The organism is Neorhizobium sp. IRS_2294 (genome assembly GCF_050500145.1).
GTDB lineage: Bacteria > Pseudomonadota > Alphaproteobacteria > Rhizobiales > Rhizobiaceae > Neorhizobium > Neorhizobium soli.
The window spans coordinates 59,414-170,041 of record NZ_CP191439.1 but is presented as its reverse complement, the minus strand read 5'-3'; the positions used below and the strand labels follow the sequence as shown (position 1 = coordinate 170,041).

Below are 110,628 nucleotides of genomic sequence, written 5' to 3'. Positions count from 1 at the left end.
TCGGCGACGCTGGTGACCGGATGTACGGCACGAAGTAACGCAGTTCAGACTTTGCTTACCTAGATTTCATGCCAATGGCCCGCGGAGCTTTTCGCGGGCCATTTTTTCATTGTCCTTTGTTACCTTCAAGGCGAACTCGCAAAGGATGACCATGCTTCTGCGCACCCTTGTTTTCGCTGGCCTCGCAGCTCTGCTTGCAACGCAGATACCGGCGGTGATGACGCTTGTTGATCGCGTGCCGGAGCCTGCGAGCGGCACTGCGGAAACGCCGAGCTCTGCGAAGGCCCAACCCGCTTCCGTGTCCCCCGGCCGGGTGCGGCTGTCGGCCGATGGCAGAGGCCATTTCAGCGGCCAGTTCCGGATCAACGGCAAGACGGTGGAAGGGCTGGTCGACACGGGCGCATCGGCAGTCACCATCAACGAAAGCACGGCCCGCAAGCTGGGCTTCGGGGTCAACAGTCTCGATTTCCGGTATCAGATGAATACGGCGAACGGCAAGACGGACGGCGCGCGCATCATCCTCGATCGCATCGAGATCGGCAACGTCCGGGTCAGACAGGTCGATGCCTTCGTGCTGCGCGACGAAGCGCTTTCCAGCACGCTGATCGGCATGACCTTCCTGAAAAAACTGAAATCCTTCCAGGTCGAAGATGGCAGCCTGACGCTGATCCCTTAGCGATTACTCGACCCGGCCCAGGATGACCGGCGGCATGACAGGGGCTTCGTCAGACACCGAATAGCAGGCGGTGACGTCGGCCGCAGCGCGCGCTGCATCGTCTTCCGTTGCCGCATGGACCATGGCGATCGGCTGCCCCTTGGAAACCTTCGTGCCAAGCGGGAGAATGGCATCGATACCGACACGATGGTCGATCGCGTCTCCGGCACGGCGCCTGCCGCCGCCAAGCTCCACCACTGCGATGCCGAGTGCGCGCGTTTCGCAGGTGGCGAGAAAGCCATCGGCAGGAGCGAGGACCGGGCGAATGACTGGCGCCTCCGCAAGATAGACATCCGGCCTATCGCAGAAATCTGCCGGACCGCCCAGCGCATGGGCCATACGAGCAAAGCGTTCCAGGGCTGCACCGGATGCCAGTGCCCGTCGCGCAACCTCTTCAGCCTCTGTGATGGTCGCAACGAGATTGCTGAGAACCAGCATTTCCGCGGTTTCGGCGATCACGACGCTTTCCAGTCGCGTCCCTGCTTTCTCTCCCTTGAGGACCGCGAGACAGTTTCTGATCTCCAGCGCGTTTCCGGCAGCATCGGCAAGCGGCTGGTTCATATCTGTCAAAAGAGCCACGGTCTTCAGGCCTGCGCCATTGGCGACATCGACCAGCGAGCGCGCGAGAAGCTCAGCCTCGTCCTTTGACCGCATGAAGGCACCGCTGCCGACTTTCACGTCGAGGACCAGAGTTTCGAGACCGGCTGCGAGCTTTTTCGAGAGGATCGAGGCTGTGATCAGAGAGACGGCTTCGACCGTCGCCGTGACATCGCGGATCGCATAGAGCCTGCGATCGGCCGGTGCCAGTTCCTGTGTCTGGCCGACGATGGCGCAACCGATATCCCGGACGATGGCACGCAAGCGTGTTTCATCCGGCATCACGTCGTAACCGGGTATTGCCTCGAGCTTGTCGAGCGTGCCGCCGGTATGGCCAAGGCCGCGGCCGGAGATCATCGGAACGGCAAGCCCGCAGGCAGCCGCAAGCGGGGCAAGCATCAGCGAGACGTTGTCGCCGACGCCGCCGGTCGAATGCTTGTCGGCCACTGGCCGCGCCGCATCCCGCCACTGCATCACACGACCGGAATCGCGCATCGCCAGCGTCAGCGCGATCGTTTCGTCCCGCGACATGCCCTTGAAAAACACAGCCATGGCGAAGGCTGCAACCTGCCCTTCGGAGATCGTCTCATCCGTCATCGCCGCGATGAAGGCGGCGATGTCATTCGATGACAGAACCTCGCCATCGCGTTTGCGACGGATGATCTCCTGCGGGATCATGGCGCCTAGTAGCCGGTGGAAGCGCGGGATGCGGGTGCGCCGCTCAACACGCCCAGGATATCGTCGAGAAGACTGGACGCGCCGAAGCGGAATGTCGACGGCATGAGCCAGTTCGGACCCATGGTCGATTCGGCAAGGCGAAGGTAGAGATCCGCATCCGCCATTGTGCTGATGCCACCGGCCGGCTTGAAGCCGATGCGCTTCTTCGAAGCGCGGATGGCACGCAGCATGCTGTCTGCCGCTTCCAGTGTCGCGTTGACGGACACCTTGCCGGTGGAGGTCTTGATGAAATCGGCACCGGCAGCGATTGCGAGTTCCGAACCGCGTCCCACGAGCGATGCGTCCTTCAGTTCTCCGGTCTCGAGAATGACCTTGAGGCAGGATTGCGGGCAGGCTGCGCGCACGGCCTCCACCATGTCGGTCACCGCCTGCTCGTCGCCCGCCATAAGCTTGCGATAGGGAATGACCAGATCGATCTCGTCGGCGCCATCTTCCACCGCCTGCCGGGTCTCTTCGACCACGGAGGCGACCGGCAGGTCACCACCTGGGAAATTCACCACCGTCGCGATGCGGACCTTGTGACCGTGCCCCAGGATCCCGCGCGCATAGGCGACAAAGCGCGGCCAGATGCAGATTGCGGCCGCGGCCCCATAGGGTGTCTGCGACCGCGCGCACAGTTTCTCGATTGCGGCATCGTCGCAGTCGTCGCGCAGGTTCGTAAGGTCAAGTAGCGAGAGCGCAAAGGACGCTGCTTCGCGTGGACTATGCAGTTCCATGATCTGCCTCCCTTAAAGAGCGGACATATTTATCGTTGAGAGGATTATATGCAAGCCGTCGGGACGAGTACGGCCACCGACGGACAGCTATCCAGCTGAATTGAAACGGGAATCAGGCCAGCATTTCCTTGAGGACGGCAGCCAGCCGCTGGCCGCCGACCGGGGCCATATCCTTGGTTTCATCGTGACTGAGTTCGGCACCCGTCATTCCGGCGCCGAAATTCGTGATCACGGACGCTGCTGCGACCTTCATGCCGAAATAGCGGGCGAGGATGACTTCCGGCACGGTGGACATGCCCACGGCATCGGCGCCGAGCGTTCGGGCCATGCGAATTTCCGCAGGCGTTTCGAAGCTTGGGCCCGAAAACCACATGTAGACTCCGGAAAACAGTGGAATGCCGGCTCGTATCGCGGCATTGCGCATATCCAGCGTCAGGCCCGCATCATAGGCCGAGGTCATGCCCACGAAGCGCTGGTCGCCGCGTTCGCCGATCAAGGGGTTCATGCCGGAATAGTTGATGTGATCCGATATCTGCATGACCGAACCCGGCGGCATGTCTTCCCGGAGCGAGCCTGCGGAATTGGTGAGGATCAGGGTCTGGACACCGAGACCGCGCATGACCTCGATCGGGAAGCGCATCGCCTTGGCATCGCCGTGCTCGTAATAATGCGCCCGGCCGGACAGCATGATCACAGGCTCTTCGCCGAGGTAGCCGGCGACCAGTTCGCCGGCATGGCCCGTGACGCCGCTGACGGGAAAGCCCTCCAGCATCGTATAGGGAATGCGGACCTGATCGCGCACTTCTTCCACAAGCGTTCCAAGGCCCGACCCCAGCACGACCGCATGGCGCGGGATAAGGCCATCCAACCGGTCGACGAGCAGATCGATGACGTCTCTCATCCGATCGTATCCGTCTCAAAGGCGTAGGGCAGAAGTTCCGCCATGGTCACGGTCTTCTGCACGCCGGCATCATCGCAGAGATAGATGAGCGTATCGGCAGAGGCGAATTCGGAGATCTTCTGGCGACAGCCACCGCAGGGCGTGCAGAGCGGAAGTTTTTCGGCAATCACCGCAAGCGACTTCACCTTCTTGCCGCCGCCCATGATCATGGCGCCGATTGCCGTCGGTTCGGCACACCAGCCTTGAGGGAATGACAGGTTCTCGATGTTGGCGCCGAGATAGACCTTGCCGTCATCGGCAAGGATTGCGGCGCCGACCGGGAACTTGGAATAGGGCGCATGCGCTTTCGACATGGCATCGCGGGCAGCTTCGAACAGGTCGTGTGGCGAAAATTCGGACATCGCGATTAGCGCTCCTTTGTATAGGGGACACCGCCGGCCTTGGGCGGGCGGGCAATGCCGATAAAGCCGGCGAGTAGCACGCAGGTGAGGATATAGGGCAGCGCCTGGAAAATCTGCACCGGCACCTCGCCGATCAGCGGAAGCGACTTGCCCTGCATGAAATTCGCGAAGGCATCAAGAAAGCCGAACAGCAGGCATGCGAACATGACCGGCACCGGTTTCCACTTGGCGAAGATGAGCGCTGCAAGCGCGATGTAACCCTTGCCGGCCGACATGTTGTTGATGAAGGCCGCCGACTGCGCGATCGCCAGATAAGTACCGGCAAAGCCTGCGAGGAAGCCGGTGACAATCAACGCCCTGTAGCGCAGCCAGCTGACCGAGATGCCGGCCGTATCGACTGCACCGGGATTTTCGCCCACGGCACGAAGACGAAGGCCGAAGCGGGTGCGGTAGAGGATCCACCACGACAGCGGCACCATCAGGAAGGCGATGTAGGTCAGGATATTGTGGCCCGAGATCACGTTCGCATAGAGCGGACCGATGATCGGCACCTCCCGCATCATGTCTGCGCCTGGTAGAGTGATGCTGGAGAAGCGGCCGGATGCCGGAACCTGTCCCGTGCGTCCGCCCTGGCTGAACCAGGCCTGGCCGAGCACGATGGTGAGGCCCGCCGCGATGAAGTTCAGCGCGACGCCGGAGACGATCTGGTTTCCGCGGTTGGTGATCGAGGCAAAGCCGTGCAGCATGGAGAAGAGGATGGCCGTGACGATGCCCGCGCCAAGTCCCGCCCAGGCATTGCCGGTGTAATAGGCGACGCAGGCCGAGGCGAATGCCGATACCAGCATCTTGCCTTCAAGCCCGATGTCGAAAATACCGGCGCGCTCGGAAAACAGGCCAGCGAGTGCGGTAAACAGCAGCGGGATCGACAGGCGGATCGCAGAACCGAGAATGCTGATGAAAACTTCGAAATAATCCATGCGCCTATCTCCCCCCTGCCGGTGATCGGGCAAATTGCTGGTAGGCACGCACGATTGCTGGTCGCAGCATATATTCGAGCGCTCCGGCAAACAGGATGACCATGCCCTGGATGACGACGATCATGTCGCGCGTGATCGCCGGCATGTCGAATGAAAGCTCGGCGCCGCCCTGATAGAGGATGCCGAACAGCAGCGCCGAAAGAACGATGCCGGCTGGGTGGTTGCGTCCCATCAGCGACACCGCAATGCCGACGAAGCCTGCGCCACCGACAAACTCGATCTGCAGACGGGCGGATGCGCCCATGACCGGGTTCAGCGCCATCATGCCGGCAAGGCCTCCGGAGATCAGCATCGTGATCATGACGATCTTCGAATAGCTGATACCGGCATAGCTTGCGGCAGAGGGGCTGATCCCGAGCGTGCGCATTTCATAGCCGAGCTTGGTGCGCCAGATCAGAACCCAGACGAGGAAGCACATGATGAGTGCAATCAGGAACGAGAAGTTGAGCGGAGCCGCACCGAGCTTGCCGCCGAACATGGCGATCAGCCAATCGAGCTTGGGCAACTGGCCGCCCGGCAGAAAGGTGCGGCTTTCCGGCGCCATCTTGCCCGGAACGATCAGCATATGCACCAGCACATAGTTCATCAGCGACGACACGATGAAATTGAACATGATCGTGGTGATGACGACGTGGCTGCCGCGCTTGGCCTGAAGCCAGGCGGGGATGGCGGCGCAGGCGGCACCGAAGAGTGCTGCCCCGATCACCGCAAACGGCATCGTCACATACCAGGGAACATAGGCATCGAGCGAGAGCGCCACCAGCGCAGCGCCAAGACCACCGAGATAGGCCTGGCCTTCCGAGCCGATGTTGAACAGGCCGGAATGGATGGCCACTGCGACCGACAGGCCGGTGAAGATGAAGCTCGTGGTATAGAACAGCGTGAAACCGATGCCTTCGCCACGGCCAAGCGCGCCGACGAGAAGCAGTTGCAGGGCTTCGAACGGGTTTTCGCCGATCGCCCACACCACGATGCCGGAAAAGACGAAGGCGAGCGCGAGGTTAAGCAGCGGTATGACGCCGTAATTGATCCAGCCAGGCAAGGGCACGGATGCGGTGCTCATGCGCCCTCTCCCTTCCAGTCGTTTGCAGGGAGAAGCCCAGGCATTGTAAACTCCAAAAATATCACTCCAGGCCGGATCATGCTGCGATCCCGGCCATCATCAGGCCCAGCGTCTGCTCACCGGCCTCGCCCGACTTTTCGCCGACGACCTTGCCGGCGAACATGACAAGGATACGGTCTGACAGGGAGCGGATCTCGTCAAGCTCGACCGAGACCAGAAGCACGGCCTTGCCGGCATCGCGCGTATCGATGATGCGCTTGTGGATGAACTCGATCGCGCCGATATCGACGCCGCGGGTGGGCTGGCCAATGATCAGCACATCCGGATCGCGTTCGATCTCGCGGGCAACGACGATCTTCTGCTGGTTGCCGCCGGAGAAATTGGCGGTTTTCAGCCGCGCGTTCGGCGGGCGGATGTCGTATTTGACGATCTGTTCCTCGGCCTGCTTGCGGATCGCATCGAGGTCCAGCATGGCGCCGCCATAGCGGCGATCGCGATGATAGCCGAGGATGGAGTTCTCATATTCCTCGAATTTGAGGACCAGGCCCATGTGATGGCGGTCTTCCGGAATGTGCGCGAGACCGAGTGCGCGCAACATGGCGGGATCTGAACCGGCAATCGACTGGCCGTTGACGATGATCTCGCCGGAGGACGGCTTGCGGATGCCGGCGATGGCCTCCAGCAGTTCCGACTGGCCGTTTCCGGCAACACCCGCAATGCCGACGATCTCTCCGGCGCGGACCTCGAACGACACGTCGTCGACCATGGTCACGCCGCGGCTGTCCTTGACGGTGAGGTTCTTGACCGACAGCAGAACCTTGCCCGGATCGGCCTCGCCCTTTTCGACACGCAGCAAAACGCGGCGACCGACCATCAGTTCGGCAAGTTCTTCCACCGTCGTCTCAGCAGTCTTGCGCGTGGCCACGATCTCGCCGCGGCGCATGACGGAGACCGTATCGGTGATCGCCATGATCTCGCGCAGCTTGTGGGTGATGAGAATGATCGTCTTGCCCTGGTCACGCAGCACGCGCAGGACCTTGAACAGGTGGTCCGCCTCGGGCGGTGTCAACACGCCGGTCGGCTCGTCGAGAATGAGGATTTCGGCGCCGCGATAGAGGGCCTTCAGGATCTCGACACGCTGCTGGCGTCCGACCGGCAATTCCTCGATCACCGCATCAGGATCGACGTCGAGGCCGTAATTGTCCTCCAGACGCTTCAGCTCCTTGCGGGCACTGGCCACGCCCCGGCGCAGCAACTGGCCGCCCTCGGCGCCCAGCATGACGTTTTCGAGCACCGTGAAATTTTCGACCAGCATGAAGTGCTGGTGCACCATGCCGATGCCCGACGAGATCGCGGCCTGGCTGTCGCGGATCGTCACCGGCTTGCCGGAGATGCGAATCTCGCCCTCATCGGCCTGATAGAATCCGTAGAGGATCGACATCAGCGTCGACTTACCGGCGCCGTTTTCGCCGATAATGCCGTGGATCGAGCCTTTGGCAACCGTGAGGTTGATGTTCTTGTTCGCGTGCACAGCGCCAAACTTCTTGTCGATCCCGACAAGTTCGATCGCCGGCTCTTTCGCAGGTTCGAAGCTCAATGATCCGCCCTTCCACTGGATATACAAAAAGGGCGCATGACGACATCGATCGCCATGCGCCCTTTGATGGTTACCTGCTTACATCGGGCAGGCGTTGTCCGACATGTAGTCGTGAACCTTGACGGTGCCGGCAATGATGTCAGCCTTGGCCTTGTCGACGGCTGCCTGCATTTCAGGGGTGATCAGCGACTCGTTGCTGTCGTCGATCGCAGCCGAAACGCCGTCTTCCTTGACGCCGAGCGACTGGATGCCGGCCGTGAACTTGTCGTCCTTAAGATCCTTGTAGGCATTGTAGACAGCCAGATCGACGCGCTTGACCATCGAGGTCAGGACCGAACCCGGATGAAGGTGGTTCTGGTTGCTGTCGACGCCGATCGAGAACTTCTTGTTGTCGGCCGCCGTCTGAAGCACGCCAAGACCGGTCGCACCTGCTGCCGCGTAAACCACGTCGGCACCCTGATCGATCTGGTTCTTGGTGAGCTCGCCACCGCGAACCGGGTCGTTCCAGGCAGCGCCGGTCGTGCCGGTCATGTTCTGGAACACCTGCGCATCAGGCTTTGCTGCCTTGACGCCCTGGGCATAGCCGCAACCGAACTTGCGGATCAGCGGAATATCCATGCCGCCGATGAAGCCGACCTTGCCGGTCTTCGAGGCGAGGCCTGCGAGAACGCCGACGAGATACGAGCCTTCCTCTTCCTTGTAGAGAACGGAACGCACGTTCTTCAGGTCAACGACGGAATCGACGATGACGAACTTGGTGTCCGGGAATTCCGCGGCAACCTTCTCCATCGCCGATGTCCAGGCAAAGGAAACGGCGACGACCGGGTTATATCCGCGGCTTGCGAAGTTGCGGATAGCCTGCTCGCCCTGCGTATCGTCCTTCGGCTCGAAGTCGCGATAGTCGGTGCCGGTTTCCTTTTTGAACTGCTCGGCGCCGGCATAGGCTGCTTCGTTGAACGATTTGTCGAACTTGCCGCCGGTGCCATAGACGAGCGCCGGCTTGACTTCGGCGGCGATCGCTGTCGACGACAGCGCGGCCACGGCGACGAGGCTCAAAAGTGTTTTTTTCATCATTCAGCCCTGTTTTTTTAAGTTAGGTCCTCCCGCAGCGCCTCACAAAGGTATCGCTCACGGTCACCTGCCCCCCTCTTCGAAGGCTTGGCTGTCGAATACTCTTGCATGGGTGTTGGAAAATTTCACGAGATTTTTTTCGTTTGGTAAAAAACCACAGGCAGGTCGCAACCCTGCTCAAGGCTTCACCAAATTCGCGCCGGCGTCGCTCAAATCCATGGCGGCCTGGGATGATTTTAGGCAGCCAGCCCGGCTAGGCGACGGGACAGCTCACCCCTGTTCCGCGCAAGCCGCAATAGCCGCCGGGGTTCTTCGCCAGATACTGCTGATGGCACTCCTCGGCGTAGTAGTAATTGCCAATCGGCGCGATCTCGGTCGTGATCGAGACGTCACGCCCCGCAGCAGTCAATGCAGCCTGAAACGCGGCAAGCGCCTTGCCTGCCGCAACCACCTGCTCTGCCGACGTGGTATAGAGCGCGGACCGATAGGTCGTGCCGATATCATTGCCCTGCCGCATCCCTTGCGTCGGATCGTGCTCCTCGAAAAACAGCTTCAGAAGCTGACGGTAGGAGACGATCTCCGGATCGAACACGACTTTCACGATTTCCGCGTGCCCGGTCAGCCCGGTTGTTGTCTCGTGATAGGTCGGGTTCGGGGTCAAGCCGCCCGCAAAGCCGACTGAGGTGACATGAACGCCCGGGACTTGCCAGAACAGCCGCTCGGCGCCCCAGAAGCAACCCATGCCGAAATACGCCACATCCAGACCTTCCGGATAGGGTTCCTTCAGCGCGCGGCCGTTGACGAAATGATGGTCCGACGTTGCGACCGGTGTCTCTCTGCCGGGCAGGGCCTTTTCGACCGATGGCATGACAGTTTTCTTGCTGAACATATCGATCAAGAACATTTCAACCTCCCGAGTGAGGCGCGCCTCGCCTGCCTCTTGCCCTATCTAGCAGAAAAACGCCCGAACGGCGCGGGTTTCCTGTATCCGACCATCCAGAAAAACAGTGCCAGCCCGAGAAAGATCGCAAAGGCCGGCTGCGCCAGAACCGGGGCCACGTAGGGACGCCAGATATCCGAGCCTACATAGGAATTGGCGGAAATCTCCGCCATCGTCAGGCCTTCGGGATCGAAGTTCAGCCAGGCATTGCCGAGGCTTGTCATGACGACCGAGGAGGAGGAAACCGAATTGACCGAGTCCATCGTGCCGGCGACGACGGCTGCGATGAGCGCCGCGAGGCTCAAAGCCCGCATCAGAAACCTTACCGTCCTCATCGCAGGCTCCCCTGATGGCACTCAATCGCTGCAGGAAGCAAAATAGTGGCAAGCCTGATCCGTGACAACGCATGACATAAGATTTGTGCAACTGGCGCAAATCGTCCAGATTCCGGTTGATCCTTGGAAATTCATTGGTATATATCGCGCCGACCGCTGCTTCGCCCAGGGCTTGCGTCGGTTTTAAGGACAGGTGGCCGAGTGGTTGAAGGCGCACGCCTGGAAAGTGTGTATACGTGAGAGCGTATCGCGGGTTCGAATCCCGCTCTGTCCGCCATCACTTCCCAACCCAATCTTCAGACTTCCCCGTTGAACATTCCGAGCGCTAGTCGATCTGGCTGCGGTGTTCCAGATACCATTCGACGAAAGCCCCGACGCCCTCGTTGAGGCCGATCTCGGGTTTGCGGCCGGTCAGTGCGAGCAGCAGGTCGGGGCTTGCGAAGGTGCGGGGGACGTCGCCCTGCTGCATCGGCAGCATTTTCCGTTTGGCCGGTTTGCCCATGATCTTCTCGATCGTTTCGACGAAATCCATCAGACCGGCAGGCTGACCACCGCCGATATTGACGATGCGGAACGGACCCTGATGCGACAGCGTGTCGATACCGGCGACGCGGTTGTCTTCAGACGGAATGATCGACGCGAGATCCACGATCGAATCGACGAGGTCGTCGATATAGGTGAAATCGCGGCTCATCTTGCCTTCGCCGTAGATCTCGATTTCCTGATCCTCGATCATCGCCTTGACGAATTTGAACAAAGCCATGTCCGGCCGGCCCCAGGGGCCGTAGACGGTGAAGAAGCGGAAGGCCGTGGTCGGGATCTTGTAGAGATGGGCGTAGCTATGGGCCATCGCCTCCATTGCCTTCTTGCTGGCCGCATAGAAGGTGAGTGGCTCGTCGGCCTTGTCGGTTTCGCGGAACGGAATATCCGGATTGGCACCGTAGACCGAGGAGGTCGAAGCCAGCAGAAGGTGGCCGACATTGGCTTCGCGGGCCGCTTCGAGCACGTTCCACGAGCCGATCAGATTGCTATCGAGATAGGCCTTGGGGTTTTCGAGACTATAGCGGACGCCCGCCTGGGCGGCGAGATGGACGATCACGTCAGGTTTGAATTCGCGGGTTGCCGCCTGCAGCGTTTCCCGGTCTTCCAGCATCGCCTCGACGGGGCGAAAGGAGGGAAACTGCACGAGGCCGGCGACGCGCGCTTCCTTGAGCTTGAGGCTGTAATAGGGCGTCATTCCATCGAAGCCGAGAACCTCGTGACCATCCTGGAGCAGACGCCGCGCCAGATGAAAGCCAATAAATCCCGCCGTGCCAGTGATGAAATACCGCATCGATCGTCCCGCAATTGCTTTGCGTAACGTCATAACCGCTTGATGCGGCTATGGACAGACCAATTAGTGGAACAGCCGCAGCCTTGCCGGCGGCGTTCCCTGACGGCCATTCTTGCGATCCACCGCAAACTGGATGAGATCCATGGAGGCCTGATCGGTCAGGGGCTTCGCCATAACGCCCACAACGCCTGAAACTCCGGATGCGACAAGACCCGGATTGCCCGTGATCATAATGACGATGATGCCGAATTCGGCAAGCGTCTTGGCGATTTCAGGACCCGTCTCCCCATCCGCCAGCCTGACATCCACGAAAGCGATGTCGGTCTCGCGGGTGTAGTTCAAGGCAACGGTCATGTCGGGTGCAATGCCCACGACATCGTGCCCGCTGCGATGGACGGCATCCTCGATGTCCATGGCGACAAGCAAGCTGTCTTCGACAATCAGAAATCGGTATTCCACATCAAATTCCTCTGCGCGTTGAAGGAAAACATAGGCGGAAGCGCGGCAGAGGCAAGCCCTGCTCCACATCCGCCGATGCCAAGAGCGCCGCACAACGTTACATCCGGTTACGAAAGGTGACAACCGCTCCGGAACGAGTTTGCAAGTTCTACCGTTGTTAGGCCCGAGCGTATAGAAAAAGGAGAACCACCATGAAGAAGCTGACATTTGCTTCCTGCATCATCCTCGCGACAGCCTTTACCGGCCAAGCCTTTGCACAGCAGGGTACTGTTACAGGCGCCGCAGGCGGCGCGGTCACCGGCGCGATCGTTGGCGGCCCGGTTGGCGCTGCAGTTGGTGGCGTTATCGGCGCCGTTGCCGGGACAGCAATCGACCCGCCACCGCGCGAAGTCGTGACCTACGTCCAGGAACAGCCGCTGCCTACCACCGCCTACAGGGTCGAGCAGCCGATCGCCGTCGGCAAGCGGATCCCGCAGACCGTCGTCGTGACGCCTGTGCCAAGCAATCCGAAATACGCGTACACGGTCGTCAACAACCAGCGCGTCATCGTTGATCCGGAAACCAACACCGTGGTTCAGGTGATCGAGCAGTAAGTTCGATCTGACATCACCAGACGGACAAGGCCCGGCGAGCTTCCTCGTCGGGCCTTTTTGATTGCGGAAATGATTAAACGACGACCTTTTGGTCGACGCGGTCTTCCTGACCGAAGAATTTGAGATACCGCTCGACTTCCGACGGTTCGCCGGTTGCCTTGCGGGGATTGTCGGAAAGCTTGACGGCGGGGCGGCCATTCGCTTCGGTCACCTTGCAGACGACCGAGATCGGCTTGAGACCGGCGATTTCCTGTGGCGCACAATCGGCAAAATCATTGGTGAGGTTGGTCCCCCAGCCGAAGCTCATGCGTGCCCGTCCCTCGAAATGGCGATAGGTATCGACGATTGCTTCGACATCCAGACCGTCCGAAAAGATCAGCAGCTTTTCTCTCGGATCACGCCCCATCTTGTTCCACCAGGCGATGATCTTTTCGCCGCCTTCGATCGGCGGCGCGCTGTCGGGACGGAAACCGGTCCAGTCGGCAACCCAGTCCGGAGCGTCGCGCAGGAAGGCGGCCGTGCCGAACGCATCGGGAAGAACGATCAAGAGGTTGCCGTGATAAAGCCGGTTCCAGTCTTTCAGCACCTGATAGGGTGCCTGGCGCAGGTCCTCGTCGGTCTCCGCCAAGGCTGCGGCGACCATGGGAAGTTCGTGCGCGTTGGTGCCGACGGCTTCGAGATCGGAATCCATTGCCAGGAGCACGTTGCTCGTCCCGGTAAAGGCGCCGCCGATGCCTTCCTTCAGGGCCTCGACACACCAGCGCTGCCACATGAAGCTGTGGCGGCGCCGCGTGCCGAAATCGGAGATACGAAGACCGGGAAGCGTGCGCAGACGCTCGACCTTCTCCCACATCTTGGCCTTCGCACGGGCATAGAGCACATCGAGGGTGAAATAGCCGAGCGTCCGCATGGCGGAGCGGGACCGCATTTCGTTGATGATCGCCAATGCGGGGATTTCCCACATCGTCGTCTCCATCCACTTGCCGTGGAAGGTCAGCTCGTATTGGCCGTTATGCTTGGAAAGTTCGTATTCCGGCAGTTTAAAGGTCGACAGCCAGGTCAGGAATTCCGGCTCGAAAATCTGCTTCTTGCCGTAGAAGGTGTTACCGGTGAGCCAGATCATTTCCTTCTTGGAAAGACCGACAGTGCGGGCATGGTCGAGCTGCTCGCGCAAGGCAGCCTCGTCGATTTCCTCGGCGAGTTTGACGCTCGTCGTCCGGTTGATGACCGAAAAAGTCGCGTTGACGTCCGGATAAAGTTTCCAGATCATCTGCAACATCAGCAGCTTGTAGAAATCGGTGTCGATCAGACTGCGTATGATCGGGTCCAGCTTCCAGGTGTGGTTGTAAACCCTGGTCGCAATATCAGTCTTCGTCATGCCTGCCCCTGCCCGGCCAGATGGCCGGCTCCACCATATCGGCGTCTCGCGAGATTTCGAAACCCTGCGCCAATCCCGGGCAAAGTCTTATCGGCAAATGACTTGGCAAGTCCAGAACGCAATTCGGCCGCGAGATCGCGGCCGAACGAGAGGTGCCAATCATGGATTTCCGGAGGGACGATCATTGGTTGTCGGGGCCTGCGGCTGGGTGACCGGTGCGTTGCTGGGTGCTGCGCCGGTAGAGTTGCCAGGTGTCGTGCTACCAGCCGGCGGCGTGGCGGTTTGCTCCGTCGGAGCATCTGTCGATTCGCCCCACCACTCGGCGCCGCTCCAGGCGACGATCGCAAGAACGAGACCGCAAACCAGCACGATCAGCATCGGCTTGCCGTAGGAACCCTGCCGCGCTTCGGTCGCAGTTTCCTGAACCGGTGCGCCGTTCGGGTTGGAACTTGTGCCGCGCGAGACGTTCGGTGTGGGTTTGTCGGCATCGAAACGGGTGTTCATGATCACTCCTCCATTGCCGGCCTCATCGTCGTCACGCCGGTCCATGCCAGCTAAACCGCGGGTTGGTGCGAATGGTTCCGTTTCGGCCCTTCGGGATCGGGAACATGGCCTAATAGCCGGCTGTGCGGTCCACGACGTGCTGCAGTGCCTCACCGGCTTCGAACCGCTGCATCTGCACCTCGGCATTGCGAAACAGCGCGCGGATATCCGATGCGGAGGCTGCATGCGGCGTCACGATGACGTTGTCCATGGCCCAGAAAGGGCTTTCCTTCGACAATGGCTCCTGTTCGAAAACATCCAGCGACGCTCCACCCAGCATGCCACTCTCGAGCGCCGACACGAGATCGGCCTCGACCTGGCTACCGCCGCGGCCGGCGTTGATGAAAACCGGTTTGCCGAGAGCGCCGCCTTGGCGGAGTTTTGCAAACAGCGACGAATCGAACAGGCCGCGGGTTTCCGGCGTCAGCGGCAGGAGGCCGACGAGGATATCGGTGCGACCGAGAAATGCATTCAGCCCATCGGCATCGAACGTCTCGACGCCCTCGATCACCTTGGGGCTGCGTGACCAGCCGACGACGTTGAAGCCCATGATCTTCAGCTTGGCGACAGAATCGAGACCGAGCTTGCCGAGACCCATGACGCCAACCGTCAGGTCCTTTGCCTCCGGCTGGGCGAGTTCGCGCCACTCGCTGCGACGCTGCTGGGCAAGGTAGGTCGGCATCTGTCGCAGATGACTCAGCGCCTGCAAGACTACCCATTCGCTCATGCGTGTCGTCAGGCTCTGGTCGACGAAGCGGACGATCGGGCGATCCGGCAGTCCGGGTGTGGCGAGGATGGAATCGACGCCGGCGCCGCCGGAAAAGAGCACGTCGAGGTTCGGCGCGCGCTGGAAGAGATCGACATCCGGCTTCCACATGACCGCATAGCGCGCCTGGGACAGATCCGCCGCCTTGTCTGCGGCATGCAGGATGGTTCGCCCGGGGAAGGCGCCCTCGAGGGCCGCGTGCATTTCACGCTGCTCGAATTTGAGATCGATGACGACCGCGCCTTTTTCGGACATGTCCTATTCCCGGATTTTGAGATTACTGATTGATGGCGCCGGCTTCGACGGCTTCCAGGTTGAAGGCTGCGGCCATCAGGGCGCGGGTATAATCCTCGCGGGGAGCCCGGAAGATCTGATCGGCCGGCCCCTCTTCTACCACCTTGCCGAGCCGCATGACGATGACGTGGTTGGCGAGCGCCTTTACCACCTTCAGGTCATGACTGATGAAGAGGTAGGCGAGGTTGTGCTTCTTCTGAAGGTCGCGCAGGAGATCGACGACCTGCGCCTGCACGGTCATGTCGAGCGCCGATGTGGGTTCGTCGAGCATGACGAAGCGTGGCTTCAGCACCATGGCGCGGGCAATCGCGATCCGCTGCCGCTGGCCGCCGGAGAATTCATGCGGGTAGCGCCAGCGCGTGGCCGGATCGAGCCCGACTTCACCGAGCGCCCAGACAACGCGAGCATCGCGCTCGTCGGCCGAAAGCTGGCTCTCGTGGACCTTGAGACCCTCGGCGATGATGTCGCCGACCGGCATGCGCGGGCTGAGCGATCCGAACGGATCCTGAAACACGACCTGGAGCCTGTCGCGGAACGGCCGCATCTGCTTGAAGCTGTATTTGCCGATATCGTTGCCGATGAACACGATGCGGCCTTCCGACGAAATCAGCCTTGCGAGCGCTAAGCCAAGCGTCGTCTTGCCGGAACCGGATTCGCCGACGACACCCAGCGTTTCACCGGCGCGCAGCGTCAGGTCAACGCCATCGACGGCCTTGACGTGATCGACCACCTTGCGCATGAAACCGGCCTTGACCGGGAACCAGACACGGATGTCCTTGCCTTCCATCACGACAGGGCTTGCCGGATCGACGACCGGCGGTTCGCCGCGCGGTTCGGACGCCAGGAGATGCTGGGTATAAGGGTGCTGCGGTTTGGTAAAGACGTCCTCGACGCTGCCTGCCTCGACGATTTTGCCCTTGGTCATGACACAGACGCGATCGGCGAATTTCCGCACGATGCCGAGATCGTGGGTGATGAACAGCATCGACATGCCGTGCTCGCCCTTCAGCGCGCGCAACAGATCGAGGATCTGTGCCTGCACCGTGACGTCGAGCGCCGTTGTCGGTTCGTCGGCGATCAAGAGTTTCGGCCGGTTGGCAAGCGCCATGGCGATCATGACGCGCTGGCGCTGGCCGCCTGAAAGCTCATGCGGATAGGCCTGTAGGCGCTTTTCCGGATCGCGGATACCGACCTGGTTCAACAGTTCCAGCGTGCGATCCCGCGCCGTCTGGCCGGAGACGCCCTGATGCAGACCGAGGATCTCGCCGATCTGCTTCTCGATCGTGTGGAGCGGATTGAGCGAGGTCATCGGCTCTTGAAAGATCATCGTGATGTCGTTGCCGCGCACGCGGCGCAGGTCGGGTTCCGATGCCTGCAGGAGATCGCGGCCATCAAACAGGATCTGGCCGGAGGGATGGCTTGCCGACGGATAGGGTAGAAGCTTGAGGACGGAGTTTGCCGTTACCGACTTGCCGGAACCGGATTCGCCGACAAGCGCCAGAACCTCGCCCGGTTTTATGTCGAACGACACCTTGTCGACGGCAAGCGTCGTTGCTCCGCCCTGATGGAAGGCGACCGAGAGATCACGCACGGAGAGAAGCGGTTCGGTCATGGTTTCACCCAAACGTCTTTCTCGGATCGAAGGCATCACGCACCGCCTCGCCGATGAAGATCAGCAGCGACATCATGATCGACATCGTGAAGAAGGCCGTGAGGCCGAGCCATGGCGCCTGAAGGTTGTTCTTGCCCTGGGCTATCATTTCTCCCAGCGACGGCGATCCGGCGGGCATGCCGAGACCCAGGAAATCGAGCGAGGTCAGTGTCGCGATGGAGCCTGACAGGATGAAGGGAAGGAAGGTCAGGGTTGCAACCATCGCATTCGGTAGAAGGTGCCGATACATGATCGTGGCATTGCCGACCCCCAATGCGCGGGCAGCCCGGACATATTCGAAATTGCGGGCGCGCAGGAATTCTGCACGCACCACGCCGACGAAGCCCACCCAAGAGAACAACAGCATGATGCCGAGCAGCACGAAGAAGCCCGGCGGCAGAATGGCTGCGATGATCAGCAGGATATAGAGGACCGGCATGGACGACCAGATCTCGATGAAGCGCTGCATCAGAAGATCGACCCAGCCGCCGAAATAGCCCTGAATGGCGCCTGATGTCACGCCGATGACGGCCGAACAGATGGTAAGCGCCAGGCCGAACAGGACGGAGAGCCGGAAACCGTAGATCATCCGCGCCGTCACGTCGCGCGCCTGGTCATCGGTGCCGAGCCAGTTGAGGTTGCCGAGGCTGCAATTGGGATCCTGTGTGCCCTGCGGATAAGCCTTGCAGCGTTCATCTGCCGACATCAGCCAGAAGGGTTTTGTCGGGGCCGAGTGCGGGATCTGCGAATTCACCGTCTGATAGGAATAGCGGATCGGCGGCCAGATCATCCAGCCATTGGCCTCTATTTCCTGCTGGATGAAGTCGGAGCGGTAATCGGTGGTGGCGAGGAAGCCGCCGAATTTCTCTTCCGGATAGTCGATCATCACAGGATAGAGGATCTCGCCCTTGTAGGACGCAATGATCGGCCGGTCATTGGCGATGAACTCGGCAGACAGCGCCAGAACGAACAACACCATGAAGATCCAGAAGGACCAGAAGCCGCGCTTGTTGGCACGGAAATTGGCGAGCCGTCGCCGATTGGTCGGCGACATCAGCGGGCGCTTGACGGGCACTGTTTCAGGCACTGTCGCGGCAGGTGTCTGCATCACACGTCCCTCCGCTCGAAATCGATGCGCGGATCGATCCAGGTATAGACGAGGTCGGAGATCAGGCTGACGACAAGGCCCATCAGCGAGAAGATGTAGAGCGTGCCGAACACGATCGGATAATCGCGGTTGATGATGGAGAGGTAGCCGAGGCGGCCGAGGCCATCCAGCGAGAAGATGTTCTCAATCAGCAGCGAACCGGTGAAGAAGGCCGAGATAAAGGCGCTGGGGAAACCGGCGATGACGATCAGCATGGCGTTGCGGAAGACGTGGCCATAGAGCACCTGGCGCTCGTTGAGACCTTTGGCGCGCGCGGTCGTGACATACTGTTTCTTGATCTCGTCGATAAAGGAATTCTTGGTCAGAAGCGTCGTCGTGGCAAAGGCCGACAGCGACAGGGCGATCAGCGGCAGCGTCAGGTGCCAGAAATAGTCGATGATCTTCTGCCACCAGGTGAGTTCGTCGAAATTATCAGAGACGAGACCGCGCAAGGGGAACCAGTCGAGGAACGATCCGCCTGCGAACATCACGATCAACAGGATGCCGAACAGGAAGCCCGGAACCGCATAGCCGACGATGACGATGCCCGACGTCCAGACGTCGAAGGTCGAGCCGTCCTTGACCGCCTTGCGGATGCCGAGCGGGATCGAGATCAGATAGGACACGATCAGGATCCAGAACCCGAGCGAGATCGACACCGGCAGCTTGTCGATGATCAGGTCGATCACGGACGTGTTGCGGAAGAAGCTTTCGCCGAAATCAAAGCGCGCGTAGTTCCACATCATGTCGAGGAAGCGGGTGAGCGGCGGCTTGTCGAAACCGAATTGCTGCTCAAGCTTCTTGATGAATTCCGGATCGAGCCCCTGGGCGCCGCGATAGCGCGATTCATCGCCACCGCCGCCCTGGCCCATCATATCGCCACCACCGGACAGGCGGTCGCCGCTATCCTGTCCCTGAACCTGCGCAATGATCTGCTCGACAGGCCCGCCGGGCGCGAACTGCACGACGAGGAAGGAAATTGCCATGATGCCGACCAGCGTCGGGATCATCAGCAGCAGGCGACGAAGAATATAGGCGCCCATCAGAGCACCCTGCTTTTCGGCTGTGGCCCGATGTCGGACAAAACTCCGGACACACGTCCGCTTCGCACGTCTGCTGGGACTGCTCTCGCATCACCGAAATCCGGCGCAGGGGTCAAACGGCAATCCTCATCGTAGGTGCGAATCAATCGGGTCATTTGGAACAGGTGCGCAGAAGCCACGCAAGCCCGTCAGTTTCTATGATCACTTCTTGGCCGCGGTCGACGACCATGTCGAGGGGAAGCCGATACCATATTCCGGCAGCTTTGCGGGATGGGTGATCCGGTTCCAGTAGGCGACCTTGGCTTCGCCGGAGTAGAAGAGTGGAACCACGTAACGTTTTGCCAGCAACACGCGGTCCATCGCCTTGACTGCGGCAATCTGGTCGTCACGGTTCGGCGCGAAGACGATTTTCTTGATCAGGGTATCAACCGCCGGATCGGCGATGCCGGCAAAGTTGCGCGAGCCATGGCGATCGACCGATTCCGATCCCCAGTAATCCGCCTGTTCGTTGCCGGGGTTCATCGATTGTCCCCATACGTTCCAGATCATATCGTAATCGAAGCTGCGGGTTCGATTGATATACTGCGAGGAATCAACGGTGCGAAGCCGTGCCTCTACCCCGATCTTTTTCAGACTTGCCACGAAAGGATTGACGGTACGCTCCAGCGAGGCGCTGCCGAGCAGGATCTCGAAACTCATCGGCTGTCCGGTTTTGGCATTTACCATCCGGTTGCCTTTCAACTCCCAGCCCGCCTCTTTGAACAGGCTGATTGCCTTGCGCAGATTGTCACGAACCTTGTTGGGATCGCCACCGACAGGATTTGTAAACGGGGTGGTGAAGACCGATGGGGGAACCTGGTCTTTTACTTCGTTCAGGATCTCAAGCTCGCGTCCCTGCGGCAGGCCGGACGAAGCAAGTTCGGTTCCCCAGAAGAAACTGTCCACACGCTTGAGACCGCCAAAGGCGAGGTTCTTGTTCAGATCTTCGAAATCGAGCGCGTAATTCAGAGCCTCGCGGACCCTCGCGTCCTTGAACATTTCGCGTCGGCCATTCGGCACCAGCGCTTGCATGATGCCGCTTGCCCTGAATGGATTGGCGAGCGCTTCCTTTTTGATGCGCCCGTCCTTCACTGCGTCGAAATCATAGCGGGTGACCCACCGGCTGGAGCTGTTTTCCTGCCGGTAATCGATCGTGCCGGCCCGGAATGCCTCGAACTCGACATCGGCATCAGAGAAATAGGTGTAGCTGACGGTCCTGAAATTATTCTGGCCGAGGTTGATGGGCAGGTCTTTGCCCCAGTAGTCGTCGCGCAGTTCGTAGCGGATGGCGGATCCGGGCTGCACCGAGGCGATCTTGTAGGGCCCTGACGCCATCGTCGGCTCAAGCGTCGTGCGGGAAATGTCGCGCTGCTTGCCGCCCGCATCCTTGCCTTCCCACCAGTGCTTCGGGAGGATGGGAAAGTCACCGACAATCGATGGCAGTTCGCGATTGTTTTCCTGGTCAAACCGGAAGGTCACTTCGCGGTCGCCGGTCTTCTCGACGCTTGCAACGTGGCGATAATAGCCGGAATACATGGCACTCAATTGCTTGAGCTTCGCCATGCTGAAGATAACGTCCTCGGGCGTGACCGGCTGACCGTCAGCCCATTTCGCTTCCGCGCGCAGCCTGAACGTCGCGGTCGACATGTTCTCCGGATAAGACACCGCTTCGGCGAGGAGACCATAGGTGCTGAAGACCTCGTCCTCGGACCTTTTCATCAGCGTGTCGTAAATCATACCGACACCGGCTGCGGAAGCCCCGCGGTCTATCGCCGGGTTAAGGTTGTCGAATGTCCCCTCATCCGCCAGACGCAGTTCGCCGGTCTTCGGAGCGTTGAGATCCACATAGGGAAGCTGCTTGAAATCTGGGGGCAGAGCAAGATCGCCGATGACGGCTATCCCATGCCGCCATCTGGTGCCTGCATCCTGTGCCGCAACGGATGTGCTGAGGACCGCGACTGCCGCCACGGCTGCAAAACCCATCTTCCACCGAGCCAAGCCCATGCAATATCCCTTTGTCATTCGTGTTGCGGCGAAGCATAGGGCAAATAAAAGCAAAAGACAGGCAGCCGCTGTCACAAGCGATTTATCCGCGAAATCCGGCACCGGTTGCGATCTCCATTTCAACAAAATCGCATTTCACGGTAGAAGAAGGACTGATTTGATTTGCGGCGGATGTGCATGAGACCGATTTCTAAGACCATTCTGGGCCTGGCTGCTGCCGCTTTGTTTTGCGGCGCGATTTCCGAACCGACGTTCGCCCAGGAGGAAAGGACCGCCAAACAGCTGTTCGGTTCCGTGAAACTGCCCAACCGAGGCGATGCCGAACCGCTCGGCTTTTATGCCAAGGGCTGCCAGTCGGGCGCCGTGGCCTTGCCGACGGACGGGCCGACCTGGCAGGCGATGCGCCTTTCGCGCAATCGCCGCTGGGGCAATCCGGCGATGATCTCCCTGCTGGAACAGTTCTCACGCGATGCGGCCGGTCTCGGCTGGGGTACGGGCATTCTGGTGGGTGACATCTCGATGCCGCGCGGCGGCCCGATGCCAAGCGGCCATGCCTCGCACCAGATCGGGCTCGATGCCGACATCTGGTTCACGCCGAAGCCGCAGCGGCCACTTTCGCCGGCGCAGCGCGAAGACATTCCGTTCACCTCGATGCTGGACAAGAGCAAGTTCCTGACCGTCGACAGCCGCCGCTGGAGCCCGACCCATGCCCGTCTTGTAATGCAGGCTGCCAGCTATCCGCAGGTGCAGCGCGTTTTCGTCAATCCGGCAATCAAGAAGAAGCTGTGCGAGACCTGGACCGGCGACCGGAGCCTGCTTGGCAAGGTGCGGCCGGTTTACGGCCATGATGAACACTTTCATATCCGCATGAACTGCCCGCCGGGCGCTGCCGGCTGCGAACGCCAGGCATCGACGCCTTCCACCGACGACTGCAACAGCAAGGCGCTCGCCTGGTGGTTTACCAAGGAGCCTTGGGCGCCGCCGAAGCCTGCGGATCCGAACAAGAAGCCGGTAAAGCCGCGCCAGGTGATGTTGTCCAATCTTCCCAAGGCCTGCGCTGCGGTTCTTAGCGCCCCCTCCCGCTCCGAGCAGGACGCGACTTTCCAGGGTGGTGGCCAGGGTGGCGGCGGGATAGCCTACTCTCCATCGGTACCGCTTCCTGCCGCGGCCAGCAGTCTGGATACGATGACGGACGGCGATATGCCCGGCCCGGGCTCCGACGTTCCGCTGCCGAGCCCGCGTCCTTCCCGCTGACCGGGATTCCGTCGGGACCATCTTTTCTTCCCGCCGGAGGCAGGCTAGAAGGCCAGCATCAATCGCCAACAATCCGATCGACGGCTTTGCAGAGGAATTCCATGTCGACGCTTCCCTGCATCGCGCTTATTGCCCACGACCTGAAGAAGGACGAGATGGCGGAATTTGCGCGCCGGCATCAGGCGGCACTATCCAAGTTTCGCATCGTCGCGACCGGTACGACCGGCGGCCGCGTGCTGGAAGCTGCTCCCAATCTCGATGTCACACGCCTGAAAAGCGGTCCGCTTGGCGGGGACCAGCAGATCGGCGCGATGATCGCAACCGGCGAGGTGGGCATGCTGATCTTCTTTATCGATCCCTTGAGCGCGCTTCCCCATGACGTCGACGTCAAGGCGCTGACGCGGCTTGCGACCGTCTACGATATCCCGATGGCGCTCAACCGTGCCACGGCCGAAAAGCTTGTTGATTTCCAGTAGGAGGAGAGAATTCGCCATGGCTGAAGTGCAACCGCACACATTCGCCTTCCCGATCCTGATCGGCGATATCGGCGGCACCAATGCCCGCTTCTCCATCCTCGTCGATGCAACGAGTGCGCCGGATCAGTTCCCGCATGTGCAGACGGCCGACTACGAGACGATCGACGATGCGATCGCAGATGTCGTCTTGAAGAACTCCGTGCACAAGCCACGTAGCGCAATCCTTGCGGTCGCCGGCCCGATCGATGGTGACGAGATCGACCTCACCAATTGCGACTGGATCGTGCGTCCGAAAAAAATGATCGGCGAACTTGGCTTCGATACGGTTCTCGTGCTCAACGATTTCGAGGCGCAGGCACTGGCCGTTGCCTCGCTGTCTGCAGCCGATCGCCAGCCGATCGGTCCGATCACTGAAGCGACCGAGGCATCGCGCGTTGTCTTGGGTCCCGGGACAGGTCTTGGCGTTGCAGGGCTTGTCCATGCGCGCGACACCTGGTTCCCAGTTCCCGGCGAAGGTGGGCATGTGGATATCGGTCCGCGTTCGAAGCGGGATTTCGAGATCTTCCCGCATCTACGTCGCATCGACGGCCGGGTGTCCGCTGAGGAAATCATTTCCGGACGCGGTCTTCTCAACATCTACAACGCCGTTTGTGCTGCCGATGGCATCGCTCCGAGCCTGGACGCTCCGCCCGAAGTGACCGAACAGGGACTTTCCGGCGAAAACCCGCAGGCGGCGGAAACGATTGAGCTTTTCGTCCGCTATCTCGGTCGCCTTGCCGGTGACCTCGCGCTCATCTTCATGGCACGCGGCGGCGTCTTCCTCGGTGGCGGCATCTCGCCGCGGATCCTTGATGCATTGAAGAAACCCGAGTTTCGTGAAGAGTTCGAAGACAAGGCGCCGCACAACGAGCTGATGAAGACCATTCCGACCTTCGTCGTCACGCATCCGCAGGCGGCCCTTGCGGGTCTTGCCAGCTTTGCGCGCTCGCCTGCGACCTACGGAATTGCGCTGGAAGGCCGTTGCTGGCAGCGGTAGTTGCGCCGGGCCGACGTGCCCGAATGCAACAGCGCGATGGAATCACCCGCGATTGGCTGGCAAAAGCCTGCCCAAGCGTTTAATAGCGCCTTCGGAAATATACTCCGGCATGACGCCGAAACGGGAACGCCCTATTGAACGCCGCAAAAGACAAGAAGCGCCACGTGGATTCCGTCACCATCGTGAGCGTGCTCAAGCGGGTGATCGCCGAGAATGGCCGGGATCACGTGCGATCCTACGCGTTTGCAATATCCTGCCTGGTCATGGTCGCCCTTTCGACAGCCTTCACGGCGTGGATCATGGAAAAGGTCGTCAACGAGGCTTTCGCCAACAAGCGGGCGGATATCGTCTGGCTGATCTGCGGATCGATCCTTGCCGCCTTCGTGCTGCGCGGCTTTGCCACCTACGGCCAGGCCGTGACGCTGTCGAAGATCGGCAACAATATCGTCGCCCGCTATCAGCGCCGGATCTACTCGCACCTGATGTCGCTGTCGGTCGGCTTCTTTGCCGAAGCCCGATCCGCCCATCTTGCAGCCCAGATCAGCCAGAACATCAACGGCGTTCGTGACGTCCTCAACCTGACGGTCACCTCCACGGCGCGCGATCTCCTGACGCTGGTCGCGCTGATCGGGGTGATGGTGACGAAGGACTGGGTCCTGTCGCTCATCGTCTTTGCCGTCGCACCGCCGCTTCTTTATGCGCTGCGCTACGTTTCCAAGCGCCTTCGCGCCGCCACAAGAGAGGCTGTTGAACAGAACAGCCGCGTGCTTGGCGCCATGCAGGAAACCATCCAGGGCATCGCCGTGGTCAAGGCTTTCACGATGGAAGGCGAACTCGACAGCAAGGTGAGCCGCATCATCAAAGCGGCAGAAGGCCGCGCCAACCGTATCGCCCGTCTGTCGGAGCGCACGTCGCCGCTGACCGAAACCTTTGCCGGCTTTGCGATCTCCAGCGTGCTGGCCTATGCCGCGTTCCGCTCGATCTATGACAACGTACCACCAGGCGCTTTCTTTGCCTTCGTCACCGCGCTGCTGATGGCCTATGACCCGGCACGACGGCTGGCCAAGCTGCAGGTGCAGCTCGACCGTGCCGTCGTCAACGCGCAGATGATTTATGCCCTTCTCGACATGCAGCCGGCACAGCGGGAAATGGTTGGCGCCAAGGATCTCGTGGTCGACAAGGCGCGCGTCGAACTGAAGAACGTCGTGTTCTCCTATGGCAGTGGCAACCCGATCCTGCGCGGCGTCGATCTTGTGGCCGAAGGTGGCCAGACGACGGCGCTTGTCGGTCCATCCGGCGCCGGAAAATCAACGATCATCAGCCTCATTCCGCGTTTCTACGACCCGGCGGAAGGCGCAATCCTGATCGACGGGCAAAACATTGCCGAGGTCACCAAGTCGTCGCTGCGCCATCAGCTCGCCTATGTCTCGCAGCAGCCCTACCTGTTTGAAGGCACCATCCGCGACAACATCCGCTACGGCCGGCCGGAAGCGACGGATGCCGAAGTGGAAGAGGCGGCAAGACTTGCCTATGCCCACGAGTTCATCCTGGCGCAGCCGCTCGGGTATGAAACGCCTGTCGGCGAAAACGGCATGAGCCTCTCCGGCGGCCAGCGGCAGCGGCTTTCGATTGCCCGCGCACTGGTGCGGAATGCGCCGATCCTGCTGCTCGACGAAGCGACGTCTGCGCTCGACAACGAGTCCGAGGCCGCCGTTCAGAAGGCGCTTGATACCGCCATGCGCGGACGCACCGTCATCGTCATCGCGCATCGTCTTTCCACCGTCGTCAAGGCTGACAAGATCATCGTGATGCACGAAGGCCGGGTGATGGAAGAAGGCACGCATGAGGTTCTTGCGCAGCGCAAGGACGGGCTCTACGCTCGCCTCAACAACCTGCAACTGCCCGTCAAAGATTTTTCGTAAACTCTCTAGGAAACCCGTCGCCCATGGCCGCAAACGACATGAAGCTTGTAGTGGTTGGCGCGGCAGGCCGTATGGGCCAGGCCCTGATCCGGATCATCCACGGGACCGACGGCGTCACGCTTCATGCCGCAATCGAACGGGAAGGCTCAGCTTTCGTCGGCAAGGATGCCGGTGATCTTGCCGGAACCGGGCCGCTTGGCGTCATCGTCACCACCGATCCCCTGAAGGCGTTTCTCGACGCCGATGGCGTTCTGGATTTCACGGCACCCGCAGCAAGCGTGACGTTTGCCGGGCTCGCCGCACAGGCGCGCATCGTGCATGTGATCGGCACGACCGGCTGCGGACCGGAGCACGAGGAAAAATTCGAGGCTGCCGCCCGGCATGCACGGGTCGTGAAGTCCGGCAACATGAGCCTTGGCGTCAATCTGCTCGGCGTGCTGACGCGCGATGCGGCGAAAGCGCTTCCTGCTATTGGCTGGGATATCGAAATCGTCGAGATGCACCACAAGCACAAGGTGGATGCGCCATCCGGCACCGCGCTGCTGCTTGGCGAGGCAGCGGCTGCCGGGCGTGGCATCGATCTTGCCACGCAATCGGTTCGGGTGCGCGACGGCCATACCGGCCCCCGCCCCGCCGGCACGATCGGCTTTGCGACGCTTCGCGGCGGATCGGTGGTCGGCGATCATTCGGTCATCCTTGCCGGCGAAGGTGAGCTGGTGACGCTGTCGCACAGTGCCCGCGACCGTTCGATCTTCGCGCGCGGCGCGGTAACTGCTGCCGTCTGGGCGCGCGACGAAAAGCCGGGTTTCTATTCCATGCTCGACGTTCTCGGGCTTTCTTGACACTATCGGAGGAATTCAATTCATGAGCGGTACACTCGTCCTCGTTCGCCACGGCCAGAGCGACTGGAACCTGAAGAACCTTTTCACCGGCTGGAAGGATCCCGAGCTTACTCCGCTCGGCATTCAGGAAGCCGAGACCGGCGGCCAGGCGCTTGCCGATACCGGCATCAAGTTCGATATCGCCTTCACCTCCGACCTCAAGCGAGCCCAGGATACGCTGAAGATCGTGCTCGACAAGCTCGGCCAGACCGACCTTGAAACCATCCGCGACCAGGCCCTGAACGAGCGCGACTACGGCGATCTCTCCGGCCTCAACAAGGACGATGCGCGCGCCAAGTGGGGCGAGGAACAGGTGCATATCTGGCGCCGTTCCTACGACATCCCGCCGCCAGGCGGCGAGAGCCTGCGCGACACCGGTGCCCGGGTATGGCCCTATTACATGACCGAGATCCTGCCGCGCGTGCTTCGCGGCGAAAAGGTTCTCGTTGCCGCCCACGGCAATTCGCTGCGCTCGCTCGTGATGGTTCTTGATCGTCTGAGCAAGGAAGAGATCCTCAAGCTCAACCTCGCGACCGGTGTGCCGATGGTCTACGTGCTGAACGCGGATTCGACCGTCGCTTCCAAGAAGGTTCTGGGCGACATGTCGGCCGCCCACTAAGAAGCGCCAAGTCTTCAAGATCGCGCCGGCTCGCATGGACAATGCGGGCCGGCGTTTTCGTTTGTCAGTTCTCGATTGTGAACTGCACCATGTCGGCCGGAAAGCGGCTGATCGCATATTGCACGGGAACGCCATCGGGATCTGCGTTCAGTGCACGCGTTACCAGCATGATCGCCCCCGGCGACAATTCCAGATCCGCAAGGTCGCCGCTTTCGGCGTGGACCGCCGTAACCTCGGTCGAGACGCGGAGATAGTCGGTCAGGCCGATTGCCGCGAAGGCTGCGGTTATGGAGCCGCTCTCGCGATAGGCCTCTGCGATCCCTGAAAAGCGATCGGCCGGGAACCAGGCGGTTGCCCGTGATACCGGACGGCGATCCGCTTTGCGCAGGGTTTCAAGCCGGATCACGGCAGCACCGACAGCAAGCTGCAGTCGCGACGCCAGATCCGGTGTCGCCGGTTCCTCCGATGCCGCCAGCAGCAGACCTTCTTTTTCTTTGGCCTGATCGCCGATGCCCTCGCTGAACCGGGTTCGCCTGGAAATCGGGAAATTGAGCCGCTCCTTGCGCTCGATCAGCGTTCCCCGCCCCTGAACGGCCCGCACGATGCCCTCCTGCGCCAGCGCTGCCAGCGCGCTTCTCACCGTATGCCGGTTCACGCCGAATTCCGCCGCCAGCGAAATCTCCGGCGGCACCTTGCCGGTCGCGTCGTAATCGCCGTTTGCGATCGCCGTGCGGATACGGTCGGCTATCTGCCGCCACAACGCGACGCCACTCTGCCTTTGCACAATCACCCGGTCAGTACCCCTGTCACACGCTTGTTATACGCCGCCTTTATTGGTACATCTAATTTGTATGGTTGTCTATATAAATAGACATTTAGGAGATGACCGATGGATCTTGCGGGAAATCACAAGCCACTGGCGGAACCGGAACAGCGGCGCCGCTGCATCGAGCTTCTGGCGCAGACATCCTGCGACGAACTGAAGACCGCCTGGAACGGGCTGTCCGACAAGCCAACCGTCAAACCCGTGCGCGGACCTGAAACAGGTCTGGTGATGGTTCGCGGCCGGATCGGTGGCGGCGGCTCGCCCTTCAATCTGGGTGAAGCAACGGTCACCCGCGCGACCATCCTTCTTGCCTCCGGAACGGCGGGCCACGCCCAGGCGCTCGGCACCGACAAGGAGAAGGCGCGGCTCTCTGCGATCTTCGATGCGCTGTGGCAGGAAGCAGAGACCCGCGTTTTCGTCGAAACGGCACTTCTTTCACCGACCGAAAGCCGAATCGCCGCTGAGGACAGACAGAAAGCCGAAGAGACCGCGGCGACCCGCGTCGATTTCTTCACGATGGTACGGGGAGACGATTGATGGCCCTTCATGCACAAGCCCTCGCCGGTGGGTTCACCGATCCGGTCTTCCAGTCCCAGACCATTTTCAAAACGCTGATGGACGGAATGGCGCGGCCCGGAACGATCTACGACGCCGCGCTCCAGGCCGGCCAGCCGGAACCGCTCGGCAATGCGGCTGGCGCGATTGCTCTGACGCTCTGCGATCACGACACGCCCGTCTGGCTGAGCGCCGGTCTTGCAAAGTCTGCCATGCCGGAATGGATCGGCTTCCATACGGGCGCACCGATCACCCGCGAAAAGGCGCAGAGCAGCTTTGCCTTTATCGAAGCCGGGACAGCGCCCTCTTCCTTCGGCCTGTTTGCCGCCGGTACCCAGGAATACCCTGACAGGTCCACGACGCTGATCCTCGAAGTCGCCGCTCTTGGCGAGGGTGAAAAACTGAGCCTGACCGGACCAGGGATCCTCGGCACCAGGACGGTCGCAGTCTCGGGACTGCCGGATATGTTTCAGAGGCTCTGGGACGACAACAGGGCGCTCTTTCCCCGCGGAGTCGACGTCATCCTCACCGCCGGAGCGCAGTTCCTGTGCCTGCCGCGCACCACCCGGATTGCCGGCTAAGCCGAAGGAGATCAAACCCATGTATGTTGCAGTCAAGGGTGGCGAGGCCGCCATTACCAACGCTCACGCATTGCTTGCCGACCGCCGTCGCGGCGACCGGGCGCTTCCCGCACTCACGATCGAGCAGATCGCCGAACAGCTTGGCCTTGCCGTCGATCGGGTGATGGCGGAAGCCTCGCTCTATGATCGGTCGCTGGCAGCGCTTGCCGTGCGCCAGTCGCGTGGCGATCTGATCGAGGCGATCTTTCTGCTTCGCGCCTACCGCACTACGCTGCCCCGCTTCGGCTCTTCCGTTCCGGTGGATACCGCGGCCATGAAGGTCGAGCGGCGCGTCTCGGCGACCTACAAGGATCTGCCGGGCGGCCAGCTGCTTGGTCCCACCTTCGATTACACCCATCGTCTTCTCGATCCCTCGCTGCTGACGGATGAGGTGATCGCCGATCCTGCACGCAAAGAGGCGTCCGGCGAGGGGATGATGCGCGTTTCCGACATTCTCGCACACGAAGGACTGATCGAGCCGGATGGCGACCTGCCCGATGACCACGCTGCCGGAGACCTGACCCGCGAGCCGCTGGAATTTCCGATGGGTCGTGACCTCAGGCTGCAGGCACTCGCCCGCGGCGACGAGGGCTTTCTGCTTGCCCTCGGCTACTCGACCCAGCGCGGATATGGCCGAAACCACCCGTTCGTCGGCGAGATCCGGATCGGCGAGGTGGAGGTGGAAATGGACATGCCGGAACTCGGCTTCGCGGTCTCGCTCGGGCGCATCCAGCTGACCGAGTGCCAGATGATCAACCAGTTCAAGGGCTCCTCCATAGCACCGCCGCAGTTTACCCGCGGCTACGGTCTCGTGTTCGGACAGAGCGAGCGCAAGGCGATGTCGATGTCGCTGGTGGATCGCGCCCTTCGTGCGGAAGAGCTTGGCGAGGACATTACCGCGCCGGCGCAGGACGAGGAGTTCGTCATTTCGCACTCCGACAATGTGCAGGCGACGGGCTTCGTCGAACACCTGAAATTGCCCCATTACGTCGACTTCCAGGCGGAGCTTGCCATGGTGCGCAAGATGCGCGCCGAGGTTGAGGCCGCTCGCTACGGCGATACCGAGATGAAGGATGCTGCCGAATGAGTGCCGATCTCGCCACCTACAATTTCGCCTATCTGGACGAACAGACGAAGCGGATGATCCGCCGCGCGATCCTGAAAGCGATCGCTATACCCGGCTATCAGGTACCGTTTGCTTCGCGCGAAATGCCGATGCCCTATGGCTGGGGTACCGGCGGCGTGCAGGTGACGGCCGCGATCATCGGTCCGGACGATGTGCTGAAGGTCATCGACCAGGGTGCCGATGACACGACCAATGCGGTCTCCATCCGTGCCTTCTTCCAGAAGGTCGCCAATGTCGCTGTCACCACCCACACGAAGGACGCGACGATCATCCAGACGCGCCACCGCATTCCCGAGCAGAAGCTGACCGAAGGCCAGGTGCTGGTCTATCAGGTGCCGATCCCGGAACCGCTGCGCTTCCTAGAGCCGCGCGAGACCGAGACCCGGAAAATGCATGCGCTCGAAGAATACGGCCTGATGCATGTGAAGCTATACGAGGACATTGCCCATAACGGCCGCATCTCCAAGACCTATGCCTATCCGGTCAAGGTCGACGGTCGCTATGTGATGGACCCCTCGCCGACCCCGAAATTCGACAATCCGAAAATGCACATGTCCGATGCGCTGCAGCTGTTCGGCGCCGGACGTGAAAAGCGGATCTACGCGGTTCCGCCGCATACCGAAGTGGTCAGCCTGGATTTCGAGGACCACCCGTTCGAGATCCAGACATTCGAGCAGGATTGCGCACTCTGCGGCGCACACGGCGTTTATCTCGACGAAGTGGTGCTCGACGACCAGGGCGGACGGATGTTCGTCTGCTCGGACACGGACCATTGCGAAGACCGCCGCGAACATGGCCATGTCGGCGAGATGCTCGCCCCCAACAAGGAGGCTGCGGAATGAGCGACAATCCTCTTCTCAAAGTCAGCGGCGTTTCGAAATTCTACGGCAGCCGGATCGGCTGCCAGGATGTCAGTTTCGATCTGTGGCCCGGTGAAGTGCTCGCCATCGTCGGCGAATCCGGCTCCGGCAAGACGACGCTGCTCAATTGCCTGTCGACCCGGCTGATGCCGAGCGCCGGCAGCGTCGAATACCGGATGCGCGACGGCAACTTCCGCGATCTCTATCACATGAGCGAGGCCGAGCGGCGTTTCCTGATGCGCACCGACTGGGGTTTCGTTCACCAGAACCCGGCCGACGGCTTGCGCATGACGGTATCGGCGGGCGCCAATGTCGGCGAGCGGCTGATGGCGGTCGGTGACCGGCATTACGGCAAGATCCGCGAAACGGCGACCGACTGGCTGGGACGCGTGGAAATCTCCGCGGATCGCATCGACGACCAGCCGCGCGCCTTTTCCGGCGGCATGCGCCAGCGTCTGCAGATCGCCCGCAATCTCGTGACAGGTCCGCGCCTCGTGTTCATGGACGAACCGACCGGCGGCCTCGACGTCTCGGTACAGGCACGGCTCCTCGACCTTGTGCGCGGTCTGGTCAACGATCTCGGTCTCTCGGCCATTGTCGTCACTCATGATCTCGCGGTCGCCCGCCTTCTGTCGCACCGGATGATGGTGATGAAAGACGGTCATGTGATCGAACAGGGGCTCACCGACCGTGTCCTCGACGACCCCCGCGAGCCCTACACGCAGTTGCTCGTTTCCTCGATTCTCCAGGTATAGGACAGACCGATGGCCACTCCACTCGTCGTCTCGGAAGTCTCCAAAAGCTTCATCATGCACCTGCGCGACGGCATCAAGCTGCCGGTCGTCAACGACGTCAGCTTTTCCGTGGCCGGCGGCGAATGCGTCGTGCTCGGCGGTCCCTCGGGGATCGGAAAGAGCTCCATCCTGAAAATGCTCTACGGCAACTATGCCGTCGATGCCGGCCAGATCCTGGTGAACCACCAGGAGAAGATCGTCGATATCGCGGCAGCCGATCCGCGCACGATCATCGAGGTGCGCCGGCATACGATGGGTTATGTCAGCCAGTTCCTGCGCACCGTGCCGAGAGTCGCTGCCGTCGACGTGGTCGCTGAGCCGCTCGTTGCCCGCGGTATCGACGCGGCGGAAGCCAAGGACAGGGCGGTCGAACTGCTCGCCAGGCTGAACCTTCCGCGCGAACTCTGGTCGCTGCCTCCCGCCACCTTTTCCGGCGGCGAGCAGCAGCGCGTCAACATTGCCCGCGGGTTCATCACCAGCCACCGTATCCTGCTTCTCGACGAGCCGACCGCATCGCTCGACGCCACCAACCGGCGGGTGGTGATCGAGATGATCGCTGCCAAGAAAGCCGAGGGCGTTGCGATGCTCGGCATCTTCCACGACGAGGAAGTGCGCGAGGCCGTTGCCGACCGCATTCTCGATGTCAGCGCGTTTTCTCCCCGAAAGGCAGTTGCCGCATGAGTGCCAAGGTCGGTATCAACCCCGTCATTCATGAAACGGCGAGCGTCAGCAACTCGACGATCGGCCGCTACACTGAGATCTCCGAGCGCTGCCGCATCGACGAGGCCGAAATCGGCGATTACTCGTATATCATGCAGGATGGCTCCATCTGGTGCGCGACGATCGGCAAATTCGTCAATATCGCTGCTTCGGTCCGCATCAATGCCACGAACCACCCCACATGGCGCGCCACGCTGCATCATTTCACCTATCGTGCCGCCAACTATTGGGATGACGCGGAAGACGACACCGACTTCTTCGAGTGGCGCCGCGACAACCGGGTGACGATCGGCCATGACGTGTGGATCGGCCATGGTGCCACCGTGCTGCCGGGCGTGACTGTCGGCAACGGCGCGGTTATCGGCGCCGGAGCCGTGGTGTCGAAGGATGTCGCCCCCTACACGATCGTCGGCGGCGTGCCGGCCAAGCTGATCCGGGAGCGTTTCACGAGGGAGGTCGGTGACGGCATGGACCGGCTCGCGTGGTGGGACTGGGATCACCAGACGCTGCGCACGGCACTCGACGATTTCCGTGCCCTCTCTGCCGAGGCCTTCCTTGCGAAATATGCGGCATAGCAGGGCGTTCAAGCCGGGCAAACATGTAACAAAACCTACATAAAACCGACATTCAGGGTTCATCAACCAAGTCTAATCCGATCCTCACCAGGGAATGGGACGGATTGAAAAACATGAAGTTTGAATTGAGGAATGTCACCCGACGTTTCGGCGATCATATCGCGGTCAACGCCGTCAGCGTGGAAATACCTCAAGGTCAGATGGTCGGCGTCATCGGTCGCTCCGGCGCCGGCAAATCGACCCTCCTGCGCATGATCAACCGCCTGCAGGAGCCGAGCTCCGGTTCCATTCGGTTTGGCGATCTCGAGGTTTCCGCTCTCAAGGGCGCCGGGTTGCGCAACTGGCAGCGCGATTGCGCGATGATCTTCCAGCAGTTCAATCTCGTGCCACGCCTCGACGTCATGACCAACGTGATGCTCGGCCGGTTGAACCACCGATCCACGATCATGAGCCTTCTCAACATCTTCTCCGACGACGAGCGCATGGCTGCGATCGCCGCGCTCGAGCGTCTCGGTATCGAGCAGACCGCCATGCAGCGCGCCGGCACGCTTTCTGGCGGTCAGCAGCAGCGCGTCGCCATCGCCCGCGCCCTCATGCAGGCGCCGAAAATGCTTCTGGCCGATGAGCCGATCGCCTCTCTGGACCCGCTCAACGCCAAGATCGTGATGGACGCGCTGCGCGACATCAACGAGCGCGAGGGCATTACCGTCATCACCAACCTGCACACGCTCGATACGGCGCGCGCCTATTGCGAGCGGATCATCGGGATGGCAGGCGGCCGCGTCGTCTTCGACGGCACGCCGTCGCAGCTGAACGCGCAGGCCGTCAGCGAGATCTACGGATCGGACCGCGACGGTGCCGGCATCGACGAGACGATGACCTCGACCAGCATCAACAATCCCGTGGCCCCTGCGGCTGCGGGCACGCAATCGGCCGGAATAGGCAGCCTGGCAAGCGCCAGGGCCTGAGCCGCATCCAGATCGTCTGCCCACGTTAAGGGCGCGTTGCTTCACGACCCAACTCCGGATGATCCGGAAACAGGAGATCACCATGTTCAGAAAAACTATGCTTGCTGCCGCGACGCTCAGCCTGCTCGCCGGTTCCGCCCTTGCCCAGGACGTCAAGGTTCTGCGCATCGGTCTCGACGGCTCGGAAAACGAAGCCGACCAGATCCGCAACACCCAGTGCATTGCCGATGGCCTGAAGGCTGCGACCGGCGTATCCGAAGTGAAGCTGTTCCCGTCGCCGAACTATAACGGCGTTATCCAGGGCCTGCTCGGCGGCACGATCGACATTGCTTCGATGGGTGCGGCTTCCTATGCAGCCATCGCGCTCAAGGACGACAAGGCTGTCGACCCGATCCTGACCTACACGGGTTCGGACGGCTCCAGCGGTTACTACTCGATCATGGTTGCCCGCAAGGACAGCGGCATCAAGACGCTGGCCGACCTGAAGGGCAAGAAGATCGGCTTCGCCGATCCGGATTCGACCTCGGGCTATCTCGTCCCGAATGTCGCGCTGCCGAAGGAAATCGGCATGCCGGTCAAGCAGTATTTCTCCGAAACCGGCTTCGGCGGCGGCCATGAGAACCTGGTTCTCGCCGTCCTCGACAAGAAGTTCGATGCCGGCACGACATTCGGTTCGGGCGTTGGCAAGTGGGAAGAAGGTTATAGCGGCGGCAACCTGCACCAGATGGTCGCCAAGGGTAACCTCGACATGGACGATATCGTCCAGGTCTGGAAGTCGCCGCTGATCCCGAACGGTCCGCTGATGGTCTCCAACAAGGTTCCGGCCGACATGAAGGCCAAGGTCAAGGCCTTCTTCATGGAACTGCCGAAGAAGAACCTCGCCTGCTTCCAGTCCTTCACTCAGGGCAAGAACAAGGATTACATCGAAGTCAATCCGGCCTTCTACCAGACCATCGTCGACGCCCGTAAGTCCGTTATCGGCGGCTGATCATCCCTGAAAAAGACCTGGCGGCGGCATCTGCAGAAGGTGCCGCCGTTCTGCAACGAGAGACACGGGCATGGCGACGATCAGCAAACAGACGACCGGAAATCTCGGCGGGGACCCCGCTAGCAGACTGGGGCCGGCGGCATCCCTGATGATGCAGCATTACCGGCAGCAGCTGCGAACCCGCCGCGTCTATACCGCTATTACGATTGGCGTGTTTCTGGTCGTGCTGTTCGCCTCGCTGAAATTCGCCAATGACGCCAATGCGGGCAAGTTCTTCGAACGCCTGCCCTATATGTTCGATTTCATTCGCAGCTTCGTGCCTGACAGCCCGATGGAAATCATCCGGGCGATGTTCGACCTTCCCTCCCCCTATGCCGACGGCTCGCTGAAATACGACTACACGGCCGATCGCCACTATATTACCGAAACGTTCTACATCCCGAATTTCTTCTACCAGCTGATCATCACCATCAATATCGCGCTGGTTTCGACGATCATCGGTTCCGCCATCGCCTTTCTGCTCTGCTTCTTCGCCTCCACCAATCTTGTCGGCGCCGGGCCTGTGCGTTTCGTCGTTCGCCGCATCATGGAAATCCTGCGTGCCTTTCCGGAAATCGTCATTGCCGGACTTCTGACGGCGATCCTGTCGATCGGGCCGATTGCGGCGATCATCGCGATTACCGTCCACACGATCGGCGCGCTCGGAAAGCTGTTCTTCGAAGTGGTCGAGAATTCGGACATGAAGCCGGATGAGGGTTTGCGGGCCGCCGGTGCGTCCTGGGTGGAGCGCGTGCGCTTCGCGATCGTTCCGCAGGTGCTGCCGAATTTCGTCTCCTACACGCTGCTGCGCGCCGAGGTAAACGTGCGCGCCTCGACCATTATCGGTGCGGTCGGTGGCGGCGGTATCGGCGAGGTGTTCCGGCTTGCGATCGGTCGCGATCATGCCGCCAAGACCTATGCTATCATCATTCTGCTGCTGGTCAGCGTCATTGCCATCGACCAGTTTTCCTCCTGGCTTCGCCGCCGGCTGATCGGTCAGCAGTCCTTCGAACTTGGCAGGGGAGCAGCCTGATGCCATCGGTACCTGCCATCAATGCATCCGACAGAGAGCGCTTGCGCGAAACCTATCCGCAGGTGTTTCAACGGTCCTTCCTGCAGCGCTATGGACTGGTGATCGGTTCGGCAGTGCTCGTCGCCTATCTGGTTGCCTGCTTCTTCGCCTTCAACGTCGGTCCCGCCTTCAGAAATGGCCAGTGGGACCGAGCCTCGCTCTATCTCCAGGACTGGTATTCCTGGCGCGCCCAGCCGCGCCTGCGGTTCCAGGACGACGGCACCGTCAAGCCGCAGTGGTCAAGCCGCGGGCAGTATGCCGAAGGTTCCGACATCTCCTGGCTTAAGCCAACCGAAGGCGGCGGTTACCGCGTGACCTATGGCAGTGATGCGGACCGTCTGGATGTGACGCCGGGCCGGGTCGATGTCTATCTGAACGGCACGGTCTATCCAGTCACGATCGACAGCAACGCAGCGACGGCGCCAGCCGATGCGCCTTCGGCCCTCCGCCAAGACGGAGCCAAGGTGCTGGTCGATTACGGCTTTGAGGGTCAGGCGGAAATCCGCCCGGCGCAGGTCTATGTGCAGCGTCGCTTCCTTGGATGGGCAAACTTCCTGTTCGACACCAAGTCGGCATTCTGGGGCAAGAGCTGGGGCGAGCTTGCACACCTTGCAACGATCGGCGAGCGGCTGGATCCGGCACGCTCGAACATCGGCCACATGCGCGACGACTTCCTTGGCAATAATGTCTGGCAGCATGCGGACATTCTGTCGAAACTGCTTCAGACGCTGGTCATGGCCTTTGTCGGCACGCTGCTCGGGACGCTGTTCGCCTTCCCGCTCGCCTTCATCGCGGCGCGCAACATTACCCGCAACCGGGCCGCCAACTGGGGCATGAAGCGGTTGTTCGACTTCCTGCGCTCCGTCGACATGCTGATCTGGGCGCTGTTCTTCACCCGCTCCTTCGGCCCCGGACCGATCCCCGGTATCGCGGCGATCTTCTTCACGGATGCCGGTGCGCTCGGCAAGGTCTATTCGGAAGCCGTCGAGAATGTCGACGACAAGCAGCGTGAGGGTGTCAAATCGGTCGGCGCACCCTCCGTCATCGTCAACCGCTTCGGCGTCGTGCCGCAGGTGCTGCCGGTGTTCATCTCCCAGTCGCTGTATTTCTGGGAATCGAACACCCGTTCGGCGACTGTTATCGGCGCCGTCGGTGCGGGCGGCATCGGCCTCAAGCTGCTCGAAGCGATGGGCACCAATGCGGACTGGGACAAGGTTGCCTACATGGTTCTACTGATCCTGATGGTGGTCTTCCTGTTCGACAATGTGTCCAACGCGATCCGCTCACGTCTGATCGGTGGCCCGACACATTAAAAGGTTGCCGCATCATCATTCTGTCATGGAAATCTTTTAGCCGAAGGCTGTCTCGAGGCGCGACAGATGGTTAGTCTCGGACATCGCCCTTTTCCTGATTCCGGAACCATGCCTTGCGATATGCTCTCTACTTTTCGCCCGCAGCGGATCATCCGCTGACGAAGACCGCCTCCCGTTGGCTCGGCCGCGATGCCTTCCGCGGGGAGCGCTTCGAGACAGCGGTCGTGGATGGCATTCCCGAAGAGGATGTGCACGCGCTGACGGCCGATCCGCGGCGCTACGCCTTTCATGCGACGCTGAAGGCGCCGTTCGAGCTTGCCGAAGGACGCAGCGAGGCCGAACTGCTCAACGCTTTCGAGAGGTTTGCGGCGGCGACACCGGGTTTCGACATTCCGAATGCCGTCATCGGCCAGCTCGGCCGTTTCTTCGCTCTGGTGCCTGACCAGGTCTATCCGGAACTGCAGGCCTTTGCCGCCCGCGTGGTCCAAGATTTCGAGCCGTTCCGCGCGCCGCTTTCGGATGCCGATATTGCCCGGCGCAAACCGGAGAACCTTTCACCCGAACACCGCGACAACCTGATGACCTGGGGCTACCCCTACGTCATGGACGAGTTCCGCTTTCACATGACGCTGACCGGACAGGTCCCGCCCGAACAGGCGCCTGCCATGCGCACGGCACTTGAAACCAGATTTGCAGATTTTACCAACGCACCGCTCTCCATCAACGGAGTTGCGCTCTTCGTAGAGACCGAGCGGGGCGCAGATTTTACAGTTCACCGCTGGCTGCCCCTGGCGCCGGCCTCCGATATCAGAAAGACGACCCCATGACCGTCGAGACCGTATTCACAAATGCCCGCATCGTGCTGGAGGACAGCATCGTGACCGGCTCCATCCAGATCCGGGACGGCAAGATTGCAGACATTTCCGAGGGGTCCGCACAGGTCGGCGAGGACTTCGAGGGCGATTATCTGATCCCCGGGCTTGTCGAGCTGCATACCGACCATCTGGAACAGCACTATTCGCCACGTCCGGGCGTGCGCTGGAATGCGACGGCGGCGATCCAGGCGCATGACGCGCAGATCGCCTCTTCCGGCATCACCACCGTCTTCGATTGCCTGCGGATGGGATCGGACGAAGACGGCGGCTTTGAACAGGGCGAGATGCGCGCTATGGCAGACGCCATCCAGGCCGCCGAGCGCCAGGGTCGCCTGCGGTCCGAACATCTGATCCACCTTCGCTGCGAAGTTTCGGCAGACAATGTGCTTGATCACTTCGCCGATTTTGCCAACGATCCTTATGTCCGGCTCGTTTCGCTGATGGACCACGCTCCTGGCCAGCGGCAGTTCCAGACGATGGACCAGTACATCTTCTACTACCAGAAGAAGCGCGGGCTTTCCGACGAGGCCTTCAAGATCTTCATCGACAAGCGCGTCGAGGAGTCCGAGCGCAATTCGACGCCGCACCGCATCGCCATCGCGAAGGTCTGCGCCGAAAACGGCATTACGGTTGCAAGCCACGACGATGCGACGCTTGCGCATGTGGACGAGGCGATCGGCAACGGTGTGAAGCTCGCCGAATTCCCGACCAGTCTCGATGCTGCCAAGGCCTCGCATCAGGCCGGTATGAGCGTTTTGATGGGCGCCCCCAATATCGTGCGCGGCAAGTCACATTCCGGCAATATTGCCGCCCGCGATCTCGCTGAGAAAGACGTGCTGGACGTGCTTTCGTCCGATTACGTTCCGCTCAGCCTGCTCTACGCGCCGTTCATTCTGGCCGATGACGTCGACAGCATTTCGCTGCCGAAGGCGATCGCGATGGTGAGTGCGACGCCGGCCCGCACCGTCGGGCTCGACGATCGCGGCCGGATCGCCACCGGCCTGCGCGCCGATCTGGTCCGGGTTCATCGTCCGGAGGGCGTGCCGGTGGCGCGTGCCGTGTGGCGCGAAGGTCGGCGGGTCGCCTGATGGACGGCCGCCCGGCGAATAGCGACAGTGGCAAAAGCGGCGTGATCGTCGTCGTGGTCGGCCCGAGCGGTGCGGGCAAGGACACGCTGATGGCGGAGGCTGCGCGGCATTTTGCGGATCGTGACGACGTGGTGTTTGCCCGCCGCACAATCACCCGGGACCCTGCCGCCGGCGGGGAGGACCACGACGGCGTCTCGGAGGACGAGTTCGCTGCTTTGGAAAAAGCCGGACGCTTTGCCGTCTCCTGGAATGCGCACGGGCTATCCTATGGCATTCCCAAGGATACGCTCGATGCCGTCGAAGATGGCAGTCTGGTCATCGCCAATGGCTCCCGTTCGGCGCTTGCACACTTCCACTCAGCGTATCCGGCCATGCTGGTCATCAACGTCATTGCCTCGCGCGACGTGCTCGCCGCGCGGCTCGAAGCGCGGGGACGGGAATGCCGCGAGGACATCCTGCGGCGTCTCGAGCGCGGCTCCCTCACTGTCGAGGGCGACTATTCGGTCGTAACGATCGACAACAGCGGGTCCCTGAGCGAAGCCGCCCAGACACTGATCGATACGCTGGAACGACGTCTTTTCCGGCGCGTGTGATTTTGCGACTATCTTCACGACGGGCACTTTACAGTCCCGATTTTGCCTCTATGTGGACTTTCTAACATAAGAGGCGCAGCATGGACCAAACGCGAAGGTTTGATGACTTAGACGGCGGGGAGGCTGCGGGAACGGCAAGGCTCAATCTGGAAGCCCGGATGACCGTGCTCGAGATCGTGTCCATCACCTCGCTCGCCATGGCGCTGGATACCTCCGAAAACGCGAATGTTGATCATGCCAAGGGCATTGCCAGCCTGATCCTCGACACCGTCCACCACCGCTGTCGTGAACTGGGCATGACGGATGAAGGCAGCCAGTCGGCGCACCGATACGCCGACGAGCTGCTATCGACAGCTCTTCTGTCTCTTTACCCCAACGGCTGATCAAGCCAGATCAGTGCGCCTCGTCCCAGTTCGCGGCGGCGCGCGCGTCCACTTTCAGCGGCACCCGCATCGAAACAGTCGGCATTGTCGCCTCTTCCATGGTCGATACGATCAGAGGGATCGCTTCTTCGATCGCCGCATCCTCGACTTCGAAGATCAGTTCGTCATGCACCTGCAGCAGCATGCGGACCTTTTCGTCGAGACCGGCCTTCTTCAGGGCAGGCTCCATCCCGATCATCGCACGGCGGATGACATCAGCGGCCGACCCCTGGATCGGGGCGTTGATGGCAGCGCGTTCATTGAAGGCGCGCATCGATGGGTTGGACGACTTGATATCGGGATAATGGGAGCGACGGCCGAAGATCGTTTCCACATAGCCATGCTCACGGGCAAAGGCCTTCGTCTGCTCCATGTAGTCCTTGATACCGGGAAAGCGCTCGAAATACCGCTTGATGTAATCGCCTGCTTCCGAGCGATCGATAGACAGCTGGTTGGCAAGACCAAAAGCGGAAATTCCGTAGATGATGCCGAAGTTGATCGCCTTTGCGCGGCGACGGACCTCACTCGACATGCCCTCGACGGGAACGCCGAACATTTCCGATGCGGTCATCGAGTGAATGTCGATGCCATCCGCGAAGGCCTGACGCAGCTGCGGAATGTCGGCGACGTGGGCGAGGACGCGCAGCTCGATCTGGCTGTAATCCGCGGAGAGAAGCTTGTGGCCGGGGGTCGCGATGAATGCGGTGCGGATCTTGCGGCCTTCGGCATTGCGGACCGGGATGTTCTGAAGATTGGGTTCCGACGAGGAAAGACGCCCGGTCGTGGTCGATGCCAGCGAATAGGACGTGTGAACGCGCTTGGTCTGCGGATGGACGTAGCCTGGAAGCGCATCGGTGTAGGTGGATTTCAGCTTTGTCAGCTGGCGCCAGTCGACGATCTTGCGCGGCAGATCATGACCGGTTGCCGCCAGATCCTCCAGCACGCTTGCCGAAGTCGACCACTGGCCGGTCTTGGTCTTGGCACCGCCGGGCAGGCCCATCTTGCCGAACAGGATATCGCCGAGTTGCTTGGGAGAGCCGATGGTGAATTTCTCGCCGGCTAGCGCATAGATCTCGTCTTCGAAGGCCGCCGCCTTCTGCGCAAGCTCGCCGGAAAGGCGCGACAGGATCTGCCGATCGATAGTGATGCCGCGTTCTTCCATATCGGCGAGAACAGAGACCAGCGGTCGCTCGAGCCGTTCGTAGACGCGTGTTAGGCCCGCTGCGGCGAGCTGCGGTTTCAGCACCATCCAGAGACGCAGCGTGACATCCGCGTCCTCGGCCGCATAGGCAGTCGCCTTCTCGATATCGACGTAATCGAACGTCACCCCGCTCTTGCCGGAACCGGCAACATCCTTGAAAGCGATCGGCTTATGATTGAGCCAGCGTTCGGACAATGCGTCCATGCCGTGGTTGGCCTTTCCGGCCTCCAGCACGTAGGACATCAGCATCGTATCGTCATGGGCCTGGACGGTTATGCCGTGCCGCTTCATGACGAGGTAATCGAACTTGAGGTTCTGCGCGACCTTGAGGACGGTCGGATCTTCCAGCAGCGGTTTCAGGCGATCCAGCGCTTCGCGGCTGGCCATCTGGTTTTCGGCCAGACCACCGCCCAAGAGATCGCCGACACCGGTCTTGTGGGTGAGCGGGACATAGGCGGCGCGGACTTCGAGCCCGGACGGGCTATCAGTATTGTCGGCGATCGCCAGCGAGAAGCCGACCAGTTCGGCCTGCATCGGGTCGAGCGAGTTCGTCTCCGTGTCGAAGGCGACGAAACCGGTCTCGCGCGCCGCGCGGATCCAGTCATCAAGCACTTCCACATCGCGGATCGTGACATAGTTTTCCATATCGAGCTTCGCCTGCCCGAATGCGGCGATACGAGCTTCGGCAAAGGAGACAGGCGTCGCTTCGCCGGTTACCTTTGCGACCGTCGAAACCGCTCGCTCGACCGGCGCCGCGGCTGCGGTCTCTCCCGTGTCGGCCTTCGCCGCCTCGCCCGCATCGAGGTCTGGACCGCGGGCGGCATCGCCCCATTCGACCTCGACCTCCGCCGCTTCTATTTCATCGGCGTTGCAGTCGCAGGCTGTGGCAACCCTTCGCGTCAACGTTCCGAAGTTCATGGCCTTGAGGAAGCCGATCAGCTTTGGTCCGTTCTGGGGTTCGAGAACCAGCGCATCGAGTTCGAGCTCCAGGGGAACATCGGTGCGCAGCTCCACCAGTCGCCTCGACAAGCGCGCCTGCTCGGCAAAGGCGATGATGCTTTCGCGGCGCTTGACCTGCTTGATCTCTCCGGCGCGGGAAAGAAGCGTTTCGAGATCGCCGAACTCTTCCAAAAGCTGCGCTGCCGTCTTCGGCCCGATGCCCGGAATACCCGGCACGTTGTCGACCGAATCGCCGACCAGAGCCTGGAGATCGATCATCTTTTCAGGCGCTACCCCCCACTTTTCGACGACGTCGGGCACGCTGATCTGCTTGTCCTTCATGCTGTCGTACATGTGGACCATCGGCGTCACCAGCTGCATCAGATCCTTGTCGGAGGACACGATGGTGACGTCGGCGCCCGTCGCTTCGGCCTGGCGGGCATAGGTGGCAATGATGTCATCCGCCTCGAACCCCTCCGTCTCGATGCAGGGCAGGTTGAAGGCGCGGGTCGCCTGGCGGATCAGACCGAACTGCGGAACGAGCTCTTCCGGCGGCGCGGACCGGTTGGCCTTGTACGCATCGTAGATCTCCTTGCGGAAGGTCTTCGAGGAATAGTCGAAAATGACGGCGAAATGCGTCGGCGTGACGCCGACAGACGTATCGCGCGCATCGGTCAGAAGCTTCCACAACATGTTGCAGAACCCCGACACGGCGCCCACCGGCAGCCCGTCTGATTTGCGGGTGAGCGGGGGCAATGCATGAAACGCCCGGAAGATGAAACCGGAGCCGTCGATGAGGAAGAGATGATCGCCTTTTTTCATGGGGATGGAATACCCCGAGGCATCTTCGGCGTCCACGAAAAGTTCGCCGACAGCGCCACCGAACGCTCACCGCAACGTTACCGATTTGTAATAGACCAATCCCTTGAAAAGCCGCATTCCGCCGCACATTTCAAGCTTACCGGCGATTGATCACGCCGCAGTCTGGCACCCGGCTTGCCCCCTGCCGCGTCAGACCGGACAAAGGCTCACCCCCCTCTCCGGGCCTTTGTTCTTCTATCATGCCGCCACGACCGCTCCCCTCCCGGTCGTGGCGGTTTTTGTTTGCGGCTCACAGCATCTAGCGAAGCGTTGCAGGGTTGGCGAAAGCACGGCGTGCGATATATCCTTCCGGGCAAGGTCTGTTTGGACTTTCAACCGGGAAGCAAGATACCGAAGCCATGGCATTCGATCGCTCTCATTCCGCAACCTATCTCGCCAACCAGCTTGCGAAGGGTTTTGCGCGATCCCTGCAACAGCGCTCAAGCAGCCTCGGCTTTTCCCCGGGCCAGTTTCCCGTTCTCCTGGAACTCTGGCAGCAGGATGGCCTTACCCAGAAGCAACTCCTGGACAAGCTCGAGGTGGAGCAGGCGACGGTTGCCAATACGCTCGCGCGGATGCAGCGCGACGGTCTCATCGAGCGCATCCCCCATCCTGACGACAAGCGGGCAAAGATCATTACCCTGACGGCGCTTGGCCGCAGCCTGGAGGCCCGTGCGGTGGAGGCGGCAGCGGAAGCCGACGCGGCCCTGTTTTCCGGGTTCAAGCGATTCGAGCGTGACCTGATGATCGAATACATGCGGATGATTTTGGAGAACGCCCGCAAGCTCTAGGGGGCTCCAGAGACTTGTCAGTGCAAGGTTGCAGTCGACGTTACTGCCCGCTAGTTGTCCTGCACCAATCAGCCTTTTCCATTGTACGGTGACATAAAGGCTTGCTAGTTTCCGGAACGAGCGTCGCAAGCCACGTCTACAGCGGCGCCGAGCATCCACACACAGGATATTGTTATGACCGAACTTTCCCCCGTTCTTGACCGTGCCGATCAGAACCTCAGCGCCAGCATCGATCGGATGTTCGATCTCGTGCGCATCAAGTCGATCTCGACTGATCCGGCCTTCAAGGACGATTGCCGCAAGGCGGCTGAGTGGCTTGTCGAGGAATTGACGACGCTGGGCTTCGAAGCATCCTTGCGGGACACCCCCGGTCATCCGATGGTGGTCGGTCATCACGCGGGAGCAACGCCGGATGCGCCGCACGTTCTGTTCTACGGTCACTACGACGTGCAGCCGGTCGATCCGATCGAGCTTTGGGAAGACGATCCCTTCGATCCGAAGCTGAAGGAGCTCCCGGGTGGCCGCAAGATCATGACCGGACGCGGGACATCCGACGACAAGGGCCAGTTGCTGACCTTCGTCGAAGCCTGCCGCGCCTACAAGGACGTGCATGGTGCGCTGCCGATCCGCATCACCATTCTGTTTGAGGGCGAGGAAGAATCCGGTTCGCCGTCGCTTAAGCCTTTCCTCGAAGCCAATGCCGAAGAGCTCAACGCCGACTTCGCCCTGGTCTGCGATACGGGCATGTGGGACACCGACACACCGGCAATCGCTGCCGCACTTCGCGGCCTGGTCGGCGAAGAGATCACTGTCACCGCTGCCGATCGCGACCTGCATTCTGGTCTTTACGGCGGTGCCGCCGCAAACCCGATCCACATTCTCACCGGCATCATCGCCGGCCTTCGCGACGACACGGGCCGTATCACCCTTGAGGGTTTCTACGACGGCGTCGAGGAAACGCCTGAAAACATCAAGGCAAGCTGGGAAACGCTTGGTCGCTCGGCCGAAAAGTTCCTCGGCGAAATCGGGCTCTCAGAGCCGGCCGGCGAAAAGGGCCGTTCGGTTCTGGAAATGACCTGGGCCCGACCGACCTGCGAGGTCAATGGGATCTGGGGCGGTTACACTGGCGACGGCTTCAAGACCGTCATTGCGGCCAAGGCTTCGGCAAAGATTTCGTTCCGCCTCGTGGGAACGCAGGACCCGGACAAGATCCGCGACACGTTCCGCGCCTATGTGACATCCAAGATCCCGGCGGACTGCAACGTCGAGTTCCACCCGCATGGTGGCTCGCCCGCGATCCAGCTTTCATACGACTCACCGGCCTTGACCAAGGCGAAGAGTGCACTTTCGGACGAATGGGCAAATCCAGCCGTCATCATCGGCATGGGCGGCTCCATTCCGATCGTCGGCGATTTCCAGAAGATGCTCGGAATGGATAGTCTGCTGGTCGGCTTCGGACTCAATGACGACCGGATCCACTCGCCGAACGAGAAGTATGACCTGAAGTCCTACCACAAGGGGATCAGGTCCTGGGTCCGGATCATCACGGCCCTCGCAAAGTGAGGGCACCGGCGGGGCGCAGCAGACAGCTCCTTTGCCGATGCACGTCCAACTCATACGAAACGAAAAAGGTCGGGCTAGCCCGACCTTTCTGATCCCAATCACAAGTGCCAGTACATCCGTGGTCACTCTTATGGGCATGCAATGCGAAACAGCCGCCGTCGACGACATTGGCTCTAATGTTCATCGTCTCGCTAATTGGTTAATATTTGGTTAACGGCGCTCTGTGCCTTGCTCGAAAGGCATCGTCGGAACGCAAAAAGGCCGGTCGATGACCGGCCTTCATAAATAAATGAAACGGGTATCTTAGACGGCGCGGAGGCTGTCAGCCGATTCCTTGCCGGAACGGCGGTCGGTCGTCAGTTCGAAGCCGATCTTCTGACCGTCCTGCAGCTGGCCGAGGCCTGCGCGCTCGACCGCGGTGACGTGAACGAAAACGTCCTTGCCACCGTCGTCAGGGGTGATGAAGCCGTAGCCCTTGGTTGCGTTGAACCATTTTACAGTACCAGTCGCCATAACGATGCCTTTCTCTTGCAAATGACCGACTGCCCCGTTCGGAATTTCCCGGGGCGTTTGTGTTTCGTATTTGAAGAAAGATCGTCGCAGGCGGGGCAGTTTAGCCACGTGCTGGCTTGTCAAACAAATATCGATGCAGAGGATTTAAGGTCTGGCCGTTTTGGCGTCAAGCCTGCAGGACCGGGCGCAAATCGATCGATCCAGACGCGATCGTGGTGCCCTGCATCCGCTACATCGACGCAAGTTCTTGGAGTTGCGGGCCTTTTCGAGAGCTTCAGGCGCTTAAGATATCTCATCGCTCCAGCCCCTCAGAAAACAGAAAAGCCCGACGCGGGAGGAGGTGCGTCGGGCTTCTGAAACTGGCCAACAACTGGGAGGAGGAGTGTTGCCGGCCCCATCGGGGACGCTGGGAGGAGGAGTGCGTCCGTCGATGATTTAAACATACAGCGGAAACGCACAAAAAACAGACGTAATTTCGCACCGCAGCATTGCAAGAATTGCATGCCTCGCGAGACTTGCCCGCTGGATGCGCTTCGGTCATGCTGCACCCATGAGCCTTGAATCCGTACGCAGCTTTTTCGCGACCCACGCGCCTGACATCGAGATCATCGAGACCGAACAGAGTTCGGCGACCGTTCCGCTTGCAGCACTCGCGCATGGCGTCGATCCTGACCAGATCGCGAAGACAATCTGCCTGCGAGCGGGCGACGTCATGCTGTTGGTCGTAATGTCGGGAAACAGTCGCATCGACAATAAGAAGTTCAGGTCGGTCTTCAGCGCCAAACCGCGGATGCTGTCCGGCGATGAGGTCATGGCAGCAACTGGCCATCCGATCGGAGGGGTGTGCCCGTTTGGTCTTGCGACTGAGCTCCAGGTCTATTGCGACCTTTCGCTAAGGGATTACCCTGAGGTCGTGCCCGCAGCTGGAGCAACGAATGCTGCGATCAGGATAGACCCGGAACGACTTGCAGAACTCACCAAGGCCTTCTGGATCGACTGCGCCAGCCGAACGGATAGTTCGGCCGGCTAGACGGATAAGGTATTCCTAGAAGCGGTCGTTGATGTAACGCTGATACCAGGCCTGCTTGCTGTCGACGGACGCGTTGGCGACGAGATAGCCGATCGCAAAGCCGATACCGCCAATCAGGGTGATCAGGGTCGTGGTTGCTGCAGGATGCTCGCGGACAGTGGCGGCCACGGAATTTGCTTCTTCCGAAACGTAGCTTGCGGCATCGGACGCGCGGCTTGCAACGCGGTCATAAGCAACGCTGCCTTTTTCTGCCAACAGATCACGCAAATTGGCGATCTCGGACTTGAGGCTGGCGATCTCGGAATTAAATGCCGAATTTTCGCTCGGCACATGATCGAAGGATGGCGACTGGGATTCGGTTGGCTTCAGGCTCTTTACGGATTCTGCCATTTTGGCCTCCTGTCTGTTGTTGATCGAGAGCACGGTCAACTTTCGAAGACAGGATATGTTCCTTGAATGGCCCGAATGTCTGTTCGACCCGGAATCTACCGCGCCTTGGCGAGAGTTTCCGCCAATGCAGCCAGTTTCTCTTTTTCGTCGGCGCCCTTTTGAAGCGAGTGGACGAGAATGAGCGCCAGTGCTTCTGCATCTGGACTGCTTTTATCGATGTGGTGCTCGGAGCAGGTCTCGTCGAAGACTTGCTGCAATAGGTTGAGCTGGCCGGAACTGACCGGCTTGCGGATAAGCTGACTTGGCATTTGCCCCTCACGTGCGGATGGCGAGGCTCCTCCCCATACCCCTGGGAGCCGCGATCAGGCTAAAAGACTTATCCGCTTGCAGCCTCCAAACCTCAGCGAAGGAAACGAGTGGATGCAGCCGGCAGTGTGAGATCTGACTAATTGAATAGCAATAACAAGATCGCACGGGTGCAATTTAGGGGGTTATTAACAATAGCCACACCCTTATCGCGAGCCACGCCGCCCGGCGCGCTTGTCACCGGACGGCGTAGATCATCAATTTCTATCGGACCACAAATCAGGCAGCGCCTGCCGGGTCTCCCGTCGGCATCAGAGCCGGCTCCAATGTGGGATCCTGCGGGTTTTTCGTATCCCCCGGATCCTGCGTCGGGGTCAGCGGCGGCTTTTCCTGCGTGCGGTCGGGCACTCCGCCAGTCCCCACGGGACCACGGGGAGTCTCGACGCCGGGAGTTGGCAATGGGTCACGATTCGGCATGAATGCCTCCTTTGTCTCAGGGTAGGTCTAGAGGAAACGGCTATAACCAATGATTGTTCCGGTCCGCTCATCGGGCAGGGCTAGCGCTGGACGCGGATCGCGGGTCAAAGCTAGCGTCGCCTGTCGTGGGGCCGGGACGAAACGCCTAGCAGATAACCGAGTAGAAATGCCGCCACGCCGATGGATGCAGCAACGGATGCAGTAGCGGCCGGGTGATCCACAGCATGCGCTGCGACCATTCCCGCTTCGTCCTTCACCTTCGCGGCTGTGGATTTTGCTTTTTCAGCCACGCCCGTTCCAGGGTCGATATCACCGGTGAAGCCGACATTGAGTGGTTTTCTCGCCATGGTCATCTCCTTTCGAAGACAATCCACGGGCCGGAATGAAGTTCCGTCCGCAAGACGCGACTGGGCAGCGCCGCCGTAGCGGGTTTGCGGGCAAGGCCGCCGAGCTTCTACATGAGCTGCAACTTCGACAGCGCCTCTCGCGTCAGAAACACATCGGTCTTTCCAGCCTCATAGGCCGGATGACTGAATTCAAACATGCCGCTGGAAAAGACGCCGTTATATGGCATCTCGAGCGCCTGCTTGACGCTGACGAGACCGACCGGAACACGCCGGTCGCCATTGATGACCACAGCCTCAACGATCCTGTTCATGCACTCCCCTCCTCCAAGGTGGAACTCAAACCGATCCGACAGGCAAATTACCGTATATAGAAAGCAACTGTTTTACGTAGAAATCCAGCCTTTTTTAGGCGGCACTCATATTAAATAGCGTCCGATCGGATTTTACATCTCCTTAAATCGCCGCATTTACACTGCAGCGAGATAACTCGGGCGACAATTTGTGAGAACAGCGCATTCAGGATGCGCGTAACGGGGATATGCCGGCTCATCATGGCAGCCAGAAAATCGGACAAACGCGTCGAACCGTCTTTTGGCGGATCGCAGGACAAAGATGACTTCCGTCTCGACGCGGACGACCGCATCATTGGCAATGGACGCTCCACCCGGCGTGCGCAGAAGGCCGATGACGAGTACGACGATCTCCCGCCCCGCAAGACACGCAAGCAGTCCGACCCGTCCAACGACCGCGACAGGTCTTCGCGCAAGGCATCGTCAAATCGCGGTGGCGACAATGGTGGCTTCTTCGCGCCCCTGAAACGACTGGTTTACTGGTGCGTCGTCCTGTCGATCTGGGCAGCGATCGGCATCGGTGGACTTGTTCTCTACTACGGCGCGCAGATGCCGTCTGCCAGCAGCTGGACCATTCCAGACCGTCCGCCAAACATGAAGATCACCTCGACCGATGGGTCGGTGATCGCCAACCGCGGCACGACCGGTGGCGAGGCGCTGGCGCTGGAAGACATGTCGCCTTATCTACCCCAGGCCGTCATGTCGATCGAGGATCGGCGCTTCTATTCCCATTTTGGCGTCGATCCGCTGGGTCTGGCGCGCGCCTTCGTCAACAACCTGACAGGCCAGCCGATCCAGGGCGGTTCGACGATCACCCAGCAGCTTGCCAAGAACCTGTTCCTCTCCCCGGATCGCACGTTCGAGCGCAAGATCCAGGAAGTGCTCTTGTCCTTCTGGCTGGAGACGAAATTCACCAAGGACCAGATCCTGGCGATGTACCTCAACCGGGTGTACTTCGGCGCGAACGCCTATGGTGTCGAGGCCGCTTCGCGTCGCTACTTCAACAAGTCGGCACGGGACGTCAACCTCGGTGAGGCGGCAACGCTTGCGGGTCTCTTGAAGGCACCCTCGCGGCTTTCGCCTGCCAGAGATCCGAAAGCGGCCGAAGAGCGGGCACAGGTCGTTCTCGGGACGATGCGGGAAGAAGGCTACATCACTGACAGCGACCTCAAGACCGCGATGGCGCAGCCTCCTTCCAACGCCAAGAGCTCCTGGAACGGCGCCCAGCACTATGCCGCAGACATGGTGGTCGATGAGGTCAAGCGTCTGATCGGGGAGCCGAAGGTCGATGTCGTCGTCGAGACCACCGTCGATCTGCGTCTTGAGGAAGCCGCCGAAAAGGCTTTGAAAGATGTGCTGACCAAGGAAGGCGGCAAGCTGAACGCCTCGCAGGCGGCGCTTGTGTCCGTCGATGCGACTGGCGCCATCCGCGCAATGGTGGGCGGCCGCGATTATGCGCAGAGCCAGTTCAACCGGGCCGTCAAGGCCAAGCGCCAGCCAGGCTCGGCGTTCAAGCCGTTCGTCTATGCCTCGGCTCTCGAAGCGGGCTACAATCCGGACACGATCGTCAACGACGCGCCTGTCCGCATCGGCAACTGGACGCCGGAGAATTACGAGAAGGAATACAAGGGGCCGGTTCCGCTTTCCTATGCGATGGCCCATTCGCTCAACACCGTCGCCGCTCAACTGGTGATGGCGGTGGGGCCTGAAAAGGTCGTGTCGATGGCGCATCGGCTCGGCGTCGATTCCGACATCCAGCCGAACGCCTCGATCGCGCTCGGGACATCGGAAGTCTCGCTGACGGAACTCACCTCATCCTATGCGGCCTTCATGAACGGCGGCTACAAGGCGACGCCTTATATCGTGAAGCGGATCGCGGATACGGACGGCAAGGTTCTCTATGAGGCCGACTACACCAACCCGCCGCGTGTTCTCAGCGCGCCGGTTGCCGCTGCCATGAACAGCATGATGTCGGGCGTCGTCCGTGACGGCACCGGACGGGCCGCGCGCCTCGATGGCTGGCAGGTTGCCGGCAAGTCCGGGACGACCCAGTCGTTCCGCGATGCGCTGTTCGTCGGTTATACCAGCATCATGACGACAGGAATCTGGTTCGGCAACGACGACGGCGCCTTCATGAAAAAGGTGACGGGTGGCGGCCTGCCGGCAAAAGCCTGGAAGGAATACATGACGGTGGCAATGAAGGGCTATACCCCGACGCCACTGTTCGGATTCAACAGCGGTCTTCAGCTGCCACCGCCCGTTGAGGAAGAACAATCGCCATCGACATCGATTGGCGACATCATTTCCGGCATTATACCGGGAGCGAGCGATCAGCGGGAAGCACCAGCGCCGGATAATTTTCCGCCAGCTCCGCGTGCGCCGGTCCAGCAGGCGGCACCTCGTGGAGAAGCCTCTCTCGAACAGCCGGCACGCAGGCCTCCGCCCGCGACGCGCCAGCAAGTCCAGCCTGCCCCCCCGGGCCAGCCCGATTGCGCCTATGGTGACAACGCGGTCTGCAACACCGGGACGGTTTATGACAACAGACCGCCGCCGCGACAGTATCGCGAAGGCGGTTCTGCCAACCGGGCGCAACCCGGAGAATACAGAGATTACCGCGAATATCGTGCCCCTTACGATAGCCAGGCACCGGTGCCGCCCGGCGATGTCGGCGGCCGTCCGATGCCGCCTTCGGACGTCGGACAAGTCTACCAGCCGCAGGAAACGCGTCGCACGACGCTGTACGATATCCTCATGGGCCAGTAGCCCGTTAGAAAGACAGAAGGAAAATTGCATTTTTTTGCGTGAATGCAGGCGAATTCCCGCCTTGCAGTCCGAAAAACCCGTCCTTATATACCCCGCATGACAGCAGCCGGTGCTGCGAAAATTCCCAGTCGAGGAACTGTCAAAGGAATGCCTTTCACGGGGTTCCGACAGTTCGCTTAAAGGAGAGAGAAGATATGGCAAAAGTAATTGGCATCGACCTTGGCACTACCAACTCCTGCGTCGCCATCATGGACGGCAAGGATTCCAAAGTCATCGAGAATGCGGAAGGCGCGCGCACGACGCCGTCCATGGTCGCATTTTCTGACGACGGCGAACGTCTCGTCGGTCAGCCGGCCAAGCGCCAGGCTGTAACCAACCCAACCAATACGCTTTTCGCAGTGAAGCGCCTTATCGGCCGCCGCTACGAAGACCCGACCGTTGAGAAGGACAAGGGCCTCGTACCCTTCGACATCGTCAAGGGCGACAACGGCGACGCTTGGGTGAAGGCTCAGGACAAGGCCTACTCTCCGGCCCAGATCTCCGCGATGATCCTTCAGAAGATGAAGGAAACCGCAGAAGCCTATCTCGGCGAGAAGGTCACGCAGGCCGTCATCACGGTTCCCGCATACTTCAACGATGCCCAGCGCCAGGCAACCAAGGACGCCGGCCGCATTTCGGGTCTTGAAGTTCTGCGCATCATCAACGAGCCGACGGCTGCAGCACTTGCCTACGGCCTCGACAAGAAGGAAGGCAAGACGATTGCCGTTTACGACTTGGGCGGCGGCACGTTCGATATCTCGGTTCTCGAAATCGGCGACGGCGTCTTCGAAGTGAAGTCGACCAACGGCGACACCTTCCTCGGTGGTGAAGACTTCGACATGCGTCTCGTCGAATATCTCGCAAACGAGTTCAAGAAGGAAAACGGCATCGACCTGAAGAACGACAAGCTCGCTCTGCAGCGCCTCAAGGAAGCATCCGAGAAGGCAAAGATCGAACTGTCGTCGTCGCAGCAGACCGAAATCAACCTGCCGTTCATCACGGCAGATGCTTCCGGTCCGAAGCACCTGACCTTGAAGCTGACCCGCTCGAAGTTTGAAAGCCTGGTGGACGATCTCGTCCAGCGCACTGTCGCACCGTGCAAGGCAGCCTTGAAGGATGCCGGCGTGACTGCCGCTGAAATCGACGAAGTCGTTCTGGTCGGCGGCATGAGCCGCATGCCGAAGGTACAGGAAGTCGTCAAGCAGCTGTTCGGCAAGGAGCCGCACAAGGGCGTCAACCCGGATGAAGTGGTTGCCATGGGCGCCGCGATCCAGGGCGGCGTTCTGCAGGGCGACGTCAAGGACGTTCTCCTTCTCGACGTGACACCGCTGTCGCTCGGCATTGAAACGCTCGGTGGTGTCTTTACCCGCCTGATCGACCGCAACACGACGATCCCGACGAAGAAGTCGCAGACCTTCTCGACCGCCGACGATAACCAGTCGGCCGTGACGATCCGCGTTTCGCAGGGCGAGCGTGAAATGGCGCAGGACAACAAGCTGCTCGGTCAGTTCGACCTCGTCGGTCTGCCGCCGGCTCCGCGCGGCATGCCGCAGATCGAAGTCACGTTCGACATCGACGCCAACGGCATCGTCCAGGTTTCGGCCAAGGACAAGGGTACCGGCAAGGAACAGCAGATCCGCATCCAGGCATCTGGTGGTCTGTCCGACGCCGACATCGAGAAGATGGTCAAGGACGCCGAGGCGAACGCCGAAACCGACAAGAAGCGTCGTGCCGGTGTGGAAGCCAAGAATCAGGCCGAAAGCCTCATTCATTCCAGCGAGAAGTCGCTGGCTGAATATGGCGACAAGGTAACCGAGACCGACCGCAAGGCGATCGAGGATGCCATTGCCGCGCTCAAGGCTTCTGTCGAGGCTCCCGAGCCTGATGCAGACGATATCCAGGCGAAGACCCAGACCCTCATGGAAACATCCATGAAGCTTGGTCAGGCCATCTATGAGGCCCAGCAGGCTGATGGTGGCGCTGCCGAAGCCGGCAGGGACGACGGTGTCGTCGATGCCGACTACGAGGAAATCAAGGACGACAAGAAGTCGGCCTAAGTCTGGTTCCGTTGACGGATACCGCTAGATAGTCGACTAAGATATCCGGCTGCCATCGTGCAGCCGGAACCCTTTCTGGAGCCGGTTACCGCTTATGGCTAAAGCAGATTTTTACGAAACGCTGGGTGTCGGCAAATCCGCTGACGAGAAGGAGCTGAAAAGCGCCTTCCGTAAGCTTGCGATGAAATACCATCCCGACAAGAACCCCGGCGATTCGGAAGCTGAGAAGAAATTCAAGGAGATCGGCGAAGCTTACGAGACGCTGAAGGATCCCCAGAAGCGCGCGGCCTACGATCGCTTCGGTCATGCTGCCTTCGAACAGGGTGGCATGGGCGGCGGCGGTGGCGGCTTCTCCGGCGGCGCAGGAGCAGGTGGCTTCTCCGACATTTTCGAAGACATTTTCGGCGACATGATGGGCGGCGGCCGTGCGCGCCGGTCCTCCGGCGGTCGCGAACGTGGCGCCGATCTTCGCTACAATATGGAGATCACCCTCGACGAGGCCTATGCCGGCAAGACGGCGCAGATCCGGGTTCCGTCCTCGATCACCTGTGACGTCTGTTCGGGTTCGGGCGCCAAGCCCGGCACCCAGCCGAAGACCTGCGGCACCTGCCAGGGGTCCGGGCGCGTCCGTGCATCCCAGGGCTTCTTCTCGGTCGAACGGACCTGCCCGACCTGTCATGGCCGCGGACAGACCATCACCGATCCGTGCACCAAGTGCCACGGCCAGGGTCGCGTCACCGAAGAGCGTTCGCTGTCGGTAAACATTCCATCGGGCATCGAAGACGGCACGCGCATTCGTCTGCAGGGCGAAGGCGAAGCCGGTGCGCGCGGTGGCCCAACCGGGGATCTCTACATCTTCCTGTCGGTCCGACCGCACGAGTTCTTCCAGCGTGATGGCGCCGATCTCTACTGCGCCGTGCCGATCTCCATGACGACGGCAGCGCTTGGCGGCACGTTCGATGTCGGGACGCTGGATGGATCGAAGTCACGTGTGACCGTTCCTGAGGGCACACAGGCCGGCAAGCAGTTCCGCCTCAAGGGCAAGGGAATGCCGGTGTTGCGGTCTTCACAGACGGGCGATCTCTACATTCAGATCCAGATCGAGACGCCGCAGAAGCTGACCAAGCGCCAGCGCGAGCTGCTGCAGGAGTTCGAGGACATCTCGTCCAAGGAGAACAATCCGGAATCGACGGGCTTCTTTGCCCGGATGAAGGAATTCTTCGACACCTGATGGCTGTCGCAACGACGAAGATTGCAAAACGCCGGCCCTGCGCCGGCGTTTTTCTTCGTTAAAACCCTTATAGACACCGCAATCTGCCCAGCCATTATTATAGAGCTGAACAAGCCCGCTCTGTAGTTGCGGGACTGAAACAATCGAGACCAGACATGACGGACGGTAAACACTACTGGCTTCGCAAAGACGACAAGCAGGCGACCAAGGCCAACTTCCCGGAACTGTTCTTCGACCTGGTCTTCGTCTTCGCCTTCATCCAGTTGTCGGAAACGCTGGCCGCGGATTTCTCGCTCGGGATCGCCGCCGAAGCGCTGATTTTCATCTTCGCGCTCTGGTGGGTCTGGATCCACACGACCTGGGTCACCAATCTTCTCGATGCCGAAATAGAGCCGGTGCGGATCCTGCTGTTCGGCCTGATGTTTCTCGGCGTCATTCTGGCAATTGCCCTGCCGAGGGCGTTTCAGGACATGGGCCTGACCTTCGCGCTCGCCTATTCGGCCATGCAGATCATCCGATCGCTGTTTGCGCTCTACGCCTTCCGGCACGCCGATCGGGCCTCCTATGTCACCTTCCAGCGGATTACCGTCTGGCTTTCGGTTTCAAGCGCCTTGTGGATCGCCGGCGGCCTCGGTGAACAGTCCGTCCGGGTGTATTTCTGGATCGCTGCGCTGGCGATCGAATATATCGCACCGATCTTACGGTACCGGGTGCCCGGGCTAGGTGCCGCACCTGGGGAAACGCTTGACATCAACGGCGAGCATATGGCCGAACGTTGCGCGCTGTTCGTCATCATCGCGCTTGGAGAAACGATCCTCACCACGGGCAAGAATGCGTCCAGTCATCTGGAAAGCAGCTTGACGCCACTCGTGCTGTTTGTAGCCTTCCTTTCGACCGTGCTGATGTGGTGGATCTACTTCCATGACGGGCAGGAAAAGGCAGCCGACAAGGCGGAAGAAAGTTCAGAGCCACAGGCGACCGCGAATCATCTTTTCACCTACGGTCATCTGCCGATTATCGCTGGCATCATCCTTACTGCAGTCGGTGAAGACTTCGCCCTGTCGCATGCGCACGAGCATGCGACGCTTGCTCAGGCTTTCGCGCTTCTAGGCGGTCCGATCCTGTTCTTAAGCGGCATGATCTGGGTAAAGACGCATTCGACAAAGCATGTGCCATGGTCGCATTGTGCCGGCATTGCCGTCCTTGTTGCCTGCTTTCTGCTTGTTGCAAGCCTGACAACCGTCCACATCCAGATGCTTGCGACGGGTTCGCTTCTGGCCGTCGCAATCTGGGAATATGTGGCCTTGAGGCGCTTTGCCCGCGCCGCCGCGTGACGGTCAGTAGTGTGGCGGCCTGGTGTTGGCCGGCGCTTCAAGCGAGGTTTCCTCGAGGGACAGAAAGCGTACGGTCAGCCGGTCGAGCTTCGCGCGGGTCTGCTCGACGACCTTCCACTGTTCGGCAAGCTGGTCGGACAGTTCCTCGATGACCTTGGCCTGATGCGCCGCCAATTCCTCCAGCTTCAAAATTCGATCGTCTTCGGTCACACTATTCACTCGCACTCGATTTCGGGCATTCGCCGGATCCTTCCGGCTGAGGCTTTCTCCGAGACTACAGCGTTTGGAACGGGAAGAAAACGGCGGGCACGGCCTGCAACTCGCCAAGGGTGATGTCAGTTACAGACCTGCGCTTGCCTTCTTGGCGCGAAGTCCTTAGCTCCTACGTGGAAACAACGCGATACAAGATGGCGCAAAAGACCTTCCTTTCCCGGTTGAAGCTGACCGACTTTCGAAATTACACCCAGGCTTCGCTCGATCTCGACGGCCGGCATGTCGTCCTGACCGGCGAGAACGGTGCAGGCAAGACCAACCTTCTCGAAGCCGTGTCCTTCCTGTCTCCCGGCCGTGGCCTGCGCCGCGCCGTGCTGAGCGATGTCACGCGCGTCGGCGCTGCCGCAGGTTTCAGCGTCTTTGCGGATGTGGACGGGATGGAGGGCGAGGTTTCGCTCGGCACCGGCATCGAAGCGAATGACGGCGACGGTGTCAGCCGTAAGCTCCGCATCAACGGCACGCCGGCAAAATCGACGGAGGAACTTTCCGACCATCTTCGTGCCCTGTGGCTGACGCCGGCGATGGACGGCCTGTTCACCGGCCCCTCGGCCGACCGCCGCCGCTTTCTCGACCGACTGGTTCTCTCGCTCGATGCAGGTCACGGCCGGCGGGCGGGCGATTTCGAACGTGCCATGCGCAGCCGCAACCGGTTGCTGTCCGAAGGACGGTTCGACCCTGCGTGGCTTTCCGCAATCGAGGCGCAGATGGCGGGTCTCGGCATATCCATGGCGGCGGCCCGGCACGAGATGCTGGGACTGCTGAAGACGCTGTCTGCCAATCTCGGCGACACGCCGTTTCCAACGCCAGAGCTTTCGCTGGAAGGGTTTCTGGACGGTGCCATGGATCGGCCCGCGGCGGACCTCGAAGATGAATATCTCGCCATGCTCGCGTCAGGGCGTGGCCGCGACGCTGCAGCGGGACGAACACTGGATGGTCCGCACCGTGTAGACCTAACCGTTCGTCACCGCGAGAAGGACATTGAGGCTTCGCGCTGCTCGACCGGGGAGCAGAAAGCCCTGCTGATCGGGCTCGTGCTTGCCCACGCCCGCCTGACGGCGGATATGACCGGCCATGCGCCAATCCTGCTTCTGGACGAAATTGCAGCACATCTGGACGAGGGACGGCGCGCGACATTGTTCGATCTCGTGCATGGACTGGGCGGGCAGGCCTTCATGACCGGCACCGATCGCCACATGTTTGCAGCGCTTGCCGATCGGGCGCAGTTCCTGACAGTTTCCCATGGCGGCATAACCCGCTGAACCTGCTTACACTCGATTTCTGCGGTGCTATGATCCCATGATGGAAAACCAGAATTCGGACACGCTCCGCCCAGATGAAATCGAGCGCTATCGCCGCCATATCCTGCTGCCGGAGATCGGCGGTCAGGGCCAGCAGAAGCTCAAGAGCGCACGTGTGCTGGTGATCGGTGCGGGCGGTCTTGGGGCGCCCATTCTCGAATATCTCGCAGCGGCCGGCGTTGGCACGATCGGCATCGTCGACGACGACCGCGTTTCGCTCTCCAACCTGCAGCGACAGGTGATCCACGATACCGGCACGATCGGCGAGATGAAGACACGGAGTGCCCGAGAGGCGATCGCCCGGTTGAACCCGAATACGCGGGTGATGGATTTCGAGGAGCGCTTCTCCGCCGAATGGGCTCAGATGCATCTCTCCCGTTTCCGCCTGCTGATCGACGGCTCGGACAATTTCGACACGCGCTATGCAGCAGCGGACGCGGCGGAAGCGGCCCGCATCCCCTTGGTGACGGGTGCGGTCGGGCGCTTCGACGGATCGTTGACGGTGCTGAAACCTTACGAGGCCGGCGAGGACGGAGATCTCAACCCCACCTACCGCGACCTCTTCCCCGAGCAGCCGCCGGAAGGCCTCATCCCCGCCTGCGCGGAGACTGGCGTGGTTGGTGCGTTGACCGGCGTGATCGGGACGCTGATGGCGATGGAAGCGATCAAGTTGGTGACAGGGATTGGCGAACCGCTGGTTAGGCGCCTGTTGCTCTACGATGGACTTGCAACGCGGTTCGATGTGATCAAGTACAAGCGCCGTGCGAAACGGACGGCTACCGAATGACTGAGATCGTTCGCATCGACGAGAGTTTCACCGGCTGGGAAGACCTGCTGACGCTGATCATGTCATCCTTTGCCTATATGGACGGGGTGATCGATCCGCCCTCCTCTGCCCACCGGCTCACGCTTGTGTCGCTTGAGCAGAAGGCGCGCGACGAGATTGCGTTCGTCGCGGTGGAAGAGGGACAGCTTGCAGGTTGCGTGTTTCTGAAGCCTGAACCCGGATGTCTCTATGTGGGCAAGCTGGCGATATCGCCTGCGTTCCAGAGCCGAGGCATCGGCCGGCATCTGCTTTCCGTGGCGGAGGATATCGCGCGGCAAAGAGGCCTGCCTGCGCTCAGGCTGGAGACCCGCATCGAGCTTACCGGCAATCACACGACCTTCGCGAGGTGGGGCTTCGTGAAGACGGCCGAGAATGCCCATGCGGGCTATGCCAGAACGACATCGATCGAGATGCGGAAGCGGCTTTCGCAGACAACCTAGTTCCGGCCGGGCAGAACCCGGTTCGGTGGGCGATGGCCATCGAAATACGTGCGGATATTGATGATCACCTTGTCGCCCATGTCGATGCGACCTTCGATCGTTGCCGAGCCCATATGCGGCAGCAGAACCACACGCCCTTCGCGCGCAAGCTTGACCAGCTTCGGATTGACGGCCGGTTCGTTCTGATAGACGTCGAGACCTGCGCCGGCAATTTTTCCGTCACGCAGAAGCTGCACCATCGCGACCTCATCGATAATATCGCCGCGGGCGGTGTTGACGATGATCGACCCAGGCTGCAGCAAGGCCAGCCGGCGGGCCGAGAGAAGGTGGAAGGTCGCCGGCGTCGACGGGCAGTTGATCGAGACGATATCGACGCGCGCAAGCATCTGATCGAGGCTGTCCCAATAGGTCGCCTCGAGCTCTTCCTCGGTGGCCGGGCTGACCGGTTTGCGATTGTGATAATGGATGGCGAGGCCGAAGGCCTTGGCCCGGCGCGCCACGGCACTGCCGATGCGGCCCATGCCGACGATGCCGATACGCTTGCCCCAGATCCGCCGGCCGAGCATCCAGGTCGGGCTCCAGCCCTCCCAGTCACCGGGCTTGTCGGTGAGGATCCGCGAGCCTTCCGCCAGACGTCGGTTGACGGCGAGGATCAGCGCCAAGGTCATATCGGCCGTGTCTTCGGTCAGGACGTTCGGCGTGTTGGTGACCGTGATCCCCTTCTTGGCGGCCGCATCCACATCGATATGATCGGTACCGTTGGAAAAACTGGCGATCAGCTTCAGCTGCGGGCCTGCTTCCGCGATCAGCCCTGCGTCGATCCTATCGGTAACCGTCGGTACCAGCACATCGGCGGTCTTCATAGCAGCGATAAGCTCTTCGCGCGAACGGGGACAATCGTCGATATTGAGCTCTGCGTCGAAAAGCTCGCGCATGCGCGTTTCAACGGCGTCCGGAAGTTTGCGAGTGATGTAAACCTGGGGTTTTTTCTTCGCTGTCATGGTTTCAAAGCCGCATTGCAATCAGCTGCCATTAGGACGTCCTTAACCAAGGTGCGCAATAGTCGGAGGCATCCAGGGCGTTTTCTTAACAGACCCGTCGGCGAAGACAAACAAAACCTCGCATGGACAGGAACGCTTGTGGAATTTCAGCCGGAATGAGATTCATGCGCAGAACATTCTTTACATCCTTCCTTGCAGCCTCGATCGGGCTCCTCACCTGCCTTTCCGGCGCCGACGGCGCACTTGCACAGGGCGTTGCCAAGGGCGCAAGCGGTCTGCCGCTTCCCCGTTTCGTCAGCCTGAAATCGAGAAAGGTGAACATCCGCATCGGTCCGAGCACGGATTATGCGGTGTCATGGATGTACATGAAGTCGGGAACCCCGATGGAAATCATCCAGGAATACGACAACTGGCGCCGTGTTCGCGATGCCGAGGGCACGGAGGGCTGGGTCAACCAGGCCCTGCTATCGGGCGAGCGCACGGCCGTTGCAGCGCCGTGGATGCGCGGCAAGGGCAAGGACATCTATGTCAACATGCGCAACGAACCGCAGCAATCCGCGGGCCTCACTGCAAAGCTCGAGCCCGGCGTGATGATCAAGATCAGCGAATGCAATGGCGACTGGTGCCATGCGGAAGCGAATGGTGCAGAGGGCTGGATCGCCCAGGCGGAAATCTGGGGCGCTTACCCGGGAGAGGCCTTTAAATAAGGCCTCTTTCCTTCGCCGCCTGCGCGAGCGAGACCATCGGCCGCGGCCCGATCTGCTGAATGACGATGGCCGCGACCAGGCAGCCAAGCTTGCCGCAATCCTCAAGCGAACGATCTGCGGTATAGCCGTAGAGAAAGCCGGCGGCGAACAGATCGCCGGCACCGGTCGTATCGACGAGTTCCTCGATGGCATAGGCCGGGATCGCGATCCGTTCCTTGCCACGCACGAGAACCGCACCTTCCTCGCTCAGCGTGATGGCCGCCAGCTTGCAATCGTGAGCGATCTTGCCGAGGGCGAGCTCGAAATCGTCCGTCTCGTAGAGCGACAGAAGTTCCTGCTTGTTGGCAAAGACGATATCCACGGTGCCGGATTTCATCAGCTCCAGGAATTCCTCGCGGTAGCGGCCGACGCAGAACGGATCCGACAGCGTCATCGAGACTTCACGACCATGCGCATGGGCGATGCGGGCTGCTTCGCGGATCGCATCCTTGGCGCGCGGCGGATCCCACAAGTAACCTTCGAAATAGGTCACTTTCGATTCGGCCACCACGTCTTCCTCGACATGTTCAGGACCGAGTTCGACGCAGGCGCCGAGATAGGTGTTCATCGAACGCTCGCCATCCGGCGTCACGAAAATCATCGAACGGGCGGTCGGTGGATGAACACCGTCAGGCTTTGTTTCGTAGTGGACACCCTGGGCACGGATATCATGCTGGAAAATGGTGCCGAGCTGATCGTTGGCGACCTTGCCGAAGTAGGCAGCCCTGCCGCCGAGACTGGCAACGCCGGCCGCTGTGTTGCCGGCGGAACCGCCTGAGGCTTCGACCGCAGGACCCATCTTCGAGTAGAGAAGTTCGGCGCGCTCGGCATTGATCAGGTTCATCGCACCCTTGATGATCGCGTTGTCGCCGAGGAATTGATCGTCGCCGCGCGCGAGGATGTCCACGATGGCATTGCCGATGGTTAGCACGTCGAATTTCGGCATCCGGCTCTGATCCTCTTTCGAATGAATGGATGAGAGAACGGGTATTCGCCTTTAGCCGTGATTGGAAGCAAAAAACGCTGTCGGCACTAAGGCTCCAAAAATCCGCAGCTGTCATTCTCCCGTCATGGTGAGCCGCTAGATAACGATCATCCGATTGCTGATGTCGACCACGGATGAACTGGCGACGAAGCGTTTGGACACCCCTGGCTGGACCGGGGAAGGAAGCGGGGATCAAGCCCCGCTTTTCTGTTTTCGGCTTTCGCCTGCAACGGGTTTGCGCCCGACGCATTTGTCGTTCAGCCAGATCTGCGCTAGACGCAGATAACAGTCTCCTCCGAAAGCCGCGTCCGTGTCGTCAGTCTTCGCCAATGTGCTGCCCGTCTTCGTCCTGATCCTGATGGGCTGGCTCGCCGCCAAAACCGGGCTTTTGAAGGCCGAAACCGGTGACGCGCTGGGGGAATACGTCTTCAAGATCGCGGTTCCGATGCTGATCTTCCGGACGGTTGCGGACGCCCATTTTGGCGGCGTCTCTCCCTTCGGGCTGTGGAGCGCTTATTTCATTGCCGTTGCCGTCACATGGACGACCGGGCATCTGATGGCCACGCGGTTCTTCGCACGGGATGCCAAGGTCGGCGTCATCGCGGGCATGTCGAGTGCGTTTGCCAACAACATCTTCATCGGCCTGCCGTTGATCGATCACATGGTCGGCAAGGAAGGGCTTCTTGCCGTCTCGATCCTGCTCGCCATCCATCTGCCGATCATGATGATCGCCGGCTCGATCCTGATGGAGGGGGCAACTGCGCGGGTCGACGGCACACAGAAGCGCACGCTTTCCGTGGTTCTGCGGCAGGTCGCCAGCAACCTGGTCCGCAATCCGCTCGTGATCGCGATCGCGATCGGGATACCGTTCAATCTTCTGGGCTTCTCGATCCCCACGTCCGTGCTGCCTGTCGTCAACCAGATCGCCGCCTCAGCCGGGCCGGTGGCGCTGATTTCAATCGGCATGGCGCTGACCCGTTATCCGATCCGTGGCGATATCAATCTCGCCACGGCCGTTGCAGTCCTGAAGCTTACCCTGATGCCGGCGATCGTGTTCGCCACAAGCCATGCGATCGGGCTGCCGCGGGACTGGGCGGCCGCTCTGGTTTTGACCTCGTCTGTTCCAACGGGCATCAATGCCTGGCTGATTGCCCAGCGGTTCAGGTCCGGACAAAGCCTTGCGGCCTCGACCATCAGCATCACGACAGCGTTCGGCCTTATCACCGTAAGCTTCTGGGGTTGGCTGCTGTCGTGATCGGAATGTCTGCCGCCGGGTGGGATCAGTTCGTCGGGGCGGGAGCGGGTGCAGCGCCGGGTTCAGGCAGTGGCGCAGGGCTATCAGACTGTTCGCGGATATAAGCAAGCAGGTTGCCGCGTTCCTTGTCGTTCTTCAATCCGGCAAAGCCCATCGCTGTCCCCTTCACGTAGGCCTTGGGCGCAACGAGGAAGTGGTTGAGGTGATCGAACGTCCAGGTCTCCGCGCCGCCCTTGGAGAAATCCTTCATGGCAGCAGAGTAGGAAAAGCCCTCATGGCTGGCGATCGGACGGTTCACAACACCCCATAGATCGGGACCCACCTTGTTCGGTCCTCCCTTTTCAATGGAGTGACAGCTCTGACACTTCTTGAATACCGTTGCGCCGGCAGCGGCATCGGCACCTGCCATCAGCTGACCAACAGGGACAACTTCCGCGGCACCGCCACCGGCAGCCGCTTCGCCGCCGGCTGGCTCTTCCAGCGCGGCGATTGCAAATCCTTCCTTCTCAGGCGACGGCGAGTGGAAAATCCCCTCCGACGCGATCGACACGGACATCATCACGAAAACCGTGGCAAGCAATGCGCCTACCGACATGTTTACATAGGGATTCATCAGCAAATTCTCCTCACCGGCCCGCCGTCCCAAAGCAGGCACCTTGAATTTGTTTGGAAGCTATGTCTTTTGCAGAGGCCTTGCAACACGATACGCTCGTTCTGCTTGAGACTTTTTGCCACTGCGCAGGCTGGATTGGAAGGTTTTACGATGACTTACACGGCTTTCGACCGGACGCTCGTCCTCATTCCAGCACGAATGGCGTCGACGCGCCTTCCCGGCAAGCCGCTCGCAGACATCGCCGGGCTGCCCATGATCGTGCAGGTCGCAAAGCGCGCCGAGGAGGCCAATGTCGGTCGCATCGTCGTTGCCGTGGACCATCAGGACATTTTCGATGTGGTGAAAGCTGCAGGCTTCGAGGTAGTCATGACCCGCGAAGACCACCAGTCGGGTTCCGATCGGATCTTTGAAGCGCTGACCAAGGCAGACCCCGATGGCAGGGTGGAATACGTCATCAACGTGCAGGGCGACCTGCCGACCGTGGAAGCCGACGTCGTGCGCGCCTCGCTCAAACCGCTGCTGGACAGCCCGCAGACGGATATTGCCACGCTGACCGTCGAAATCACCGAAGAGCACGAGAAGACCAATCCGAACGTGGTCAAGATCGTCGGTTCGCCGTTGTCAGACACGCGGCTGAAGGCGCTCTACTTTACCCGCGCCACAGCCCCTTACGGCAACGGCCCGCTCTACCACCACATCGGGCTTTACGCCTATCGCCGCACTGCGCTTGAGAAATTCGTGACGCTCGGCCCTTCGGTGCTCGAAAAGCGCGAATCGCTCGAGCAGTTGCGGGCACTTGAAGCCGGCATGCGCATCGATGCCGAAATCGTCGCGTCGGTGCCGCTGGGCGTCGACACGCCGGCCGACCTTGAAAAGGCGCGTGCCATCCTTTCCTCCCGCGGTTTGTAACGGATCAGCCTCATGAATGCCTCGACCAACCGCATTTCCTTCCAGGGTGAATTCGGCGCCAATTCCGATATGGCGTCCAGGGACATGTTTCCGGACATGGAACCCCTGCCCTGCCCGACCTTCGAGGATGCGTTCCAGGCGCTGGAGAACGGTGATTCGGATCTCGCAATGATTCCGATCGAAAACACCATCGCCGGACGTGTGGCCGACATTCACTACCTGCTGCCGGAATCGCGTCTGCATATCGTCGGCGAATATTTCATGCCGATCCGGTTCCAGCTGATGGTGTTGCCGGGTGTGGAACGCGAAGAAATCCGCACCGTCCACAGCCATATCCACGCGCTTGGCCAGTGCCGCAAGATCATCCGCGCCAATGGCTGGAAGGCCGTTGTTGCCGGCGACACGGCGGGTGCTGCGAAACTCGTTTCCGAAAAGGGCGACCGCTCGATGGCGGCCCTTGCGCCACGGCTTGCGGCCAGTCTCTACGGGCTCGACATCCTCGCCGAAAATGTCGAGGACACGGAAAACAACGTCACCCGTTTCGTGGTTTTGTCGCGCGACGAGAAGTGGGTGCAGCGCAACGAGGCGGACGACGTGATCGTCACCACCTTCGTGTTCAACGTGCGCAACATACCGGCTGCGCTTTACAAGGCGATGGGTGGATTTGCCACCAACGGCATCAACATGACGAAGCTCGAAAGCTATCAGCTGGGCGGCAAGTTCGTGGCGACGCAGTTCTACGCGGATATCGAGGGGCATCCGGACGATGCCCCCGTGCGGCGTGCGCTGGAAGAACTGCGCTTCTTCTCCGAAAAGGTCCGCATTCTCGGAACCTATAAGGGCCATCCGATGCGCGGCGCGCTGCAGAAAGGCTGACGGTCGGAAGCGCTCCTTTCAGCGCTTCCAGTCGATCCAGTCGCGCATCAGCCGATAGGCAATCGCTCCCTTGGCGGGGCCGAACGGCTTGTCATCCGGGCCTGCCTCCAGCATCGCCTGCACCTCGGCGCGCGAAAACCAGCGAACGTCAGACATTTCGTGGGCATCGATGGTGATCTCCGTCGACGTCGCCTCGGCGAAACAGCCGATCATCAGCGAATGCGGCATCGGCCAGGGCTGCGATGCGTGATAGCGCACGCGTCCGATCTCGATCGCCGATTCCTCGAAGGTTTCACGTCTGACGGCCTGTTCGATCGTTTCGCCGGGTTCGACGAAGCCAGCCAGGCAGGAATACATACCCTCCTGGAAATGATGGCTGCGTCCCAAAAGGCAGCGGTCGTTTTCCTCATCGATCGTCATCATGATGACGACGGGGTCGGTGCGCGGAAACATCATGTGCTGACACTGTGTGCAGACGCGCTTGTAGCCGCCGATCTTCATTTCGGTGGGCGAGCCGCATTTGCCGCAGAAGATATTGGCGGCATTCCAGTTGAGCAAGGACACGGCCTGGGCGACCTCGCCCTGAAGCTCGTCATCGAGCAGGCCTTCACGGAAAAGAGCTCGCGCCTCGGTCGGCTTGTAATGGCTTGCAAGCTCTTCATCGGCGATCGTGACCGGGACGGCGACGCGCGGCTCGCCGTTCTGGTGATGGCCGAGCAGCACGGCCCGGTCGAAATCCGGCTTCAGCTCCGCCAGCTCGTAAGCCGCAAACAGCGGATCGAGGATCTGGCCGTCGTGCTTCAGAATGACCCGGCTGCCGGAAAAGGCGAGGATATGGGTGCCATCGACGGACAGCGCCTTCTCGATGCAGTCGTCTTCCCGGTTTTCCGCCTGCCGGTCTAGCTTGTTGCCGGAGAACGCCGTGAGGCTGCTGGGGTCGGGATGGGGTGTATCGGTATCGAATATGCTGCTCATCGGGAAAGCTTTTCCATCAGTCTGTTCATCAGGGCCTGCCTCTTTTCGCCATCATACGGTTCTGCGGATCCGTAGCCCCAGATCGGGCCCGGCCAGTTCGCATCGCCTTCGAAGCGGGCAATCACATGAACATGGAGCTGCCGGACGATGTTGCCAAGCGCACCGACATTAATCTTGGTCGCGCCCGTTATCTCTTTCAACGCTGCCGCAACCTGATTGACCTCGGCCGCCAGGTGCGCCTGATCCGCTTCTGAAAGCTCGAAGATCTCGGTCATGTCGGCCCGCTGCGGCACCATGACAAGCCACGGCCAGCGGCTGTCATTCTGGATCCGCAGCTGGCAGAGATCGAGGGTGGCGATGAGATCGGAGTCCCGCGCAATGCGCCCGTCCAGTTCGAACTCGCTCAAGCATTCCTCCTAATGTTTTTATCTGGTCGTAGTTTTTTACAGGCTTGGCTTGCATTTGGAAGCGTTATTGACGATATGAGCGGTGGGAGGTTGGTGGTGGACGAGCCACTCGCCAACCGGGTCAGGTCCGGAAGGAAGCAGCCCTAACGAGCCAGGCACGGGTCGCCGTGCCAGCCTCCCACCCTCTCATCTTGGTCAGCATCCGGCGCGCTCAGTCTCTGACGGCCGGAATGGCCCGTACAGGCTGGCAGGATTTTCATGAGCGACGACGGGCCGACATATTCCAGCAACCCGACTGCGCCGACGCCTTCCGGCAGTGGCTACCGGGTTCTCGCCCGCAAATACCGTCCCAAGGATTTTTCCGACCTGATGGTCGGCCAGGAGCCGATGGTGAGAACACTCACCAACGCCTTCGAGACCGGCCGCATCGCCCAGGCCTATATGCTGACCGGTGTGCGCGGTGTCGGCAAGACGACGACTGCCCGCATTCTGGCGCGTGCGCTGAATTACAAGACCGCCGAGATCGACCGTCCGACGATCGATCTGCGGATTCCCGGCGAGCACTGCCAGGCGATCATGGAAGGCCGGCATGTCGACGTCATCGAGATGGATGCGGCCTCGCATACCGGTATCGACGACATCAGAGAGATCATCGAGCAGGTGCGCTACCGCCCTGTCTCGGCGCGCTACAAAGTCTATATCATCGACGAAGTGCACATGCTCTCGACGCAAGCTTTCAACGGCCTGCTGAAGACGCTCGAAGAGCCGCCGGAGCATGTGAAGTTCATCTTCGCGACGACGGAAATCCGCAAGGTGCCGATTACCGTTCTATCGCGCTGCCAGCGCTTTGACCTCCGCCGGATCAGCGCTGCCGATCTCGTCGGCCTGTTCACGACCATCCTCGAAAAGGAAGGTATTCCGGCCGAGACCGAGGCGCTGTCGATGATCGCGCGCGCGGCCGAAGGTTCGGCTCGCGACGGACTGTCCCTTCTCGACCAGGCGATTGCCCATGGCGCAGGCCATGTGGTGGCCGATACCGTGCGCGGCATGCTGGGGCTTGCCGACCGCGCCCGCATCGTCGATCTGTTCGAACAGATCGTGCAGGGCGACGTGACGGCTGCCCTTTCCGAATTTACCGCCCAATACGAGGCCGGCGCCAACCCTGTCGTGGTTCTGACCGACCTTGCAGACTTCACCCATCTCGTCACGCGCTTCAAATATATCCCGGAAGCGGCGGACGATCCTTCGCTGAGCGAAGTGGAGCGTGTGCGCGGTCGCGAATTTTCCGAGACGATCGCCGTCAGCACCCTCTCGCGGATCTGGCAGATGCTGCTCAAGGGCATTCCGGAAGCGGAGAACTCTTCCCGCCCCGCCGGTGCCGCCGAAATGGTGCTGATCCGCCTGACCCATGCTGCCCACCTTCCTTCGCCGGAAGACGCCGCGCGCCGGCTTGCCGACCTTTCCGGCGGCGATGGCCAGCGCGGAGTGCCCAATGGGAACGGCGGCGGTAATGGCGCAGGCCAGACTTCGTCATCGCAGCAGCCACTCAATGCCCGCGGGGTCGATATGCAGTCGCAGCGGATGCCGTCAGGCGGACCGACCGCGATGCTGAAAGCCGTGCCGAACGACAATCCGCGCGAGATGCCGGTCGGCCGTATCGAGGAAAAGCCCGAGCCCAGCGTTGCGGTTCGCTCGCTGGCCGACATCGTCGATCTCTGCTCCAAGAACCGCGACGCGAAGCTGAAGGCGCTCGTGCGCAATTTCGTGCGGCTGGTGAAGATCGAACCGGGCCGGCTCGACATGCGCCTGACCGACGGCGGACCAACGACGCTGCCGGGTGAACTCGGCGTCAAGCTGAAGGAATGGACCGGTATCCACTGGATCGTCTCCCTCAGCAAGGAAGACGGTTCGCCGACATTGGTCGAGGCAGAGGGAACGGCGCGCGAAGCGCGGCTGACCGACGCCCGCTCCGACCCGGATGTCGCGGCGATCCTGTCGCAGTTTCCCGGCGCAAAGATCACCGACGTCCGGATCCGCGTGAGCGAGGACGAAATCGACGCAGACGAATTGCCGCCGCCAGCCGTGGTGGAAAGCGCCGAGGGCGATATCCTGCCGGGCGACGACATCGAACTTTAAAAATCAGGAAGAGGAGATCCCGATGCGCGACATCATGGGCATGATGGGCAAGGTCAAGGAAATGCAGGCCAAGATGGAGAAGATGCAGGCGGATATCGCCGCTCTCGAAGTCGAAGGCACCGCCGGTGGCGGCCTCGTGACGATCCGGATGAACGGCAAGGGCGACATGCTGGGTCTGAAAATCGACCCGTCCCTGTTCAAGGAAGACGAATCCGAGATCCTCGAAGACCTGATCATTGCAGCCCACAAGCTGGCCAAGGACCGGGCGGAGGAAATCACTGCCGAAAAGACCAAGGAACTGACCGCCGGCCTGCCGATTCCGCCCGGCATGAAGCTGCCGTTCTAAGACGAGATCGGCGTTCCTTCTTGGAACCGCCTGCCGGCAAGACCCGCCTATTCGCTAGAATTTGGCGGGCTTTCCGGCTTGGATCGCGTCTCGCATATCGGCATGGATGGGTGCGGACAAAAACCGCTGCCTGTCGTCATCTCCCAGACGCTTGCCGAATTTGGCTAGCAGTTCCGGAATGGAAACCCTGGCTCCCTGGTAGACGGTGAATTCGACGGCATCGCCCGCCGATGCGAAACCCGGCGTCAGCACCCGGCAGTAAATGCCGGGGCGTGCGGCCGTTCGGTAGGCTTTGACGAAGGACGGATCGCCCATCTTGGCGGCGAGCGTCGCGCAGGGCGTGCGGGCGGATGTCGCCTGCAGCACAAGCTCGGCACCGATGCGGAAACAGTCGCCGGCGGCCACGTCGCGGTTGTCGAGCCCTTCGATCACGAGGTTTTCTCCAAACGTGCCATCCGGCAAATCACGGCCGAGTTGCGACCGCCACCAATCCAGCGTCAGGCTGCCTTCGAGCAGGATCGCCTGCTCAGGGCCACCATGATATTTCGTATTGCAGACGGCATCGCCGACCAGGCCTTCCACGTCGATCATGACCGCGTTTCTCATCGGCATCTTGTTGATGCCGGTCTTGTAGCTCTTGCCCGGAAGCTTTTCCGGATGACCAAGGCAGAGGCTAAGAAGTTTCATTCGGCTGGTCCTTCGTCGATTCCGTTTCCCCTGCATATGGGCTAAAGGAGAACCATGGCAAAGCGAGTCACCGGCCCCGAAATCGAAAAACTCATCCAGCTTCTGGCGAAAGTACCGGGTCTCGGCCCCCGTTCGGCCCGCCGGGCGGCATTGCATCTCATCAAAAAGAAAGACCAGCTGCTCGGTCCGCTGTCGAACGCGATGGGCGAGGCCTATGACAAGGTGAAGATCTGCTCGCGCTGCGGCAACGTGGATACGTCCGATCCCTGCACCGTCTGCACCGATATCCGACGCGACCAGTCGACGCTGATCGTCTGCGAGGATGTGTCAGATCTCTGGGCGCTGGAGCGCGCAGGCGCGATGAACGCGGCCTATCATGTACTGGGGGGCACGCTGTCGCCGCTCGATGGCATCGGACCGGATGATCTCAACATTCGTGGATTGATCGACCGGGTGAGTGAAGGCGTCGTCAAAGAAATCATCATCGCCGTCAACGCCACGGTCGAGGGACAAACCACAGCACACTATATAACCGACCAGCTTGCCGGCATCGATGTGAAGATCACTCGTCTGGCGCACGGCGTGCCTGTCGGCGGCGAGCTCGACTATCTCGACGAAGGCACGCTGACGGCGGCACTTCGGGCACGAACGGCGATCTGAGGAGATTTCATGCGCAAGACACTCATCGCTCTCGGCACCCTTATCTGTCTGCTTCCCCTCCCCGTCATGGCGCAGAACAAGCCGGATGTGGAAAAGCAGTTCCAGCGATGGATCGCCAGCGATCTTGGGCCGGAAGCCCGCAAATCTGGCATTTCCGAGCGGACCATAAAGACCGCCTTCAGCGGGATCTCGCTCAACTGGAGCCTGCCCGATCTGGTGCCGCCGGGATCAAAGCCGCCGAAAAGCCAGGACCAGAGCCAGGCGGAGTTCTCTTCCCCGGGCGCCTATTTCTCCGAAAAGCGGCTGCAGGGACTGGCGGCAACGGGCCGTGGCCTTGCATCGACACATGCCGCGACGCTGAAGCGGATCGAGGCCGCTTACGGCGTTCCCGGCGAGATCGTCGTCGCCATCTGGGGTCGTGAATCCGGCTTCGGCAAGGCACGGCTTCCCTATTCGGCAATCGAGGTTCTCGCGACCAAGGCCTTCATGTCCACCCGCAAACCGATGTTCCGCGAGGAGCTGATCGCAGCGCTGATGATGGTCGAGCGCGGCGACGTGGATGCGGCGACGATGAAGGGTTCGTGGGCGGGCGCTCTCGGCCAGCCGCAATTCATGCCGACCAGCTACCTGAAATACGCCGTCGATTTCGACAAGGACGGGCACCCGGACATCTGGAATTCTGTGCCCGACGCGCTAGCATCGATCGCCCACTATCTACAGCAGGAAGGCTGGCAGCGCGGGCGTGACTGGGGTTTCGAGGTTTCCATTCCTGCCAAGGTTTCCTGCGCCCAGGAAGGCCCGGATCTGGCAAAGCCGATCTCCGCCTGGGCGGCGACGGGCATTACCCGCATCTCCGGCAAGGCCTTTCCTACGGCGGATCTCAAGGCATCCGGCATGATGCTGGTACCTGCCGGCCGCAACGGACCGGAATTCGTCGTCACGCCGAATTTCTACGTGCTGAAGGAATATAACAACTCCGACCTCTATGCGCTGTTCATCGGCAATCTGGCTGATCGTATCGCCCATGGTGCCGGCGCCTTTGAGGGCTCGTGGGGTGACGTTGGCAAGATGCTTCGCTCCGACGTGCTTGCCATGCAGAAGGCGTTGGTGGCCAAGGGGTATGATGTCGGCAACGTGGATGGTCTGCCGGGTTTCAAAACCCGCCGGGCGCTTGGCGACTGGCAGGCCAAGAATGGCCTGACGCCGACCTGCTATCCGGATGCATCGCTGAAAAGCCGGCTCAAGTAACGGACCACAGCCTTCGCCTTAGTGGTGAAGGTCGATATGCGGCTTGTGCATGATGTCGGAGGGCGGCGGGATCGTCTGCCGCTCGATCATGCGATGAACCTTCGGTTCCTCATCGCCCTGATGCAGCTTGCGGATCGCGTCCCAGATCTCCGCATCCATCTGCATGCGCCGCTGATTGTGGCGCACGTAATCTGCCCAGGTGGCGGTATGATAGGTCTCCGTCCAGACGTCGGGATGTTCGAGATCGCGCATCAAGGCCCACTGCCTTGCACCGTCGCGGATCCGCACCCGTCTGCGGCGTGCCATCAGGGTCAGGAATTCGGGGATGTCCGCCTCGCCGATCAGGTAATCGATCTGGAGCACGATCGGCCCGCTTCGCGGCTGCAGCGCGAGGCTCAGAAGCGGCGCGTTGAAGCGGTTGAGCGGATCGAGATTGACATCGCCGAACTGTGGCAGCGGCATGCGCCATCCGACGAGAGCGCCGACGAGCATGGCCAAGCTCGCGATGGACAGTGCAACCGATGCGCCAAAGTTTTCGGAAAGTAGACCCCACATCCAGCTGCCCGCAGCAATGCCGCCGAAGGTTGCCGTCTGGTAGAAGGACAGGGCCCGCCCCACGACCCAGCGCGGGGTGGAGAGCTGGACGGTGGTGTTGAACAGCGATAGCGCGAGAACCCAGCAGGCGCCTGGGAACAAGAGCGCAATCACCGTCAGTGTCGTGTTCGTGCTTGCGCCGATCACGGCGGAACTTGCGGCAAAGCCGACGAACGCGAACCGGACGATCCATTCGCTCGAGAACTTTTCCCTGAGCCTCGCATTGGCAATGGCACCGGCGACGGCGCCGATGCCAAAAGCGCCCAGCATGATGCCGTAGGTGAACGGGCCACCGGACACGAGATCGCGGGCGACGATCGGCAGAAGGGCCAGAATAGCGCTTGCGGTCAGACCGAACAGCAGGCCGCGCAGCAGCACATTCAGAATGTTCGGCGACATCGCGACGTAGCCAAGGCCGGCAGACAGCGCCCGCAGCAAAGTTTCACGCGGAAGCGAATCGTCGGCACGCTGCGGTTTCCAGCGAACCAGTGCGTAGATGATGGCGAAATAGCTCATCGCGTTGACCGCGAAGGCGGCGGCAGCCCCTGCTGCTGCGACGATCGCGCCGCCGATCGCCGGGCCGACGCTGCGGGTGATGTTGAAGCCGACGCTGTTCAGCGTCACTGCGGTCGGCAGGATTTCGCGTGGTACGATATCGCCGACCGAGGCCTGCCAGGACGGATTGTTGAGCGCCGTGCCGCAGCCAATCAGGAAGGTGAACATCAAAAGAAGCCAGGGCGTCAGCAGGCCGAGATAGGCAAACACCGTCAGTGCAATCGACACGGTCAGCATGAAGACCTGCGCCGTCAGCATTAGGCTTCGGCGATTGTAATTGTCGGCCAATGCGCCGGCGACCAGCGAAAACAGCATGATCGGTAACGCGTTGGACGCCTGCACCAGCGCCACCATATCTTGCGAACTGGCGATCGCCGTCATCATCCAGGCGGCACCGACGGCCTGGATCAACCCACCGAAATTCGACGCGATGCTGGCAATCCAGATCATTCGGAACGTCGGCAGCCGAAACGGCGCCAGCGTCGAAATCCGATCGGGCAAGTCTCTTCCTCCCATCATGGCACTGTCACCAAAGGGTTATAGACCTGAAGACCACAAATTCCACCCGCGTCATGTCCTAAAATGCCCGATGATGGAGATCTGCTGTCACCAACCCCATCACGGACCGGAGCGAATGCGACGAGTCTTGCGGCGGTCTTGCAATCGCCGGTGTGAAAGCGTATATGCAGGCCATATTCTTGATCGTCCGATGAAGAGTGGGCCCTCCCGGACCCGCTCTTTTTTGTTAGGCGATCGCTTTTCTCCCCCTCGTCCGGAAACCGGACAGGGAGCACGAATTCGGAGGGCGCATGCCACAAACCGACAGCGAACCGCGCCTGATCGTCGAGACCGGGCTTGAACTCAGAGTGGCCGAGATCATCGAGCCCGTTCTGACATCCATGGACTTCCGCCTCGTGCGCGTCCGGATGCTCAATCAGAATGGCGCGACGCTGCAGATCATGGCCGAACGCAACGATGGCACGATGGATGTCGAGGGCTGTGAAGCCGTCTCGATGGCGATCTCGCCCGTTCTCGATGTGGAAGATCCGATCGATCGCGAGTATCATCTCGAAGTATCGTCGCCCGGCATCGATCGCCCGATGGTGCGCAAGTCCGATTTCGAGCGCTGGAACGGCCATATCGTGAAATGCGAGACGTCGATCCTGGTCGACAATCGCAAGCGTTTTCGCGGCAAGATCACCGACGTCACGTCCGAGGGCTTCACGATCGACCGCGATCAGGTCGCCGATGGCGAGACACAGCATTTGCTCATTCCGTTTACGGCGCTGTCCGAAGGAAAGCTTGTCCTCACCGACGAACTGATCCGCGACGCGTTGCGGGCTGACAAAGCGGCCAAGCAGCAGGCCGCCAATCAGAACGACGAAACCGACGAACACACTGACGAAGAATAACCGACAGCACGCCTTCCTTTGAGAAGGTCGCACATAGCTCGACTTACGGAGACCAACGACAATGGCAGTGAGCGCAAACCGGCTTGAACTTCTGCAGATCGCAGATGCAGTAGCCCGCGAAAAGGTCATCGACCGCGAAATCGTGCTGGCTGCGATGGCCGACGCCATCCAGAAGGCCGCCCGCTCGCGCTATGGTTCGGAAACCAACATCCGTGCCGACATCAATTCCAAGACCGGCGAGATCCGTCTCCAGCGTCTGCTGGAAGTGGTCGATGTCGCCGAGGATTACGGCACGCAGATCCCGCTGACGCTGGCGCTCGATCGCAACGTTGACGCCAAGATTGGCGACTTCATCGCCGATCCGCTGCCGCCGATGGATTTCGGTCGTATCGCTGCCCAGTCTGCCAAGCAGGTTATCGTCCAGAAGGTGCGCGAAGCGGAACGTGACCGTCAGTTCGACGAGTTCAAGGACCGCGTCGGCGAAATCGTCAATGGCACCGTCAAGCGCGTCGAATATGGCAACGTCATCGTCGACCTCGGTCGTGGCGAAGGCATCATTCGCCGTGACGAGATGATCCCGCGCGAAAACATGCGCTACGGTGACCGCGTTCGCGCCTATGTCTACGACGTGCGCCGCGAACAGCGTGGCCCGCAGATTTTCCTGTCGCGTACCCATCCGCAGTTCATGGTGAAGCTGTTCACCATGGAAGTGCCTGAAATCTACGACGGCATCATCCAGATCAAGTCCGTTGCCCGCGATCCGGGCTCGCGCGCCAAGATCGCTGTCGTTTCCAACGACTCGTCGATCGATCCGGTCGGCGCCTGCGTCGGTATGCGCGGTTCGCGCGTTCAGGCCGTCGTCGGCGAGCTGCAGGGCGAAAAGATCGACATCATTCCGTGGAGCCAGGATCCGGCATCGTTCATCGTCAACGCGCTGCAGCCGGCAGAAGTCTCCAAGGTTGTTCTCGACGAAGACAGCGAGCGGATCGAAGTCGTGGTTCCGGACGAGCAGCTGTCGCTGGCGATCGGTCGTCGTGGCCAGAACGTCCGCCTTGCATCGCAGCTGACCGGCTGGGATATCGACATCATGACGGAAGCCGAGGAATCGGAGCGCCGCCAGAAGGAATTCAACGAGCGCACCAACCTGTTTATGGACGCGCTCGATGTCGACGAGATGGTTGGCCAGGTGCTGGCGTCCGAAGGCTTTGCCGCCGTTGAAGAGCTTGCCTATGTCGAGCTCGACGAAATCTCCTCGATCGACGGTTTTGACGAAGATACCGCGACCGAGATCCAGACCCGTGCCCGCGAATATCTCGAGCGGATCGAGTCCGAAAACGATGCAAAGCGCGTCGCACTCGGTGTTGCCGACGAACTGAAGCAGATCGACGGCCTGACCGGTCAGATGCTGGTCGCGCTTGGCGAAGACGGCATCAAGACGATCGAGGATTTTGCCGGCTGCGCGGCCGATGATCTTGTCGGTTGGAGCGAGCGCAAGGACGGCGAGACCAAGAAGTTCGAAGGTCTGTTTTCGAAGTTCGAGGTTTCGCGCACCGAAGCTGAAAACATGGTCGTGCAGGCCCGCCTGCTGGCTGGCTGGATCACCGAAGCGGATCTTGCCACCGAAGAAGCACCAGAGGCCGAAGACGCCGAGGAGGCGCCTGCCGCCGAGCGGGAATGATCCCGATTGGCAATGAACCAGACGACGATGCAGACGACGAGCTTATCGTGAATGACCGTACCTGCATCGTCACCCGTGAAGCCGGATCACCGGAAACGCTGATCCGCTTCGTGGCCGGGCCTGATGGCCAGGTTGTTCCCGATCTCAAGCGTCGCCTTCCGGGGCGGGGCTGCTGGGTAAAGGCCGAACGGGCGTTGATCGACCGGGCGGTCCAGAAGAAATCCTTCGCCCGCGCGTTGAAGACGGACGCTAAGGCGGATGCCGATCTGGGGGCGACGGTTGACAGACTGCTCGCGGCCGATCTGATCGGCATGATGAACATGGCTCGCAAGGCGAGCCAGTTTATTTCGGGCGCGACGAAGGTCGATGCCGCAGTTCGCTCCGGCGGCGCGATTGCTTGCTTTCATGCCTCAGATGCTGCGGCAGACGGTATCCGGAAGATCGATCAGGCTCGCAAGGCCTTCAAATTCGGCTCAAATGCCGAGGAAGAAATTCCATCCTTTTTGCTCTTCACGGGGGCCGAACTGGACGAAGTGATGGGCCAGAATGCTTTTATCCATGCCTGCGCGCTTGCGGGACAGGCGGGTGAAGGTGTAGTGAAACGCGCAAACCTACTTGAACAGTACCGCAAGGGCGGTCTGTCCCAGACAAAAGGTGTCGCTGACATGCCGAAACAATGACGCGGTTACCGGTTTTTGCCGGACGCACATCGATATGTACGATTTGATCGACAGGCACTGATGGCTTCCATCTGTTCCTGTCTGAAGGAACAGGAACGGAATGACTGATAACAACGACGACAAGACACTGGGCGTGAAGAAGACCCTTACCCTGAAACCATCGGGTGTAACCCAGGGTACTGTGCGCCAGGACATGGGTCGTGGCCGGACCAAGGCGGTCGTCGTCGAGACGGTCAAGCGCCGTCCGACCCGTCCGCTCGACGAAAAGCCAATTACTCCTATCGCAGCACCGGCACCACGCCCGGTCGAGGCAGCCGCTCCTGTAGCGCCACGCCCGCAGCCGGCAACCCCTGCAGCGCCGGCACCAGCCGCCCCTGTGGCAGCCGCTGCACCTGCAGCCCCCGCCCCTGCTGCACCCGTCAGCCAGCCGAGCCCGCCGCAGCCGCGCGTCCAGCAGCCTTCATCGCAGGGATACCGCCCCGGTTCTTCGCAGGGCCAGCGCCCTTCGTCATCGCAGGGTCAGCGTCCCTCGTCGCATCAGGGCCAGCGTCCGCAGCAGCCGTCACAGCCGCAGCGCCAGCCGCAGCGTTCGGGTGGTGCTGTCCTGCACGACCTGTCGGCAAGCGAAATGGATGCACGCCGTCGCGCACTCGTCGAAGCCCAGGCGCGCGATGTGGTCGAAGCCAAGCAGCGCGTCGAGGATGATGCACGCCGCAAGGTAGAAGACGAGCGCCGCAAGGTCGAAGAAGCAGCAGAAGCAGCACGTCTGGCCGAAGAAGCCAAGGCACGCGCCGCCGAGGAAGCTCTGCGTCCGGCACCGGTTGCGCCAGCGCCAGCCGCTGCAGATCGCAACGCCAATACCCAGGACAACCGTAACTCGGCTCGCCCGACGCCGGGAGCCGCACCTGTTGCCGCCCCCGTCATCGGACGTGGTCGCCGCAACGACGAGGAAGAGGATCGCGCACCTGCCCGGACCATTCCAGGTCGCGGCCGCGTTGCAGCGCCCGTTCCTGCCAAGCCACCGACACGCCCGAAGGTCGAAGAAGGCCGTCGCCAGGGCAAGCTGACGATCACCGCTGCCAGCACTGATGATGACGGCACCGGCCGTGGTCGTTCGATGGCTGCCATGCGCCGCCGGCAGGAAAAGTTCCGCCGCAGCCAAATGCAGGAAACCCGCGAAAAGGTTATGCGCGAGGTGATCCTGCCTGAGACCATCACCATTCAGGAACTGTCGCAGCGCATGTCTGAACGCGCCGTCGACGTTATCAAGTACCTGATGAAGGAAGGCCAGATGATGAAGGCCGGCGACGTCATCGACGCCGATCTCGCTGAAATCATTGCCGGTGAATTCGGCCATACGGTCAAGCGCGTTTCGGAATCGGACGTTGAAGAAGGTATCTTCAACCAGATGGACGACGCCGGCGAAATGGTGTCGCGTCCTCCGGTCGTGACGATCATGGGTCACGTCGACCATGGCAAGACCTCGCTTCTCGACGCGATCCGCCAGGCCAACGTAGTTTCGGGTGAAGCCGGTGGCATCACCCAGCATATCGGTGCCTATCAGGTCGAACAGAACGGCCAGAAGATCACCTTCATCGACACCCCCGGCCACGCCGCCTTTACGGCCATGCGTGCCCGTGGTGCCCAGGCAACGGATATCGCGATCCTCGTGGTTGCAGCCGACGACAGCGTGATGCCGCAGACGATTGAATCCATCAGCCACGCAAAGGCTGCCGGTGTTCCGATCATCGTGGCGATCAACAAGATCGACAAGCACGAAGCCAACCCGGACAAGGTGCGCCAGCAGCTGCTGCAGCACGAAGTGTTCGTGGAATCGCTGGGCGGTGAAGTTCTCGACGTCGAAGTTTCGGCCAAGAACAAGACCAATCTCGACAAGCTGCTCGAGGCAGTTCTGCTGCAGGCCGAAATTCTCGACCTCAAGGCAGATCCGGTCCGTACGGCAGAAGGCATCGTCATCGAAGCTCAGCTCGACCGTGGCCGCGGTGCGGTTGCAACCGTGCTCGTCCAGAAGGGCACGCTGAAGCCTGGCCAGATCATCGTTGCCGGCGATCAGTGGGGCCGCGTCCGCGCGCTCGTGACCGACAAGGGTGTTCACGTCAAGGAAGCCGGCCCGGCCATGCCGGTCGAAGTGCTCGGTCTTTCCAGCACTCCTGCTGCCGGCGACAAGTTTGCCGTCGTTGAAAACGAGAGCCGTGCTCGCGAGATTTCCGAATATCGCCAGCGGCTTGCCCGCGACAAGGCGGTTGCTCGCCAGTCCGGTCAGCGTGGTTCGCTCGAGCAGATGATGAGCAAGCTGCAGAATACCGGCTACAAGGAATTCCCGCTGCTCATCAAGGGCGACGTTCAGGGTTCCGTCGAAGCCATTATCGGCGCTCTCGACAAGCTTGGCACCGACGAAGTCCGCGCCCGCATCGTCCATTCGGGCGCAGGTGCGATCACCGAGTCGGATCTTGCGCTTGCCGAATCCTCCGAAGCAGCGATCATCGGCTTCAACGTCCGTGCCAACGCACAGGCGCGCATAGCGGCCGATCGTGCCGGCACCGAGATCCGCTACTACAACATCATCTACGATCTGGTGGATGACGTGAAGGCAGCAATGTCGGGTCTGCTTTCGCCAGAACGTCGCGAGACCTTCCTCGGCAATGCCGAAATCCTCGAGGTGTTCAACATCACGAAGACCGGCAAGGTTGCAGGTTGCCGCGTCGTCGAAGGCAAGGTCGAGCGTGGTGCAGGTGTTCGCCTGCTGCGCGACAACGTTGTCATTCACGAAGGTAAGCTCAAGACGCTCAAGCGCTTCAAGGACGAAGTTGGCGAAGTGCCGATGGGTCAGGAATGCGGTATGGCGTTCGAAAACTACGAAGATATCCGCGCAGGCGACACGATCGAGTGCTTCCGCGTGGAGCACATTACGCGCACGCTGTAAGTTTAGCGCTGCCGAAACCATCAACCGCCGAAGAGAAATCTCCGGCGGTTTTTTCGTTTGTGCGGAGCTTTGGGAGACAGGCTGCGGCTGGCAGCAGGGCCATGCGGACCAAATCATGACGGAAGCAGTCAAATTTAAGCGATACTCTCCCGATTATAGTTGCCAACCACACTCATGTTTATTATCGCATAGCGGCAAGCCGCCGCCCTCAGTTTTCGGACCGGCTGAATGATATCGAGCCGTTGGGCCACCTGAGCCTTCCGGCGACCAGTCGGAGTATCGCTGCCATGTCCGTTGTCCCGAAGTCTCACCTCTACAGGAAGCAGTTGCGCGTTGCCGGGCCCGGTCCCCTCGTGACAACGATTGCGGCCTTGATGCTGATGACGACAAATGCGTTCGCGCAGGTCGAGGCGCCTGCACCGGAAGCGCCTGGTCCGGCACAACAGACGGCGCCGGCCCTTGCTCCTCCAAGCGCTGCTCCTACGACACAGCAGACCCCGCCACCCGTTCAAGACGCAACCCCGGCAGAACCTACTTCTCCCTCAGTGACGCCAATCGAGCAGGCTCCGGCTGCAACGGGTGCACCTTCCCCCGAAGCACGCGCCGATATTCCTCACAATCTTTCGCCCTGGGGCATGTTCATGGCGGCCGACTGGGTGGTGAAGGCCGTGATGATCGGCCTTGCCATTGCCTCGCTTCTCACATGGACGATCTGGATCGCAAAGACGCTGGAGCTGATGGGCGCCCGTACCCGCGCAAAGCGTGTCCTGAAAATCATCCAGGGCGCGCATACGCTGCCGGAAGCGCTTGAGACGACGGGCCGTCGCGGCGGGCCTGCGGCCCTGATGCTGCGTGCCGCGACGGAAGAGGTGGAGCTTTCCGAAGCAGCTCTTGATTACGCGGAAACCGGTGGCGTCAAGGAGCGCGTGTCTTCGGTTCTGTCGCGCATCGAAGCCTATTCCGGACGGCGCATGGCCCGCGGCACGGGCATTCTCGCCTCGATCGGTTCGGTTGGCCCGTTTGTCGGGCTGTTCGGCACGGTCTGGGGCATCATGAATTCCTTTATCGGCATTTCGCAGTCCAACACGACCAACCTTGCGGTCGTTGCGCCCGGCATCGCCGAAGCGCTGCTCGCAACCGCGCTCGGTCTTGTCGCCGCAATCCCGGCCGTGATCATCTACAACGCCTTCGCCCGCTCGGTCACCGGCTACCGCCAGCTGCTGGCGGACGCCGCTTCCGGTGTCGAACGACTGGTCAGCCGCGATCTGGATTTCCGCAAGGTGCCGCCAGGCGGACGCCGGCCTGCGTCAATGTCTCTGGTCGCGGGGGAATAAACCCATGGCAGGCGGCATTCGCGAACATCACGGCGATGAACTTCCCGAAAATCACGAGATCAACGTGACGCCGTTTATCGACGTCATGCTGGTGCTCCTAATCATTTTCATGGTGGCCGCGCCGCTGTCGACGGTCGACGTCAATGTCGATCTGCCCGCCTCCAGCGCCAAGCCCGCAGAACGACCGGACGAGCCTCTCTACGTGACGGTCAAGGACGACCTGTCGCTCAATATCGGCAACGATCCGGTCGCGCGCGAACAGTTTGCCACAAATCTCGACCGTCAGACCGAAGGCAACAAGGATACGCGGATCTTCCTGCGGGCCGACAAGGCCGTCGATTACGGGCAGTTCATGGAAGTGATGAACCTGCTGCGCGATTCCGGCTACCTGAAGATTGCGCTGGTCGGGTTGGAGGCCGCGTCGGGTGCCCAACAGGCGCCAGCGTCTACACCCGCCGCACCAGCAGCGCCTGCACCAGCCGCTTCGCCGGCCACCGGAGGCGCTCCATGAGCCTTGCCATGCAGCGCAGAGGATATGCGAGCAGGATCGGCGAGATCGCGCTGTGGGGATCTGCCGCTATCCTTGTGCTCACGGTCCACATTGCCGCCGCAGCGCTTCTGATGAGGCAAGAGCCGGAGGAACTTGCCGACAACGGTCCGCAGGCCGCCATCATGATCGAGCTTGCGCCGGAGCCGGAGGCGGCGATCCCGGACGAAGAGCAGATCGCTACCGACACCGAAGACCGGCAACTGGTCGAGACCCAGCAGACCGAGCCGGTCGAAGAGGTCGAACCCGTCGAGGAGCCGCCACCGGTCGAACCGCCACCGGAAGTTGCTGAGGAGACACCCGAACCGCCGCCGGAACCCGTGATCGAGACGCCGCTGCCGGAGGAAACGCCCCCGCCGCCGGAGATCGTCGAAACGCCGCCGCCCGAGCCTGTCGATCCGATCGAGCAGAAGGTCACCGCAGCGTTGGAGAACGTGGAAGTCCCGCTGCCGGTCACTCGTCCACCACCACCGAAGCCGGTCCAGAAGGTAGAAAAGCCACGGCGTCAGCCGCAGGCGCAGAAGGAAAAGGCGCAGGCAAAGGTTCAGGCAAAGCCGTCGGAGCGCACTGCCGCTGCGCAGACCTCGAGCGGATCGGTGGCCTCGACGATGTCACCGTCCACCTGGATGACCCGCGTGCGCACGAAGATCGCCCGTAATGCCCGCCGCTGCCCGTCCAACCAGAAGGGGATCGTGACGATCAGCTTCAATTTCGATAGCGCTGGCAATATCGGGCGCGTGTCCGTTGCCAGATCGTCTGGAGATACGCGTATAGACGACTACGTCGTCTCAGCCGTTCGACGCGCATCACCTGTTCCGATCGCACCGGCAGGTGTTGCAAGCCTCGTCACTCAGTCGGTAGAGTGCAAGTAGCCGTGCTTTCGGGTTCGGTTGCCCTCCTTAACACTCGCTCCCGGAACAGCTTGTCCATGCAGATTACCCTTGAAGAAGCCGAAACGCTGGTGAGCGGCGTTTTCGAAGCCAACGGCGTGCTTGATAGCACCGCACGCTCGGTTGCCCGCGCCCTGGTGCAGGCGGAAGCCGCCGGCCAGTCCGGTCATGGGCTTCGCCGCATCCCGGCCTATGTCAAACAGGTGCGGACCGGCAAGGTCGACGGCAGTGCTCTCCCTGAGGCGAGCAGGCCTCGACCCGCAGTTCTCGCAATCGATGCGAACTTCGGTTTCGCCTATCCGGCGCTCGATCTCGCGGTCTCAGAACTTCCAGCGATTGCCCGCGAGCAGGGCATCGCCTTTGCCGCCATCAATCGCTCGCACCATGCAGGCGTCATGGCGTTGACCGTGGAGCGCTTTGCCGAGCAGGGGCTGGTTGCGATGATGTTTGCCAACGCGCCCGCCTCCATGGCCCCCTGGGGTGGCAAGGTGCCGCTGTTCGGCACCAATCCGATCGCTTTTGCGGCGCCTATAGCCGGTGACGAGCCGCTGGTCATCGATCTAGCACTTTCCAAGGTTGCCCGCGGCAAGGTGATGGAAGCGACCCAGAAGGGGACGAGTATTCCCGACGACTGGGCGTTCGACACCGACGGCAATCCGACGACCGACGCATTTGCCGCGATCAAGGGAACGATGGCCCCTTCCGGTGGCGCCAAGGGGGCAGCGCTTGCACTCATGGTCGAAGTGATGGCGGCCGGCATCGGCGGGGCGCATTTCTCCTACCAGGCAAGCTCGCTGTTCGATGAGACCGGGCCTCCGCCGGCGCTTGGCCAGTCGCTGATCGTCATCGATCCGGATGCCACGACGGGTGGCGGCGCGGCAGAACGCTTTGCGGCATTGGCGAGCGAAATGGCAAAGCAGGACGGTGTCCGCCTGCCCGGCCGGCGCGGCCGCGGTCTTCGTGCCGAAAGCATTCAGCACGGGCTTCAGATCGATGACGACGTGATGAAGGCGATCGAAGCTCTGGGCTGACCTACAGATCCAAACATTGTGCCGGACAAGTCAGTGCAGCGATGCGCTGGCTTTTTCTTTTCCGCAGCAAGGCGTTCTGCGGCGGCCGCGTCAGTCGTCCAAGAGATTTTGAGGGGGCTTAAAACGAGAAAAGCCTGGCGCGGGAGGAGGATGCGCCAGGCTTTAAACTTGATCAACAACTGGGAGGAGGAGGGTGTTGTTGATCCGTATCGAACGACACTGGGAGGAGGAGGTGCGTCGTTCGATGAACAACTTCTAGCCAGATCTTCCCGATGCGCCAAGAGGTTCTGCTGCAATGCAGCATTGCGTTTGGTGCAATGCTGAGCAATTGCTCACACGTTCGTGTTTCGTCGTCGCCAAGCGATAGCCATTGTCCGAAATAAGACGTCCTGGCTGCGTGCTTCCGCCTGAGCTTTCCTCTAGGTTATCCGGCAGACAGCGAGGCATCGGAGACACGCATGAAGACGACGATACGGTACCATCAGGGAGATATTCCAGCCTCCGACGCGTCGCGCTACACGGGCGCGGTCGCGATCGATACCGAAACGCTTGGCCTCGTTCCCCGCCGCGACAGGCTCTGTGTCGTGCAGCTATCACCGGGCGACGGAACGGCGGACGTCATCCGGATCGCTTCGGGGCAAAAAGACGCTCCCAATCTCGTCGCATTGCTTGCCGATCCCACCCATCAGAAAATCTTCCACTACGGACGGTTCGATATCGCAGTTCTGTTTCACACGTTCGGGGTTACGACCACGCCTGTCTTCTGCACCAAGGTCGCATCGCGGCTCGTGCGGACCTATACGGATCGACATGGCCTCAAGGACAATCTGAGAGAGTTGCTCGACGTCGACATCTCCAAGGCGCAGCAGCAGACCGACTGGGCGGCCGAAACCCTGTCGCAGGCCCAACTGGAATATGCGGCGTCCGACGTGCTTCACCTTCATGCGCTGCGCGACAAGCTGACCGAACGCCTGCTCCGCGATGAGCGTATCGAACACGCCACGGCTTGTTTCGAGTTCCTGCCGACCCGTGCAAAGCTCGATCTGCTCGGATGGGGCGAGACCGACATTTTTGCGCACAGCTGACCATCGGCCCGTGAAAACCAGCGATTAGCGATGATTTAACCATAGCGCGCTTAAAATTGCTGATCGGCAAATCGTGCGCCATGAGATGGCGGCACAGTTTCGGCGTGCTCCTTGCGCGTGCGGTCGTGTGCGGCCGAGTTGTCCCCTCCCTTCACACGCGAGAGATGGAAGCACGCCATGCTGACCCCCGTCGGTGCTACGCAAAGCATGCAGGCCGACCCACTCTCTTCGGCACGTCCGATTGCGGCAACGCGTTCCATCGCTGCATCCGCAGAAGGTGATCCCGCAATCTCCTCCAGAGGCGGAATGCTTACGGGGGACCGCCTGAACCTACTCTCGCTGTCTGGACAGTTGCAGCTCGCCTACGGGTCGTCCATCTTCGCGGAAACGATCGGCCAAATCCTGCAGATACCACGAAACGACGGCGAGACGCTGGCAGACTACGCGGAGCGCCTGACTGTCACCGTGCAGTCCATGAATGCGGACGACATTGCAGCGCTCGAGAAAACGCTAAGCCAGCTGGTGAAGGGCATGTCCGTGTCGCTGCTGGCTGAAATTCTCAAGAACCCGGCAGGTCTCGATGCAGCACGGCTGATCCTGTCGCTCGAAGCAGCGCTGGTAGCGGATAGCGATCAGGCGGAGAATGCAGCGGTCAGCTCGTATCGACAGAATGAAATCGCCAGCCTTCCAAAAGACGGTGCGACACCCTCTCCTGCGACGCGGCCCGGCCCCCCGCCGGCAGTTGCCCAGACTGGCCCCTCCTTGCCCGGCCCATCATCGCCCGCGCCCTCAGCGCTCCAGCCCTCGACGCCCAGCCCCGCATCGCCGGTAGTGCCTCTGCCAGCTTCTTCTCCGGACACAGCAAGTACAGAGACCCCCAGGCCATCCCCCGGTGCTTTGCCTGATATCGGAGCAAAATCGCAGTCGGTGACGTCACCCGCCACCAGCGCAACGCCGCCCGCCACCGGTGCAGCGGCACCAGCTATCGCTCCGTTCTCGCCACCCACGAGCGGGTCAGCCGCCGCGGCTCCTGACACTAAGGTTCCCGGTAAGGAGCTTCAAAGACCCCAACTGCTGCCGCCCCTCGTTGACTTGCAGGAAGAGCCGACCCGCGAGGCGATCCTTGCGCGGCCGATGCCGGTCCGATCAGAAGGTCCCGCGACGGCAACCTCCGACCTGCAAACCAAACCCGCCACGCCGTCTCCCGCCGTCCCAAACGCGGTTCCGATCAAGCCGGACGCGAGCCCGGCGCCTGCGCAAGCCGCACCGATCTTGGCTGCAGATGCGAAGCCGGTGCCGCAAGTCTTGCCAGGAGCCCTGCCGCGGACCGCCGTGCCGGGCATCGCGACCGTGACGAATACCGGGGCTCTGGTCGCAGCGGTTATCGACGCCTTCGACAACGAATTGAAGATCCCGCAGTTTGGAGACGCCACGACGGCGCCGAAACCCGCTGTGGAATGGCCCAGCAATCTCGCGCAACTCGTGTCTGCGATCGCACCAAGCGCGCTTCAGGCGGCGCTGCTCGCGACAGGAGCTCCGGTCGAGAATTCGACAGCGGCACTTTTCAAGAACCTGTTTGGCGGAGGGGGCAGTGGAACGGTGGCACATGCCGCCGGACAGGGACAACCTGCCCCGGCTGCTCCGGACATAGACGCAATGCATACGGCCGGGATAACGCATCCCGAGGACGATCTGCTGCGCATTGCAGAACGTCACACCACGGCCGCAAAAGCCAACGGAGCCCCGGAGGGCGTGCCAGACCCCGACATCCAAGCGATGCCAGTGCCGCTGCCGCTCGTGCAGCGCGAGGCGATTGGCCTGCCCTTTGTCCCCTACCCAATGGCGGACGACGAGCCGCGGCGCGAAAACCGCAAGACGCAGCCGGTGACGGCGATCGACGAGGATGGCGAAGGCGACCACAGCCAGGGCCAGGCGTTCGACCACCCCGACGACGGGAAAGATCCTTCCGACGACGACAATCTCGGCGATGGCGAAGCCGCGTCTGCGGACGTCAGCAATAAGGAAAGCCGTCCGAACGACCTCTACTGGCGCATGGCTGGATGGACCTGAGCCGACGGTTCGAGACCCGGCCGAGATAAATAGCGGGCATGAAAAAAGCCGCCGGATCTTTCGATCCGGCGGCTTTCGAATTTCAAGCTACAACGATTACTCGCCGCCGCGGTTCTTGAGAGCCGCACCAAGGATGTCGCCGAGCGAAGCGCCGCTGTCGGACGAACCGAACTGTGCAACTGCTTCCTTTTCTTCAGCGATTTCGAGAGCCTTGATCGACAGCATGACCTTGCGATCCTTCTTGGAGAAGTTCGTGACGCGGGCGTCAAAAACCTGACCAACCGAGAAACGCTCCGGACGCTGATCGTCGCGATCGCGTGCCAGGTCGTTGCGGCGGATGAAGGACGTGATGTCTTCGTGAGCCACGAGCTTCACTTCAACACCACCGTCGTTGACGGCGATGACTTCGCACGAAACGACAGCGTTCTTGCGCAGTTCGCCGGATGTTGCGGCTTCGCCGACAGCATCCTTGCCGAGCTGCTTGATGCCGAGCGAGATACGCTCCTTCTCGACGTCCACATCCAGAACGACAGCCTTGACGACGTCGCCCTTGTTGAACTCCTCGATGACCTGTTCGCCTGGACGGTTCCAGTCGAGGTCGGAGAGGTGAACCATGCCGTCAACGTCGCCGTCGAGGCCGATGAACAGGCCGAATTCGGTCTTGTTCTTGACTTCGCCTTCGACTTCAGTGCCGGCCGGATGGCTGAACGCAAATGCCTGCCATGGGTTCTCGAGGGTCTGCTTGAGACCGAGCGAGATGCGGCGCTTCGACGGATCGACTTCGAGAACGACAACGTCGACGTCCTGCGTGGTCGAAAGGATCTTGCCGGGATGTACGTTCTTCTTGGTCCAGGACATTTCCGAGATGTGGATCAGGCCTTCGATGCCTGGCTCCAGCTCGACGAATGCGCCGTAGTCCGTGATGTTCGTGACGGTACCGGAGATCTTCTTGCCAACCGGGTACTTGGCAGCAATGCCATCCCACGGATCCGACTCGAGCTGCTTCATGCCGAGCGAGATGCGGTGGGTTTCCTGGTTGATGCGGATGATCTGAACCTTGACCTGCTGGCCAATGGACAGGATTTCCGACGGATGGTTGACGCGGCGCCATGCCATGTCGGTCACGTGCAGCAGGCCATCGATGCCGCCGAGGTCAACGAACGCACCGTAATCGGTGATGTTCTTGACGACGCCGTCAACAACCTGGCCTTCTTCAAGGTTCTGAACGATTTCCGAGCGCTGTTCTGCACGGGACTCTTCGAGAACCGTACGACGCGAAACAACGATGTTGCCGCGACGCTTGTCCATCTTGAGGATTTCGAAGGGCTGCGGGTTGTGCATCAGCGGGGTTACGTCGCGGATCGGACGAATGTCGACCTGGCTGCGCGGAAGGAAGGCAACAGCGCCGTCGAGATCGACCGTGAAGCCGCCCTTGACCTGGTTGAAGATAACGCCTTCAACGCGTTCGCCAGCTTCGAACTTGACTTCGAGCTTGACCCAGCTCTCTTCGCGGCGAGCCTTCTCGCGCGACAGAACTGCTTCGCCAAGCGCGTTTTCGATGCGCTCGACATAGACTTCGACTTCGTCGCCGACCTTCAGCGAACCGTCTTTGCCCTTGACGCCGAATTCCTTCAGCGCGATGCGACCTTCGACCTTGAGGCCGACGTCAACAACGGCCATGTCCTTTTCGATCGCCGTTACCAGACCTTTGGTAACGTAGCCTTCGGCCAGATCATTGGTTGCGAAGGATTCTTCGAGAAGGGCTGCGAAGTCCTCCCGCGACGGGTTAGTTACTGCCATGAAATCTCCTGGTCGTGTCCAGTCAAGGACACATTGCGCCGTGGGTTCGTGTTGATCACACCCGAAATCCAAGCCCGCCTCGTCATGTTCAGAGGCAATCCGGCGCAAGGACTAAGATATCGGGCTCGAATGCGCCGCCGGTTATCCGGTCGGTCATCATCCTTTCAGGGCGGCGTCGATAATCGCCTTCGCGGCCTGAAACGCGGCCTCTATACCCATTTCTGACGTATCAAGCAAGTGCGCGTCTTTCGCAGGCTTCAAAGGGCTGTCGGCACGCCCCATGTCGCGCTCGTCGCGCTTTCGCACATCGGCAAAAATCTCGTCGAAATCTGCGGCATCGCCGCGGCTAACGATCTCGTCGTAACGGCGTCTGGCGCGGACTTCCGGCGATGCGGTCACGTAAAGTTTAACGGGTGCATCGGGGCAGACGACCGTGCCGATATCGCGCCCGTCGAGGACCGTTCCGGGCTTGCGCCTCGAAAACGCCTGCTGCGCTTCCACCAGCGCCCGGCGCACGGCGGGCATGACGGCGATCTTCGAGGCCGCTTCTCCAATCGCATGGGCCGAGAGAATTTCGCGGTCGAGACCTGCCAGTTCAACGTCGCGCGCCATCGTCTCGGCAACGGCCTCGTCGTTGAGGGGCAGACCCCGGTCGAGCAGCGCCTTGGCCGCTGCGCGGTAGGTGAGGCCCGTATCGAGATGCTGGAAGCCGTAGGTTTCGGCGATCTGGCGCGACAGGGTTCCCTTGCCGGCTGCGGCAGGGCCATCGATTGCGATCACCAGTGGCGTAGTGTTGTCTGCAGGATTCATGTCAGGCGGGAAGCTCCGTAGCGGCGTACAAGATCGGCCATTGCGTTCTGACCGGGCATATCATCAAGTCCGGAGGCAACGCCTTCACGATCGCCGACCGGGCGGTTCTGACTGACCTTCCATTTTCCTTCGATCGCCGAGATTTCGATCTCGATACCGACGATACCCTTCAACTGGGCGGAGATGAAATCGTCTGGCGCATCGTTGACGGACCAGGGCATCGGCCGGCTGTTTTCATGCTGGCTGGTGATCGCCTCGATCTGGGAAAGCAGCCAGCCGGCGTCTTCGACGATGCGGGCCGGACCGCGGGCCTGAACGATGGCGTAGTTCCAGGTGGGCACGACCTTACCCGTCTCCTGCTTGGTCTGGTACCAGGACGGCGTGACGTAGCTGTCAGCACCCTGGAATACAGAAAGAACGCTCGCGCCGTCGCGGATGTCTTTCCACTGGCTGTTCGCCCGGGCGAGATGCAGCCGCAGCACGCCCTTTTCTGCCGCTTCTCCATCGAGGTGAAACGGCACCGGGTTGGCCAGCAGACCGGAATTTCCCGATGTGATCAGCATGCCCAGCGGATAGGCGCGGATCAGCGCATGCTGGGTGCCGAGATCGTCTTCGCGGAAATGCGGCGGTTGGTACATTAGCGTGCGCCTCAGGTCTTTCCTTCGATGTGGTTCTCGATCTGCGCGCCGAGACCGGTCATCAGATCCATGAACTCCGGAAAGCTGGTGGCGATGATCGACGCGTCGTCGACCGTGACTTCGTGCTCCGATGCAAGACCGAGAACGAGGAAGCTCATGGCGATGCGGTGATCGAGATAGGTGACGACGGCGGCGCCTGACGGATTGCCGTAGCCCTTGCCGCCTGGACGGCCGCGCACGACAAGCGTTTCCTTGCCTTCATCGCAATCGACGCCGTTCAGCTTCAGGCCTTCGGCAACGGCCGAGAGACGGTCGGACTCCTTGACGCGCAGTTCCTCGAGACCAAGCATCGTCGTCGTTCCCTCCGCAAAGGCTGCAGCGACCGCGAGGACGGGATATTCGTCGATCATCGATGGCGCACGATCGGCAGGAACGGTGACGCCCTTGAGGTCGGAACCGCGCACGCGCAGGTCGGCCACATCTTCGCCACCGGCGCTGCGGGCATTCATCACCTCGATATCCGCGCCCATTTCCTGCAGCGTCAGAATAAGACCGGTGCGGGTGGGGTTCATCAGGACGTTCATGATGGTCACGTCCGAACCAGGCACCAGGATGGCGGCCACAAGCGGGAACGCGGTCGAGGACGGATCGCCGGGCACGTCGATCACCTGCCCCTTGAGATTGCCGCGACCTTCCAGCCGGATCGTGCGGACGCCGTGCGCATCGGTTTCGACGGTCAGATCAGCGCCAAAACCCTGCAGCATCTTTTCGGTGTGGTCGCGCGTCATCACCGGTTCGATCACGGTGGTGACGCCAGGCGTGTTGAGGCCGGCAAGCAGTACAGCGGACTTGACCTGCGCCGAGGCCATGGGCACGCGGTAGACGATGGGGTTGGGCGTGCGTGGGCCGCGCAGCGTGACGGGCAGCCTGTCGCCGTCCATCGAGGTCACCTGAACCCCCATCTCGCGCAATGGATCGAGCACCCGGCCCATCGGCCGCTTGGAGAGCGAGGCATCGCCGATAAAGGTGGACTCGAAATCGTAGACGCCGACCAGCCCCATCGTCAGACGGCAGCCGGTTCCGGCATTGCCGAAATCGAGAGGGGCCTGTGGTGCGAGCAGCGCGCCGTTGCCGGTGCCCTGGATGATCCACTCAGCGCCGACCTTTTCGATCTTCGCTCCCATGGCACGCATCGCCTTGCCGGTGTTGATGACGTCTTCGCCTTCCAAGAGACCGGTGATGCGCGTCTCTCCGGCAGCCAGTCCACCGAACATGAAGGAACGATGCGAGATGGACTTGTCGCCCGGGATGCGGACGGTCCCGGTGAGGTTTGTCGATCTTCTCGACTTTGCCGGTTTGAGGGCAATCCCATGCGACATGATCGGTCCTTGCTCGTATGCCTTTGATTTCCGCCGTCGTTATCACAAAGCAAAAGGCGGGTCATTAGCCTGCCTGCCAAGGAATTCAGGAAAAGTTAGTCTTTGACATGGAGCCCGTCAGGCCTTATGGGGACCGGCTTAGATTTTTCACCCATTGATTGCCGCTTTATGCGGCTTCGCCGACCTGTTCGGCCATCTCATGAGGCTTTGATAGTGGCTAAAGCGGAACTCGGAACCAAGCGCACCGACCCGGATACCGGCAAGAAGTTTTACGATCTGAACCGCGATCCCGTCGTCTCCCCCTATAGCGGCAAATCCTGGCCGTTGTCGTTCTTCGCCGAAAACAGCGCCGCTGCAAAGCTGGAGCAGGCGGAAGAAGAAGATGTCGAGGAAGTCGATGTCGAGAACCCAACTGTCGAGCCCGTCGCAGCCGACGACACCGACGATGCGGCAACCGGCGACGACATCCCGGATCTGGGCGACGACGATGACGTCGATATCGGCGACGATGACGACAACACGTTCCTCGAAGCCGACGAAGACGATGAAGACGACGACGTGACCGGCATTGTCGGCGTTGGCGGCGACGACGACGAGAATTGATCTTTCGACCTAAAGCCCGGTAATTTGAAGAAAAATTGCCGGGCTTTGAAAAACAGGCTTGCACTCTCCGAAAACCGGACGTAATAAGCCGCCACTCCGGTCAGCATCGCTGCTTCGGAGTTCCCAAGGACCGGAACACCCGGACCACCCTGATGGGGCTATAGCTCAGCTGGGAGAGCGCTTGCATGGCATGCAAGAGGTCAGCGGTTCGATCCCGCTTAGCTCCACCAAATCTTTCTCCGAACAAACCGACTGCTGAATAGAGGCCGACAAGGCCTAATTCGCGAAGTACGCGGCTGTGCTGTGCGCAGCTTTCGTCTGATGAATCCGGGTGCGGCGGGCGGCGAGTTTGCGGGTTTTGTGGGCCGCGTGCCGGAAGCGCTTCTTGGTGCGCTCGACTTCGCGCAGATAGCCGAGATCTGAGGCCAGAACCTCGTCCCGGTACTGCTGGCGGCGAGCATCCGCGATCTGGCGAACCACCAAGGCGCCGGTCCCTGCGAGAGTGGCGACCGCTGCAATCAGAATTAAAATTACCGTCATTGCCGTTTCCTCCATCCCCATAACGCGGAAGGAGCGCAAAGGTTCGCTTTCCCGCATTGGAGGTAGTGGAACACGGAACTGGTTACGGCCGATTTAAAGGTTAACCGATCGCCTTGTCGTTTTCGTCGAACCGGTGCAGCGAGGCCTTATCCGGTGTGGCAAAGACGATGTCGTCTGGACCATAGCGATGCTCGCCGAACAGACGGACCGTGATGAGGCCCGCCGTCTCGGTTTCGAGATAGAGGATGGTATCGGCGCCGAGGTGCTCGGCATGGACTACCTTGGCCTTCCAGTCGCCGCTTTCTCGCGACAGAGCGATATGCTCCGGCCGGATGCCGATGGTCTTGATGCCGCTTTCGGAAAGCGTCTCGCCCGGGATAAAGTTCATCTGCGGCGAGCCGATGAAACCGGCGACGAAGACGTTGGCGGGCTTGTTGTAGAGCTCCATCGGAGACCCCACCTGCTCGATCGCGCCGGCGCTGAGGACGACGATCTTGTCGGCGAGCGTCATCGCCTCGACCTGGTCGTGGGTGACGTAGATCATCGTCGCCTTCAGGCGCCGGTGAAGGCGGGCGATCTCGAGCCGGGTCTGCACGCGCAGCGCCGCATCGAGGTTGGACAGCGGCTCGTCGAACAGGAAGAGTTTCGGTTCACGCACGATGGCACGCCCGATCGCCACGCGCTGGCGCTGTCCGCCGGACAGCTCGGCAGGGCGACGGGCGAGATAGGGATCGAGCGACAGAAGCGACGAGGCATTCGACACACGTGTCTCGATCTCGGCCTTGTCCGTTCCGGCCTGTTTCAGACCGAGGCCCATATTGTCCTTCACCGTCAGATGCGGGTAGAGCGCGTAGGACTGGAAGACCATGGCGATGCCGCGCTTGGCGGGCGGGGTCGTTGCCATTTCCTGGTCGTCGATCCGGATCGAGCCGGATGACGCATCTTCGAGACCTGCAATGACCCGCAGCAGCGTGGACTTGCCGCAGCCGGAAGGGCCCACGAAGATGACGAATTCGCCATCCTGAACCTCGAGGTCGATGCCCTTCAGCACCTCATGGTCGCCAAAGGCCTTTCGGATGGATTTTAGTTGCAGCGAACCCACGAGCGTATTCCCACTTCTGTCGTTTGGTGCAATCGTACCGGACGCTGACCCGTCCGGTACGATTGCTTGCGTTGCTTTCAGAGATAGATCGGCTTGCCGGTCCGGGCGCTTTCATCCGCTGCGAGGCAGATGCGCAGCGACTGGACCGCATCATCCATGTGGCGGCTGAGATCGATATCCTCGCGGATCGCCTTCAGCATATAGGCCTGCTCGAAATCGCAAAGCTCCTGGTGGCCGGGTTCGCCGGCCATGGTCATATCCTCGTCGGGCCTGATGAACCTGCCGTCCGGACCGGTCTCGGCGCTGTGAAGGCGAATGACGGAGGTTTTGGTATGCGTGTCGATATCGTCGGACTTGGCATTGGGGTCCATTACGATGGAGACCGAGCCTTTCGGCGACATCACGTCCTTCACGAAGAACGCAGTTTCGGAGATCATCGGCCCCCAGCCCGCCTCGTACCAGCCGACCGACTTGTCATCGAAGATCACCTGAAGGTGGCCGTAATTATACATGTCGGGCGCAATTTCATCGGAAAGGCGCAGGCCCATGCCGCGCACTTCCACCGGCTTGGCATCGGTGATCTGGCACATGACATCCACATAATGCACGCCGCAATCGACGATAGGCGGCGTCGTCTGCATCAGGGCCTTGTGGACATCCCAGGTCGGGCCTGACGATTGCTGGTTGAGGTTCATGCGAAAGACATAGGGCGGGCCGAGCTTGCGGGCTTCGGCAATCAGGCGGATCCAGGACGGATGATGGCGCAGGATATAGCCGATCACCAGTTTCTTGCCCGCGACCTTGGCGGCGGAAACGACGCGCTCGGCATCGGCAACCGTGGTTGCCAGCGGCTTTTCGACAAACACGTCGCAGCCGGCTTGGAAGGCGGCGACCGCATAGTCCGCATGGCTGTCGGAATAGGTGCAGATGGCGCAGAGATCCGGCTTCAGGTCGGCAAGGGCGGTCAGGAAATCGGCATGGATCTCGTAGCCGGCAAGGGCCGGATCGAGCGTCGGCTTCGAGCGGTTGACGAGACCGACGATCTCGAAGCCCGGGTTGTTGTGATAGGCCAGCGCATGACTGCGGCCCATATTGCCGAGGCCTGCGACAAGAACGCGGATCGGCTTTTCGGTTGAACTCACTTGACGGCTCCAGACGTGATGCCGCGGATCAGTTGCCGCGAGAAGATGACGTAAAGGACGAGGATCGGCAGGATGGCGAGCGACAGGGCCGCGAGCACCGCGTTCCAGTTGGTGACGAACTGGCCGATGAAGATCTGCGATCCGAGCGTCACCGTCTTGGTGGCCTCAGACGGTGCAAGGATCAGCGGGAACCAGAGATCGTTCCAGATCGGGATCATGGTGAAGACGGCGACCGTTGCCATGGCCGGCCGGATCAGCGGCAGGACCAGGCGGAAGAAGATCGCATATTCCGAGAGCCCATCGATGCGGCCGGCATTCTTAAGGTCATCGGAGACCGTGCGCATGAATTCCGACAGGATGAAGATCGCAAGCGGTATGCCTTGCGCCGTATAGACAAGGATCAGCGCGGTCAGCGTGTTGACGAGGCCCGATGCGACCATGCCCTGCAGGATTGCCACCGTGCCGAGCCTGATCGGGATCATGATCCCGATCGCCATATAGAGCCCCAGAAGCGTATTGCCGCGGAAGCGATACTCTGACAGCGCAAAGGCGGCCATCGCGCCGAACAACAGCACGAGCGCGATCGAGACGACCGTGACGATCATGCTGTTTTGGAAATAGCCGATGAAATCCGCCTGGCCGAGAACCGTCTGGTAGCCGATCAGGCTGAAGCTCGACGGTGTGGGAACCTGCATCGGATTGCGGAAGATCGAATTGCGATCCTTGAACGAGTTGATGATGGTGAGAAACACCGGAAACAGCGCGATCAGCGTGTAGGCGATCAAAGCCAGATGCACGAGGCTTGAGCGGATCGGTGAAGAGCGTGCCTTGTTGGACATGTCCGGACGCCCCCTAGAACTGGTAGCGGCGCATGCGCCGCTGGATGGCGAAAAGATAGAAGGAAACGCCGGCAAGGATGATGACGAACATCACCGCTGCGATCGTTGCCCCCATGGAGCGATCTCCGAGTTGCAGCTGGAAACCGAAGAAGGTGCGGTAGAGAAGCGTGCCGAGAATATCCGTCGACATATCAGGGCCCGCAAGCGCGCCCTGCACCGTGTAGACCAGATCGAAGGCGTTGAAATTTCCGACGAAAGTCAGGATCGAGATGATGCCGATCGCCGGCAGAATGAGCGGCAGCTTGATCTTCCAGAACTGGCTCCAGCCGGTAATCCCGTCGCATTCGGCAGCTTCGACCACCTCTTCCGGGATGCTGAGCAGCGCCGCATAGATCAGCATCATGGGTATGCCAACATATTGCCAGACCGAAATCAGGGAAACCGCGATCAGCGCCGGCCCGGACTGACCGAGCCAGGGCGCAAACAGCCATTTGGCGCCGGCAAGGCTCATCAGCCAGGGCGCAACGCCCCAGATCGGCGAGAGGATGAGCTTCCAGATAAAGCCGACGATGACGAAGGAGAGAAGCGTCGGGAGGAAGATGGCGGTGCGGTAAAAGGCGGCAAACCGCAGTTTCGGCAGTGACAGCAGTGCTGCGAGCGCAATGCCGATCGGGTTCTGCACGCACATGTGGATGGCGAAGAAGATCAGGTTGTTGGTGAGCGCATTCCAGAAATCGCGCGCCCAGCGGACATCACCGAAGAGGACCTGGTAGTTTGCAAAGCCGACGAAGGACTGAGCACCATCGACAGTGTTGTAGAACGAAAGCCTGAGCGTCTCGATCAGCGGCAGGATCATGATCGCCGTGTAGACCAGCAGCGCCGGCGCCATGAAGACGACGATATGCCAGCGGAACGGGCGCTTGATCGATACCGACTGCAGGGCAGATGAAGGGTGGATGTCGCTCATGGCTTTGCCTGTTTTCTTGTGCTTGCGCTGGCGCAGCATGATCACGATACCTCCCCCTTGAAGGGGGAGGTCGCAGCGAAGCTGCAGGTGGGGGTGACACCACACGCACAAGGATCACCCCACCCCGGCCCGTCGGGCCGACCCTCCCCATCAAGGGAAGGGGAAGCTTGTCACTTACCTGGCTTGTACCAGCTGTCGAGGCCCTTCTGGAGCTTTTCGGCGGCAACGGCCGGAGTATCGGTGCCGTTGATGACGTTGGCCGATTCGACCCAGGTCTCGTTTTCGAGGTTCGGGGTGCCGCGCGACAGGATCTGATAGGTCGAGCGGACCGTCGGCTTGTATTTTTCACGCCAGGAGACGAATTCCTGCGCCATCGGATCTGCCATCTTCACAGGCGACGAATTCAGACTGAAGAAGCCTGGAAGCGAATTGGCGTAGATCTCGGCAAATTCCGGCGAAGCAACCCAGGTCAGGAACTTCTTGGCTTCTTCCGGATGCTTGCTCTTGGTGTTCAAGCCAACGCCGATATCCGGATGGTCGGAGATGTAGCCGGTTTCGCCAGCCTTCAGCACCGGCGGCGGGAAAGCGCCCATCTTGAACTGGGCCTGGCTGGTGAACAGCGCAATTTCCCATGAACCGGCAGGGAAGATCGCCGCGCGGCCGAGCGTGAAGAGGTTCTGGCTATCGGCGTAGGTCTGGGCTTCGAAACCGTCGCCGAGATAAGGCTTCCACTTGGCCAGTTCTTCGTAGGGCTTGACCCATTCCGGATCGGTCAGCTTCTGCTTGCCTTCGATCAGCGCCTTGCGGCCTTCCTCGCCCTTCCAGTAGTTCGGGCCGATGTTCTGGTAGCCCATCGTTGCGGCTTCCCAGAGATCCTTGGTGCCCATGGCAAGCGGGATGAACGTACCGTCAGCCTTGATCTTGTCGAGCGCGGCGTAGAATTCTTCGTTCGTCTTCGGCACTGCGATCTTCAGCTGGTCGAAGGCGTCCTTGTTGTAGATGAAGCCGTGGATGACGGATGCCATCGGCACGCAGAAGGTGGACTTGCCGTCGTCTGTCGACCAGGCGGCCTTGGCGACCGGCGAGAAATTGCTCATGCCCGACAGGCTGGTGAGATCGACGAGCTGCTTCTTGTTGAAGAGTTCGAGCGAGGCATCGAACGGACGGCAGGTAATGATGTCGCCGGCGGAACCTGCATCGAGCTTGGCGTTCAGCGACGCATTGTACTCGGTCGGTGCGGTCGGCGAGAAGTTGAGCTTGATGCCGGGGTTCTTCGCTTCGAAGGCCGGGATCAGCTTTTCTTTCCAGATCGCCAGATCGTCATTGCGCCAGCTCTCGATGTTGAGCGTGACATCGGCCGCAGACGCTGCACCCGCGGACGCGAGCACCGTCGTGGCCAAAAGAATTGTTTTCAACAGGCTGTTCATGCTGTTCTCCCTTATTGGTTAGCGCCTTGCGGCGCGAGTCTCGGTCGTTTCCGTCATCTTCAGTTCCGCTAGTGCTTTCCTCAACACCTGATCGGAACGAATAAGCAGCGATTGTGCGGCGTCGATATCGGGGGCGCCTTCAGCCAGAAGCACGGCGATCTTCACCGATCCGTCCGCCACCTGCAGATATCTTACCGCCTCGTCGGCAGTCACGCCTGCGATATCGGCAACCATGCCGGCGGCGCGGGTGCGCAGCTTGGCATTGTCGGCGCGCAGATTGACCATGTGTCCGTCATGCACGTGACCGAGCTTGATCGCAGCCAGCGTCGACAGCATGTTGAATGCAAGCTTCTGTGCGGTCCCCGCGCCCATGCGCGTCGACCCCGCCACCAGTTCCGGCGGCGTTTCGAGAAGGACGGCGACATCGGCATGATTGAAAAGCGGTGCATCGGGATTGTTGGCGAGTGCCACGACCTTTGCGCCACGGGCCCCGGCAATTTCAACGATCTTCAGCACGTAAGGGGTCGAGCCGCTTGCAGAAACGGCGAGAACGCAGTCTCCCGCCGCAATGATCGCTGCATCCTGATCGGCCAGGGCGATATCATCCTCCGGCGCACCCTGCAGGTCAGCCAGGACGGACGTTCCGCCGGCAAGAAGAAGGACGATCTGCTCGCGTGCAATGCCGTAGGTTCCGGGAAGCTCGAGCGCATCGGCCATGGCCATCAGGCCGGAGCTGCCGGCGCCTGCATAGACAAGCTTTCCGCCACGCCTCAGAGCCGACGCAACGAGTTCCGCGGCATCCGCAAGAGCGGGGATCGCCGCATCGACGCTTCTCGCCGCCTGCTGCTGACCGGACGCCAGAAGCCGAAGGATTTCGGTCGGGGCGCGCGTATCGAGCCCTTCCGTATTCCCATGCCTGGCTTCGGTGGCTGTTTGGCTCATCCGTTTCTCCCTCAAGCAAAATGATGCCAAAAAAATACCAATTGTCCAGCAGGAAATTAACGAAAGTTACCGACTGAAACATGGCAGCTGGCGTTTAGTACTAATAATCGAGTTAAAATAGCGTCTTAGCCCCGCTCTGTCCGCATCAATAATTTCGCGCTTGGTAAATGGTATTTTTTTGGTATCATTCTTCGTGGAGGTATCCATGGCGGATTACGTGATCGGGATAGATGGCGGCGGGACAAGCTGCCGGGCGGCACTGGCCGATAGGAACGGCACCCTGCTCGGCCGCGGCAAGAGCGGTGCCTCCAATATCCTGACCGATCCCGACACTGCCCTCAGGCATATTGCTGAAGCCGCAGAGCTGGCGTTCGAAGATGCCGGGCTCACGCCGGATCTTTCATCCGCATCTGCAATCCTGGGTCTTGCCGGCAACAATGTCGGCGGCGCGGTGGGCTATGTGACCGAACGTCTCCCCTTTGCCAGATCGCAGATCGTTTCTGACGGCGTCATCGCCTTGCAGGGCGCGATCGGTGACGAAGACGGTGCGATCGGCATCGTTGGGACCGGGACCGTCTACATCATCCGCAGCCACGGTCAGTTCAGATCCATCGCCGGCTGGGGGTTTCAGGTGAGCGATCTCGGCAGCGGCGCAAGGCTCGGGCAGCTCGCGCTGCAGGAAACCCTGCTTGCCTTCGACCGGATAAGGCCGATGACGCCGCTCTGCGAGGCGATCCTGGCCGAGTTCGACAACAATCCGGAACTGATCGTCGATTTCGCGCGGCTGGCCAAGCCTGGCGACTTCGGTCGTCAGACTCCAAAGGTTTTCGACTATGCTCGCCGTGGCGACGAGACGGCTTTGCGGATCCTCCATACCGGTGCTGCCGGGATCGACGAAGCGCTCGATGCCGTCATGGCGCTGAGCGGCGACAAAGCAAAACTCTGCCTGCTTGGTGGCCTTGCACCGCTTTATCCTCGCTATCTTGCCGAGAGGCACAGGCTCCGTCTTTCCGAGCCGCGGGCCGACGCAATGACCGGCGCCGTCGAACTGGCCGTCAAGGCCTTTGCATCTGGAGCACGGATGGAGGCGTGCGCATGAGCGAGGCGCTGACGGCCATCTTGCCCCTCGACGGCCTGCAGTCCGGCGGCTCCGGCCCGCTTTATCTCAAGCTGCGCCAGAGCCTGGAAGATGCGATCCGGTCCGGCAAGCTCGGTCACGGCGACGCGCTTCCCGCGGAGCGGGATCTCGCCGACTATGCGAGCGTCAGCCGCGTCACGGTGCGCAAGGCCGTCGACGATCTTGTCCGGGACGGGCTTCTGACCCGCCGCCATGGATCCGGGACCTTCGTGGTAAAACCGCTGTCGCGCGTCGAGCAACCCCTGACCAAGCTGACATCGTTTACCGAGGACATGGCACGGCGTGGCCTGGTTTCCCGATCGGAATGGCTGGAGCGCGGATTGTTTCATCCCTCGCCCGAAGAGATGATGATGCTGGGTCTCGCACCCGGCACGATGGTTGCCCGGATCGGACGTTTGCGCTTTGGGAACGACATGCCGCTTGCCATCGAGCGCGCCAGCATATCGGCAGAATTCCTGCCCGACCCGGTATCGCTCCAGCAGTCGCTCTATGCGGAACTGGAAAAGAAGGATGCGCGACCGGTACGCGCCATCCAGCGGATCTCCGCGACCAATCTGAAAAAGATCGACGCCGGCCTGCTCGAAGTGCCCATCGAGGCGGCGGGACTGTCGATCGAACGCGTTTCCTACCTGGCCTCCGGCCGGGTGGTGGAGCTTACCCGCTCGCTTTACCGGGGCGATGCCTATGATTTCGTGGCCGAGCTTTCGCTTGGCGACAGCTGATCAGACGAGGATGACGATGAAGACCCATATGCGCCAGGAAATCGACGAGATACCGGAGGCGACGGCCCGATTGCTCGACCGTTCGGCGGCAGACATTGCCAAGGCCGGCAAGGCCCTGCGCGACAAGGATCCGGCCTTCCTGGTAACGATCGCGCGCGGCTCCTCCGATCATGCCGCGACGTTCATCAAATATGCGATCGAGCTGACGGCGGGGCGCCCGGTTGCCTCGCTCGGACCGTCGCTTGCCTCGATCTACGGTGCCAATATGCAGCTTGGCGGTGGCGCTGCGATCGCCATCTCCCAGTCCGGCAAGAGCCCGGACATCGTCGCGATGGCGGAGGCTGCGACCCGGTCAGGAGCGGTGACGATTGCGCTGACCAATACGCTCCCGTCGCCGATCACCGAGGCATCGCTGTATGGGGTCGATATCAATGCGGGTCCGGAAATTGCGGTTGCGGCAACCAAGTCTTTCGTCAGCTCGATTGTCGCCGGTCTTGCCCTTCTCGCCGAATGGACCGCCGATGACCGGCTGAAAGCGGCGGTTCGCGCCCTGCCCGGCCATTTCGATGGAGCCATCAAGCTCGACTGGAGCGCGTTTGCGAGCGAACTCGGAGATGCTGATTCGCTCTACATGCTCGGCCGCGGCCCGGCGCTAGCAATCGCCAGCGAGGCTGCGCTCAAATTCAAGGAAACGTCCAACATGCATGCGGAGGCCTATTCTGCGGCCGAAGTCCTGCATGGTCCGGTGGCGCTCGTCGAAAAGCGCTTTCCGGTACTGACCTTTGCCGCGAGGGACGCGGCGGAAGCTTCCGCGGTGCAGATCGCAGACAATTTCGCGGCCAAGGGCGCGCTCGCCTACGCGACCTCCGACAAGGTCACGGCTGCCCGAAAGCTGCCATTCGTCGCAACCGGCCATCCGCTGACCGACGCGCTGGCGCTGATCGTGCCCTTTTACGGTTTCGTCGAAGCCTGGTCGCGGTCGAAGGGGTTTGATCCCGATCAGCCGGCAGCCCTCAACAAAGTCACCGAAACCCTATGACCGACCTCAAGGCTCTGACTGCAAACCGCATCTTCGACGGCGCCGACTGGCATGAGAATGCCGCGGTCGTGTTTTTGAACGGCCGGATCGATCACATCCAGCCTTCGGTTTCGCTCGCACCTGAGATCGAGAGGATCGACGGTGGCGAGATCATCGCTCCGGGTTTTATCGACCTGCAGGTCAATGGCGGCGGTGGCGTGCTCCTCAACGAAGAGCCGACGGTCGAGGGTATCGCCACGATCTGCGCCGCCCATGCGAAGTTCGGGACGACGGCACTGTTGCCGACCTTGATCACCGACACGCCTGACATTTCCGCCCGGACTGTTGCCGCCGGTATCGATGCGAAGACGCGGGGCATTCGCGGCTTTCTCGGACTGCATCTGGAGGGCCCGCATCTGTCTGTTGCCCGCAAGGGAGCGCATGACCCCAAGCTCATCCGCCCGATGGGGGATCGCGACCTCGATCTGATGCTCTCCTGCGGACGGGCGCTCGATGTGCTGATGGTGACCATTGCGCCGGAAAGCGTGACGCAAGAACAGGTCACAAAGCTCGCAGACGCCGGCATCATCGTCAGCCTCGGTCACACGGAAGCGAGCTACGATACGGCGGCGGCCTATTCCAAGGCCGGTATCCGCACGGTCACGCATCTCTTCAACGCCATGAGCCCTCTCGGTCACCGCGAACCGGGGCTGGTCGGGGCGGCGCTCGATACGGGAGCACTCTATGCCGGCCTGATCGCCGACGGCATCCATGTGCATCCCGCTGCAATGGGGGCAGCTCTGCGCGCCAAGGCAGGTCCCGGAAAGATATTCCTGGTGACCGATGCGATGTCGACGATCGGGACCGACATGACATCCTTCACGCTCAACGGCCGCGAAATCCTGCGCAAGGATGGCCGGCTGACGCTCGCCGACGGGACGCTGGCCGGCGCCGATATCGACATGATCTCGTCGGTTCGATACGTGCACCGCAATCTAGGCCTGTCGCTGGAGGAGGCCCTGCGCATGGCATCTGCCTATCCCGCGCAAGCTGCTCGCATCGAGAACCGGAAAGGCTTTCTGAAGCCCGGATATGATGCGGATTTCGTTATCCTTGGCGCGGATCTTTCCATGAGAAGCACCTGGATTTCTGGAGAATGTGCGCACGCACAGATCTGAAGAGCCTATCCCGCCAGCGGAAAATCGATCCGGACTTTCAAGCCTGTGCCCCCTGAGCCATCGTGAAGCGACAGGGCAGCGCCGTGAAGGCGGGCGATCTCTTCGACGATCGGCAGTCCGAGACCGGTGCCGGATGCATCGCCGCGGCCGAGACGTCCGAATCGTTCGAGCACGGTAGCTCGCTTCTCGGGCGGAATACCCGGGCCGTTATCCTCGACCTCGAGCCGGGCCGTCTCGTCACTCCGTTCGATGCGGACGGTGACCTCCGTGCCGGAGCCCCCATGAAGGATCGCGTTGACGATCAGGTTCTTCACCAGTTCGCCGATCAGCAGCGGCTCGACGTTGACCTCAGTTGCGCCCTCTCCTTCGAACCCGAGGTCGATGCCACGATCGGCGGCGCCCGGAACATGATCTCCCGTCAGGCCGCGGACGAGATCGGTGAGATCGAGCTTGCGGAATGCTGCCGAGCGTCCGGCCGCATCAATCTTTGCCATCAGCAGCAGCTGCGCGAGGATATGTTCGGCACCGGCGACCGCTTCATCCGCCTTGCGGACCGCCGTCTTTGCCGTGGCCAGATCGTCCGCCCGGTCCGCAAGTGCGAGCTGTGTGCGCACGATTGCGAGCGGAGTTCGGAGCTGGTGGCTGGCATTGCCGGTGAAGTGGCGCAGGGCATTCAACGCGCCTTCGAGCCGCACCATGAACGAATTGACGGTATCGACCAGGCCCTGAACCTCGTTCGGCACTCTTTCTCCGATCGGATGCAGATCGTCCGGGCTGCGTTCGGCGATCGCTTCGCTGAAGCGATAGAGGGGCCGGAGCGACAGCGTGACGGCGATCCAGACGATCACGGCGGCACCGATGATCATGAACAGGATTCGCAGCGCCGACCGGATCAGGATGGTGCGCGTCAATTGTTCGCGGGCCATGGTGGTTTCGGCGACCGTGACGACGAAGGGCACAGACCGGATGCCGGTCGAGGCGGATCTGGCGAGCACCGCCACGCGGATGGGCTCGCCGCGGAAGCTGGCGTTCTCGAACGCCACCGCCTGGCCCTCGCGCCGCGCGATTGAGGGAAGGTTCTGGTAGCCGGTGATGAAGGTGCCGGGCGGCCCGTCGACGCGGTAAAAGACCCTGTCCTGCGCAGCAGAGGTCAGCATTTCCAGCGCCACATAGGGGATGTCGACCTCAAGCGCTCCGTCTTCCGCAACGATCACCCGTTCGGCGATCGCCAAGGCCGAACCCGCAAGCACACGATCGGACACTTCGTTGGCCGCATCGAGAGCCTCATCCCATGTATCGAACATGGCGACGCCACCGATCAGCGCCGTGGAGAGAAGGAGCCATGCAAGAAGGCGGCGGCGGAGCGAATAGGCGGCTGTCGGCGTCATTCCGGAGAGGCCATTTTCTCGAGATAATAGCCAATGCCGCGCGCGGTCTTGACGGTCAGACCATAGACGGCAAGCCGCTTTCTTAGTCGGCTCACATACTGCTCGATCGCATTGGACGAGAGGTCGTCGTCGAAGCCTGTCAGCGAACGAATGATCGCCTCCTTGGAGACCACCTTTCCGGCCCGCATGAAGAGGAGTTCGAGAAGGGCCACCTCGCGCGCCGGGATATCGAGCGGCACGCCCTGGCTCGAGAAGGTTCGCGACGTCAGATCGAAGGTAACGCCGCCATAGGTGACGACAGAGCTTCGAAGGCCTGCCTGACGGCGAAGAAGGACGCGAATGCGCGCCTCGAACTCCGGCACGTCGAACGGTTTCGTCATGTAATCGTCGGCGCCGAGATCGAGGCCTTTGACCCTCTCTTCCGGCGTGCCGCGGGCGGTGAGGATCATCACCGCCGCCCGGTTCTGGCGGGCGCGCATGGCCTTCAGAACATCGAGACCATCCATTTCGGGAAGGTTGAGGTCGAGAATGACCAGATCGTAGCTTTCGGCGGCGACCGTTGCCTCCGCCGACGTTCCGTCGGCCACGAGATCGACCACATAGCCGCTGCCGCGCAAAATCGCGGCAAGGCCCGATGCCAGCGTCTGATTGTCTTCGACAAGAAGGATACGCAAACCGTCATTTCCCCGTTCCGGCTGACTCTTATCGCCGGGACGCGGGGTTGTCACTGGACACAGCAGCGTCTGCCGATAGCTCGCCTAGCTACGGCCGAGATAATCGGTCTTGCCGATGGGTACGCCTTTGTGGCGGAGGATCGCGTAGGCGGCGGTGAGATGGAAATAGAAGTTGGGCAGGGCAAACCCGAGAACGTAGTCGGTGGCTGTGAATTTCATCTCGCCGGACCGGGTCTTCAGCACGACCTCGGCCTCGTCGCGACCGGACATGCTGGCGGGAACAACGGTCTTCAGGAAGGCGACCGTCTTGTAGATGCGGGCATGGAGATCGGCGAACGTGACTTCGTTATCCTCCATCGCGACGTTTTCGAGTTGGCCGACGCGCACCGGGACGAACTTGGCCGTGTCGCTAGCGCGCTGGATCTGACCCGTCAGCGGCAGCATGTCCTCGATCAGGCGCGCTTCGAGAAGCTGGCTGTGGGGAATGCCCTTCTCGTCGGCGAAGGCTTCGGCCTTCTTCAGGATCTCGGAGAGATTGGCAAATCCACGGATAAACGCCGGGACGGAGACGTCGTATAGGGAAAGCGACATGGTTGTAACCTCAAAGGGCTGGTGGGGAAATCGCCATTCACAGGTAATAACGGCGACCGGCAATACAACAGGGGAGCGGTAAACCGCGAGCTCTGCATTCCGGACGCCAGTGAGGGATTTCCAACGGCTTGCCGCAAGCGCCCGGGTCGGGCATTCTTGCCCGCAATGAAAAAGCTTCTCCTCTGTCTTTGTCTCATCGCTGCGCCGCATCTGGCCGTCGCGGAAGTGCTGATGTTTCCTGCCCTTTCGGGCAACAAGGATGCGCCTGTCCTTACCGTCTATTCGTCGCTGGACGAGCCTCTTGCCAAGCCGATGATCACAGGCTTCCAGTCGTCCAACCCAGATGTGGCGGTGTCCTACGAGGACATGCTGACGGGAGAGATCTACGACAGGATCGTGCGGGAGACCGACGCGGGCCACAAGACAGCAGATTTCGCGTTTTCGTCGGCCATGGATCTCCAGGTCAAGCTTGCCAATGACGGTTACGCCCAGGCGAGCGACCTGCCGATGAGCGGGCGATGGCCCGAGTGGGCGAACTGGCGCAATACGGTTTACGCGCTGACCTTCGAGCCGGCCGTGTTCGTCTACAACAAGCCGAGTTTCAAGAACGAGGCGCCGCCTGCCACCCGCGCCGAGTTCATCGCGTTTCTGGCGCGCCAGGGTGACCAGGCGCATGGCCGCATCGGCACCTACGATATCGAACGCTCCGGTGTCGGCTTCCTGTTCATGTCGCGCGACCAGGAACAGTTCGGGGACATCTGGTCGGTGGTGCGGGCGATGGGCGAAGCGGGCGTCAAACTCTATTCGACAAGCGGCGCCATCCTCGAGAGGGTGGCGGATGGCCGTTTCCTGATGGGTTACAATATCGTCGGATCCTACGCCGCCGACTGGGCCTCACGGAACCCGAATGTCGGGATCGTCCTGCCGAAGGACTATACGGTGGTCATGTCGCGTATCGGGCTGGTGCCGCAAGCCGCTCAACGTGCCGATCTCGGAAAGCGCTACCTCGAATTCTTCATGTCGAAGGAGGGCCAGACGATTATGGCCCGCGAACTGCAGATCCCGGCCGTCAGTCCCGAAGTGTCCGGCAACAACACCGCAACGACGATGCGCGAGATGCTGGGTGGCCAATTGAAGCCGGTGCCCGTCAGCCTCGGGCTGATGGTCTATCTCGATCAGGTGAAACGGGCGCGGCTGATCTCGAAATGGAACGAGGTCTTGCGCCAGCAGTGATCAATTCTGGCGATTTTGAGGCATTTACCCTTGTCAAACAGACGCAGTCAGGGAAATGTCAGGTAGATGTCAGCTTGTTATGCTGCCTTAGAACCATTCGAGACCCGTTCGGAGGCGGACTCGATCGGTGACGGGAGGAGATCAACGGACGGCACCAGTCCGCTCAAATCGATCCTACCGTTGCGCCATCAAAGATTTCGTCCAAAAGGACGTCAACGGAGGACATACCCTTGAAACATTTTCTCATCGCATCTTTCCTCGCGGGCGCAGTCGCCTTCCCGGCCGTAGCGGCTGACTATTCGGTCATGGCACCCGCAGCGCCGGGCGGCGGCTGGGACCAGACGGCCCGCACCATGCAGGTCGCCCTGCAGCAGGAGAAGATCTCCAACCGCGTCCAGGTCATGAACGTTCCGGGCGCCGGCGGCACGATCGGCATCGCCCAGTTCGCCAGCCAGCAGAAGGGCAACCCGAACGCTCTGATGGTTGGCGGTTACGTCATGGTCGGCGCAATCCTCACCAACAAGTCGCCGGTAACCCTGAAGGACGTGACACCGATCGCACGCCTGACCGGCGAATACGAAGTGATCGTCGTCCCGACATCTTCCGACATCAAGACGATGGCGGATCTGGTCACCAAGCTGAAGGCTGATCCGGGTTCCGTATCTTGGGGTGGCGGTTCGGCTGGCGGCACCGACCATATCGGCGCTGGCCTCATTGCAAAGGCTGCCGGCGTAGACCCGACCAAGATCAACTACATCGCGTTTTCCGGTGGCGGCGAAGCGCTTGCCGCGATCCTGGGCAGCCAGGTGACTGCGGGCATTTCGTCCTATGGCGAATTCGAATCGCAGATCAAGGCCGGCTCGCTGCGCCTGCTGGGCATTTCGTCTGACAAGAAGATCGACGGCATCGATGCCCCGACGCTGAAGGAATCCGGTCTCGACGTCGTGCTGCAGAACTGGCGCATGGTTGCCGCTGCTCCCGGCATTTCCGAGGAGCAGAAGAAGACCATCACTGCCGACATCGAGAAGCTGGTAAAGTCCAAGACCTGGCAGGATAACCTGAAGACCAAGGGCTGGATGGACACCTACCTCTCCGGTCCGGCCTTCGATGAGCAGCTCGCCAAGGATATCGCTGCGACGGAAACCATCCTGAAGGACATCGGACTGGTCAAATGAGTTCTGAAAACACGACTACCGAACAGCGCCGCCCTGATTGGGCGGCGCTTGCCATTGCAGCCGTACTCGCGATCGTCGCCGCCGTCATCTTCATCGATGTGTCGCGGCTGACGAGTACGACTGGCTACTCGCCTGTCGGCCCCGCCTCCGTGCCCTACTGGATCGCTTTCGGCCTGATCGGCCTTGCCATCTGGACGGTCTTTGCGGCATTCCGTCGGGATTTCCCCGCGCGCGAACGGCAGGAATTCGGGCCCGTCGCCTGGGTTGTCGCCGGGCTTCTCGCCCAGATGATCCTGATCCGGTTCGTCGGGTTCTCGATTGCGACAGGCCTGCTTTTCGCTTTCGCCGCACGCGGCTTCGGTGCCCGTCGGCTGCATATCAGCATTCCGATCGGCATCGCGATCTGTCTCGCCATCTGGTACCTGTTTGCGGGCGTCCTGCAGCTTTCCCTTCCCGCCGGTCCGCTGGAAAACCTGCTCCTTTAACTTGGAGCCAGAGAGTTAATCCATGAGCACTTTCGAATTCCTTCTTCAGGGTCTGGCCTCTGCCGCAGAGCCGATGAACCTGTTTTACGCGCTCGTCGGCGTAACGCTCGGCACGATGGTCGGCGTGCTGCCCGGCATCGGCCCGGCAACCACCGTCGCGCTGCTTCTGCCCGTTACCTACCAGCTGGATGCGACCGGCTCGCTGATCATGTTTGCCGGCATCTATTACGGCGGCATGTACGGGGGGTCGACGACCTCGATTCTTCTCAACACGCCAGGCGAAAGCGCCTCGATCGTCACTGCGCTCGAGGGCAACAAGATGGCTCGCGCCGGACGAGGGGGGCCAGCGCTTGCAACAGCTGCGATCGGTTCCTTCGTTGCCGGCCTGATCGCCACGCTCGCGCTCGCCTTCGTTGCGCCCTATATCGTCAAGCTGGCGCTGGTGTTCGGTCCGCGCGAATATTTCGCGCTGATGGTTCTCGCCTTCGTCACAGTCTCCTCGGCTTTCGGAAACTCGACGCTGCGGGGCCTGACATCTCTGTTCATCGGCCTTGCTTTGTCGCTTGTCGGAATCGATCAGCTGACCGGCCAGAACCGCCTTTCCTTCGGCGTACCTGACCTTCTCGACGGCATCGAGGTCACGACCATGGCGGTTGCCATGTTTGCGATCGGCGAGACGCTGTTTATCGCAGCCCAGGGTGCCCAGGCTCCCGACAAGGTGGAAGCGATCAAGGGCTCCGTCTGGATGACCGCCCAGGACTGGGCGCGCTCTTGGAAAGCCTGGTTGCGCGGGACCGTCATTGGCTTCCCGATCGGCGCAATGCCGGCCGGTGGTGCAGAAATCGGCACCTTCCTCTCCTATGCGACCGAAAAGCGTCTTTCCAAGCATCCTGAAGAGTTCGGCAATGGTGCGATCGAAGGTGTTGCCGGTCCGGAAGCTGCCAACAACGCATCCGCCGCCGGTACGCTCGTGCCGCTTCTGACGCTTGGTCTTCCGACGTCGGCGACCGCTGCCATCATGCTGGCCGGCTTCCAGCAATACGGCCTGCAGCCGGGCCCACTGCTTTTTGTCACCAACCCGCAGCTGGTCTGGGGACTGATTGCTTCGCTTCTCATCGCCAACCTGATGCTGCTGGTGTTGAACCTGCCGCTGGTCGGTCT

At 61.0% G+C, this 110,628-nt stretch carries 111 protein-coding genes, 2 tRNA genes and 1 other RNA gene (2 of these 114 only partly in view); 65 read left to right on the top strand and 49 right to left on the bottom strand.

Annotation, left to right across the window (positions count from 1 at the left end; genetic code table 11):
- Both upp and ACQY1K_RS00840 read left to right on the top strand, forming a co-directional pair.
- Window positions 1–38 carry the 3' end of a uracil phosphoribosyltransferase gene (upp, locus tag ACQY1K_RS00845; RefSeq protein WP_062454129.1) on the top strand. It extends 592 nt beyond the left edge of the window, so the window shows 38 of its 630 coding nt (coding positions 593–630); its start codon lies beyond the left edge, outside the window; it ends in the stop codon at window positions 36–38.
- Window positions 39–151: 113 nt separating this feature from the next.
- Window positions 152–676, top strand: a complete 525-nt coding sequence (locus tag ACQY1K_RS00840; RefSeq protein WP_184654340.1) for a TIGR02281 family clan AA aspartic protease — start codon at window positions 152–154, stop codon at window positions 674–676.
- A gap of 3 nt (window positions 677–679) precedes the next feature.
- Here ACQY1K_RS00840 and deoA read toward each other — a convergent pair whose 3' ends face one another.
- The 10 genes from deoA to ACQY1K_RS00790 form a co-directional block, all read right to left on the bottom strand.
- Window positions 680–1,990: a thymidine phosphorylase gene (gene deoA / locus ACQY1K_RS00835; RefSeq protein WP_430258047.1), complete on the bottom strand. Its 1,311-nt coding sequence runs from the start codon at window positions 1,988–1,990 to the stop codon at window positions 680–682.
- 5 nt (window positions 1,991–1,995) lie between these two features.
- On the bottom strand, window positions 1,996–2,766 hold the full coding sequence (gene deoC / locus ACQY1K_RS00830) for a deoxyribose-phosphate aldolase (RefSeq protein WP_430241307.1): 771 nt from the start codon (window positions 2,764–2,766) through the stop codon (window positions 1,996–1,998).
- A 112-nt stretch (window positions 2,767–2,878) separates the two neighbouring features.
- Complete coding sequence (locus ACQY1K_RS00825; protein WP_192087668.1) at window positions 2,879–3,667, bottom strand: purine-nucleoside phosphorylase; 789 nt, start codon at window positions 3,665–3,667, stop codon at window positions 2,879–2,881.
- The gene (locus ACQY1K_RS00820) at window positions 3,664–4,068 is read right to left on the bottom strand and encodes a cytidine deaminase (RefSeq protein ID WP_062454134.1); all 405 of its coding nucleotides are present in this window, start codon (window positions 4,066–4,068) and stop codon (window positions 3,664–3,666) included. The genes ACQY1K_RS00825 and ACQY1K_RS00820 overlap by 4 nt, the downstream gene beginning before the upstream one ends.
- Window positions 4,069–4,073: 5 nt before the next feature.
- Window positions 4,074–5,045: an ABC transporter permease gene (locus ACQY1K_RS00815; RefSeq protein WP_062454135.1), complete on the bottom strand. Its 972-nt coding sequence runs from the start codon at window positions 5,043–5,045 to the stop codon at window positions 4,074–4,076.
- Window positions 5,046–5,049: 4 nt separating this feature from the next.
- Window positions 5,050–6,168: an ABC transporter permease gene (locus tag ACQY1K_RS00810; protein WP_430258046.1), complete on the bottom strand. Its 1,119-nt coding sequence runs from the start codon at window positions 6,166–6,168 to the stop codon at window positions 5,050–5,052.
- Between the two features lie 76 nt (window positions 6,169–6,244).
- Entirely contained in the window at window positions 6,245–7,765 is a 1,521-nt protein-coding gene (locus tag ACQY1K_RS00805) for an ABC transporter ATP-binding protein (protein WP_430258045.1), read from the bottom strand.
- Between the two features lie 78 nt (window positions 7,766–7,843).
- A complete protein-coding gene (locus ACQY1K_RS00800) occupies window positions 7,844–8,836 on the bottom strand; it encodes a BMP family lipoprotein (protein WP_430258850.1) in 993 nt (330 codons plus the stop codon).
- Between the two features lie 253 nt (window positions 8,837–9,089).
- Window positions 9,090–9,740, bottom strand: a complete 651-nt coding sequence (gene msrA / locus ACQY1K_RS00795; RefSeq protein ID WP_062454138.1) for a peptide-methionine (S)-S-oxide reductase MsrA — start codon at window positions 9,738–9,740, stop codon at window positions 9,090–9,092.
- 41 nt (window positions 9,741–9,781) lie between these two features.
- Window positions 9,782–10,111 carry a hypothetical protein gene (locus ACQY1K_RS00790; protein WP_062578669.1) on the bottom strand — a complete coding sequence of 110 codons (330 nt, stop codon included), beginning with the start codon at window positions 10,109–10,111 and terminating at the stop codon, window positions 9,782–9,784.
- Window positions 10,112–10,298: 187 nt separating this feature from the next.
- Here ACQY1K_RS00790 and ACQY1K_RS00785 point away from each other — a divergent pair.
- Window positions 10,299–10,388, top strand: a tRNA-Ser gene (locus tag ACQY1K_RS00785).
- 48 nt (window positions 10,389–10,436) lie between these two features.
- Here ACQY1K_RS00785 and ACQY1K_RS00780 read toward each other — a convergent pair.
- The gene (locus ACQY1K_RS00780) at window positions 10,437–11,444 is read right to left on the bottom strand and encodes an NAD-dependent epimerase/dehydratase family protein (protein ID WP_062454140.1); all 1,008 of its coding nucleotides are present in this window, start codon (window positions 11,442–11,444) and stop codon (window positions 10,437–10,439) included.
- A 63-nt stretch (window positions 11,445–11,507) separates the two neighbouring features.
- Window positions 11,508–11,903, bottom strand: a complete 396-nt coding sequence (locus tag ACQY1K_RS00775) for a response regulator (protein ID WP_062454141.1) — start codon at window positions 11,901–11,903, stop codon at window positions 11,508–11,510.
- 191 nt (window positions 11,904–12,094) lie between these two features.
- Between ACQY1K_RS00775 and ACQY1K_RS00770 the strand changes: the two genes are divergently transcribed.
- Window positions 12,095–12,496, top strand: a complete 402-nt coding sequence (locus tag ACQY1K_RS00770) for a DUF1236 domain-containing protein (RefSeq protein WP_062454142.1) — start codon at window positions 12,095–12,097, stop codon at window positions 12,494–12,496.
- A 73-nt stretch (window positions 12,497–12,569) separates the two neighbouring features.
- Here the strand turns inward: ACQY1K_RS00770 and pncB are convergent, their stop codons facing one another.
- From pncB to ACQY1K_RS00735, 7 genes are all read right to left on the bottom strand, one after another.
- Window positions 12,570–13,874, bottom strand: a complete 1,305-nt coding sequence (pncB, locus tag ACQY1K_RS00765; protein WP_062578663.1) for a nicotinate phosphoribosyltransferase — start codon at window positions 13,872–13,874, stop codon at window positions 12,570–12,572.
- 159 nt (window positions 13,875–14,033) lie between these two features.
- A complete protein-coding gene (locus ACQY1K_RS00760; protein ID WP_156461794.1) occupies window positions 14,034–14,378 on the bottom strand; it encodes a hypothetical protein in 345 nt (114 codons plus the stop codon).
- 109 nt (window positions 14,379–14,487) lie between these two features.
- Window positions 14,488–15,438: a 2-hydroxyacid dehydrogenase gene (locus tag ACQY1K_RS00755; RefSeq protein ID WP_430258044.1), complete on the bottom strand. Its 951-nt coding sequence runs from the start codon at window positions 15,436–15,438 to the stop codon at window positions 14,488–14,490.
- A gap of 22 nt (window positions 15,439–15,460) precedes the next feature.
- A complete protein-coding gene (locus ACQY1K_RS00750; protein WP_430258043.1) occupies window positions 15,461–17,089 on the bottom strand; it encodes an ABC transporter ATP-binding protein in 1,629 nt (542 codons plus the stop codon).
- 4 nt (window positions 17,090–17,093) lie between these two features.
- Window positions 17,094–18,236 carry an ABC transporter permease gene (locus ACQY1K_RS00745; RefSeq protein WP_184654245.1) on the bottom strand — a complete coding sequence of 381 codons (1,143 nt, stop codon included), beginning with the start codon at window positions 18,234–18,236 and terminating at the stop codon, window positions 17,094–17,096.
- Window positions 18,236–19,318: a microcin C ABC transporter permease YejB gene (locus ACQY1K_RS00740; protein ID WP_430258042.1), complete on the bottom strand. Its 1,083-nt coding sequence runs from the start codon at window positions 19,316–19,318 to the stop codon at window positions 18,236–18,238. Before ACQY1K_RS00740 ends, ACQY1K_RS00745 begins: the two co-directional genes overlap by 1 nt.
- A gap of 201 nt (window positions 19,319–19,519) precedes the next feature.
- Window positions 19,520–21,361 (bottom strand): extracellular solute-binding protein, encoded by a 1,842-nt coding sequence (locus ACQY1K_RS00735; RefSeq protein ID WP_430258041.1) that lies wholly within the window; start codon window positions 21,359–21,361, stop codon window positions 19,520–19,522.
- Window positions 21,362–21,538: 177 nt separating this feature from the next.
- Between ACQY1K_RS00735 and mepA the strand changes: the two genes are divergently transcribed.
- The 6 genes from mepA to ACQY1K_RS00705 all read left to right on the top strand — a co-directional run bounded on the left by mepA (window position 21,539) and on the right by ACQY1K_RS00705 (window position 27,549).
- Window positions 21,539–22,615, top strand: coding sequence for a penicillin-insensitive murein endopeptidase (gene mepA, locus ACQY1K_RS00730; RefSeq protein ID WP_430258040.1), 1,077 nt, complete (start codon window positions 21,539–21,541; stop codon window positions 22,613–22,615).
- Window positions 22,616–22,716: 101 nt separating this feature from the next.
- Window positions 22,717–23,091, top strand: coding sequence for a methylglyoxal synthase (locus ACQY1K_RS00725; RefSeq protein WP_062454150.1), 375 nt, complete (start codon window positions 22,717–22,719; stop codon window positions 23,089–23,091).
- 16 nt (window positions 23,092–23,107) lie between these two features.
- Window positions 23,108–24,127, top strand: coding sequence for a glucokinase (locus ACQY1K_RS00720; protein ID WP_430258039.1), 1,020 nt, complete (start codon window positions 23,108–23,110; stop codon window positions 24,125–24,127).
- Window positions 24,128–24,261: 134 nt separating this feature from the next.
- Window positions 24,262–26,049 (top strand): ABC transporter ATP-binding protein, encoded by a 1,788-nt coding sequence (locus ACQY1K_RS00715; protein WP_430255685.1) that lies wholly within the window; start codon window positions 24,262–24,264, stop codon window positions 26,047–26,049.
- 23 nt (window positions 26,050–26,072) lie between these two features.
- The gene (gene dapB / locus ACQY1K_RS00710) at window positions 26,073–26,891 is read left to right on the top strand and encodes a 4-hydroxy-tetrahydrodipicolinate reductase (protein WP_430258037.1); all 819 of its coding nucleotides are present in this window, start codon (window positions 26,073–26,075) and stop codon (window positions 26,889–26,891) included.
- A 22-nt stretch (window positions 26,892–26,913) separates the two neighbouring features.
- Entirely contained in the window at window positions 26,914–27,549 is a 636-nt protein-coding gene (locus ACQY1K_RS00705; protein WP_062454154.1) for a 2,3-bisphosphoglycerate-dependent phosphoglycerate mutase, read from the top strand.
- Between the two features lie 64 nt (window positions 27,550–27,613).
- On the opposite strand, the gene phnF is transcribed toward ACQY1K_RS00705, so the two are convergent.
- Window positions 27,614–28,333, bottom strand: coding sequence for a phosphonate metabolism transcriptional regulator PhnF (gene phnF, locus ACQY1K_RS00700; protein WP_430258848.1), 720 nt, complete (start codon window positions 28,331–28,333; stop codon window positions 27,614–27,616).
- 105 nt (window positions 28,334–28,438) lie between these two features.
- On the opposite strand from phnF, the gene phnG reads away from it, so the two are divergent.
- The 15 genes from phnG to ACQY1K_RS00625 all read left to right on the top strand — a co-directional run bounded on the left by phnG (window position 28,439) and on the right by ACQY1K_RS00625 (window position 40,944).
- Complete coding sequence (phnG, locus tag ACQY1K_RS00695) at window positions 28,439–28,912, top strand: phosphonate C-P lyase system protein PhnG (protein ID WP_113109312.1); 474 nt, start codon at window positions 28,439–28,441, stop codon at window positions 28,910–28,912.
- Complete coding sequence (phnH, locus tag ACQY1K_RS00690) at window positions 28,912–29,511, top strand: phosphonate C-P lyase system protein PhnH (RefSeq protein ID WP_430258036.1); 600 nt, start codon at window positions 28,912–28,914, stop codon at window positions 29,509–29,511. The genes phnG and phnH overlap by 1 nt, the downstream gene beginning before the upstream one ends.
- A gap of 19 nt (window positions 29,512–29,530) precedes the next feature.
- Window positions 29,531–30,637, top strand: a complete 1,107-nt coding sequence (locus ACQY1K_RS00685; protein ID WP_430258035.1) for a carbon-phosphorus lyase complex subunit PhnI — start codon at window positions 29,531–29,533, stop codon at window positions 30,635–30,637.
- Window positions 30,634–31,518, top strand: coding sequence for an alpha-D-ribose 1-methylphosphonate 5-phosphate C-P-lyase PhnJ (locus ACQY1K_RS00680; RefSeq protein ID WP_113109309.1), 885 nt, complete (start codon window positions 30,634–30,636; stop codon window positions 31,516–31,518). Before ACQY1K_RS00685 ends, ACQY1K_RS00680 begins: the two co-directional genes overlap by 4 nt.
- On the top strand, window positions 31,515–32,291 hold the full coding sequence (gene phnK / locus ACQY1K_RS00675; RefSeq protein WP_062578633.1) for a phosphonate C-P lyase system protein PhnK: 777 nt from the start codon (window positions 31,515–31,517) through the stop codon (window positions 32,289–32,291). The genes ACQY1K_RS00680 and phnK overlap by 4 nt, the downstream gene beginning before the upstream one ends.
- Window positions 32,292–32,300: 9 nt before the next feature.
- Window positions 32,301–33,011, top strand: coding sequence for a phosphonate C-P lyase system protein PhnL (gene phnL / locus ACQY1K_RS00670; RefSeq protein ID WP_430258034.1), 711 nt, complete (start codon window positions 32,301–32,303; stop codon window positions 33,009–33,011).
- On the top strand, window positions 33,008–33,625 hold the full coding sequence (locus tag ACQY1K_RS00665; protein ID WP_174195427.1) for a DapH/DapD/GlmU-related protein: 618 nt from the start codon (window positions 33,008–33,010) through the stop codon (window positions 33,623–33,625). The genes phnL and ACQY1K_RS00665 overlap by 4 nt, the downstream gene beginning before the upstream one ends.
- Before the next feature lie 113 nt (window positions 33,626–33,738).
- A complete protein-coding gene (phnC, locus tag ACQY1K_RS00660; RefSeq protein WP_430258032.1) occupies window positions 33,739–34,593 on the top strand; it encodes a phosphonate ABC transporter ATP-binding protein in 855 nt (284 codons plus the stop codon).
- 82 nt (window positions 34,594–34,675) lie between these two features.
- Complete coding sequence (gene phnD, locus ACQY1K_RS00655; protein WP_430258031.1) at window positions 34,676–35,581, top strand: phosphonate ABC transporter substrate-binding protein; 906 nt, start codon at window positions 34,676–34,678, stop codon at window positions 35,579–35,581.
- A 151-nt stretch (window positions 35,582–35,732) separates the two neighbouring features.
- Window positions 35,733–36,653 (top strand): phosphonate ABC transporter, permease protein PhnE, encoded by a 921-nt coding sequence (gene phnE, locus ACQY1K_RS00650; protein ID WP_192087767.1) that lies wholly within the window; start codon window positions 35,733–35,735, stop codon window positions 36,651–36,653.
- A complete protein-coding gene (phnE, locus tag ACQY1K_RS00645) occupies window positions 36,653–38,005 on the top strand; it encodes a phosphonate ABC transporter, permease protein PhnE (RefSeq protein ID WP_430258030.1) in 1,353 nt (450 codons plus the stop codon). The genes phnE (ACQY1K_RS00650) and phnE (ACQY1K_RS00645) overlap by 1 nt, the downstream gene beginning before the upstream one ends.
- A gap of 113 nt (window positions 38,006–38,118) precedes the next feature.
- Entirely contained in the window at window positions 38,119–38,832 is a 714-nt protein-coding gene (locus ACQY1K_RS00640) for a DUF1045 domain-containing protein (protein ID WP_113166880.1), read from the top strand.
- A complete protein-coding gene (locus ACQY1K_RS00635; protein WP_092663954.1) occupies window positions 38,829–39,968 on the top strand; it encodes an alpha-D-ribose 1-methylphosphonate 5-triphosphate diphosphatase in 1,140 nt (379 codons plus the stop codon). Before ACQY1K_RS00640 ends, ACQY1K_RS00635 begins: the two co-directional genes overlap by 4 nt.
- Complete coding sequence (gene phnN / locus ACQY1K_RS00630) at window positions 39,968–40,561, top strand: phosphonate metabolism protein/1,5-bisphosphokinase (PRPP-forming) PhnN (protein WP_092663956.1); 594 nt, start codon at window positions 39,968–39,970, stop codon at window positions 40,559–40,561. The genes ACQY1K_RS00635 and phnN overlap by 1 nt, the downstream gene beginning before the upstream one ends.
- An 80-nt stretch (window positions 40,562–40,641) precedes the next feature.
- Window positions 40,642–40,944 carry a hypothetical protein gene (locus ACQY1K_RS00625; RefSeq protein WP_139283900.1) on the top strand — a complete coding sequence of 101 codons (303 nt, stop codon included), beginning with the start codon at window positions 40,642–40,644 and terminating at the stop codon, window positions 40,942–40,944.
- 10 nt (window positions 40,945–40,954) lie between these two features.
- On the opposite strand, the gene polA is transcribed toward ACQY1K_RS00625, so the two are convergent.
- Complete coding sequence (polA, locus tag ACQY1K_RS00620; RefSeq protein ID WP_430258029.1) at window positions 40,955–43,945, bottom strand: DNA polymerase I; 2,991 nt, start codon at window positions 43,943–43,945, stop codon at window positions 40,955–40,957.
- On the opposite strand from polA, the gene ACQY1K_RS00615 reads away from it, so the two are divergent.
- The 3 genes from ACQY1K_RS00615 to ACQY1K_RS00605 all read left to right on the top strand — a co-directional run bounded on the left by ACQY1K_RS00615 (window position 43,883) and on the right by ACQY1K_RS00605 (window position 46,338).
- Window positions 43,883–44,095 (top strand): hypothetical protein, encoded by a 213-nt coding sequence (locus ACQY1K_RS00615; protein WP_184654349.1) that lies wholly within the window; start codon window positions 43,883–43,885, stop codon window positions 44,093–44,095. The genes polA and ACQY1K_RS00615 overlap by 63 nt on opposite strands.
- 248 nt (window positions 44,096–44,343) lie before the next feature.
- Window positions 44,344–44,775, top strand: coding sequence for a MarR family winged helix-turn-helix transcriptional regulator (locus tag ACQY1K_RS00610; protein WP_062454171.1), 432 nt, complete (start codon window positions 44,344–44,346; stop codon window positions 44,773–44,775).
- Between the two features lie 174 nt (window positions 44,776–44,949).
- Window positions 44,950–46,338 (top strand): dipeptidase, encoded by a 1,389-nt coding sequence (locus ACQY1K_RS00605; RefSeq protein ID WP_430258027.1) that lies wholly within the window; start codon window positions 44,950–44,952, stop codon window positions 46,336–46,338.
- A gap of 303 nt (window positions 46,339–46,641) precedes the next feature.
- Here the strand turns inward: ACQY1K_RS00605 and ACQY1K_RS00600 are convergent, their stop codons facing one another.
- Window positions 46,642–46,851, bottom strand: coding sequence for a cold-shock protein (locus ACQY1K_RS00600; protein WP_062454173.1), 210 nt, complete (start codon window positions 46,849–46,851; stop codon window positions 46,642–46,644).
- A 550-nt stretch (window positions 46,852–47,401) separates the two neighbouring features.
- Between ACQY1K_RS00600 and ACQY1K_RS00595 the strand changes: the two genes are divergently transcribed.
- A complete protein-coding gene (locus ACQY1K_RS00595) occupies window positions 47,402–47,881 on the top strand; it encodes a YbaK/EbsC family protein (protein ID WP_113166876.1) in 480 nt (159 codons plus the stop codon).
- 15 nt (window positions 47,882–47,896) lie between these two features.
- Here ACQY1K_RS00595 and ACQY1K_RS00590 read toward each other — a convergent pair whose 3' ends face one another.
- From ACQY1K_RS00590 to ACQY1K_RS00570, 5 genes are all read right to left on the bottom strand, one after another.
- A complete protein-coding gene (locus tag ACQY1K_RS00590; protein WP_139283901.1) occupies window positions 47,897–48,271 on the bottom strand; it encodes a hypothetical protein in 375 nt (124 codons plus the stop codon).
- A gap of 95 nt (window positions 48,272–48,366) precedes the next feature.
- Entirely contained in the window at window positions 48,367–48,579 is a 213-nt protein-coding gene (locus ACQY1K_RS00585; protein WP_430258026.1) for a hypothetical protein, read from the bottom strand.
- 277 nt (window positions 48,580–48,856) lie between these two features.
- The gene (locus ACQY1K_RS00580) at window positions 48,857–49,054 is read right to left on the bottom strand and encodes a hypothetical protein (protein ID WP_062454176.1); all 198 of its coding nucleotides are present in this window, start codon (window positions 49,052–49,054) and stop codon (window positions 48,857–48,859) included.
- Window positions 49,055–49,164: 110 nt separating this feature from the next.
- Window positions 49,165–49,401 carry a hypothetical protein gene (locus ACQY1K_RS00575; RefSeq protein ID WP_430258025.1) on the bottom strand — a complete coding sequence of 79 codons (237 nt, stop codon included), beginning with the start codon at window positions 49,399–49,401 and terminating at the stop codon, window positions 49,165–49,167.
- A 107-nt stretch (window positions 49,402–49,508) separates the two neighbouring features.
- On the bottom strand, window positions 49,509–49,712 hold the full coding sequence (locus ACQY1K_RS00570) for a hypothetical protein (RefSeq protein ID WP_430258024.1): 204 nt from the start codon (window positions 49,710–49,712) through the stop codon (window positions 49,509–49,511).
- 240 nt (window positions 49,713–49,952) lie between these two features.
- On the opposite strand from ACQY1K_RS00570, the gene ACQY1K_RS00565 reads away from it, so the two are divergent.
- From ACQY1K_RS00565 to ACQY1K_RS00550, 4 genes are all read left to right on the top strand, one after another.
- On the top strand, window positions 49,953–52,514 hold the full coding sequence (locus ACQY1K_RS00565; RefSeq protein ID WP_430258022.1) for a PBP1A family penicillin-binding protein: 2,562 nt from the start codon (window positions 49,953–49,955) through the stop codon (window positions 52,512–52,514).
- Between the two features lie 194 nt (window positions 52,515–52,708).
- Window positions 52,709–54,610: a molecular chaperone DnaK gene (gene dnaK / locus ACQY1K_RS00560; protein WP_209902778.1), complete on the top strand. Its 1,902-nt coding sequence runs from the start codon at window positions 52,709–52,711 to the stop codon at window positions 54,608–54,610.
- A 94-nt stretch (window positions 54,611–54,704) separates the two neighbouring features.
- Window positions 54,705–55,841, top strand: coding sequence for a molecular chaperone DnaJ (dnaJ, locus tag ACQY1K_RS00555; protein ID WP_430258021.1), 1,137 nt, complete (start codon window positions 54,705–54,707; stop codon window positions 55,839–55,841).
- Window positions 55,842–55,996: 155 nt separating this feature from the next.
- Window positions 55,997–57,175 (top strand): low temperature requirement protein A, encoded by a 1,179-nt coding sequence (locus tag ACQY1K_RS00550; RefSeq protein ID WP_430258020.1) that lies wholly within the window; start codon window positions 55,997–55,999, stop codon window positions 57,173–57,175.
- Window positions 57,176–57,178: 3 nt separating this feature from the next.
- Here ACQY1K_RS00550 and ACQY1K_RS00545 read toward each other — a convergent pair whose 3' ends face one another.
- Window positions 57,179–57,394, bottom strand: a complete 216-nt coding sequence (locus ACQY1K_RS00545) for a SlyX family protein (protein WP_430258019.1) — start codon at window positions 57,392–57,394, stop codon at window positions 57,179–57,181.
- A gap of 188 nt (window positions 57,395–57,582) precedes the next feature.
- On the opposite strand from ACQY1K_RS00545, the gene recF reads away from it, so the two are divergent.
- From recF to ACQY1K_RS00530, 3 genes are read left to right on the top strand one after another with little or no spacing between them, the layout of a single operon-like run.
- Window positions 57,583–58,707 (top strand): DNA replication/repair protein RecF, encoded by a 1,125-nt coding sequence (gene recF, locus ACQY1K_RS00540; RefSeq protein WP_062578603.1) that lies wholly within the window; start codon window positions 57,583–57,585, stop codon window positions 58,705–58,707.
- A 37-nt stretch (window positions 58,708–58,744) separates the two neighbouring features.
- On the top strand, window positions 58,745–59,533 hold the full coding sequence (moeB, locus tag ACQY1K_RS00535; protein WP_156461793.1) for a molybdopterin-synthase adenylyltransferase MoeB: 789 nt from the start codon (window positions 58,745–58,747) through the stop codon (window positions 59,531–59,533).
- The gene (locus tag ACQY1K_RS00530) at window positions 59,530–60,012 is read left to right on the top strand and encodes a GNAT family N-acetyltransferase (protein ID WP_062454185.1); all 483 of its coding nucleotides are present in this window, start codon (window positions 59,530–59,532) and stop codon (window positions 60,010–60,012) included. Before moeB ends, ACQY1K_RS00530 begins: the two co-directional genes overlap by 4 nt.
- Here ACQY1K_RS00530 and ACQY1K_RS00525 read toward each other — a convergent pair.
- Window positions 60,009–61,013: a 2-hydroxyacid dehydrogenase gene (locus tag ACQY1K_RS00525; protein ID WP_062454186.1), complete on the bottom strand. Its 1,005-nt coding sequence runs from the start codon at window positions 61,011–61,013 to the stop codon at window positions 60,009–60,011. The two genes, ACQY1K_RS00530 and ACQY1K_RS00525, sit on opposite strands and share 4 nt — an antisense overlap.
- Window positions 61,014–61,177: 164 nt before the next feature.
- On the opposite strand from ACQY1K_RS00525, the gene ACQY1K_RS00520 reads away from it, so the two are divergent.
- Window positions 61,178–61,720 carry an SH3 domain-containing protein gene (locus ACQY1K_RS00520; RefSeq protein ID WP_062454187.1) on the top strand — a complete coding sequence of 181 codons (543 nt, stop codon included), beginning with the start codon at window positions 61,178–61,180 and terminating at the stop codon, window positions 61,718–61,720.
- Here ACQY1K_RS00520 and ACQY1K_RS00515 read toward each other — a convergent pair.
- Entirely contained in the window at window positions 61,713–62,705 is a 993-nt protein-coding gene (locus tag ACQY1K_RS00515) for an adenosine kinase (RefSeq protein WP_430258018.1), read from the bottom strand. The two genes, ACQY1K_RS00520 and ACQY1K_RS00515, sit on opposite strands and share 8 nt — an antisense overlap.
- Window positions 62,706–63,054: 349 nt before the next feature.
- Here ACQY1K_RS00515 and ACQY1K_RS00510 point away from each other — a divergent pair, with 349 nt between their 5' ends.
- A complete protein-coding gene (locus tag ACQY1K_RS00510) occupies window positions 63,055–63,999 on the top strand; it encodes an AEC family transporter (protein WP_325263721.1) in 945 nt (314 codons plus the stop codon).
- A 25-nt stretch (window positions 64,000–64,024) separates the two neighbouring features.
- Here ACQY1K_RS00510 and ACQY1K_RS00505 read toward each other — a convergent pair whose 3' ends face one another.
- Window positions 64,025–64,612, bottom strand: a complete 588-nt coding sequence (locus ACQY1K_RS00505; protein WP_062454190.1) for a c-type cytochrome — start codon at window positions 64,610–64,612, stop codon at window positions 64,025–64,027.
- Between the two features lie 150 nt (window positions 64,613–64,762).
- On the opposite strand from ACQY1K_RS00505, the gene ACQY1K_RS00500 reads away from it, so the two are divergent.
- Window positions 64,763–65,521 (top strand): 3-deoxy-manno-octulosonate cytidylyltransferase, encoded by a 759-nt coding sequence (locus tag ACQY1K_RS00500; RefSeq protein WP_092663973.1) that lies wholly within the window; start codon window positions 64,763–64,765, stop codon window positions 65,519–65,521.
- Between the two features lie 12 nt (window positions 65,522–65,533).
- The gene (locus ACQY1K_RS00495) at window positions 65,534–66,397 is read left to right on the top strand and encodes a prephenate dehydratase (protein WP_062454192.1); all 864 of its coding nucleotides are present in this window, start codon (window positions 65,534–65,536) and stop codon (window positions 66,395–66,397) included.
- Window positions 66,398–66,415: 18 nt separating this feature from the next.
- On the opposite strand, the gene nudC is transcribed toward ACQY1K_RS00495, so the two are convergent.
- Window positions 66,416–67,372: an NAD(+) diphosphatase gene (gene nudC / locus ACQY1K_RS00490; protein WP_430258016.1), complete on the bottom strand. Its 957-nt coding sequence runs from the start codon at window positions 67,370–67,372 to the stop codon at window positions 66,416–66,418.
- Window positions 67,369–67,779: an HIT family protein gene (locus ACQY1K_RS00485; protein WP_062578590.1), complete on the bottom strand. Its 411-nt coding sequence runs from the start codon at window positions 67,777–67,779 to the stop codon at window positions 67,369–67,371. Before ACQY1K_RS00485 ends, nudC begins: the two co-directional genes overlap by 4 nt.
- Window positions 67,780–67,864: 85 nt before the next feature.
- Here ACQY1K_RS00485 and ffs point away from each other — a divergent pair.
- The 3 genes from ffs (at window position 67,865) to ACQY1K_RS00470 (ending at window position 70,261) form a co-directional block, all read left to right on the top strand.
- Window positions 67,865–67,961: signal recognition particle sRNA small type (gene ffs, locus ACQY1K_RS00480), an RNA gene on the top strand.
- Window positions 67,962–68,037: 76 nt separating this feature from the next.
- Complete coding sequence (locus ACQY1K_RS00475; RefSeq protein WP_430258015.1) at window positions 68,038–69,915, top strand: DNA polymerase III subunit gamma/tau; 1,878 nt, start codon at window positions 68,038–68,040, stop codon at window positions 69,913–69,915.
- A 22-nt stretch (window positions 69,916–69,937) separates the two neighbouring features.
- A complete protein-coding gene (locus tag ACQY1K_RS00470) occupies window positions 69,938–70,261 on the top strand; it encodes a YbaB/EbfC family nucleoid-associated protein (protein ID WP_062454196.1) in 324 nt (107 codons plus the stop codon).
- Window positions 70,262–70,315: 54 nt separating this feature from the next.
- Here the strand turns inward: ACQY1K_RS00470 and ACQY1K_RS00465 are convergent, their stop codons facing one another.
- Window positions 70,316–70,948, bottom strand: coding sequence for an MOSC domain-containing protein (locus ACQY1K_RS00465; protein WP_113109289.1), 633 nt, complete (start codon window positions 70,946–70,948; stop codon window positions 70,316–70,318).
- Window positions 70,949–71,002: 54 nt separating this feature from the next.
- On the opposite strand from ACQY1K_RS00465, the gene recR reads away from it, so the two are divergent.
- The gene (gene recR, locus ACQY1K_RS00460; protein ID WP_113167613.1) at window positions 71,003–71,608 is read left to right on the top strand and encodes a recombination mediator RecR; all 606 of its coding nucleotides are present in this window, start codon (window positions 71,003–71,005) and stop codon (window positions 71,606–71,608) included.
- 66 nt (window positions 71,609–71,674) lie between these two features.
- A complete protein-coding gene (locus tag ACQY1K_RS00455; protein ID WP_430258846.1) occupies window positions 71,675–72,856 on the top strand; it encodes a lytic murein transglycosylase in 1,182 nt (393 codons plus the stop codon).
- Between the two features lie 18 nt (window positions 72,857–72,874).
- Here ACQY1K_RS00455 and ACQY1K_RS00450 read toward each other — a convergent pair whose 3' ends face one another.
- On the bottom strand, window positions 72,875–74,524 hold the full coding sequence (locus ACQY1K_RS00450) for an MFS transporter (RefSeq protein ID WP_175487293.1): 1,650 nt from the start codon (window positions 74,522–74,524) through the stop codon (window positions 72,875–72,877).
- Between the two features lie 290 nt (window positions 74,525–74,814).
- Here ACQY1K_RS00450 and rimP point away from each other — a divergent pair, with 290 nt between their 5' ends.
- From rimP to ACQY1K_RS00400, 10 genes are all read left to right on the top strand, one after another.
- Window positions 74,815–75,417 carry a ribosome maturation factor RimP gene (gene rimP / locus ACQY1K_RS00445; RefSeq protein WP_062578581.1) on the top strand — a complete coding sequence of 201 codons (603 nt, stop codon included), beginning with the start codon at window positions 74,815–74,817 and terminating at the stop codon, window positions 75,415–75,417.
- Between the two features lie 61 nt (window positions 75,418–75,478).
- A complete protein-coding gene (nusA, locus tag ACQY1K_RS00440) occupies window positions 75,479–77,095 on the top strand; it encodes a transcription termination factor NusA (protein WP_113109286.1) in 1,617 nt (538 codons plus the stop codon).
- Complete coding sequence (locus ACQY1K_RS00435; protein WP_430258014.1) at window positions 77,092–77,775, top strand: RNA-binding protein; 684 nt, start codon at window positions 77,092–77,094, stop codon at window positions 77,773–77,775. The genes nusA and ACQY1K_RS00435 overlap by 4 nt, the downstream gene beginning before the upstream one ends.
- Window positions 77,776–77,875: 100 nt before the next feature.
- Window positions 77,876–80,719 carry a translation initiation factor IF-2 gene (gene infB / locus ACQY1K_RS00430; RefSeq protein WP_430258013.1) on the top strand — a complete coding sequence of 948 codons (2,844 nt, stop codon included), beginning with the start codon at window positions 77,876–77,878 and terminating at the stop codon, window positions 80,717–80,719.
- 374 nt (window positions 80,720–81,093) lie between these two features.
- On the top strand, window positions 81,094–82,053 hold the full coding sequence (exbB, locus tag ACQY1K_RS00425; protein ID WP_430258844.1) for a tonB-system energizer ExbB: 960 nt from the start codon (window positions 81,094–81,096) through the stop codon (window positions 82,051–82,053).
- A gap of 4 nt (window positions 82,054–82,057) precedes the next feature.
- Complete coding sequence (exbD, locus tag ACQY1K_RS00420) at window positions 82,058–82,564, top strand: TonB system transport protein ExbD (RefSeq protein WP_430258012.1); 507 nt, start codon at window positions 82,058–82,060, stop codon at window positions 82,562–82,564.
- Window positions 82,561–83,472, top strand: coding sequence for an energy transducer TonB family protein (locus ACQY1K_RS00415; protein WP_430258011.1), 912 nt, complete (start codon window positions 82,561–82,563; stop codon window positions 83,470–83,472). Before exbD ends, ACQY1K_RS00415 begins: the two co-directional genes overlap by 4 nt.
- A 56-nt stretch (window positions 83,473–83,528) precedes the next feature.
- Window positions 83,529–84,521 (top strand): Ldh family oxidoreductase, encoded by a 993-nt coding sequence (locus tag ACQY1K_RS00410; protein ID WP_430258010.1) that lies wholly within the window; start codon window positions 83,529–83,531, stop codon window positions 84,519–84,521.
- Window positions 84,522–84,979: 458 nt separating this feature from the next.
- Window positions 84,980–85,606, top strand: a complete 627-nt coding sequence (locus ACQY1K_RS00405; RefSeq protein WP_430258009.1) for a ribonuclease D — start codon at window positions 84,980–84,982, stop codon at window positions 85,604–85,606.
- 177 nt (window positions 85,607–85,783) lie between these two features.
- A complete protein-coding gene (locus tag ACQY1K_RS00400; RefSeq protein ID WP_430258008.1) occupies window positions 85,784–87,676 on the top strand; it encodes a hypothetical protein in 1,893 nt (630 codons plus the stop codon).
- 96 nt (window positions 87,677–87,772) lie between these two features.
- On the opposite strand, the gene rpsA is transcribed toward ACQY1K_RS00400, so the two are convergent.
- The 4 genes from rpsA to aroA all read right to left on the bottom strand — a co-directional run bounded on the left by rpsA (window position 87,773) and on the right by aroA (window position 92,303).
- On the bottom strand, window positions 87,773–89,476 hold the full coding sequence (gene rpsA, locus ACQY1K_RS00395; RefSeq protein ID WP_062578558.1) for a 30S ribosomal protein S1: 1,704 nt from the start codon (window positions 89,474–89,476) through the stop codon (window positions 87,773–87,775).
- A gap of 156 nt (window positions 89,477–89,632) precedes the next feature.
- Window positions 89,633–90,286, bottom strand: coding sequence for a (d)CMP kinase (cmk, locus tag ACQY1K_RS00390; RefSeq protein WP_430258007.1), 654 nt, complete (start codon window positions 90,284–90,286; stop codon window positions 89,633–89,635).
- A complete protein-coding gene (locus ACQY1K_RS00385; RefSeq protein ID WP_430258006.1) occupies window positions 90,283–90,924 on the bottom strand; it encodes an FMN-binding negative transcriptional regulator in 642 nt (213 codons plus the stop codon). The genes cmk and ACQY1K_RS00385 overlap by 4 nt, the downstream gene beginning before the upstream one ends.
- Window positions 90,925–90,935: 11 nt before the next feature.
- Window positions 90,936–92,303 (bottom strand): 3-phosphoshikimate 1-carboxyvinyltransferase, encoded by a 1,368-nt coding sequence (gene aroA, locus ACQY1K_RS00380; protein ID WP_430258005.1) that lies wholly within the window; start codon window positions 92,301–92,303, stop codon window positions 90,936–90,938.
- A gap of 213 nt (window positions 92,304–92,516) precedes the next feature.
- Here aroA and ACQY1K_RS00375 point away from each other — a divergent pair, with 213 nt between their 5' ends.
- Both ACQY1K_RS00375 and ACQY1K_RS00370 read left to right on the top strand, forming a co-directional pair.
- Entirely contained in the window at window positions 92,517–92,906 is a 390-nt protein-coding gene (locus tag ACQY1K_RS00375; protein ID WP_174195394.1) for a TIGR02300 family protein, read from the top strand.
- A 154-nt stretch (window positions 92,907–93,060) separates the two neighbouring features.
- Window positions 93,061–93,136: transfer RNA gene (locus tag ACQY1K_RS00370), tRNA-Ala, on the top strand.
- Window positions 93,137–93,182: 46 nt separating this feature from the next.
- On the opposite strand, the gene ACQY1K_RS00365 is transcribed toward ACQY1K_RS00370, so the two are convergent.
- From ACQY1K_RS00365 to ACQY1K_RS00335, 7 genes are all read right to left on the bottom strand, one after another.
- Window positions 93,183–93,446: a hypothetical protein gene (locus ACQY1K_RS00365; protein WP_430258004.1), complete on the bottom strand. Its 264-nt coding sequence runs from the start codon at window positions 93,444–93,446 to the stop codon at window positions 93,183–93,185.
- A 100-nt stretch (window positions 93,447–93,546) separates the two neighbouring features.
- Entirely contained in the window at window positions 93,547–94,548 is a 1,002-nt protein-coding gene (locus ACQY1K_RS00360) for an ABC transporter ATP-binding protein (protein WP_062454216.1), read from the bottom strand.
- A 77-nt stretch (window positions 94,549–94,625) separates the two neighbouring features.
- The gene (locus ACQY1K_RS00355; RefSeq protein WP_430258002.1) at window positions 94,626–95,690 is read right to left on the bottom strand and encodes a Gfo/Idh/MocA family protein; all 1,065 of its coding nucleotides are present in this window, start codon (window positions 95,688–95,690) and stop codon (window positions 94,626–94,628) included.
- Window positions 95,687–96,529 (bottom strand): carbohydrate ABC transporter permease, encoded by an 843-nt coding sequence (locus tag ACQY1K_RS00350; RefSeq protein ID WP_184654288.1) that lies wholly within the window; start codon window positions 96,527–96,529, stop codon window positions 95,687–95,689. The genes ACQY1K_RS00355 and ACQY1K_RS00350 overlap by 4 nt, the downstream gene beginning before the upstream one ends.
- A gap of 13 nt (window positions 96,530–96,542) precedes the next feature.
- A complete protein-coding gene (locus tag ACQY1K_RS00345) occupies window positions 96,543–97,496 on the bottom strand; it encodes a carbohydrate ABC transporter permease (protein ID WP_092664145.1) in 954 nt (317 codons plus the stop codon).
- Between the two features lie 170 nt (window positions 97,497–97,666).
- Entirely contained in the window at window positions 97,667–98,923 is a 1,257-nt protein-coding gene (locus ACQY1K_RS00340) for an ABC transporter substrate-binding protein (protein WP_062454219.1), read from the bottom strand.
- 18 nt (window positions 98,924–98,941) lie between these two features.
- A complete protein-coding gene (locus ACQY1K_RS00335; RefSeq protein WP_113165756.1) occupies window positions 98,942–99,865 on the bottom strand; it encodes an N-acetylmuramic acid 6-phosphate etherase in 924 nt (307 codons plus the stop codon).
- Between the two features lie 205 nt (window positions 99,866–100,070).
- Here ACQY1K_RS00335 and ACQY1K_RS00330 point away from each other — a divergent pair, with 205 nt between their 5' ends.
- The 4 genes from ACQY1K_RS00330 to nagA are packed head-to-tail and all read left to right on the top strand — an operon-like array spanning window position 100,071 to window position 103,921.
- Window positions 100,071–100,964 carry a BadF/BadG/BcrA/BcrD ATPase family protein gene (locus tag ACQY1K_RS00330; RefSeq protein WP_430241406.1) on the top strand — a complete coding sequence of 298 codons (894 nt, stop codon included), beginning with the start codon at window positions 100,071–100,073 and terminating at the stop codon, window positions 100,962–100,964.
- On the top strand, window positions 100,961–101,725 hold the full coding sequence (locus ACQY1K_RS00325) for a GntR family transcriptional regulator (protein WP_184654292.1): 765 nt from the start codon (window positions 100,961–100,963) through the stop codon (window positions 101,723–101,725). Before ACQY1K_RS00330 ends, ACQY1K_RS00325 begins: the two co-directional genes overlap by 4 nt.
- Window positions 101,726–101,735: 10 nt before the next feature.
- Window positions 101,736–102,764 carry an SIS domain-containing protein gene (locus tag ACQY1K_RS00320; RefSeq protein WP_430258001.1) on the top strand — a complete coding sequence of 343 codons (1,029 nt, stop codon included), beginning with the start codon at window positions 101,736–101,738 and terminating at the stop codon, window positions 102,762–102,764.
- On the top strand, window positions 102,761–103,921 hold the full coding sequence (gene nagA / locus ACQY1K_RS00315; protein WP_430258000.1) for an N-acetylglucosamine-6-phosphate deacetylase: 1,161 nt from the start codon (window positions 102,761–102,763) through the stop codon (window positions 103,919–103,921). Before ACQY1K_RS00320 ends, nagA begins: the two co-directional genes overlap by 4 nt.
- A 5-nt stretch (window positions 103,922–103,926) precedes the next feature.
- Here nagA and ACQY1K_RS00310 read toward each other — a convergent pair whose 3' ends face one another.
- The 3 genes from ACQY1K_RS00310 to ACQY1K_RS00300 all read right to left on the bottom strand — a co-directional run bounded on the left by ACQY1K_RS00310 (window position 103,927) and on the right by ACQY1K_RS00300 (window position 106,574).
- Window positions 103,927–105,309 (bottom strand): sensor histidine kinase, encoded by a 1,383-nt coding sequence (locus ACQY1K_RS00310; protein WP_430257999.1) that lies wholly within the window; start codon window positions 105,307–105,309, stop codon window positions 103,927–103,929.
- The gene (locus tag ACQY1K_RS00305) at window positions 105,306–105,983 is read right to left on the bottom strand and encodes a response regulator transcription factor (protein ID WP_113109268.1); all 678 of its coding nucleotides are present in this window, start codon (window positions 105,981–105,983) and stop codon (window positions 105,306–105,308) included. Before ACQY1K_RS00305 ends, ACQY1K_RS00310 begins: the two co-directional genes overlap by 4 nt.
- A gap of 84 nt (window positions 105,984–106,067) precedes the next feature.
- Window positions 106,068–106,574 carry a DUF1993 domain-containing protein gene (locus ACQY1K_RS00300; RefSeq protein WP_430257998.1) on the bottom strand — a complete coding sequence of 169 codons (507 nt, stop codon included), beginning with the start codon at window positions 106,572–106,574 and terminating at the stop codon, window positions 106,068–106,070.
- Between the two features lie 165 nt (window positions 106,575–106,739).
- Here ACQY1K_RS00300 and ACQY1K_RS00295 point away from each other — a divergent pair, with 165 nt between their 5' ends.
- The 4 genes from ACQY1K_RS00295 to ACQY1K_RS00280 form a co-directional block, all read left to right on the top strand.
- Window positions 106,740–107,807 carry an ABC transporter substrate-binding protein gene (locus ACQY1K_RS00295; RefSeq protein ID WP_092664027.1) on the top strand — a complete coding sequence of 356 codons (1,068 nt, stop codon included), beginning with the start codon at window positions 106,740–106,742 and terminating at the stop codon, window positions 107,805–107,807.
- Window positions 107,808–108,037: 230 nt separating this feature from the next.
- On the top strand, window positions 108,038–108,982 hold the full coding sequence (locus tag ACQY1K_RS00290; protein WP_062578524.1) for a Bug family tripartite tricarboxylate transporter substrate binding protein: 945 nt from the start codon (window positions 108,038–108,040) through the stop codon (window positions 108,980–108,982).
- A complete protein-coding gene (locus ACQY1K_RS00285) occupies window positions 108,979–109,467 on the top strand; it encodes a tripartite tricarboxylate transporter TctB family protein (protein WP_062454230.1) in 489 nt (162 codons plus the stop codon). The genes ACQY1K_RS00290 and ACQY1K_RS00285 overlap by 4 nt, the downstream gene beginning before the upstream one ends.
- 22 nt (window positions 109,468–109,489) lie before the next feature.
- Window positions 109,490–110,628, top strand: the 5' portion of a protein-coding gene (locus tag ACQY1K_RS00280; RefSeq protein WP_062454231.1) for a tripartite tricarboxylate transporter permease. Its footprint extends 379 nt past the window's final position; only the first 1,139 of its 1,518 coding nucleotides appear in the window; the start codon lies at window positions 109,490–109,492; the stop codon falls past the right edge of the window.

What these genes read in the sequence shown, in the direction of transcription:
- ACQY1K_RS00840 (WP_184654340.1), top strand. Translation starts at nt 152, where the DNA reads ATGCTTCTGCGCACCCTTGTTTTCGCTGGCCTCGCAGCTCTGCTTGCA.
- deoA (WP_430258047.1), bottom strand. Translation starts at nt 1,990, where the DNA reads ATGATCCCGCAGGAGATCATCCGTCGCAAACGCGATGGCGAGGTTCTG.
- deoC (WP_430241307.1), bottom strand. Translation starts at nt 2,766, where the DNA reads ATGGAACTGCATAGTCCACGCGAAGCAGCGTCCTTTGCGCTCTCGCTA.
- ACQY1K_RS00825 (WP_192087668.1), bottom strand. Translation starts at nt 3,667, where the DNA reads ATGAGAGACGTCATCGATCTGCTCGTCGACCGGTTGGATGGCCTTATC.
- ACQY1K_RS00820 (WP_062454134.1), bottom strand. Translation starts at nt 4,068, where the DNA reads ATGTCCGAATTTTCGCCACACGACCTGTTCGAAGCTGCCCGCGATGCC.
- ACQY1K_RS00815 (WP_062454135.1), bottom strand. Translation starts at nt 5,045, where the DNA reads ATGGATTATTTCGAAGTTTTCATCAGCATTCTCGGTTCTGCGATCCGC.
- ACQY1K_RS00810 (WP_430258046.1), bottom strand. Translation starts at nt 6,168, where the DNA reads ATGAGCACCGCATCCGTGCCCTTGCCTGGCTGGATCAATTACGGCGTC.
- ACQY1K_RS00800 (WP_430258850.1), bottom strand. Translation starts at nt 8,836, where the DNA reads ATGAAAAAAACACTTTTGAGCCTCGTCGCCGTGGCCGCGCTGTCGTCG.
- msrA (WP_062454138.1), bottom strand. Translation starts at nt 9,740, where the DNA reads ATGTTCTTGATCGATATGTTCAGCAAGAAAACTGTCATGCCATCGGTC.
- ACQY1K_RS00790 (WP_062578669.1), bottom strand. Translation starts at nt 10,111, where the DNA reads ATGAGGACGGTAAGGTTTCTGATGCGGGCTTTGAGCCTCGCGGCGCTC.
- ACQY1K_RS00780 (WP_062454140.1), bottom strand. Translation starts at nt 11,444, where the DNA reads ATGCGGTATTTCATCACTGGCACGGCGGGATTTATTGGCTTTCATCTG.
- ACQY1K_RS00770 (WP_062454142.1), top strand. Translation starts at nt 12,095, where the DNA reads ATGAAGAAGCTGACATTTGCTTCCTGCATCATCCTCGCGACAGCCTTT.
- pncB (WP_062578663.1), bottom strand. Translation starts at nt 13,874, where the DNA reads ATGACGAAGACTGATATTGCGACCAGGGTTTACAACCACACCTGGAAG.
- ACQY1K_RS00760 (WP_156461794.1), bottom strand. Translation starts at nt 14,378, where the DNA reads ATGAACACCCGTTTCGATGCCGACAAACCCACACCGAACGTCTCGCGC.
- ACQY1K_RS00755 (WP_430258044.1), bottom strand. Translation starts at nt 15,438, where the DNA reads ATGTCCGAAAAAGGCGCGGTCGTCATCGATCTCAAATTCGAGCAGCGT.
- ACQY1K_RS00750 (WP_430258043.1), bottom strand. Translation starts at nt 17,089, where the DNA reads ATGACCGAACCGCTTCTCTCCGTGCGTGATCTCTCGGTCGCCTTCCAT.
- ACQY1K_RS00745 (WP_184654245.1), bottom strand. Translation starts at nt 18,236, where the DNA reads ATGCAGACACCTGCCGCGACAGTGCCTGAAACAGTGCCCGTCAAGCGC.
- ACQY1K_RS00740 (WP_430258042.1), bottom strand. Translation starts at nt 19,318, where the DNA reads ATGGGCGCCTATATTCTTCGTCGCCTGCTGCTGATGATCCCGACGCTG.
- ACQY1K_RS00735 (WP_430258041.1), bottom strand. Translation starts at nt 21,361, where the DNA reads ATGGGCTTGGCTCGGTGGAAGATGGGTTTTGCAGCCGTGGCGGCAGTC.
- mepA (WP_430258040.1), top strand. Translation starts at nt 21,539, where the DNA reads ATGAGACCGATTTCTAAGACCATTCTGGGCCTGGCTGCTGCCGCTTTG.
- ACQY1K_RS00725 (WP_062454150.1), top strand. Translation starts at nt 22,717, where the DNA reads ATGTCGACGCTTCCCTGCATCGCGCTTATTGCCCACGACCTGAAGAAG.
- ACQY1K_RS00720 (WP_430258039.1), top strand. Translation starts at nt 23,108, where the DNA reads ATGGCTGAAGTGCAACCGCACACATTCGCCTTCCCGATCCTGATCGGC.
- dapB (WP_430258037.1), top strand. Translation starts at nt 26,073, where the DNA reads ATGGCCGCAAACGACATGAAGCTTGTAGTGGTTGGCGCGGCAGGCCGT.
- ACQY1K_RS00705 (WP_062454154.1), top strand. Translation starts at nt 26,914, where the DNA reads ATGAGCGGTACACTCGTCCTCGTTCGCCACGGCCAGAGCGACTGGAAC.
- phnG (WP_113109312.1), top strand. Translation starts at nt 28,439, where the DNA reads ATGGATCTTGCGGGAAATCACAAGCCACTGGCGGAACCGGAACAGCGG.
- phnH (WP_430258036.1), top strand. Translation starts at nt 28,912, where the DNA reads ATGGCCCTTCATGCACAAGCCCTCGCCGGTGGGTTCACCGATCCGGTC.
- ACQY1K_RS00685 (WP_430258035.1), top strand. Translation starts at nt 29,531, where the DNA reads ATGTATGTTGCAGTCAAGGGTGGCGAGGCCGCCATTACCAACGCTCAC.
- ACQY1K_RS00680 (WP_113109309.1), top strand. Translation starts at nt 30,634, where the DNA reads ATGAGTGCCGATCTCGCCACCTACAATTTCGCCTATCTGGACGAACAG.
- phnK (WP_062578633.1), top strand. Translation starts at nt 31,515, where the DNA reads ATGAGCGACAATCCTCTTCTCAAAGTCAGCGGCGTTTCGAAATTCTAC.
- phnL (WP_430258034.1), top strand. Translation starts at nt 32,301, where the DNA reads ATGGCCACTCCACTCGTCGTCTCGGAAGTCTCCAAAAGCTTCATCATG.
- ACQY1K_RS00665 (WP_174195427.1), top strand. Translation starts at nt 33,008, where the DNA reads ATGAGTGCCAAGGTCGGTATCAACCCCGTCATTCATGAAACGGCGAGC.
- phnC (WP_430258032.1), top strand. Translation starts at nt 33,739, where the DNA reads ATGAAGTTTGAATTGAGGAATGTCACCCGACGTTTCGGCGATCATATC.
- phnD (WP_430258031.1), top strand. Translation starts at nt 34,676, where the DNA reads ATGTTCAGAAAAACTATGCTTGCTGCCGCGACGCTCAGCCTGCTCGCC.
- phnE (WP_192087767.1), top strand. Translation starts at nt 35,733, where the DNA reads ATGCAGCATTACCGGCAGCAGCTGCGAACCCGCCGCGTCTATACCGCT.
- phnE (WP_430258030.1), top strand. Translation starts at nt 36,653, where the DNA reads ATGCCATCGGTACCTGCCATCAATGCATCCGACAGAGAGCGCTTGCGC.
- ACQY1K_RS00635 (WP_092663954.1), top strand. Translation starts at nt 38,829, where the DNA reads ATGACCGTCGAGACCGTATTCACAAATGCCCGCATCGTGCTGGAGGAC.
- phnN (WP_092663956.1), top strand. Translation starts at nt 39,968, where the DNA reads ATGGACGGCCGCCCGGCGAATAGCGACAGTGGCAAAAGCGGCGTGATC.
- ACQY1K_RS00625 (WP_139283900.1), top strand. Translation starts at nt 40,642, where the DNA reads ATGGACCAAACGCGAAGGTTTGATGACTTAGACGGCGGGGAGGCTGCG.
- ACQY1K_RS00615 (WP_184654349.1), top strand. Translation starts at nt 43,883, where the DNA reads ATGAAACGCCCGGAAGATGAAACCGGAGCCGTCGATGAGGAAGAGATG.
- polA (WP_430258029.1), bottom strand. Translation starts at nt 43,945, where the DNA reads ATGAAAAAAGGCGATCATCTCTTCCTCATCGACGGCTCCGGTTTCATC.
- ACQY1K_RS00610 (WP_062454171.1), top strand. Translation starts at nt 44,344, where the DNA reads ATGGCATTCGATCGCTCTCATTCCGCAACCTATCTCGCCAACCAGCTT.
- ACQY1K_RS00605 (WP_430258027.1), top strand. Translation starts at nt 44,950, where the DNA reads ATGACCGAACTTTCCCCCGTTCTTGACCGTGCCGATCAGAACCTCAGC.
- ACQY1K_RS00600 (WP_062454173.1), bottom strand. Translation starts at nt 46,851, where the DNA reads ATGGCGACTGGTACTGTAAAATGGTTCAACGCAACCAAGGGCTACGGC.
- ACQY1K_RS00595 (WP_113166876.1), top strand. Translation starts at nt 47,402, where the DNA reads ATGAGCCTTGAATCCGTACGCAGCTTTTTCGCGACCCACGCGCCTGAC.
- ACQY1K_RS00590 (WP_139283901.1), bottom strand. Translation starts at nt 48,271, where the DNA reads ATGGCAGAATCCGTAAAGAGCCTGAAGCCAACCGAATCCCAGTCGCCA.
- ACQY1K_RS00585 (WP_430258026.1), bottom strand. Translation starts at nt 48,579, where the DNA reads ATGCCAAGTCAGCTTATCCGCAAGCCGGTCAGTTCCGGCCAGCTCAAC.
- ACQY1K_RS00580 (WP_062454176.1), bottom strand. Translation starts at nt 49,054, where the DNA reads ATGCCGAATCGTGACCCATTGCCAACTCCCGGCGTCGAGACTCCCCGT.
- ACQY1K_RS00575 (WP_430258025.1), bottom strand. Translation starts at nt 49,401, where the DNA reads ATGGCGAGAAAACCACTCAATGTCGGCTTCACCGGTGATATCGACCCT.
- ACQY1K_RS00570 (WP_430258024.1), bottom strand. Translation starts at nt 49,712, where the DNA reads ATGAACAGGATCGTTGAGGCTGTGGTCATCAATGGCGACCGGCGTGTT.
- ACQY1K_RS00565 (WP_430258022.1), top strand. Translation starts at nt 49,953, where the DNA reads ATGGCAGCCAGAAAATCGGACAAACGCGTCGAACCGTCTTTTGGCGGA.
- dnaK (WP_209902778.1), top strand. Translation starts at nt 52,709, where the DNA reads ATGGCAAAAGTAATTGGCATCGACCTTGGCACTACCAACTCCTGCGTC.
- dnaJ (WP_430258021.1), top strand. Translation starts at nt 54,705, where the DNA reads ATGGCTAAAGCAGATTTTTACGAAACGCTGGGTGTCGGCAAATCCGCT.
- ACQY1K_RS00550 (WP_430258020.1), top strand. Translation starts at nt 55,997, where the DNA reads ATGACGGACGGTAAACACTACTGGCTTCGCAAAGACGACAAGCAGGCG.
- recF (WP_062578603.1), top strand. Translation starts at nt 57,583, where the DNA reads ATGGCGCAAAAGACCTTCCTTTCCCGGTTGAAGCTGACCGACTTTCGA.
- moeB (WP_156461793.1), top strand. Translation starts at nt 58,745, where the DNA reads ATGATGGAAAACCAGAATTCGGACACGCTCCGCCCAGATGAAATCGAG.
- ACQY1K_RS00530 (WP_062454185.1), top strand. Translation starts at nt 59,530, where the DNA reads ATGACTGAGATCGTTCGCATCGACGAGAGTTTCACCGGCTGGGAAGAC.
- ACQY1K_RS00525 (WP_062454186.1), bottom strand. Translation starts at nt 61,013, where the DNA reads ATGACAGCGAAGAAAAAACCCCAGGTTTACATCACTCGCAAACTTCCG.
- ACQY1K_RS00520 (WP_062454187.1), top strand. Translation starts at nt 61,178, where the DNA reads ATGCGCAGAACATTCTTTACATCCTTCCTTGCAGCCTCGATCGGGCTC.
- ACQY1K_RS00515 (WP_430258018.1), bottom strand. Translation starts at nt 62,705, where the DNA reads ATGCCGAAATTCGACGTGCTAACCATCGGCAATGCCATCGTGGACATC.
- ACQY1K_RS00505 (WP_062454190.1), bottom strand. Translation starts at nt 64,612, where the DNA reads ATGAATCCCTATGTAAACATGTCGGTAGGCGCATTGCTTGCCACGGTT.
- ACQY1K_RS00500 (WP_092663973.1), top strand. Translation starts at nt 64,763, where the DNA reads ATGACTTACACGGCTTTCGACCGGACGCTCGTCCTCATTCCAGCACGA.
- ACQY1K_RS00495 (WP_062454192.1), top strand. Translation starts at nt 65,534, where the DNA reads ATGAATGCCTCGACCAACCGCATTTCCTTCCAGGGTGAATTCGGCGCC.
- nudC (WP_430258016.1), bottom strand. Translation starts at nt 67,372, where the DNA reads ATGAGCAGCATATTCGATACCGATACACCCCATCCCGACCCCAGCAGC.
- ACQY1K_RS00475 (WP_430258015.1), top strand. Translation starts at nt 68,038, where the DNA reads ATGAGCGACGACGGGCCGACATATTCCAGCAACCCGACTGCGCCGACG.
- ACQY1K_RS00470 (WP_062454196.1), top strand. Translation starts at nt 69,938, where the DNA reads ATGCGCGACATCATGGGCATGATGGGCAAGGTCAAGGAAATGCAGGCC.
- ACQY1K_RS00465 (WP_113109289.1), bottom strand. Translation starts at nt 70,948, where the DNA reads ATGAAACTTCTTAGCCTCTGCCTTGGTCATCCGGAAAAGCTTCCGGGC.
- recR (WP_113167613.1), top strand. Translation starts at nt 71,003, where the DNA reads ATGGCAAAGCGAGTCACCGGCCCCGAAATCGAAAAACTCATCCAGCTT.
- ACQY1K_RS00455 (WP_430258846.1), top strand. Translation starts at nt 71,675, where the DNA reads ATGGCGCAGAACAAGCCGGATGTGGAAAAGCAGTTCCAGCGATGGATC.
- ACQY1K_RS00450 (WP_175487293.1), bottom strand. Translation starts at nt 74,524, where the DNA reads ATGATGGGAGGAAGAGACTTGCCCGATCGGATTTCGACGCTGGCGCCG.
- rimP (WP_062578581.1), top strand. Translation starts at nt 74,815, where the DNA reads ATGCCACAAACCGACAGCGAACCGCGCCTGATCGTCGAGACCGGGCTT.
- nusA (WP_113109286.1), top strand. Translation starts at nt 75,479, where the DNA reads ATGGCAGTGAGCGCAAACCGGCTTGAACTTCTGCAGATCGCAGATGCA.
- ACQY1K_RS00435 (WP_430258014.1), top strand. Translation starts at nt 77,092, where the DNA reads ATGATCCCGATTGGCAATGAACCAGACGACGATGCAGACGACGAGCTT.
- infB (WP_430258013.1), top strand. Translation starts at nt 77,876, where the DNA reads ATGACTGATAACAACGACGACAAGACACTGGGCGTGAAGAAGACCCTT.
- exbB (WP_430258844.1), top strand. Translation starts at nt 81,094, where the DNA reads ATGCTGATGACGACAAATGCGTTCGCGCAGGTCGAGGCGCCTGCACCG.
- exbD (WP_430258012.1), top strand. Translation starts at nt 82,058, where the DNA reads ATGGCAGGCGGCATTCGCGAACATCACGGCGATGAACTTCCCGAAAAT.
- ACQY1K_RS00415 (WP_430258011.1), top strand. Translation starts at nt 82,561, where the DNA reads ATGAGCCTTGCCATGCAGCGCAGAGGATATGCGAGCAGGATCGGCGAG.
- ACQY1K_RS00410 (WP_430258010.1), top strand. Translation starts at nt 83,529, where the DNA reads ATGCAGATTACCCTTGAAGAAGCCGAAACGCTGGTGAGCGGCGTTTTC.
- ACQY1K_RS00405 (WP_430258009.1), top strand. Translation starts at nt 84,980, where the DNA reads ATGAAGACGACGATACGGTACCATCAGGGAGATATTCCAGCCTCCGAC.
- ACQY1K_RS00400 (WP_430258008.1), top strand. Translation starts at nt 85,784, where the DNA reads ATGCTGACCCCCGTCGGTGCTACGCAAAGCATGCAGGCCGACCCACTC.
- rpsA (WP_062578558.1), bottom strand. Translation starts at nt 89,476, where the DNA reads ATGGCAGTAACTAACCCGTCGCGGGAGGACTTCGCAGCCCTTCTCGAA.
- cmk (WP_430258007.1), bottom strand. Translation starts at nt 90,286, where the DNA reads ATGAATCCTGCAGACAACACTACGCCACTGGTGATCGCAATCGATGGC.
- ACQY1K_RS00385 (WP_430258006.1), bottom strand. Translation starts at nt 90,924, where the DNA reads ATGTACCAACCGCCGCATTTCCGCGAAGACGATCTCGGCACCCAGCAT.
- aroA (WP_430258005.1), bottom strand. Translation starts at nt 92,303, where the DNA reads ATGTCGCATGGGATTGCCCTCAAACCGGCAAAGTCGAGAAGATCGACA.
- ACQY1K_RS00365 (WP_430258004.1), bottom strand. Translation starts at nt 93,446, where the DNA reads ATGACGGTAATTTTAATTCTGATTGCAGCGGTCGCCACTCTCGCAGGG.
- ACQY1K_RS00350 (WP_184654288.1), bottom strand. Translation starts at nt 96,529, where the DNA reads ATGTCCAACAAGGCACGCTCTTCACCGATCCGCTCAAGCCTCGTGCAT.
- ACQY1K_RS00345 (WP_092664145.1), bottom strand. Translation starts at nt 97,496, where the DNA reads ATGAGCGACATCCACCCTTCATCTGCCCTGCAGTCGGTATCGATCAAG.
- ACQY1K_RS00340 (WP_062454219.1), bottom strand. Translation starts at nt 98,923, where the DNA reads ATGAACAGCCTGTTGAAAACAATTCTTTTGGCCACGACGGTGCTCGCG.
- ACQY1K_RS00335 (WP_113165756.1), bottom strand. Translation starts at nt 99,865, where the DNA reads ATGAGCCAAACAGCCACCGAAGCCAGGCATGGGAATACGGAAGGGCTC.
- ACQY1K_RS00330 (WP_430241406.1), top strand. Translation starts at nt 100,071, where the DNA reads ATGGCGGATTACGTGATCGGGATAGATGGCGGCGGGACAAGCTGCCGG.
- ACQY1K_RS00325 (WP_184654292.1), top strand. Translation starts at nt 100,961, where the DNA reads ATGAGCGAGGCGCTGACGGCCATCTTGCCCCTCGACGGCCTGCAGTCC.
- ACQY1K_RS00320 (WP_430258001.1), top strand. Translation starts at nt 101,736, where the DNA reads ATGACGATGAAGACCCATATGCGCCAGGAAATCGACGAGATACCGGAG.
- nagA (WP_430258000.1), top strand. Translation starts at nt 102,761, where the DNA reads ATGACCGACCTCAAGGCTCTGACTGCAAACCGCATCTTCGACGGCGCC.
- ACQY1K_RS00310 (WP_430257999.1), bottom strand. Translation starts at nt 105,309, where the DNA reads ATGACGCCGACAGCCGCCTATTCGCTCCGCCGCCGCCTTCTTGCATGG.
- ACQY1K_RS00300 (WP_430257998.1), bottom strand. Translation starts at nt 106,574, where the DNA reads ATGTCGCTTTCCCTATACGACGTCTCCGTCCCGGCGTTTATCCGTGGA.
- ACQY1K_RS00295 (WP_092664027.1), top strand. Translation starts at nt 106,740, where the DNA reads ATGAAAAAGCTTCTCCTCTGTCTTTGTCTCATCGCTGCGCCGCATCTG.
- ACQY1K_RS00285 (WP_062454230.1), top strand. Translation starts at nt 108,979, where the DNA reads ATGAGTTCTGAAAACACGACTACCGAACAGCGCCGCCCTGATTGGGCG.